Consider the following 115,343-nt stretch of genomic DNA (forward strand, 5'->3'; position numbering starts at 1 on the left):
TTTTTTCAGTCATAAACGACTCAAAGAACCTCAGAAGGCACAAACGTTTTTTTAATTGTCCTTCGGGTGCTTTGTGCATCCGCTGTGTGCTCTGTGACTCTCCTTTTTATTTGCTCGCTATCGCTCCGTTTCTAGAAATACCCACTTTTCTTACGGTCTTCCATGGCGGTTTCGCCGCGCTTGTCATCGGCCCGGGTGCCTCGCTCTGTGGTGCGTGTGGTGGCCACTTCAGCGATGATCTTGTCCAGGCTGTCTGCATCCGATTCTACGGCTCCGGTGATGGGCATGTCGCCACAGGTGCGGTAGCGGACCGTCATCGTTTTGACTTCCTCATCGGGTTTTAGCTGAATGAAATCGGATTTTGCGAGAATCACTCCATCCCGAACCACACATTCCCGTTGGTGGGAAAAGTAAAGGGAGGGCAATTCGATATTCTGGTCCTGGATATATTGCCAGACATCCATTTCTGTCCAGTTGGAAATGGGAAATACCCGAAAATGCTCGCCAATATGTTTCTTGCCGTTAAAAAGGTTCCAGAGTTCCGGCCGCTGGTTTTTGGGATCCCACTGTCCGAATTCATCTCTGTGTGAAAAGAACCGTTCTTTGGCCCTGGCTTTCTCCTCGTCCCTGCGGGCACCTCCCATGGCAGCATCGATTTTGAGTTCTTCCAGGGTGTCGAGGAGGGTTACGGTCTGCAGGGCGTTGCGGCTGGCATTTACGCCGGTTTCTTCCCGCACCTTGCCTTCGTCTATACTTTTCTGCACCGATCCTACAAAAAGCTGCACGCCCAGTTTTTCTACGAGGGCATCCCTGAAAGCGATGGTTTCCGGGAAGTTGTGTCCGGTATCGATGTGGATCAGCGGAAAGGGTATTCTGGAAGGATAAAAGGCTTTTTTCGACAGGTGTGCCAGCACAATGCTGTCTTTGCCACCGGAAAATAAAAGAGCAGGTTTCTCGAATTGGGAGACCACCTCACGGATCACAAAAATCGCCTCTGCTTCCAGTTCTTCCAGGTGGGATAAATAATATTGTGTCATAATTATAACTTGATTTTTTTATCTAATGCTTTCATCAATTGGCCTACCGCCATCTCGGCCGTTACTTCTGCTGTTTTGATCACCAGAAAGGGATTTTCGGGCGCTTCATAGGGCGAGTCGATGCCCGTAAAGTCCTTGATCAGACCCTTTCGGGCTTTCTGGTACAGGCCTTTTACGTCCCTTTCTTCGCATACCTTCAGCGGGCAGTCCACATGAATCTCCAGAAAATGTTCCTTACCTACCAGATCCCGGATCATCTCCCGGTCCGAAATAAAGGGGGAGATAAATGCCGAAATGACGATCAGACCGGCGTCCATCATCAACTGGCTGACTGCCGCTATGCGGCGAATATTTTCGATCCGGTCGGCTTTGCTGAAACCCAGGTCCTGATTCAGTCCGGTGCGGATATTGTCTCCGTCCAGCAGATAGGTGTGGAAGCCCTTCCGGTGCAGTGCCTGCTCGGTAGCATTGGCCAGGGTAGACTTGCCCGAACCCGACAGTCCGGTAAACCAGATCAGCCGGGCCTGCTGCCCCAGGGCCAGCTGCCGGTCCTCCCTGGTGATTTTAAATGCCGATGGATGTATGTTTTCCTGTATCATGCTTCTCTTCCGATAATGCCTACAAATAATACCATTGTATAAACAACAGCACCACAGTACTGTATAGTATGGTCAAAGGAAAACCTATGGCAAAGTAATCCCTGAACTTGTAATTCCCCGGCCCCATTACCATGAGATTGGTTTGGTAGCCAATGGGGGTCATGAAGTCTCCCGAAGCGCCGAATGCGATTGCCACAAAGAAAGGAGTCAGCGGCTCTCCGAGCTGACTGCCGAGCTCCATGGCGATGGGAAACATGATGGACACTGCCGCCGCATTGGTGATCAGGCTGGTCAGCACCAGGGTCATGACAAACAGCAGTACCAGTGCCAGCATCACATTTCCGCTGTTACTCAGGTATAGCAGGCCGTTGACGAGTTGGTTGGCGGCACCCGAATTGCTCAAGGCCACACCCAACGAAAGGGAACAAACCAGAATGAGCAAGAGGTCCAGATCCACTGACTTCCGTAAAGTCTGCAAATTTAACACTTTAAATATATAGAGGGTAAGGATTCCGGCAAAAGCTGCCATAAAAAGATCTACCCAGCCTATAATTCCGGTAAACAATATGGCCAGAGCGAGCAGGGAGGGCAGCCGTTTGAAAGTCCCCTTGTCCTGACCGATCTCCCCGCGGAGGGTAATGATGATCAGGTCTTTGAGGTAATCGTTGCGGTTGTCTTCCTTGCCGGTAAGCATCAGAAAAAGATCGCCAGCCTGCACTTTGGTTTCTCCGATATTGCCTTTAAGCTGTGTACCATTCCGGTGAATGGAAATGATAGAAGCCTGATACCGGTTGCGAAAATCGCTGTCTTTGATCTTTTCGCCGATCAAAGCGGAGGAGGCCGGGACCACGGCTTCGGTCAATTGGAAAAAGCCGTAGTTGGATACGTGGCCCTCTTCGGGCAGGCTCAGGCCATTTTCCTCCTGTATCAGCTTGAGAATGGCCTCGGAGTTGCCGGTAAAGAAAAGCCGGTCTCCTTCCTGCAGCAATTCATTGGGACCTACGGGTGATATCTCCTGCCTGTCCCGTTTGATCTCGGCCAGAAAAATTTCCTTCAGGTTTCTGAGGCCGGCGTCTTTGACGGTCTTGCCATGCATTTTGGATCCCTGCGGCAGGTAGGTTTCTACCAGGTACTCGTTGAGGTGATCAATGATCTCGCTCTTGTTTTCTTCTCTTGCCGGTAAAAGGCGGGAGGAGGCCAGCGCCAGGTAACTGATCCCGAATACGGTAACCAGCAAACCCAGGTAGAGAAAATCCTCAAATCCCAGAAGTGGTAAATCGTATTGGCTGATCAGTCCGTTGAGCACCAGATTGGTAGAGGTGCCTACCACCGTAATCATCCCCCCGAGAATGGTGGAATAGGAAAGAGGGATGAGAAATTTAGACGCGGGATAATTGTTTGTCTTGGTCCACTCCTTGACATAGGGGATCATAAAGGCCACTACCGGCGTATTGTTTAATACAGCAGAGAGACTACCTACCAGCAGCATCAGCCGCATCCGGAAAACGCCGGGCTTTAATCGCTGGCTAAAAAGCCTGAAGAAAAAGCCGGTACCTATATTTCTCTGGATGCCTGCAGTAAGGCCTATCAGCAGGAAAATGACGATGATTTGCTTGTTTGCCAGCCCCATCAGAAATTCCTCCGGCCGGATGATTTGCAGGGTAAGCAACAAAAAAACCGCCCCTAAGAATGCAAAGGACGGTCTGAGCAGGTCTTTGTACAATACAAAGACCAACCCAGCAACAACAAATAGGGTAATCAGGCTGGGAGAAAACATGTAAGAAATTGGAAAGTCAGGCACAGCTTCGCCAGGTGAGTCCCGGCGGAGGACCTGGGCTTTTGGATAAATTGAATAAAAAAAAACCAAATGAACCGCAAAGGTACCATTGGTTTAAGCGAATTATCAGGAATTTTATCCGGTTCAACGAATTGCCTGTCTATGTACTCAAAGCGACAGGCCAAATGAAAGGTTAAAAGTAGTGGGGCGGTGATTTATTTCAAAATATTCAGTTAAATTTAAACCAGAACCCTGTAGCTTTTCGACATAAACCCAAACTTAATTCGAGACTGAACAATTTATAAGGTTCGGGATTTGCAATCCTGAGGACGGGATCTTCAATAATTGAACTCAAGGTAAGCCGATGTCAGGAACGTTTCGGGGATTGCAAATCCCCTTTTATCTGACCACGGGATTACAAATCCCGAGGAGTGACTGTTCGGGATTTGCAATCCCGAACCCAGATAAGGCAGGATTTGTAATCCTGCGGACCTGATCGTCAATAATTGAACGCATGGTAAATCGATGCAGGGTACGTTTCGGGGATTACAAATCCCCTTTTATATGACCACGGGATTGCAAATCCCGAGGAGCTGTTCGGGATTTGCAATCCCGAACCCAGATAAGGCAGGATTTGCAATCCTGCGGACGTAAGCGTCAATAATTGAACATACGATATTTCGGTGCAGAATACGTTACGGGGATCGCAAATCGCTTATATCTCTACCCGGTTTTTTTTATCCTTTCCGCTTGAGATTGGATGGACAAGCGAGATGAAACCGTATCACCTCTATCCGAAAGGGTATCCTGTCTGAAATGACACATTGCCCCGGGTATAGCCTGACCACACGTTTGCTGCTGACTGGCTTTTCCGGTACAAAGTTTTCCACTATATTGGAAGAAAAACTTCCATGCTCAATAGTTTCCCTTGCTGGAACGACAAACCAGCCGATTCAGCCTGTTTTTTCATGTATATCCTGGCATTGGCCCTCTGCATGAACGCCTGCTCTCCGGCGAAAAACGATCCGGTGACCTTTATGGCTATTGGAGATGTGCCCTATCACCTGCCTGAGGATTTCGAGCGTTTTGAGCGCCTGATTGGTGCGTTAAATGAGGAAGGCCCTGACCTTACGCTGCATGTGGGCGACATCAAATCCGGCAGCACCCCCTGCACCGACGAATATTACGAAAAAATAAAGGGCTATTTCGATACCTTTTCCCATCCCCTGGTCTATACGCCGGGAGACAACGAATGGACCGATTGCTACCGGGAAGCCTGTGGCGGCTATGAGCCTGAAGAGCGGCTGGATAAACTCCGGCAGCTGTTTTTTTCCACGGAATCCAGCCAGGGCAAATTTCCCATCGAGCTGAACCGGCAAAACAGTCTGGAGGGATTTGAGAAGTTTCCGGAAAATGCCCACTGGAAAATGGCGGAGGTGACCTTTGGTACCCTGCACCTGATCGGATCTAACAATAATTTCAAGCTGGACTCCGGCGCCCTGAATGATGAATTTTATGAGCGGGAGCTGGCCAACAATTTCTGGCTGCAGCGGCTGTTTGAGCAGGCGGAAGCATCCGCAAGTAAGGGGCTGGTATTGGTCCTGCATGCCGCCCTGAATTACAATTCCAGGGACGAGAGAAACGGGCATGCCAGCTTTGTACAGTTACTGCAGGAAAAGGTGATGGCCTTTGGCAAGCCGGTACTGCTGCTGTATGGAGATCACCACCGGTTTATGGTAGACCAGCCTCTCCGGGACAATACCGGAAAGACGCTGACCAATTTCACTGCCGTTCAGGTTTTCGGGGACTGGGACATGCATGCGGTCAGGGTCTCAATCAGTCCCGATTACCTCAATCTGTTTCGTGTAGAACCCTTTTATATATCCGGAAATTGAGCTGTTCGGGATTTGCAATCCCGAACCCAGATAAAGCAGGATTTGTAATCCTGCGGACGCGATCGTCAATAATTGAACGCATGGTAAGCCGATGCAGGGAGCGTTTCGGGGATTACAAATCCCCTTTTATCTGTCCACGGGATTACAAATCCCGAGGAGTTGTTCGGGATTTGCAATCCCGAACCCAGATAAAGCAGGATTTGCATTCCTAGGGACGCGATCTTCAATATTTGAAAGCTCAGTAAGCCGATACAGGGAGCGTTACGGGGATTGCAAATCCCCTTTTATATGACCACGGGATTGCAAATCCCGAGGAGTTGTTCGGGATTTGCAATCCCGAACCCAGATAAGGCAGGATTTGCAATCCTGCGGACGCGATCTTCAATAATTGAATGTATGGTAAGCCGATGCAGGGAGCGTTACGGGGATTACAAATCCCCTTTTATCTGTCCACGGGATTACAAATCCCGAGGAGTTAATCAATACGCAGCAAGTGAAATTCTGCTTTTCCTTATCCCGTAAAACTCTCCACAACTGCTGTTCAGATACTCTTCTTCCTTTTCAACTATTCCGGCCTTTACGGGGTTTTGATGAATATAATTGATTTTGGATTTCAGGAGTTTCTCAGAAGAAATTTCTATCCCGTGATAACCTTCAGTCCAGAACCAAATGTGTTCGTCTTTATGCAATAACCACATAAGCCAACTCTTTCTGCTTTCTTCTTTACTTTCCTTTACCTGCTCTATGATTTTCTTAGCAGTGAATTTCTTGAAATCACGGATGATGTCGGCAAGGGGGACTTTATCACTACTTAGAATAAAATGGCAATGGTTGCTCATGATCACCCATGCGTATACTTTCAAGCCCTTTGTCTGCTGGCAGTAATTGATACTATCAATGAGGATATCCGCATAAATCTTCCTTGTAAAAATATCTACCCACTGGTGCACGGTAAAGGTCACATAATGCAGGGATTCCTGGTTCTTGATAGTATATGCAAATGCCATGATGTCAACATGCTTTTTCTGCTTATGAATATACTTTTTTATCTTATAAAAATCAAATGTTTAGTTCGGGATTTGCAAGCCCGAACCCAGATAAGACAGGATTTGTAATCCTGCGGACGCGATCGTCAATAATTGAACGCATGGTAAGCCGATGCAGGGCGCGTTACGGGGATTACAAATCCCCTTTTATCTGTCCACGGGATTGCAAATCCCGAGGAGTTGTTCGGGATTTGCAATCCCGAACCCAGATAAGGCAGGATTTGTAATCCTGCGGACGTGAGCGTCAATAATTGAACGTACGATATATCGATGCCGGGCACCTTACGGGGATTGCAAATCCCCTTTTATCTGTCCACGGGACTACAAATCCCGGGGAGTGTTTAGTATGTCAATTTTTTCATGTATCTTGAGCGCTGATTGATAAATTTTTTATTTAGTTCCATTTAGACCAGTATCGGTAATTGATAGCTATGAAAAGACAATTATTACTCAGCATCAGCCTTTTCCTGCTTTTAGGAAACCTTGTAATTGCGCAGTCGCTCAGCATTGTGCCCCAGCCTAAGTCCGTTCGTATGGGAGAAGGCCACTGGACGCTGGATCCCGGCACCCCTATACTGGCAGCCACCGCCGATGCCAGAAAGTCTGCTGCAATATTTAATGCGCTGCTGGAAAAGAAAGCCGGTTTTCAACTGAATATTCTACACCAAAGCAGCCATGAGGGTGCAGCCATACTCCTGGAAGAAGGGCTGGTAGATGGACAGGAGGAAGCTTATCGCCTGCGGGTTCACGAAGGTGGAATACATATTGAAGGAGCAGGTAAAGGCCTGTTTTACGGTCTTCAATCCCTTTTTCAGCTTCTGGAAGGGCGGGGAGCGACCATAGCGGTACCTCAACTGGAAATCAGCGATGCGCCGGAATTTGGTTACCGGGGCATTATGCTGGATGTATCCCGGCATTTTTTCAGCACAAGCCAGGTGAAAAAAATTCTTGACCTGATGGCTCAGCTAAAATTCAATACCATGCACTGGCACCTCACAGACGACCAGGGATGGCGCCTCGAGATCAAAAAATATCCCAAACTAACTGAGGTCGGCGCCTGGAGGGACTCCACCATCATCGGGCAATACTATGATTTCCAACCCTTCATCTATGATGGAGAGCCTCATGGCGGCTTCTATACCCAGGAGGAGGCCCGGGACATCGTACGCTATGCCGCAGACCGGAAGATTACCATTATTCCCGAAATAGAACTGCCGGGACACAGCTCTGCCGTGCTCGCTGCCTACCCCGAATTTGGAAGCTTTGAGATCAGAGATGGTGTTGCCAGAGGCACGATTGAGGCGGTCAACGATAAGGGCGAACCCCTCAACAATGAGATCAGCAAGCAGGTGCCCGGGTATTGGGGCGTGCACTACAACATCTACGGACCTACGCCAGCCGCCTTCGGGTTTTTGGAAGATGTACTTACCGAGGTGATGGACATCTTTCCCTCCGAATACATTCATATCGGTGGCGATGAAGTACCCAAGGACCAATGGAAAACTTCTGCAATCGCCCAGAAAGTGATTAAAAAAGAAAAGCTGGCGGATGAACACGAATTGCAGAGCTATTTTATCCGCAGAATAGAACAATTTCTCAATAAAAATGGCCGCAAGCTGATTGGCTGGGATGAAATCCTGGAGGGCGGGTTGGCCCCAAACGCCACAGTAATGAGCTGGCGGGGAGAAAAAGGAGGCATTGCAGCGGCAAAAATGGGCCATGATGTGGTCATGACGCCCAATAGCCACCTGTATTTTGACCACTACCAGGCGGAAGACAAAACTACCGAACCGCTGGCCATCGGCGGATTTCTACCCCTGGAAAAAGTGTACAGCTACTCCCCTATTCCGGAAGCGCTGAGCCAGGAAGAAGCCCGGCATGTGCTGGGTGTGCAGGCAAACCTGTGGACCGAATACATCCCTACCAACCAGAAGATGGAATACTTTTTATTTCCCAGGGCTCTTGCGCTGGCCGAAGTGGCCTGGAAATCCAAAGCCGAAAAAGACTATTCTTCCTTTATTGAAAACCGGCTTCCCGCAAGCCTGCTGTCTCTGGAAGAGCAGGATGTGTTCTTCAGGATTCCTGAGGCGCAGGTAAATATCCAAAGAGATGGGGCATCCGGCAGGCGATTGATCCATATCCGGCCCCTGGTAGCCGGTGCGAAGGTATATTACACCCTCGATGGTCATCGGGCAAGCCAGACATCCAGCCTTTACCGTGGTCCTGTTGAGGCTCCTATTCCTGGCAAAGATCAGGAAGCGCCGGTACTGCGCTATGTGACCGTCACTCCGGGCGGAAGGAGCAGCCAGGAATTTCAGGTCACGGTGGACTGATACAGGTTATGAAATCCTGCGGACCTGAGCGTCAATAATTGACCGTACGATATACCGATGCCCGGTACGTTACGGGGATTGCAAATCCCCTTTTATCTGTCCACGGGATTACAAATCCCGGGGAGCTGTTCGGGAATTGCAAACCCCAAACCAGATATGGCAGGATTTGCAATCCTGCGGACGCGATCTTCAATATTTGAAAGCCCGGTAAGCCGATACAGGGAGCGTTACGGAGATTGCAAATCCCCTTTTATCTGACCTCGGGATTACAAATCCCGGGGAGGCTGTTCGGGATTTGCAATCCCGAACCAGATATGGCAGGATTTGCAATCCTGCGGACGCGATCTTCAATATTTGAAAGCCCGGTAAGCCGATACAGGGAGCGTTACGGGGATTGCAAATCCCCTTTTATCTGACCTCGGGATTACAAATCCCGAGGAGTGGACAGGCCTGCCTCAGGGAGACTCAAAATCGTGTGAATAACCGACTTCTTTCAAAAATTTGTTCAGAATATTTAAAATATAGTTTTGCGTTTAGAATTTTTTTTCTATGTTTGTAGAAACAGGTGACAAATAGTAGAATGAAATTATCCAAAGCCGAAGAAAAACTGATGGTGCTGATCTGGTCAAACCACCCTTTGTTTATGAAAGACCTACTGGAAATACATCCCGAGCCCAAACCTGCCCCAAGTACGGTAGCCACTTTATTGAAGCGCATGCAGGAGAAAGGATATGTAGGATACAAGCTCTATGGAAATTCCAGGCAATATCATGCGCTGGTGGAGAAACAAGACTATTTCTCCGGACAAGTCAAAAAAATAATCGAAAATTTCTTTTCGGACAATCCCCTGCAATTTGCGTCTTTTTTCACCAGGAAAGCCGAGCTGACAACTGCAGAATTGGAAGAATTAAAAAAACTGGTAGAATCAGAAATTGAAAGGAGGAATAAATGATATTGCTGGTAAAATTTATCGCCTGCTCGGCGATTCTGTCGTTGCTGTTTCAGCTTTTCCTGAGCGAAGAAAAAACATTTGTCCTAAACCGATGGGTCTTGTTGCTGCTAATTCCATCAGCGATGGCAATCCCTTTTCTCAGTTTCAATATGGGCTACCAAAACCTTTTACCAGCCAATTACCTGGCGCCGGACTTTGCGCAGCCTGCTGTTAGCTCCGCTTCAAGATCCTCACCTGAAGGTTTATCAGTCATAGATTGGCTTTTAATTGGTTATCTGGCAGTTTGTTTACTTCTGATTGTAAAAAAGGTGATGGCCTTCTACCGGCTCAAGCGTATGACAAACGCATCTGACGCGATACTTATTGAGGATGCATTATTGATCCTATCGGAAAAAGCCTGCTCCCCTTTCAGTTTCGGTAAATACATTTTCATGCATCCGCATACGTATCTGGAGGGTGGCGAAAAAACGGAAATGATAATACAACATGAACTTGTGCACGTGAGGCAGAAACACCACCTGGACCTTATCTGGATGGAATTGCTGTCTACCATTTTCTGGATCAACCCTGTAGTCTACTGGGTGAAGCACTTCATCGTTCTGAACCACGAATACCAGGCAGACCAAAAGGTACAACAATCAACCCATCCGGTAAAGTATAAAAGGTTGCTGCTTGAGCTCTCCGGTACAAGCAATCCTCATTTTGGCACCAGCTCCATATCTTCTTCCACACTAAAACACCGTTATACGATGATGAACAAAACCCTAAATCGAAAAAAGATGCAGATCAAAACTATCGGCTTTGCCCTGTGCTCGCTTATGATGACTGCGGCATTCTCTATTGAGATCAATGCACAACAGGATACCGGCGCGTCCGCTGCTGCTACCAACAATCACAAATGGGATCAAAGTTTTCCTCTGGAAGAACAACCTAACTTTGAAGGGGGGATGGATGCATTTCACCGATATGTGGCCGAAACCCTACAATATCCCCTGGAGGCCAGGCAGCAGAAGGTAGAAGGAATGGTGGAAATCCAGTTTGTAGTAGAAAAGGACGGATCATTGTCCAATGTGTCCGCGATCAATGGCATCGGCGCCGGCTGCGACGAGGAAGCGGAAAGGGTAATCAGGCAAGCTCCCCGCTTCAATCCGGGCAAACAACGTGGCAATCCTGTAAGGGTTCGGATGGTATTACCGATTGTATTTGCCCTCAACTCACAGGACCAGGGCAGTGTTCCGTCAGGAGCTGTTCAGGTCCGGGAAGTGGAGCAAAGAAATGGTTCATTACGGGTGGATGCCAGCTATTCCGACGGCATGTGGACTGGCCTGGTTCAGGATCCGCAGGGTAATGAGCTACCGGGTGCATCACTGGTGGTGGCCGGTACTCACAGAGGATCCGTGACCGACATTCATGGCAAATTTTCTATAAAGGCCAGTCCCTCCGAAAATGTTATGGTCAGTTTCGTCGGGTATGACAGTGTGAAGTTGGAAGTGCAGTAATTTCGGCTGAAGCCCCCGATTGGAGTATTCGATTTTCAGGAATGGGCTAAAGCCCCATTCCAATTGAAAGTAATTAGCAAAGCATACTGCCATTTTTGACGGGCGGGTAGGGCCTGCTGCAAACTATTCCTCCAGAGCCGGCAGCAAATGTTCCCAAATTAAATTGAGTTCTGCCTGCATATTGGAAATATTGGCAGTGGTTACGATTACCGCATTTTTCTCGGGAAGTATCAGAATAAATTGCCCGTCGCGGCCGTCTGCCCGGTAGGAGTTGTGCCGGCTGCGCCACAACTGATAACCATAGCCCTGCAACCAGTCAGAGTCCTTTGCTTTCACCTTCAGGTTTTCCCTTTTCACGCCTGCCGGAAGAGAGCGGACTTGTTTTGATGTCGCCTCCTCAAACCAGGATTCTGCCAGGAGCTGTTTGCCCTTCCATTCGCCTTTTTGCAGGTAAAGAAGTCCCAATTTGGCCATGTCTTCTGTCTTCACCTTTAGTCCCCAGCCTCCGATGGCGATGCCCTGAGGACTTTCGTCCCAGGTAGCTCCGGTGATTCCCAGTGGTTTGAAGAGCCTGGACTGCAGGTAGTCCACAAGCCGCTCTCCGCTCGCTTTGGTAAGAATCGCCGATAGCATGTAGGTGGCCAGACTATTGTAAACAAACTGCTTGCCCGGCTTGTGGGGAATCGGAAAGGCTAAAAATGCCTCTGCCCAATCCGAATCGGCACGTTCCCGCAGAATACCTGTAGGATCCACATCGTGACCTACGCTCATGGTAAGCAAATGCCTGATTTCCAATGCCTGAAGGTTTGGGCTGATTTCTCTGGGTAATTTATCAGGAAAAAAGGAAATGACTTTATCGGAAATACTTAGTAGTCCCTCCTGAACGGCAAAACCGATGGCGGTAGCCGTAAAAGTCTTGCTAACTGAAAACATGACATGGGACTTATTGGCTGCGTTGTCTCCCAGCCAGTGTTCGAATACCACTTTACCATTTCTAAGGATCATCAGGCTGTGAAGGTCCTGCTCATGTGATTTAACCGCTTCAAGGTATTCCTCTATGGCAGCAGGATCGACATTTTCGTTTTCAGGGTCGCTTCTTGGCAAAGCATTGACGATGGTATTGAAATCGACCAGTTCAATACCATTCCGGGCGATCGCTTCTTTTACCTTTTCGCTGATCCAGGTGTCGGTAACACCCTGTCTGTCCCCGGCCACCTGCTCATAACCGATATGGCCTACTCCCTGCATTTCCAGATTATCATAGGCAGGATGATCGACAAATTGGTAGGCCTTTCCGTCCTCCAGATTTTCAAGCATCCGGATAAAGGAGGCTTCCTTTTGTGCGGAAGATTCCTTTGGACCTTCATAGCTGGCTCTGTCTATACCTGATGCTTGCATCAAATTCCCATCGATCAGCATAAGGCCGTACTCATCTGCTAATCCTGCGACCATCTTAGCTACCTCCGGATGAAAACCGGTCGAGCCCATATGTCCGGAGAGGTGATTGATTTGAGGAACATGCTTCAGGGCCACTTCTATCTGAGCACGGAATTCCTGCTCCACCTCTTCTAGCTTCCAGGCATTATCCATAACAGCCAGTCCGGGATAATTCGGGTTAGGTCGTATCATAGGAAGTAAATACCCGTCATCATCCGTCAGACTGGGACAATTACTCAGCGGTCTCCATTTGACACCATCCCATTCACTGGTAATGGCCAGGTGAAGTCCCACCTCTACTCCGGTATTCTCCCTTAATAGTTGGGCAGCTTCGGGAAACCAGGGAGCTACAGCCATCACTTCTATGGAGGTTTCAATGCCATTGACAAAAGTTTCAATGCTGGCAAGATTGGCCGAGCGGGACGAACCCATATCGTCCCCCCTGACAATCAGTCTGGGCCCTTGTCCTTCCTGGCCGTAGGAAACAAAGGTTAGGAATGTTAAAAACAGAATAGGTATCGACTTGTAGGAAAGGCGCATGAGTCAGGTTTTTTGGAAAGTGGAAAAATAACAATTTTTTGTTATCATTCTTATGAATTGTTAAGGAACTTAAGCGCATCTACCTACATTACGTATCCAATTTTAATAAAAAAGGTACTTTAATAAGAATAGTGAATGCTTTTTAATGACTTATCCTTCTTTGTGCAATCCTGGTAATAGAAAGGTCCGCCTTAAGATAATTTAGCCAAAAGGTTGATTGGGCTATATATTGGTAAATAGGGAGAAGATAACCGGAGAAACTCCTTGTCTAATGTTACTATTGCATCCATTTCATTTTCCAGGGCAATAAAATAATGAATGGCATCTTCAATGTCTTGTTGATCCGATTTCAAGGCATTCAAAACTGTTTTTCTGCTCCCTTGTAAAAGTTGAAATTTCAAGATAACCATCTCTAATATACCCTTAGTGACTACAAGCCCTTTTGCTCTGGTCAGATAATAGGAACAAATCTGAAGAATGGAAAGCGTTACAAACCCTTCAATTTTTTTATCATCAACCAAGTCAAACAACTTTTCTATCTTTTCTGGCTGGGAATTGCGCTCCAGAAAAAAATCCAAAAGAACATTTGCATCAAACAGGATTCTGTTCATCGTATTCTTTTGATTTTGCTTTGAAATATTCCCTTTTAAAATCAAAATCAGTTGGAAAATCAACCTTGGATTTTGGCAGAGTTTTCACAAATTCCACAAGAGACATTTCTTTGGGCAACTTGGATGGTTGTTTTAATAATTGCTCAAAATGCTCCTCAACCAGATTGGAGATACTGGTCCCCTTAAGATCTGCGAATTTTTTCATTTTCTGAATCAAGTCTTCCTTAACCGTAATATTTAGTCGCTTTTTCATGGGCATTTATTCCTACAATTATGCGCATAAATTTAGTGAATACGCATGATAAAGTCAACAACTCCTATTTTGCATGCCCAATCCTTATATCGCATTTCGGCGATTCTGACCAGAAAAAGAATTTCTCCACTTTTAGATGTAGGAAGGTTTTTGATAATAGCTGGAGTTTTGGTTTTACTATCAGGAACTTATCCAGCTAATTCGAAATGCAAAATCACCAAAAACATCGATCAAGCTTTTAATATGTGGCCCGGTAGGCAATGTTGCCAAATAGGGGTCATGAATATTGAGGGGATAAATCTCGGATCCATTCACCATAATATTGGCACCCTGGAGTGGTTCAAAATCGCCGGCCAATCGATTGTCTTCCTTTAGGTAAACGATATGGCTGGAAAAATCATAATAATCAATATCGGATAGATCAAGTACTACATTTCCCTGGTTTACCATGATCAAATCACCTGGGGTCACCTCGCCACTATCAATGGTACACGAAGACAAAAGGGCTGAAAATAAAATGACTGTCCGGTACCTGATTTTCATTGTTATGGAATCTTAGGTTAAAATAACGTTTTCTTCTCACATTATGACAAAAAATTCCAAAAAAACCGAATTAAACGTGTCATTGACCTCTGAGGTTTCTCAAACGTCGGAGGTCTTCGACGTCGATGCATGCAATTGTTCCCAGATGATACAACTGTAAAAATAACTATTGAAAGTTTATTCTTAAATATTTAAGAGCCCATCTGTAAAAACCTTCGGGGTCCCAAAGACCTAAAAGGTTGGTTTCGTTGACATTTGGAAGTTTCCCTAACTTCGTCTTATATGAACATGTGTATGTGAGTTCGTATGTAAGGAAAAGGTGAAAAATAAGTAAGCAAAAAAGTTTTCACAACATATTTGATTTAGTAAAATGTAAAAACCCTCGAGGTTTTGAAAACCTCAAGAGTTACTGTCTAATTTTGATGTTTCTCGAGCACAGGTCTATGATTTCATAGAGCCGATTTGTTCTTGTCTCTGGTCTTTTAGCTTGTTGCAGCCAGTACAAGTAACTTTTCCTGTAGGATGGAGCAAAATTCTGATAATTGGCAAATGCTTCAGGATGCTTTTTGAAAGCTGCCTTCAGATCCTCGGGAATAATCCCTTTTTCTACATCGTCGAAACTATTCCAGCTGCCATTTTCTTTTGCAATTGCTATAGCTTTCATTCCACTTTCATGCATCAATCCCTCTGCAATGAGATTTTTAATGTAGGCTTTGTTGATGGTACTCCAACCGCTTTTGGGTTTACGCTGCGTAAAATATTGCTTGCGTTTGCCATTCCCGAGGCTGTAGGTGGTAGAATCGATCCATCCAAAGCACAATGCTACCATTACCGCTTCCTCCCACCGCATAGAGGGCATTTCGTGGTCAACTGTATAAAAAATCAGATAAACGCCGGCTACTTGGTCGTGATTCTTCTCCAGCCATTCCCTCCATTCTTTGGAATTCTGCAAGTATATTTCCCTAATTTCAAGCTTTTTCATCAAATAACCCTAAATCTTGTAATTACAAAAAACGTAAATCCAGATTAAATCAAATATTTAGCTCAACCTCTTCTTATAATATAAATTGAAAATAGGAATAATTTTGATTAAATTTAAAACGCACTATGGAAAAAAAGCAATATACAATCGAAATCAACGCTCCGGTGGAAAAGGTATTTGATACCATGCTGGGACTAAGCGATAAAAGCACCTATGAACAATGGACCGCCCTTTTCAATCCTACCTCGACTTTTGAAGGCAGCTGGGAAAAAGATCAGAAAATCCACTTTATAGGGACAGACGATAAAGGAAACCGGGGTGGTATGGTGGCCCGAATAGCCGAAAATATTCCGAACCAGTTTATTTCCATCCAGCATTACGGAATTTTGGACGGGGACAAGGAAATCACATCGGGCCCACAGGTGGAACAGTGGGCAGGAGGGCACGAAAATTACAGGTTTGAAGAAACCGGAGAAATAACCAGGGTGATTGTAGAAGTAGACGTCACGGATGACCATCTGGACTACTTTGACAGTACCTATCCCAAGGCTTTGGAAAAATTGAAGCAGATCGTAGAAGTTGATTAAATGCGGCGAAAACAGGGTGATTAATTTTGCCTCGTGCATGTTTGATCTAGGCCTCAATGTCTTCATTTACCAAATCAGGCAACCCCGTTAAAATTTGCTCCTGATTAAGACCTGCGGCAAGCAGATCCAATATATCAATTACTCTTATTCTCATATTCCTGATACATGGCCGCTCCCCACACCAATTGGGCTTGATGGTAATGCCTTGTTTCCAATCTTCCATTATCAGGTTCTTTTGGCATTATTTAATGAAATCATACTGAAATTTGGGAAGCGTTTGCCATATAAATTAACATTTGCTTCCGCTCAATGGTATTCGTTTTGATGACTCCTTAGTTTGGTGTGATTTCAATTTCAAAAGGAAATACCCGAGTTTGGATTCCACCTTTTACTCCCCTTAACATCTTTTCACATTATATAATTTTTCTACAGGCAACGTCTGCTTAAATTTTCCGGTTCCAACTTTTGAAAACCACACAAATCTTTGGAAGAGCAGTCAATCATATCGGGATGTGTCCGAAAAGAACACAGCGCACAAAGAGACCTTTTTGACAGGTACTATCGGTACAGCTATCATGTAGCCATGCGGTACCTGGCAAACCACCACGATACCGAAGATGTGCTATCGGTATCCTTTACCCGGATATTGAAAAACATTGATCAGTTTGAATACCGCGGGAAAGGGAGTCTTCAAAAATGGGTCATCACCGTCGTGATCAATGAGTCCATCCGGTTTCTGAAAGGCAAAAAAGCGCTATTGTTTCAGGAAGACGAAGAAGTCCTGAGCTTAAGTGTACCCATACTGGAAAGCAGTGAATTATTGGATATAGAGGAAGTCCAACAGGTATTACAGCAAATGCCCAAAGGCTACCGGACCGTTTTCAACTTGTTTGCCATAGAGGGGTATTCCCATAAGGAAATCGGAGAGATGCTGAAAATCAACGAAAACACGTCAAAATCACAGCTCAGCAAAGCAAGAGATTATATGATTAGAAAATTGAAATACAGAAACAGCCATGCCACTCAATAGTATAGATGAAATCATAAAAAGGGGCTTACTGGAAGCCGAAAGAAGAAATGACCAGGTGGTCAATGCGTCAAAATCAAGGGTTTGGAAAGGCATTACAAAACCCAAAAAGTCGAGGGCCTTGTATTGGGGACTGGTGACAGCGCTGGCGGCGGCGGTTACCCTCTTCCTGGTTGCTGTTTTCCTTTTCCTCAAGCTGGAGTCACAACAAAAAGAATTGAATGCGTTGCAGGCACTGGTACAGCAGGAAACCCCACCCAATGCCGCTGACGATGATTACTTAATAAACCAGAACATTTCCCAATACCTACGGGACAGGCAAAATGCAGGCTTGCCTGAGCCCGTTCCAGCGGCAAATAATAAAAATCCTCCGCCCAGGGTGCAGTCACCTGAATTGTCAATTTCTCCGATCGAAAAAGTCGAACAGCGCATCGGTATTCCCCTTCCAACTGTTGAACGGCCGGTTTTGGAACTCCAGTTGGGTACAGCCATGCCCAAACCGGTACTCCGGGAATTGAATACTGAAATGCTCCTGCCTGAAACGAAAGACAATCAAAATCTCATGGAAACGAAACCATTCAAGCTAAAAATCAGAATGGGCAGCAGCTATCCTGCCCAAGGTCAACCTCAAACGCTGGCCCTCAACTTAAAATTGTAAAAATAAAACCAAAAACTGTTATGAAATTCCAATCACTATTCCTGCTTACTTTCATTGGCCTGTTTTCATTTACTCTTGCCTTTTCCCAAGATACGGAAAGTTACAGAGACACCATATTCTACCAGGCTTCTGGTACACTGGATATGAAGATTCTGATAAAAGATTACCACCTTCTGGCGGAAGAAAGTCGATTTCAAGCCATCATGGAAGATTTCCAATTAAGGCTGAAGGAAATCGACCAGATGGTTCCCAGCACAGCCTACACCATCGAATACCGATTTCAAAAACAATTGGATATCCGGGACAGTGACAAAATAAAAAGCTTCGACATCAGTGCAGATAATAGGCTCTCAGAAAATCTCCAAAACAAGGCTTACATTCGGGATAATTCTGGAAGCTATGAGGTGATCATTGGATTTAACGATATCACGGAATTGATAAACCTGGACTTTTCCAAGATATTGACGGCCATCGCAGATAGCCTTCCGGAAAAGCACCGCTTTCTAAGGTATTTGGAATTCCGACCGGACCCTCAAACCGGAAATATCGTCCTAAAGGAAGACAGGCACACCGGATATTTTGATATGCTGAGCTTGCAGGCTGGCGTAGGTGCCAATGTGTATAGGGGTAATTTTCTAACCGATTTTTCCGGAGAAGTAGGCTTGCAACTGAACCATAAAGGCATCCTTAAAAACCAATTTTATATTTCCAACAACCTCATTTTTGCTTTCGATGCGGCAAACACGGCCATAATCAACAACTTCACCAATGTCGGATACAGGAGGAACTTCTCCAACCATAAAGACAAACCCAATTGGTTGGGGGTTGAGCTAGGAACCCTGACCAAAAGAAGCGGTGACATTTTCCAGCCCAATACCCATCGACTGGGGGTGAATTGGCAGGTGGGTAAACATATCACCGTATCGCCACAGCTTTATTTCAATGGATTTTTCAGGCAGGTAAGTCCCGGATTCAGGATCGGGATTGGATTGTAGGCCTGGATGATTGGTCAATAGGTATGCCCAAATAGGACAGACCATTCCAGTTTAAAAAAAAGTGGGAACCATTAAAGAACAACGCAATGAAACATTTCAGAATTATATTTTACTTAATTCTAACACCTACAACAACTATTGCACAGGGTATTGAAGGGAATAAGGTCTCTTCAATTGAAGGAATAGTTGGTGAACTTCTCGATCAAATAACAATCGAAAAAGGAGAAAAAATGGATACCTCTGCCGTGAGAAATTTATTTCATCCCTCGGCGATACTAACAGTCGCAGACTCTTCCAATGCCGAAACTGTATCAATCAATGACTTCTTAATTCTTTTAAAGGATCCTTATTATGAAGAGGGATATCTTGAAAAAGAAATTAATAAAGTCGTTGATGAGTATAATGGAATAGCTCAGGTATTTCAAAGCTTTTATGGTAGAGACTCTGAAGGATTAGAAGAAAGAGGAATAAACAGTTATCAACTGGCCTATTTTCAAAACCGCTGGTGGATTGTAAGTCTCCTTTGGACCATTGAATCTGAATCTTTAAAAATACCTTCTAAATACATGGGGAAATAAACTATTTTCCTTTTCAGACTGACTAACCTTGAGAAAAAATAAATTCTACCCTTTGATGACAAAATTTTACCTTATTCTTCTTCTAACAGGCTGGCATTTTGGTTCTGCTGAGTGTAATGCCCAGGAAAACTACCTGAACTACCATTTGAAAGTTGTTGCATGTGAACAGCTAATTGTTAAAGGAAAGAATGCTTCCGCAATTGAAAAACCAACAGGACTGAATTTGTATTTGCCTAAAGGATGGCAGAAAGGGAAAATAAAAATTGAAGAAAAATAAATAGTTGCCGAACCTGGTATAAGGTTAATGTCACTGTAATTTAATGGCAGGTTAGTTATTATATGCCAAACTACCAGAAGATCTGTTGGCCTGTTCAACCTAAATAATTGAGGAATAGCCCAAAATTATATATTATTGAAACATATTTGTATACCTAGATGGTAATTTCTATTCAACCTTCAATTCACACATTTTAACATGGAACTTTCACAAGAACAAACAGAACCCTTATTGAGTACCTTGAAAAACCGCTTTGAGAAATATAGGCACCGCCACAAAGGCCTTGAATGGAAGCCTGTTGAAGAAAAACTGCTGAACGATCCCGAAAAACTTCGGTCTTTGCTACTAATGGAGGAAACGGGAGGGGAACCTGATGTGGTCAGCATTACCGAGAAAGCAGATCAATTTGTGTTTATTGATTGCTCCCCAGAAAGTCCTAAAGGTAGAAGAAGCCTTTGTTACGACTCCGAAGCTCTGGAGTCACGCAAAACGTACAAGCCCAAAAACAGTGCGCAGGGAATGGCCGCTGAAATGGGCATTGCGCTCCTTTCTGAAGAGCAATACCTGGCCCTGCAACAGTTTGGAAAATTTGATACCAAAACCTCAAGTTGGGTAAAAACGCCGGATGCTATCCGAGAATTAGGAGGTGCCATCTTTGGGGATTGGCGATTTGGCAGGGTATTCATCTACCACAATGGAGCTGAATCCTACTATGGAGCCAGGGGATTCCGCGGGGTTTTGAAGGTTTGATCCACCTTAAAATGAATACTGATTTTATTTTTTAAACCCTTCTTACAATAATTGATTTTCTCAATGTAGAGAATGGTCTGGCGTTCCTGCGACTTTGGTATGGTAAACTCCATGCAGCTTACGGTTCTCTAAATGTAAAAAAATGTAAACAAAACTTGACTTTTGTAAAGTTTTATTTACTTTTGTAAAGTACACTTTACATAAAATTATGAAGACAATGAAACTCGAACGAAACAAAAGAATAAAAAAATTAGCCGTATGGACCTGGACCTGGGTAGCTACGATGGCTATTGCCACATTTGGTCCTGAATTTATCTGGGACCATCATCCATTTCTGACACCTTTTGCGATCATTGTCAACTTCGCAAATGGCATCTTAATGATACTGGCCAACCGGGACCTGTTCAATCATTTTGATGAGCTGGAGAAAAAAATTCATCTCGAATCACTCGGCATCACACTGGGTCTGGCTGTCATTTTTGGGATGTCCTATTCCCTACTGGACACCACCAATTTGATCAGGCAGGATGCGGAAATCAGCATCCTGGTCATGTTTATCGGACTTACTTACCTGACTTCCACATTGATAAATAGCCGCCGTTATCGATGAAAAATAAAATCAGAGAACTGCGAACCGCAGGAAACATGACTCAGGAGGATCTGGCTGAAATTATCGGTGTGTCCCGGCAAACCATCAATGCGATCGAAAAGGGAAAGTTTGATCCCAGCCTCCCCACGGCTTTTAAGATGTCTAAGCTGTTTAAACTTCCCATTGAACAGATGTTTTTTTTCGATGAATAAAGCAATTTGGTCCAATGCAGCCAGCATGAACCTGACCGAAGCTGTAGCATTTGAATTGGTATACAATACCTTTTTTCTGGTTTTTTCTATCTTGCCGACTTTCCTGTTGGGAAGATTATCGCCGTCACCGTACATGAAAAAAAATCATACCAGTTGGCGTACACTGCTGTCCCGGACAGTTGGGAATTGTTTGTCCAAAGGTTTCGAAAAAGAAAAAACAGAATAAAGGTTCCTTCGATTTCCTCCATCATCATGGAATCGATCGTTTAGTCCAGCTACAGCAAGCTTGCCGAATCACTTCAAAAAGCTGACCTTCATATACAACCCCCTCTTGGCAAAATTGGCAAGATGGATTGGGATGCTTACGAACGTCTTTACGAAATCGGAAAAAATCACACGCTAGAATTATTGTCGCCCGAGGTAATCAGTAGATTGCTTCCGCTTGCATCGAGGGAAAAATAAGCGGCGCAGATGCCGCTAAGTACAATATCAATGCCAGACAGACTGGTCCGAAACACCAGCTCTGCCAGTCATGCAAAAAACCCTGGCAATCAGTACAGGAAAGTGATTTTTTTGTAAACTTAAACGTATTTTTAATATCAATCCGATTCCCATTTGATGTCAGCTGAAAAGAATCAGGCCCGAAAGCCATAAACATCCTGATACCTACTACAAATCAAAATTAATTGTGACCCCGCTCAGGTTTTAAAACTATAAAGTATGTTAAAAAACTTTATTCTTAATAAAATTATTAGGACATTAGTATTGTATTTATTTTAGAGTTATACCATACAATATCATGCACAAAAATCTAATTTTATTACTTTTCCTGGGATGCTTTATGGTGACGTTACAATCCTCAGCGCAGATAAGGCTCGAAATCTATGGTGGTCCTTCTATATCCTATTTGGATTTTGAAACCATCCCTTCCAATGCCCAGGCCCAAAACGAACCCTATAACAGATTGAGTTATCACCTTGGTCTGGGGGCATTGACCAGGCTATCAGACCATTGGCAGCTTGTCACTCAGGCGGAAATCTTTGTAAGGTCCATGGCTGTAAAAAATCCAGGTGAATTCGGGTCTGGGGGATTCACCTATTTGGGACCTGCTAACTATGAAATGCCCACCTTTGCTTTGGGAGCCAGGTACAATATCGAAAAAGAAAAATATGGCTTCTTCCTACAGCCTACAGTGGGCTTCACCCTGCTTCCGAATGAAATCAGAAATCCAGGCACGGCGTTTAGCGATATAAACCCAAACTTTAACCGGGAGGTAACCCAGGTCAATCCCTATGGATTGGGGCTCAGACTGGAAGCTGGCATAAAACGGTATACTAAAAACAAGAATTACTTTATGGTAGGGATCAGGCACCAGCAGGGTTTACGAGTGACGGATGAAATGACACAAACTACATCCAGGACCGGTCAACCGGAAGTAAGTGTATTTGGCAGCAGCAGGAGTTCATATACCGGAATGTTTATAGGTTTTGGGTTGAATACAGATAATTGGCGAAAATAAGCTTGATCCCAAAAAACCCGCTCGTAAGGCCATCGGCTCCCCGGGGCGATTGCTACACCATTTGTTTGAGAAACAGCCATGATCTTGAAAAAAAAATAATATTCGGAGCATTTTTAAATTACAGGTAAGCAAGGTTTAGCCATCATTTTTCGGAGAAATTCCGGATCAAATAGATCCTGCTTTAATTTTCTGCCGGTTTCAGGAAAAACCGAAAAAAATTACGCTTTATTTCAAAAAAAGCAGTTACAAATCCGCTTCCGGATGCGACCATTTCATATCAGTGAATCATTCAGGACATTGAGATAGATTTGCTTAACGCCAAACAATCGGTGATAAATGTCAACCTTTCAGTAAAAAATTAGCAGATTGGAGGGAAACATGTACAGAGGATATCATGTTTGTTATAAACGATCATAGAAATTTTGCGAGTCAATGATGACATACAAACATATGCGTATTGAAAATGTAACCTACAGGGGTGTATTGACTTTACTTTTTGGCTCACTGTGTATCATTTCCTGTGAGACCGCGGATACCGGTACAGGAATGGACGATCCCGGACTTCCGGGAAGCACAGGAAGTACCTTTGCATGTACTGAATTCTCCTACTCAGATACCCTATATTTTATCAATGAGCAGACCGAACAGCTTATCAATCCGCAGACCGAATTGGCGGGAACCTATTCCGCTTCGCCGGAGGGATTGGACATTGATCCGCTCAGCGGAGCCATCGATATCAATGCCAGTGAAACGGGACTGAAATACCAAATTTCATTCAGTCCTGATAACGGGGCTCCATCCTGCCCGGTATTTTTAACCATCGGAGGAATCAATTACCTGGATCAGGTATACGTGCTGGACCAGGGCGAAACACAGGCAATTCCGGTATATAACGGCGTCCCTTCCGCTGCCATTCCCTGTGAGGATGATGACGATGATGATGACGATGACGATGACGATGATGATGATGATGACGATGATGATGATTGCCGTTTTGATGCCGATGGACCTGATGGTCAGAATCTGGCAGATGCAGGTGTGGCAATCAATGCATCAACCGGTACCATAGACCTGGAAACCACCCTGAATAACGGAGCACTAGGCTCCTCCCCTGCCAACGGTACATTTTCTGATTTTAGCCTGTATTACCGGTTAAATGACCCCAGTATGGGCGCATTAAACCGTATCGGTCTTCGCGTTTATTATTTTGAAACAACAGCTGATGTACCCCAAAGCCTGCTCGATGAAATTGAAACCAAGAGAAATCAGATTTTGGGAACCCAGGCTACGGGACAGCATCTGAGAACAAGCAATGACAACCCAAGGGTAAGACCGCGCCCACCCTATTTGGTAATTGTCTCCAGATTGCGGTAATTTAAGGGAATCGATCGTTTCCCTGATACCACTCCATGTTTGCCATACTTCTTTCTATTCTGTTTTTACAAAGCCCATCGCTCCAGGATCCATTGGAATCGGAACCCGTTAAAATATACGAGAAAGGGCTGAAGCTGTATTTTGCGGAAAACCCTACCAAAAAAACAGATAGCCTGGCCATGGCCTATTTCAATCGTCTTTTGACTGCTGATAGTTTAGCGCAGGTATTGACGAGGGAGCAATTGCTGAACGTCCATGAAAAATTGGGAAACCTATACCTGATGGCTGAAGCAGACCAAAAAGCCATTGCCTCCTACAGGAAAGCCATTTCAATGAACAGGTTTCCCGCCCTGGAGGACTCCCTTTTTTTCAGTGCCAATCTGTTTTTGGGAGAAGCCTACTACAAACAAAGCAAACCAGATAGTGCCATACATTTTTTGAAAAGAGCGGAGCACATTCTCGACCTGAAAAAATCCAGAAATGAAGGCTCCAGATTGTTTAATTCTATGGGCGTGTACTATTATGAGACAGGAAATTTTTCCCAGTCGATCAACTATTTCACCAAGGCAAAAGACCTCGTGATTGGCGCCCGGAAAGCCACCAAACTGGACACCTACTATCAGTACGCTTTTTATTCCTTTACGTCCAATATTGCTACAGCTTTGGTCAGACTCAATCAGCTGGACAGTGCCGAAAGGATGTTTAAGGACCTGTTGGAGCTGGAAATCAATCCGGAAAAGATTCATCTGGCTCTGGTGGACCTCTACCTGGAAAAAGGCTCGCCCGATGAGGCCGGGAAATTTCTAAATAAAATCAGTACTCAGAACACCATTTCCTCCATTGGATACGCCAATCAACTGGCTGAAATTCATTTTCAGAAAAGAAATTTTGAGAAAGCTGAGGAGGGTCTTCGGAAACTAATTGCGAGCTATCAGGCAGATAAGACTGATTTTCTGGAAGGAAACCGAAATTTCAAACTTGGATTTTCACATCAGTTGCTGGGAAAAGTACTGTTGGAACAACAGCAATACCAAAATGCACTCCATCATTTTCAATACGCTATCCTTCATTTCGATCCCGGCTTTTCAGATTTGAACCCCCTTACCAATCCCAACGATCACGGGATGGGATTTGCTGCTTATTCATTGTTTGAAACGTTAATACTTAAGGCCAATGCCCTGCTTTCTCTTGCAGACAAGGACAATCAACACACCTTCTGGCAGGCAGCCATAGATACCTACAATGAGGCCTTTAATAAGGTTTTTTATCTGAACGCCTTCTATGACAATGATCAGGCACGAATCTTTTTGGGAGAGTCGATCCTGCCTGCATACCAGCGGGCAGTAGACCAGGTACTTTCTGCTTACCGACAAAACACGCATCAAAAGGAGCTTCTGGAGCAGGCGTTTCTTTGGGCGGAAGGCAGCAAATCTATCAGCCTGCTTGCAAGGCAACAGGAAGGCCAGCTTAAAGCTGAAATTGGAATTCCGGAGACCTTGCTGGAAAAGGAACGTCGATTAAACTTTGAGATGGCCAATTTGATCCAGAAGATTAACGATTCGGAGGACAGTATGATGAGCAAAACTTTGCAACAGAAGTTGCTCGACATTCGGCTGGCACGGTCACGGCTGCATCACGAGTTCAATGATATTCCGGAATACCTGCTTGCAAAAAGCCGCAGTAGAATAGAAAGCTTACAGGAACTACAGGAAAACCTGCTGTCCGAAGGGATACTCCTGGTTTCTCTTTTCGAAACAGATACCGAACTGCACTTATTCTACGTCAACAAAAACAGTCTGGAAATTGAAAGTCTACCGATCAACAAGACGCTGAAGGAGAAGGTAATGAATGTTAAGCTTGCACTGCTCAATGCGGAATGGGGTGAAAATTTTCAGCAGAGGGTTTTGTCCCAGGAAATTTTCCGCGAGGTTTTTGCAAGTAAATGGGATAAAATCAATGCCTATGAGGAATTGCTCATTATTCCCCATGGTATCTGGCGGGATTTTCCTTTTGATATATTGGTAGACCATGCTGGTAACTATTTGATCGAAAATTTAGCAATAGGCTATCAGTTCTCAGCCCATTTTATGGACGGTTCGGCTATGCAGTTGCCTGGTCTGGAAAATACCCTTGCCATGGCCCCATATACCCATGGTACTGGAAATGAGCAGTTTGTCGAATTACCCTACTCCTTAGAAGAAATCGAAAGCCTGCCTGGCAATAAACTGGTCGGGAAAGAAGCCACCAAATCCAGGTTTTTAGCTGCTATGGGAGACCACAGCATCCTGCACCTCGCCACGCATGCCCAGGCTTTTCTGGAAAACCCATACCGGAGTTTTGTTGCCTTCTACCCGGACAGCACAGACTTCAGGCTTTATCTCGAAGAATTGCAATACAAACGCTTTGAAAAAACGGCCCTGGTATACCTGAGTGCCTGTGAAACCAACTACGGGCAGGTAAGCGCAAGCGAAGGGGTATTGGGTATCAGCAGGGCATTTGCCTATGCAGGCTGCCCCAATATCATCACCTCACTTTGGAAAATGGAAGACATGGTCTCTGCCTTTATCAGCGCAAGATTTTACCATCACCTGGACAATGGATATACGGTAGCGAAGTCCCTGCAACTCGCCAAAACAGACTTGCTGGTGGCACCGGAAATGTCACAATTCCGTCATCCCAAATACTGGGCACCTCTTGTTTATATCGGAAATCCCGTTGGGTTAGAAAAAAATTTTTCCTGGAAGTACATCATCATTTTTGCATGTCTGCTGACAGGATACCTCGTCATACGGGTCTTCAACCAAAAAACCCTCCCTTTGGTCAAAGGAGGGTAGAATGGTTAAAAAGCAAAGCTGAAAAAGAATCATCTCAACTCAACTTCTATTTCGGAGGAAGCCTCTATGCGACTAACAATTTTTGAAAACATGGCCCTGTTTGAGTTGTTACTTATCCGAATAATACCTTCTTCTGATTCCGCCTCTTCAAATTCGGATTTGCTAATGTTGCTGAACCAAAGGTGACTGTTTAATTCAAGCAAAACAAGCGGATTATTTACCCGGTCAATCCTGAAATAGTCATCGTCATTCTCTGCTTCTATTTCTACCTCAAAATCAATTTCATCTCCATAATATTCAAAAACAAACTGATAGGGATTTCCCTCATTATTTGCATATGTCCCTTCCAGATAAATCGACGGTTCACTTCTGTAATCAATCAGGTCTAACTCCAGTTCAATCTCCTCATATTCCCCCTCCGGAATATTGAAGAAAAAGTCTCTGGATTCATCAAACTGGTCAAAAGTCACCTTGAGGATCTCATCAAATTCCACCTCGTGTTCCTTTTCGAATTCACCATTTTCATCCCTTCCTTCCATTTCCAATTCCAGTTCCCTGATTTGGATAAATCCTTCCGTTATCTCCAAATCAGTGTTTAGGCTTCGTGCATTTGGTTGGGATGATGAGGCGGAACCTAAAACGAATGCCAGACCCATTCTGCCTTCTCCCGTCCCGGGGATCATGCTGGCTTCATCCTGACAGCCCACCATGATCCCAAGTCCTGCCAACAATGCGGTTTTAATACAATACTTCTTAACGTTTAACATTTTGATAAATTGGTTTGTGTTCAATTTTACTTTATAGTCGTACTGCCAGTACAAAATGTAATCCGCTTACCGGCTTTTTTTCAATTTTAATAAAAATATTTTCGCCTGGTCCCATTTTCCAAAGGCATCGTGGTACAAATGGTGGGGATCGTCCCGCATCTTCGCCACCAATTCTAAGGCACGGCCATGGGCTCCGGTCTGCAGGTAGGCCAAAGCTGCATAAAAATCTGTTTCCTGCTCAAAAAGTGTTTTGTCCGTCGTTTCATTCATTAAGCGGATCCGATCAAAAAACTCAATGGCTCTGGCATAAGACCCTTTTTTATAAGCAGCGAGTCCTGCAAGAAAATAGGCTTTCTGACTCGCTACAGCCGGATTTTCTACCCATTCCAATAGCTTCTCCCAGTCCTCCGCCTGATAATAGCGTTCTGCAGCCGAATCACCCATCTGCTCTGAACGCTGCACCGGGAGCCTATATTCCAGAAAATGGGAATTGGCTATTTTTGTCGAATGTAATTGAAGCATACCCAAACCTGCAAAAGCCAATATCAGTAGCAAAGAGGCTGCCCACCTGAACCAACTCCTTCGGAAGACAGACTGTGCCTCAGGCACACTTGCACTCGCATCTTTTGCCATGAAATCCCTGTGCACAGCCCTGATTTCCTGCCTGAGACCAATTTCTCTTATCCCGCTAAGGGTCAATCTTAAGGTTTCCAATTGCTCCCTGAGCGTCCCATCAGACTTTAGCTGTGTTTCGAGCTGTATTTTCTCCTTTTCGCCCAGTCGCCCATGGAGGTAATCTTCCAATAGCTCCAATGTATTCTGATCAGCCATACTTCAATGCATCTTTGATATTTTGATACAATACAGGATTCCCATTTACTTTTTCAATAAGCTTTTTCAGGCACTTGTATTTTTGATTTCTTACCACCTGTTCATTGGCAAAATCTTCTTCAACCATGATCTCCTTCATGCTGTATTGCTTGTAATAGTACAGCAACAAGATCCGCTTGCACCTGCCTCCCAGACCTTCAAATAAGCCAGCTATCAGGTCAAAGTTTTCCTTCCTGGCTATTTTTACATTGATCCCATCCGTGGCACCTTCGCTTTCTGCTGCATAAATCTCCTCCCTCCTCGAAGCACTTTTCCTTTTTCTGATCTCCGAAATCCATAAATTTCTGGCTATGGCAAATAAATAAGATTTCAAACTAGCTTCTGCGCGAAACTTGTTTTCCTGAATAGCCTTTATTGCCACCAATAATGCCTCCTGAAATATGTCTTCTGCATCGAATTCATCACCACTGTTTGAAATGATGTACTGAGATATACTGCGATAATAGTTGTAATACAGAAAAGAGATCGGTTTATTCAGGTTTTTATTTAAACCAATATCTCGAAGGGCTTTACCATCATCATAGTCCTTTTCAAACTCCATCTAAGCGTAATTAGTAGTCGGTACGGAAAGGGGAAAAGTAATCCAAAAAACTTACTTTTGTGAAAATTTGTTTTAAAATACATAAAATTTAGCGATGGATACAAAAAAAGAGGGACAAAATGAATCCGGGGACCATTATCTCAAAAACTCTTAAAAACCGGTAGGAACGATATTTCAATCTCCGGAATGGTATCCAAACCTGTAGATCTTTCCATCAAAACCACAGAGATAAAGTTCCTGGTGTTCGTCCAATCCGAATGAAGAGACGGGAAAAGAAGCCTGGGCCAGCTCAATAATTTCAGGCTCGTTTACCGTAGAAAAATCCAGTGCCCATACCCTACCGGAAACAAAATCGGCATAAACATATTTTCGTTCCAATTCTGAAATGGAACCCGCCCTGTAAACATAGCCACCTGTAACGGACGCATTCCCTTCACTGTGTGCATAGGCCGATAAAGGCAAGATCAGACCCTCTTTATCGCAGTCCGATTCCGGGTTAAAACATTCAAAACCTTCCATGGTATTCCACCCGTAATTCCCGCCATTTTCAATCCAATTTATTTCCTCAAAACGGTTTTGTCCTACATCTGCCGCCCAAAGTGTCCCCGTCTCCCTGTCAAAACTAAACTTCCACACATTTCTGAGACCATAAGCAAAAATTTCTTCCCTGTACCCTTCAACATTGCCTGCAAAGGGGTTAGACTCCGGGATGGCGTAATTCATTCCGGCTTCAGCACCATTTACATCGATCCGCAGGATAGACCCCAACACGGTTTCGAGATTTTGTCCGTTACCCTGCGGATCGCCTCCCGATCCCCCGTCGCCAACGGCTATATAAAGGTAACCATCAGGTCCGAAAGCCAACTGCCCCCCGTTGTGATTGGTATAGGGCTGCTCAATTTCCATTAAAATCAGTTCACTTCCTGCATCTGCCTGGTCCGGATCGGAATCTGAGACACTAAACCTGGAAATGATGGTTCTTGAGGGATTTGGCGCTGTGTAATTGACATAAAAAAAACCATTGTCGACATAATCAGGATGGAAGGCGAGTCCAAGCAGACCTTCTTCATTGCCCTCATCTTTTACAATGTCTTGCAGGTCAAGAAATAGCTGAGCTTCGTCCGTCTGCCCTGCATTTTCAAACACCATAATCCTGCCTCGCTGCTCCACCACAAACAGCCTGTCCGAAGCATCCCCTGCATGCTGAAGGTCCACTGGCCTGGTGAAGGTGAGATTGGGAAATGCATCTATCAGTTGAATGTCATCACTCTCCGCAGGCTCGTCTGCCGGTTCCTCCCGGAAGCAACTGCTCAATACCAAAAGACAAACCAGAATTAAAAGACTACAGTTGGATTTATAAAACATCATTATACGGATAGTTTTTGGCTTTAGCCGGTTGTGGAGCATCAAAAAGCAACAAATAATATGCCATACCTAATTGGCGCAGTCCACCTGTGTACTACACATCTGAAGTATGTTGGAAAGAAGATTAAATAAAATGATATCCCTCATTGTACCTGGCCTGCATGAAGCAGACAATCTCAGACGGCTGCTTCCACACCTGATGACCTGTAGTAATAACTACGCGTTAGTACTGGTTATTTTTCTGCCTCCAGGGCAACAGGCACATCATCCCAAAGCACGGCCACTTTCCCTCTGGTGCGCATATCCTCAATAAACGCTATGGCCTTCGGTAAATCTCTGAAAGAAAACGACTTCTCAATATGAACTTTAATGCTTCCCTTTTGAATGAGGCTGCCAAGCACTTTCAAATCACTGGTATTGGCTTTGGCGGTAAATTGGGCCAGAGGATAACTGCGAAAGACATTTTCCAATAACAATCGGACCATATGACCCATGCTGGTAAACCCGACAACTACACCCCGGCGCCCCATGCGCCGAAAATCCTTGTGCCTCAGGTTGCCATGGTTGTCAATGACGAGATCATATTTTGCTTTATGGGCATGAATGTTTTCGCTGTCGTATGGAATTACCTGATCGGCTCCCATTCTCTGTACAAATTCGATATTTTTACTGGAGCAGACCGCTGTCACCCTCGCACCATAGGCTTTGGCTATTTGAATCGTGAGGTGGCCTACTCCTCCTGAGGCTCCGTTGATCAGGACGGTGTCACCTTTCTTGATGTTACCATGCACGAGAAGTGCCTGCAGGGCCGTTAATCCGGCAATAGGCGCACAGGCCATCTCTGAAAATGCCACACCTTCCGGCATTGGGGCGCAGACATCAGGTGGCACGGCGATGTATGCGGCAAATGCGCCTCCATTAATGCTTTCTCCGAATACCTTTTCACCCACTTTAAATGCCTTGACCTGGGTGCCGGTTTGGACGACAATACCTGCAAAGTCTGCACCGGGAATTCTATCTTTGGGTTTGAACAAACCAAACGCGAAACGGGCAAAAAATGGTTTACCCCTGAGTATGTGCCAGTCTGCCGGATTAACTGAATTGGCCATTACCTGCACCAATATCTGGTCATCCTTTATCAGGGGTTTATCCAGCTCTTCCAATTGAAGAACCTCCGGACCGCCATACTGAGTTCTGGTAAAAGCTTTCATCAGAAATTGTACTTTCGCTTTTGCGATGGGATAAAACTCCAAAAGGATTTGGTTGGTGAATATACCGAATTTGGCATCAATAACGGGTAGGTTTGGTACAAAATTTTAAGCCTTCCATGCCAAATATCTGTCTGGCTTCCTGCTTACCGATACCCCCCCAGCTAAACCAATCCGGATTTTCTCCCGCTACCGGTCCAAAAAAAAATGCCGACCTCAAGGAAAGAGGCCGGCATCATCAAATTGAACGGATAAACATCATTACACGCGGTCCAATATCCGTTTTCATTTCATTGCCATGGTTTCATCTTCCTGATAAAATACCCGCCATATCTTTCCGCTCACGGAATCGGAGATCAGAACTGTACCATCCGGAGCCTGTGCCAGGCCTGTGGGACGGTGCTTTGCATCACTGGGAGCCTCTATGGTCTCCACACCCGCAAAACCTTCCGCAAAGGCTTCATGCGTTCCCGTTGGCGATCCGTTTTCAAAAGGCACTGCAGCTACAAAATAACCTTTCTGCTCCAAAGGAGCTCTGTTCCAGGATCCGTGAAATGCCACCAGGGCTGTTCCCTTGTAGCTTTCCGGCAGTTGATCACCAGTGTAAAACAAAAGGTCGTTTGGAGCCCAGTGAGCAGGAAATGTCATTACCGGAGCTTCCGTGCCCTCGCAGCGCTCTGCCCGTTGCCGGTCTCCACCGTATTCAGGAGCGGTTAACCGCTTCTCCTGCGAAGGATCATAATAACAATACGGCCATCCGAAATCGGCCCCGTCACTCAACCGAAACATTTCCTCGGCGGGTTGTTCCGCACTTTCTTCTTCGGTATACATTTCCGGAAAGAGTGCGTGCAACATGTCACGTCCGTGTTGAACAACATAAACATGCCCGTCTGCTGCATTATAGTCCAGCGCGACCGCATTCCTTATGCCTGTAGAATACCTGTATCCATCTTCAAGTTGCGTTTGACCCACTTGCTCCGCATCGAAGCGCCAAACACCTCCATGTCTCTCCAATAGGGGACAGGGATCCATGGCAGGGGAACCTTTCGTGCGGTCCTGCTCCTGGCAGGCGTTTGATGGAGCTCCAACATTTACGTACATGTGACCTTGTTCATCGAATGTAAATGGCTTTACCGCGTGAGAAGTCTGAACTGGCAGACCTGATACGATGGTATCGGGCGCCGCCGCATTGTCTGGTATCAGATTATCTCCTGAAAACGTAAACCGAAACACTGTGCTGTCGTTTGAGGCGTATAGATTCCCTTTGTAAAAAGCCATGCCGGTACCGCCAAAATCGCCAAAATATTTGATCTCATCTGCGCGTCCATCTCCATTCGTATCCCGCAAAGCGACGATTCCTCCTTCCTCGGTAGCTTCGCGAAGGTTCATATAGATATCGCCGTTTTCATTGACGGCCAGGTGGCGTCCCCTACCCAGGTCTTCCGCTACTACGTAAGCCTGAAGTCCGGAACCCAGATTCAGACCACCCTGGTCCTCATCAGCGGTAAAATAAGGATTTTCTTCTTCCTGTTCCTGCGGACTTCCACAGGCCGCCATCCAAAGCACGGGGACAGCAAACAGGTACATCAATTTTTTGTAATCCATAATTTTGTTGGTTTTTTCAATTTGGTATAGCGTTAAATATATGAAAAATGGGCATTAGTAGCAAATAATATTACCTGGGTAACGTATGTGCCGGAAATAACGATACAATATTTGCCGCCTAACCCTCAAAAATTGCCGGCCAGAACAAAATTAACCTCAGCCCCATGGTGGTATCGTGGGATATATTTCTCTGCCGGGTGAATCTAATCTTATATTTTCCTGTGACGAAATGCATTGCTATGCAATAAAAATTTAGCTGTACCTGCGCCAAACCCCGGGGAAATCACATCACTCATGGTTAGTCCTTGCTGTTTCAGGCTGCTTTCAAATCTTCGTTTGTCTTTTTTTTGCGACCAGCGGGTTAATCTACCGGAAAGAAACAGTGGATTTCCAGATTTCCGTCTGTAAAATAGATATTAAGATTGTATATTTATTTGCATGAGGAATAAAAGCAATAACAAAACGATGCATGGTAATGCATTTGATACGCACAGAAGGATTTTTTTGAAAAATGGTATACTCTGCGGAATGGCGGGTATGTTGGCGGGACCAACTCTGCCTTCATTGGCAGCCATTAATACCAGTAAGGAGCATACCAAGCGAAGGCTTCGTCCGGTTTTGGATGAAAACTGGTGGCTGATCGGACCGGCCCCGAAACAGGGAAGCCACAATATTCCGGTAAAAATGGGAGAACATGGAGAAATCAGACCCTATGAATCGGTAGATCACCACATTTTTCGGGCCGGGGATGGCTACTGGCATTTGTGGGGCTGCGTACGGCATACGGGATGGGGAAGGATCCTGTACCACTGGAAAGCCAGAAACCTGAGCGACAGTCCCTGGGAAGACACCGGTGAATTTATCCGTGCAAACGAAGCTTTCGGTGAAAGCATCAACGGCTGGGGGAACGAGGAATGGATCCAATCGCCATTTTTTGTGAAAGCAAATGACCTCTACTATATGTTTTATGGTGGGCACAGTACCGGAAGAAACGGCGAAGGGTCTCCCTCCAGGGGAAAAACCCGAAACGACAGCTTCGATACCGAATGCCAGATATGCATCATGACATCTCCAGACGGATTGCATTGGAGCCGGCATGCTTATGCTGACGGGCTTAGCCGGGCATTTACCGGCCCGGGAGAGGCCAGGGATCCCTGCCTGATAAAAATCAAGGGACTTTGGCACCTGTATTACACGGGGCTGGAGGATGGTGATCCCAGGAAGGGCGGAATCTTCGTTCGCACCTCGACCGACCTGCTCCACTGGTCAGCCTACGAGCTTGTACATCGTGCCGGTCAGTATGGCAGCAACTGGTGGGAAATCGAATGTCCCCAGGTAGTGTATAGGGAAGGGTATTTTTACCTTTTCCGCACGCGCAACTATACTGAGGCCATTACTTACGTGTTTCGAAGCGACGACCCTCTTGATTTCGGCAGAAATGACGAGTCAGCAAAGCGAAAGTTTGTCTGTCAGGTGCCTTGTGCCGCTACGGAAATATACCAGGTGGAAGGGGAAGAATATGTCTCCTCAAATCACAACCCTGCCCTGGGCACACAGATGTGCCGGTTGAGGTGGCAATCAGAGTCCTGAAGAAAATCAGCATATATGCACCTCCGTTCGCGCGCTTAGAAATTTCGTAGAAGAGGCTATCAATGCTTACCTGCATGAAAAGCGGCTGCGCTGCCAGGCAAAAACCAAAAAGTGGGGCCTTCGGCCCCATTTTATTATTTACAGCCTGTAGCCCGGTCGGTAAGCCCGGTGGAGGTGTTTTGCTGCTTCAGGGTCATTCTCAAACTGTTCCGCATCAGGATTCCACTTCAGCGGCCTGCCCAGCTCATAGGCAATGTTGCCCAGGGTGCAGGTTACACAAGTGCTGTGGCCGATTTCTACCGGAGCTATAGGATCCTTACGCCTTTTTACCGATTCAATAAAATCAATGTGGTGGTCTCTTCCGCCTCCTCCCTGTATGGTTTCCCCTGGCCCAATCTCCTGATACAGGGACGGATCCGAGGCTTCATAATGGGAACGGGACACTTCGATCCAGCCATCTTTTCCGAAAAATTTACATCCTCTTGTTTCTTTTTCGTCAAAGGGTTGTTCGGTTACCGTCACTCCGTTGGCATATTTGAAAGTGAGGTGTTTGGTATCCTGATATCCGGCTGGGATAATTTCAACGGGTCCTTTTCTGTCCATGCCGATGGCCCACTGGGCGATATCAAACATATGTGCTCCCCAGTCTGTCGTCAGACCGCCGCCGGTCTCCTTGTACCAGCGCCAGGCTCCCCACATTTTTTCATTCTCCGGGGGATTCAGCGAAATTGGCGGGTTCAGCTCATTGTTGAAGTGAATGGGTGCATTCAATGGCCCCATCCATAAATCCCAATTCAGTCCTTCCGGAACTTCCTCCTTTGGTAGGTCGAATGGTTTGGGAGGCCCGCCTACACAGGCATATACCTTACTTACCTTGCCGATCCTGCCCTTCTGCACCATGCGTACTGCATGTTGGAAATTGGCATAGGAGCGTTGCATGCTACCTGTTGCCAACACAATATTGTTGTCCCGTACTGCTTTGACCAACTCCTGGCCTTCTTTTATGGTAAATGTCAGCGGCTTTTCCAGATAAATATCCTTTCCGGCTTTGCAGGCGTCAATCGCCATTAAAGCATGCCAATGGTCGGGAGAAGCGATGACAACGGCATCTACATCATCTCTGGAAAGCAGGTCATGGTAATTTTCATAAACCTCCACTTTTACCTGCCGGTTGTTTTCATTGTAATAGGCTGCTGTCTTGTTCAGAAAGCGTTGCCGTTTGGCGGCATATACATCACATCCGGCTACCACTTCCACTTCCGGTAGAGAAATAAAGCTGTTTAGTAAGCCATTGGCCTGTCTTCCCAATCCAATGAAACCAAGCCTGAAGGTAGCAGCACGGTTGGTAATATTCGGTACTTGTTTCCCAAGGCTGACATGGGGCAGCACGCCTATTCCGGCTGCCCCCAGCAGGCCTGTACCCATGAATTTTCTGCGGGATAGCAGGTTCATTTTTTTCTTGTTCATCATTTATCGGTTTATTGAATGATTGACAAATTATGAATTGTCACCATTTGCATGATAGAAATCCAATCCAAATATAAGCTTTTTGCGCTGTTGACAAGGAAACGGTGACTGAATTGTTTGGCTGTAGTTGGTTAGAAACTCCGGGATTCTTAGCCTGGTTCCGGTTTGATTGACCCAGCTCACCTGAATACAGGAATGCCAATTGTTCGGAATTGCCATTGCTACATTTTCCTTCTGCCATAACACATTTCACCAGTGAAACACCGGCATGCAGCCTTTGCCAAAGGCCGGCAAAGTAACAGCTTCAAGCGAATGAAGGGATTCACTGCCGTATCCGGGATGGTCTTCCGTAAAAGGAAAAATGGATTCAAGACTACTGGTATCGTGGCTTTCTTAAAAAAAACAATCTGATGCATCTATTTCCAAATATGAATAAAGCCACTGCGTCTTTGCACCAAATTTATGGGAAGGAACTGGATTACGGTATGCCATAATCACTTTGGTCAAAAAAGGGCTTTCAACAGCTACAGGCGGCGCAAAGTGACAGGATCAACCCAAAAAATCATGAAATACAAAAATAATACAACAAAATACTATTTTATATTTACAAAAAATTTATCTAAAAAACAAGTTATTTTTATTAAAATATATAATAAAGTTTTCCTAAATTTGATTTATAATTTGATTCTTCTGAAACGGAGAAAGGATTAATTTAAACCAAAACAAATTGAAGCAAGCTTTTTTTTAAAATTATCTGATCATGGAGACATACACCTTTTTATTTGTTGCACTGGGCCTCAGTTTAGGAATTCTTTATACCATCAAAGCGATCAGGGATGCCAAAGATGATCCCGAAACCTTTGAGGATTTCAAAAAAGAAGGCAAATACAAAAAGCCAGCCGACTGGAAAGTGGGTCAGATGCCGGAGGACATTAAAAAAAAAAGCAAGCTGAACAATCCTCTGATCGACTACAGGCCTGACTATCATTTAATCAGCCAAAACTGATCCCGGCAGGGCGAGCTCATTGCAAAAACATCAGGGTCAGACCTGATTTTTTCTATCCCTTAAAACGCTTCCCCAATAAAGAAATAGATACCCGTCCCTTCTTCGGTAAAAGCGAGGTCAAATCGGGTGTAGATATCTTTTTTCGGAAAGATCAAAAACCGAAGACCGGCCCCTGCAGACCAGACGGTATTCTTCCAGTCAAAATCTGTCCAGCTCGAAAATACCTGTCCGGCTCCGGCAAATACAGCGCCTCCGATCCGGTCGGTAAAGCCAAGCGGAAAAGGCAGAAAACGCATTTCTACCTGACCTGCGAGTTGATTTTGACCCCTGTACCTTCCTGTATAGTATCCGCGCATCAAGCTTTCACCTCCCATGAGGGAAAGTTGGTTAAAGGGTACCCTCCCGGAATTAAACTGCCCGAAGAATTGTGTGGCCAGAACATTGTTTTCACCCACCGGATGATAATATCGGGTATCAGAAAGTACGGTGGTAAAGTTAAAGTCACTTTGCCAAAAAGGATTGTACCGCATCACTGCCAATTCTGAGAACAAGCCTTCTCGCACGTTCAGTACATTGTGGCGGTCGTCGTAAACCATTCCTACACCCAGGCCAAGGTTAGAACTTCCCTGATAGCCTGCCGGGAGCTCAAATTGGGGGTCTGCCGGAGCGGAGTTAAAAGCCACCTCACTAAGTCGCTGCCAGTCCATCTCCAGGCCGAAAAAAAGGTTGCCCCTGATTTTTCTCAACACCCGCTCCTTTATCAAAATCTGATTGGCGTCAACCCTTGCGAGATAGTCTGCCTGCGTATCATTGCCAATCCCATAGTACAATAGGGGGAAACTCTGCAACCTGATACGGCCCAAATAAAACCAGAGGTCTCCCGGCGAATAATTGGCATGATCGAACCACAGGCCGTATTGATTTTCCAGAGTAAAAAAGGTAAACCCGTTGACCTCACTCAGGCGGTTGGTGGTATCTCTGTTGGCATAATACACGTACAGGGTACTGAAACCTATTTCCCAACTGGTTTCGGGAGCATAGGCCAGTGTAGGGTACATCAGGAATTGAGGCCTGGAAATATCACTGGTATCGTTGACAATTGAATTCAGATACTTTTTGATAAAGCCCTGAGGTTTCGCCTCTTTTCCGGCAAAAAACAAAAGTAACAGCAAGGGTAAAACCCGGAAAGGAAATTTCATATGGTAGCAGGTATTTTAAAAATGTTTCGGAAGATTCAGGCTTCAGCCAGTAATTTTTTAAACTTATCCATCATCAGCTCGTGATGGGGCAACTGAATGAGGAAAACTTCTTCCAACAATGCTTTATACTCCCGCAGGTCTGTCAAGGTTTGCTTTAGGCTCACTTCATTTTTACGATGAGTAGTGAAAAGATTGTTAAACAGGGCATAACGCCCCCAGGGCATGCAACGGGCGGCCATTACATCATTGACAAACATGGATTCCGGATGGTTCCCCAGGTACCAGTTGACCACCTCATAATCCGGACGCAACTGTGGTTCCAGGCTAAACCGGTAAAGAAGCCGCCACTCTTCCCGAATCATTATCTCCAGGTAATAAAATCCGTTCACTCTATTGAGCCGGAATCTCTCGTGCGGTGTCTCCTGTGCATCAGTAATATCCAGGGATAAGGGCGCTGTAAACGAAGACCCGCCAAACCCTACATCTGCTATGTACTTTCTACCGTCCACCTGTACCAGCAGCAGCATATGGTCTCTGGGCTTAATTTCTCCAGAGGGTACCTCCCAAAAAACCCTTGCAGAAAGCCCCTTTACCAAAAAGCCCATAGTGTTTAATACATGTCCAAACAACATGTTCTGCTCAAAGCAATAACCTCCTCTTCCCTCCAGGACCATTTTATTCAGCAATCCGGGCAGGTCTAACCTGACCGGCATTCCCAGGAAAGGGTTCAGATTTTCGAAAGGTATGGCCTGGGGGTGCAGGTAATGCAGCAATTTTAACGCATCCAGGCTTGGCTCCTTTTCACCAGAGTAGCCTACACGATTAAAGTAGGCCTGTAGCGATTTGTCATCCAAAAATTCGGTAAAAAGACTTAGCGCATCTTCTCTGGCAAACATCCTGATGTTTTTTGATTAAAAATAAATTTCCAAATCATTTGGTTGAACGGCTTGAAAATCTCAATTTCCAAGCCCGGGACATATTTCTTTACAAGATACACAAACCTGGTCTTTTTCACAGATAGTCGGTACTTTATATTGATCAATCCCTGACCAGGCCTTGCTGACTTTTTAGTTTTTTCCGGCCCTCGCTTAAACCTGTTACACCATTTAATACTTACAGTAAGCCAGTATGTCTTCGGGTAGGTTATTGCTGTCGGATGATGCGCAGGGCAGCGCTGATCAGGTTATCCTCTCCCCTGCTTACTGCTACTGGTGAGAGGTCCACCCGCACATCTGTCAATACCCCGTCCTCAAGTTGTCTCTCGTCAAGGTCTATGGTCTGAGTAGCTGAAAAACGGTAGGTCCAGCCGTTTGACAATTCTCCAAAGACAGGAGTGCCCCCTCCCCCTCCGGTTTGGTCGCCAAGCGTAATCGCATTGGGAAGGGACTTCATCATCTGGGCAAAAAAAGTAGTCGCACTGTAAGATCGGCGATTTGTCAGGACGACTACAGGTCCAAGAAATGTATCTTCCTCCCAGGGACTAATTTTCATATCCTGCCAGGGTCCAAAATCGTTTGTTGCCGGGCCCGATTTTTTTCGCTCCCTGGCGTAAATGGTTTCCTCTGCTGCGAAAGCAGATGCCAGCAAAGAAGCATTACTCAGGTTACCCCCTCCATTGTTTCTTACATCTATAATCACCCCCCGGCCCCTTTTTGCTCTCTCCAGGACCACCCTTAGGTTGGCAGGAGAAATCCGTTGTCCGAATGAACGGTAATTGACGTATAAGACATCATCCAGCACCTGATGCCACAAGGGTCCACTGATCCAGTAATCACGTCTTAAATAAACCTCTTCTATCAGATTTTCATCATAATTGACAGGAAAGTTCTGGTACCATTCCCAGTTTCGGCTCCGGTTAAATCCGGTACTGAGGTTGACATGCCCGTCCTCAAGCTCAAAAAGCATTTCTGCCAGCAGGTCGTACAATTCCAGCTGTCCCATATCTTCTTTTACCTCCTGCCGGTACCTGGTGCGGACCTGCTGCCAATCCAGGTTTTTGTGATCAAAAAAAGAATACCGCGCATATACATCCTCCCACAACTGGTCAAACACTGCTGCAGGTTCTGTGCCCGGGTCTTCAGGCAGCACCCACTGTTCACAAGCGCAAAACAAGAAGGTCAGCAATAGAAAGAGACGAATTTGCTTCACCATAATTTCACTGTTAAGACCAATAATAGGGATTGTCCGAGTCCCAATACATTCTGTCTACCCCGCAACGAGGACATATCTAACTGGTAGCGTATCCCAAGGCTATTGTCTGAGGGAAGGTCCCAATCCAGGCTGGAAGAGAATCCCAGGTGCCAGTCTCTTCCCAGAAGGAATGGCTCCATTCCCTGAAAAAAGTTATCGAGCGGACTGTTGTCCTTGGAAAACCCTTCCGGATCGGCTCCGATGTAGCCAGACTTGAGCTGAAATCCTAAAACCTGAACCTGGGTCATAGTGGTCCATTCAAACTCCTGCCGCTTCCACTGAAAGGGCATCATGTACCGTGCAGTTGGCCCGATGCTGCTCAGGTAGTCGTAGCGCAGACTATAATTAGAGAAACCGTTGTGCCTTCTGATATTGAAGACGTTTTGATTGGACCAACCCCATTGCAGACGCTTCTCCGCCGGATTATTTTTGTGGTAAAAGGTTTGGTTCATAAAGCCAACAGACATCACATTCATTGAATTTCCTATGCGGTTTTGCAGCAGACCGTAGGCAAAACCAAGCTGATAGCATTCAGTTTTGTGAGGTCTATCCAGTGAAAAAGTGGCCTGACTGATGCTGCGGTATCCTTCATATGTCAACGGTGAAAAGCCCAGGTCCCGGTTTGCAAATTTCTGCACGCCGGTAGACAACTTCAATTGACCGGTAGATTGCGCAATTGCCTGAAGAGAAATGAAAAAGCAAAAAAAGCCAATCCATATCAGCCTGTTTGGTTTGTTTAACATCCAGCAGTAAAGTTTCAAAATAAAATGCAATGCCAGTGGGTGCCAAATTAAGTGATTTTTTAACCAATCCTTGTCATTAAGTGCTTCAAAATATTTAATTTTAAGAAAATTTTTTATCTGCGATGGATGCTAAACAGCAAGGTACCATGAAAAAAACAACAGTTGCAATTTTGTTCTTTATTTTACTGACCAGCACAGTGGTGGCGCAGCAAGGTTATTTTGGAATTCAAAACAGCCAGCGAAAGGGAATGATTAACGCCCTTATGAATCCTGCGGAGTTGAACCAGTTTTCTAAGAAGGTAGAAGTATCTTTTTTTGCTGCAGATGCGGCCCTTAGCAATAATGTGCTAACCTTCAGAGATATTCTGGATGATCCCGATCAATTTGAAACGATCTTCCAAGGTATATCCGAACCGGCCAACGTAAGAACGGATTTTTCCATACTGGGTCCCTCGGTGGGTGTCCGGGTGGATAAGTGGTCTTTTGGATTTACCAGTCAGCTAAAAGGGAAAGCTGATATAATTGATTTTAATCCGGATTTAGGGGATGCTATTGTAGTAAATAGCAGCGCTGGTGGAGACAACCAAACCGGCTTAAACATCCCCTATAATCAACGTCTCAATGCGATAGGTTGGATGGAGCTTGGCCTCATGGCGGGAACCAGCATCATTAACAGCGATTTGCATGGACTATCGGTGGGAGGGCATTTTAAGCTATTGCTACCCGGGACCTACGCCAATATAGGCCTGGACCAGATTCAGGCTACCCTGGTCAATGAAGCGGACCAAATCAGCCTCACCGATGCCAGCGGATCGCTCAATTTATCCTATGACGAAAGATGGAACAACAGCAATGGCACTGCACTGGAGCAAAATCTCTGGAGGCACCTTTCCCCAAATGGGTTTGCCCTGGATCTCGGCGTCAGCTACCAGCTAAAATCTTTCGGAAGAACATTTCTAAACTCTGGTCTTTCTGTACGAAACCTGGGTCGCATGACGGCTCCCCAGGATCAATTTACGAGAAACTACACCATGAACATCCCCCAAAATGAATTTTTCAGAATTGATAATCTGGAGGGAGATTTTGACGAAATTGAGCAACAACTGGTAGAAAGCGGATATTTTACGGTTGAACGGGAGTTGTCCCAAACCAAAATCAGATTACCCCGGTTATTAGCGGCCTACGTAGAATTTAGCCCTTTTTCTACATTCCAGGTGTCGCTATATGCCCAAAAAAGATTGACCGATGAAAATAGAAACCAATACCTAAGTGGTCCTGACCTTCTGGTGCTGACACCCAGGTTGATCCTGGGAAAATTGGAACTCTATTCTCCCTGGATGCAGCACCAGATTGCCGGACTAAGCGGCGGGTTTGGGTTGCAATACGGAGGATTTTTTATTGGCAGCCACTCGCTGATCACCGGATTAATTGCTGACAGCAAGCGGGCGGATTTTCATGCCGGTCTGTCCTGGGGTTTCGGCCGAAATGATTGACAACGTTTGGAACAGTATTTTACCTGATCCCAGTCTCGCTTCCATTTCTTTCGCCAGGTAAAAGGGCGACCACATACCGGGCAGATTTTGTTTAATTTTTCCTTTGTCATGGATTTGTTCTTTGCTGTTTGCTCCAAATTTATCAAGGTACCCGCGTTATTCCTGCCGAGGGGGTAATCCTATCGCTAAGTATCACTGACCCCAGGCCAGCTAGCTGTGGGGTTTCACCGGCTGAAATCCGCATTCCCTGCATTCGCTGACTCCCGTAAAACAATAAAACACATTACCCACTAAATGTTTGTGCAAAACAGATTTTTATGATAAGCTACTAATAATGAACCAGGTACGGAATGGGATTTGGAAGAGATGGCCGCTCAGCAAGATTTTACTGGCGATTATTGGGGCTTTGCCGGGAGGATTTGCTATATTGAAAAGTCATAGAAAACCTTTAATCTATTTTTCAATCCATGTTAACCAAAGATCAAAAGCAACAAATAGAGCATCAAGGCATGCCCCTTGATAAAGTGGAACTCCAGATTAAAAATTTTGAAACCGGGTTTCCTTTCCTGGATATCCAGAAAGCTGCACAGATAGGAGATGGCATCAGGGTGTTGGAGGATCAGGCGCTCCGCAAAGCCGTTGATGAGTATGTTGAAAAGTCCGGTGATAAGATAATTGTAAAATTTGTTCCTGCCAGCGGTGCAGCCAGCAGAATGTTTAAAAATCTATTTGCATTTCTTGAGGAAGACAGTCCGGCGCTGGAAAAAGACGATTTTGTAAACAAATTTATAACAGAAATTGAGTCATTTGCATTTTATGAGGATTTGGACAAAAGTCTGAAGTCAAAAGGCAGTAGCATCAAAGCATCCCTTCAATCCGGCAGGTATGCTGACATTATCAAACATCTTCTGACCGATGAGGGCCTCGGCTATGGAAATCTCCCCAAGGGTCTGCTGAAATTTCACAATTATGCGTCCGGAAGCCGTACCCCGGTAGAGGAACATTTTGTGGAAGGAGCCCAGTATGGAGTCGGCAAAGAAAACATGGCCAGGTTACATTTTACTGTTTCTCCAGAGCACCAGGAAAAATTTGAAGAAAAGATCGAGGTAGTAAAACCTGTCATGGAGAATGAGTATGGGGTAAAATTTGAAATCAGTTTCTCTCAGCAGAAAAAATCAACGGATACAATTGCGGTGGATTTGGACAACAGGCCTTTCATCGAAGATGACGGTTCCATACTTTTCCGGCCTGCAGGACACGGAGCCCTTCTGGAAAACCTAAATGACATTGATGCAGACCTGGTTTTTATCAAAAACATAGACAATGTGGTGCCAGATCGCCTCAAATCCACTACCACCACCTACAAAAAAGCCATCGGAGGTATACTCCTCCATGCTCAGGAAGAGACCTTTAAAGCGCTTAAAGATCTTGATCTGGCCGTAGATGAGGTTTCTGTAGACCGCGCAGCAAAGGTATTTACAGATGTGCTGGGAGGTAAATTGCCTGCTACTTTCAGTGAAAAAACGCTGGCAGAAAAAGCTTCCTTTTTGCGGAGAAAACTCAACAGACCCATCCGCGTCTGTGGGATGGTCGAAAACACAGGCGAGCCGGGTGGCGGTCCTTTCTGGGTAAAGGAAGCAGATGGCACCCTTTCACTTCAGATAGCCGAGACCGCTCAGCTTGACCTTGACGAGCCCGGGCAGAAGAAAATATTCCAGTCATCCACCCACTTCAACCCTACCGACCTGGTCTGTGGCATAAGAGACTACAAGGGAAATGCATTTGATTTGATGGAATTCAGAGATCCGAAAACGGGATTCATAACGCAAAAATCCAAAAGCGGAAAAGACCTGAAAGCCCAGGAATTGCCAGGACTTTGGAACGGTTCCATGGCTGATTGGAATTCGATCTTTGTAGAGGTTCCGCTCATTACCTTCAATCCGGTAAAGACCATCAATGATTTGCTTAGAGATGTCCATCAGTAATCCTGCTGTATCCCAACCACTATACCTACACTAAGAAAAACAACATGTCTAGAACTAATAAATTCATACTCCTGCTGGTATCGGCGGTACTTGTCCAATTCCCCATTTGGGCCCAAATAGGTGTGGGTGCGGCGGCACCGAAGGGGGCAGAACAGCTCTTTAACGGAAAGAAGCGCTCCCTGCATAAAAACTGGACCTACTGGGAAGGTCCAAGGCTCGCAGCGACTTTACCGATAAAATGGGAAATCGTGGCCGACCCGGTAGATAAAGGCACGGCAGTAAGCTCCAATGACCCTGCCGGCGCAGGGGGCAAATATGGCGCTGCTGATATTGTCACCAAACAGAAATTTACAGATTTCAGACTTCATGTAGAATTTCTGATCAAAGAGGAAGGGGGAAATAGCGGTGTCTACCTGCAAAACAGATATGAAATTCAAATTCTGGATGGGGACAGCACCGATCATGGTATGGCTGCGGTGATCAATGAAAAAGCGGCCCCCTACCACGTTTACAAGGGCATTGGTAAATGGAACGCCTATGACATACAATTTCGTGCGGCCCGGTTTGACGAAAACGGAAACCTTACTGAGAAAGCCATGACGACCATCTATTTCAACGGACAAAAAATCCACGAAAATGTAGCGATACAGCAGGTCTGGGGAGGACCCAATTCTGGTCTGGACGGGGGGAGAGATGGCGGAAAAGGCATCACCAATCGCCCCGGCGGCATTAAACTGCAGGCAGAAGGACACGATGTGCTTTTCCGGAACATCTGGATCCAAAGATTGGAACTGGAAGCGCCGGATACGGACTTCTGACCGGCGAAGCCAGGCAGTTTGATGATGGTAATGATGTTCTCTTGCAGGTAATTTTCCCGGCCAATCTGCTATGTCCCGGAGAAGAGGACAGCTTACCCGAAAAAATTGCTGGTATTTGGCTAAAGGCCGATCCTGGCAGTATTTTTGAGCTTCAAGGAATAAAACTCATTATGAACTTTAAACGTATATTCGGACCCTTTTTGACCATCCTGGGTTTGGGAGCACTCATTTACGGGTCCTATCTTTTTTTGGCGCCGGAAGACGCTGACTGGAAAACGATCCTGGTACTCTTTGTTTTGGGCTTCGTTTTTTTCAGTTCGGGCCTTGGCTTGCTGAAGACGACCAAAGACAGGGGTTAACAAGGAATGTCGTAAGCCGATTATTTTTAACCTTTCGTATAAAGGAGCCCGAGGGTAGTTGCAAGTTTGGGCAATAAACCTTATGTTGAGTATCAATTATACTTTGCTCAGCATTATCCAATGAAAACCCAAAAAATACCTGTAATTGGCTTGCTTCTCGCTACCTATGCCTGCCAGCCACCAAAGCCAACAACCTCTACGGTGGAATTGCCCGGAGAGCGGATTTCAACTTACGTAGAAGAAAGCCCAGACCCCATTTATGCCGAACATGTCAGGAGCACGGAGTTTCAAAGTCCTGAGGATGAAATGGCAGATTTTATCCTGCCACCGGGATTTGAGATAAGTCTTTTCGCTTCTGAACCAGACATCAGTAAACCCATTAACATGGCTTTTGACGAACGGGGAAGATTGTGGGTAAGCCAGTCCTCCGAATATCCTATCAAAGCCGGGGAGGGTGAAGGAACTGACCGGATCAGCATATTGGAAGACAGTGACGGAGACGGGAAAGCAGATAACATCACGCATTTTGCCAATGACCTGAATATACCCATAGGGCTTTTACCTATAAAAGGTGGTGCTGTGGCCTTCAGTATTCCGAATGTATACAGATTTTACGATACAGACGGGGATGATAAAGCTGATCACAGAGAAGTGCTGCTGGGTCCGTTTGAAACCAAAGACACCCATGGCATGGTCAATAACCTTTTCAGGGGACTGGACGGATGGATACATGCTTCTCATGGGTTCAGTAATATATCCACTGTGGCGGGAAGTGATGGAGATTCGGTACGGATGGTCTCCGGCAACACCTTCCGGTTTAAACCAGACGGAAGCCGTGTAGAGAAAACCACAGATGGAAGGATCAATCCCTTCGGGTCAGACCTGGACGAATTGGGTTATCATTACTCTGCAGACTGTCATACCCTACCCATCTATCAGTTGATCCGGGATGGAAATTATACCCAATGGGGCAAAAAGGAACCAAACCTGGGTTTTGCCCCCACCATGATGGATTATGGACTCAATTCCACCGCCTTGTCAGGACTGGTTTATTACACAGACAATCAGTTTCCGGAAGCCTATCAACACAGCTTTTACTCTGGTGATGTGGTCACCTGCAGGATCAGCAGAAGTACCATAAGTTTTAACGGCTCCACTCCGAAAGCCACACGGCAGGCAGATTTTCTGGTCAGCAAAGACCCCTGGTTCCGTCCCGTGGATATCAAAATCGGCCCTGACGGTGCCATGTATGTAGCCGATTTTTACAACAGCATCATTGGCCATTATGAAGTCCCCCTGGATCATCCCGAAAGGGACCGAAACAGTGGGAGAATTTGGAAAATCACCTATAAAGGACAGGAAAAAGAAGTCATTGACTGGTCTCAGGCAAGCATGGCAAGACTAATCGAGGCCTTGAAAGACAGGGTACTACACACCAGAATGGTGGCTACGGATGAGCTGGTGGACAGGTATGGAAAAGAAGCCCTGCCTGCCATTCAGAAATTTGTCAACCATAGAAAAACACCTTCAAGACAATTGGTTCAGGGAATATGGGCGCTTCACCGTCTGGGGGAACTGGAGAGAGAGCACCTGGACAAAGCACTGCAACATCCGGATCTATTGGTAAGGATTCATGCTCACCGAATTCTCGGCGACCGCCGGGAGTTCGATCCCCAACATTTTGAATGGACCCAAAAGGGATTGGAAGATGATCAGGCACATATCAGAAGGGTGGCAGCCGAAAATCTGATCGTACACCATGACCCCTCGCTGATCCGTCCGCTGATGACCACTTTGCTGGAAAGCAGCGCGGAGGACAGCCACCTGCGATACGCATTGAAACATGCCCTCTTCCGACATGCCCAGCAGGCAGAAATCATCCCTTTCATGGCCGGTGAGACCTGGACAGACCAGGAGTCAGATACGCTGGCACTCATTTTCTCCGATGTGCAATCAGCTGTTGCGGGGGAGTATTTGTTGCGCTATCTGCACGACCAAAAACCTCCTGAAAAGCGGGTTCTGCCCTACCTCACAGCCATAGCAGGTAATCTTCCGGCATCAAGAATGGAAATGGTGGTTCAGCTTGCCCAGAGAATAGATAGTGAGGGTATATTCGACTACCAGAAAGCAAAAGCCCTGAACCAGGGACTAACCCTCCAGGGGATAAATTGGCCCGAACCCGTCAAAAACTGGAATCTAACCTTAAGCGATAATATACTCCACGATTTAACGGACAAATCCAACAACTGGTCTGAATCAGAAATTGATCAATTGAATTTTGCCACTGAAATTTCCAGACAACTACGAATAAAATCCCACATTCCTTACCTTCAATCGCTGGTCGATAAAAACTATCTGGACGAGAATGTCCGCATTGCTGCCGCCAGAGCCTTGATGGAAACCGATCCCAACAGCCAGGCCAGCTTTCTGCAAAACAAACTAATCAATATTGACAACAACTTGGGTTTTCGCCAAAAGATAGCAACGGCTCTGAATATCGATCAAAGCAAAAAAACCAGGGAATTGCTGGCTGAGGGAATGGACAATGCCCCTCAGGAATTACAGGAAACCATAGCTGCCTTACTTGCCAACAACAGGGAAGGGAAAAGTGAATTGATAGCCATCATAAGAGCAGGAAAAGCTCCTGCCAGAATTTTAAAACAAAGAAACGTAGAAGAAAACTTCCTGGTAAATGCCTCGGAGGCACAACTGGAAGCTTTCGAACTGCTGACAGAAAACTTATTACCCATCAGCGAAGAAAGGCAGCAATTGATTGCAGAGCGGGTAGAAAACTTTGAGCAAGGCAATGGACAAGTACTCTCCGGACGCACATTGTATGAGCAGCATTGCAGCATGTGTCACCGGATAGAAGAAGGTGGAGCCATGATCGGCCCCCAACTGGACGGTATTGGGAATTGGGGACTCTCCGCCCTGGCCACCAAGGTTTTGGATCCGAATCGAAACATCTCTGAAAACTTCCGTACCTATACCTTAAAGCTCAAAAATGGGCAAACCCGATCCGGGCTGTTCCGACGTGAGGAGGGGCAGGTAATCGTGATGGCAGACCAGAGCGGACAGGAATTTTCGGTTTCCAAAAACGATATTGCCGAACAAACCGCCTCCACCATTACCCTGATGCCCGATTACTTCAGTACCACATTGAATCAGGAACAGTTCAATGATTTAATGAATTACCTACTTAGCCTTAGATAAGATGTTTATTCCAGCCTCCCCCTCCAGCAGAATTTCAGCCTCACTGACCATCCTTCTAGGAACGATTTTGCTCCACCCCAGTATGGCCAGGCAAGATGCATCCGGAGTTCCTGCATCAGAAATTTCCTTTCGGAAGCATACCCTCAGCAGTACCTTCCTGGCGGAAGGAGCCGCCATAGGAGATGTCAATCAGGATGGTTTGATGGACGTAATGGCGGGAGCCTTCTGGTTTGAAGCACCTGACTGGACCGCACATGAATTGGAGGAGCCCCAGGAATTTCACTACGACAAGGGTTACAGTAATGCCTTTATCAGTTATGGCATGGATGTCAATCAGGACGGATGGGTTGATTTTGTCCGCATTGGCTTTCCCGGTAAAGAGGTACAATGGTTTGAAAATCCAAAAAACAAACCCGGTCACTGGGAGGTCCACCTGATTTACGAGTCGCTTGGCAATGAATCTGCAGGCTTTTTCGATGTGGACAAAGACGGCATCAAGGACATTGTAGGCAGCATTCCGGAGACGGGAGAAATGGTCTGGTTCAGGGCACCTTCCCGCCCGGATGATCTGGCATGGAAAAAATACCCGATCAGTGAAAAGAAAAGTCCGGGAACGGCCCAATTTTCCCACGGCCTGGGGATGGGGGATATCAATGGGGATGGGAGAAAGGACCTGCTCATCACCGGGGGTTGGTGGGAAGCACCGGAAGATCCAACCAAAGGCCTCTGGGAATTTCATGCTGCTAATCTGGGGGAACCGGCAGCACAAATGTTCGTGCATGATTTTAACGAAGACGGCCTTCCGGATGTGGTTTCCTCCTCCGCCCATAAATTGGGTATCTGGTGGCACGAACAGAAAAAATCGGGACAATGGGAAACCCACCTGATTGACGAATCCTTTACGCAAACCCATGGGCTGGAACTGGTGGATATCAATGGCGACGGGCATCCGGATCTGGTAACCGGCAAACGCTATTTTGCCCATATGGGCAACGATCCCGGCGAATACGACACACCCTATTTATCCTGGTACGAGTTTAGGCCGGGGCCGGAACCTCAGTGGACCCAACATGTGATTGATAAGGATTCCGGCGTAGGTGTACATGTGATTACGGAAGACTTTAATGGCAATGGGCTGATCGATATTGTAGTGGCCAATAAAAAAGGGGTGTTTGTATTTGAACAAATCAGGGAGTAAATGAAACCTGTCCAGTTAGTTTCTAAAAAATCATAAAGATTATCTAAAGACTTTTGCGCTTGTTTTGACCATTCAATTCTTAAAGCCATTTCTGGTACCTTTTCCTAACTTCCTCATGTGAAACGGTTTGCCCTTCTTTTACCTGCTGTAGGCCTCTTTTTATGGAGGAAATTTGTTCGTCAGAAAGCTTATCCGCAAAATCTTCCTTTTCCTCTGCCAGAAGCTGTTTGATAAATTGTAGTACTTTCTCCTGCTGGGGTTGCTCCAGTTGAAGTAAGTGGCTTAACAACTCTTTTTCGATAGTTTTGCCCATAATGAAGTTTCCTTAATTAGTCAAATATAACGTTTTTTGTCCTTTCCAGTTTTACTTTCTTTTTCTAACGGATCATATTTTTCTCTCTGATTCTTATTTTAGGGTCTGCTGACAAAGTATAAAAATGCGGAAATAATGGGTAATTTGTCCAGTACCTTCTGTAGGATTTTCCATTAATTCATTCAAGAGTTTTCCATTTTGATTAACGTGGCTTTATCTCCTGATTTTAAAAGCCGATACAACCTACGGGTTTTTGATTTCCTCCAGCTGTGCTTTAAGCTGTTCTACCACACGTGGATAATCAGCATACAGGTTGTCCTTTTCCATGGGGTCCTCCCCTATCCGGTACAACTGCCCCCCGCGCCCACCCTTTTCAGGTTCCAGTCTGCCGGGGTAGGTAAATCCTCCCGATCCCAGTCCATCAATAAATTTCCATTCAGGCGTTCGGATCGCATACATGCCGGAAGAGGAATGATGTACCATTTCGGTACGCGAAACGAAACCGGTATCTCCCTGCAATACCCGTAAAAAACTGTAGCTGTCCACGGCTGCCCCTTCGGGTATTTCTTGATCCAAAAGATCGGCAAAAGTGGCAAAAAGATCGGTGAGACTGACCAAGCCCGGGTAAGTTGCTTTTTCCTTTATGCCTTTCGGCCAGGATATCAACAGCGGAACCCGGTGGCCTCCATCCCAGACATCTCCTTTCTGCCCACGCACTCCCCTGTTCGAATCGTGGCCGTACAATAAAATCTCTTCTTCCGGCCAATAGGCCCCATTGTCACTGGAAAAAATCAACAGGGTGTTTTCCAGCAATCCCTGTCGCCGGAGCTGCTCCTTCACTTTGGCTACCACCTGATCGATATCCATGACAAAATCTCCGTACACACCTGCTCCCGATTTGCCTTTGTGCTCCTCCGAGGGAAGCCAGGGGGTATGCGGGCCGGTCAGCGGCATATACAGAAAAAACGGGGTCTCCGCCGACTGGCGTTCAATAAAGGCCAAACCTTGCGCAGTAATTTCATCCAGGCAATCTTCTACCCGAAACGAAGGGCTCATCTCTCCCTGCCGCCACCAAACGCCTTTGTCCCAATATACGGCCTGATCGTTGCTGTGCTTTTTATCCCAGGAAAATTCGGTGTCTTCCCTGCGCCGGGGATACACGTCCGTAGTCAGGATCACTTCCGGATCCAGTATCCGGTGATTTTCCAGAAAAACATAGGGGGGAATATCCAGGGATGCCGGGTGGATGAAGGAATAGTCGAAACCAAAGTCGTTTGGTCCCACCTGTACCGGCTGGCTGTAATCCACATTGGAATGACCACTTTCAGCGTCCAATACGGCAGGTTTGCCATCCCTGGTTAGCCAATCCAGCCCCAGGTGCCATTTGCCTGCGATACCGGTGCGATACCCGGCATTTTGAAGCATGGTGGCCATTGAAATACGGTTTGTACCCCAGACAGGAGGGGTAAATCCTCCGATTCCCCGTGCCGCTTCGGGTGTCCGGAAAGCGTATTCTCCCGTTAACAAGCCAAACCTTGAAGGTGTACACACAGAGGCACTGGCATGGGCATTGGTAAAGGAAATGCCCTCAGCGACCATCCGATCCAGGGCCGGGGTTTCAATTCTGGATAGCGGATTCAGCGCCCTGACGTCTCCATAACCCATATCATCGGCAAAGATGATGACAATATTTGGGGGATTTGTCTTACTGTCAATGTGCTGTGCCTGGGCTGGATCTGGAAAGCAAACCATCAGGAAAACAAACAGAAATGCGGGCAAGTAGTATTTCATGGCTATTCAATTTAAAGGAACCGAAGTGGCGAGCGCAATCACCCGACCCTGGTCTCCCACTGCATTGTAAAAATGATAAGTAACTCCCTCCCAATGGATTACCCAGGGCTTATGGGCGTACATCGAATCATATGGCTCCGAGGGCGACACCAGGTCCTCCCCTTCCCAATCCGTCCAGTGAAGCAGATCGTAAGAGCAGGCAAACCGCTCGAAAGCCCCGGGTTTCCAGAAAGCACCAAAATAAAACATGACGTACAAATCGTCAATTTTCACAATCTGTGCATCTCCGCAAATTCCTTCTCCACGGGTAATGACGGGCTCATCCCCTATCCTTGTCCAATTTACCATATCTCTTGACCCTGCCATCCCAATACTTTCATAGGTTGCGGTATCACCTTTGGCATTGTAGTACATGACAAAAGGGTACCCGGTCAGTTCATCTTCATCGCGGATGATGTGGGACTTGTAGATTTTGTCCGTTTCAAACCACCGCGCGGAAGAATCCCCGGGAAGCAGGACCGGAGTAGCGATCCGCTCCCATTCTTCTGCCAATACCAGACTTTGCGATTTTGCCATGCCAACACCGAGCGTACCGGCTTCATAACCTTCCGTAGCTCCACCCAGATAGGACATCCAGTAATTGCCTTCATGCCTCGCCACCTCGTTTCCGGCTCCCCAATGGATATCGACAAGCGCCAGGTATCCTGCTTTTTGATTCGCATCCCAGGTACCCGGGGTAAATGAAAGCAGCCTGCCCTGCTCTTCCCAATCCAGCAGATTGCTGCTTTTGGCCAGCCAGGTTTCGTACCCCTTCCCATCAAAGACGATGTAGGTCATGTACCAATCACCTTCGTACCGGAAAATAGTAGGGCTGTCCACCAGTTTTGAAGTATCGCTGTGCTGAAACACCACACCGTACTTAAATGGGGTTTTGATCCGTTCATACATCTCCTGCATGCGTTCTGCCGACACATCGGCAGGAAGCTGAGGGGAAGGCTTGCAGCAAACCCATCCCCAGCAGCATAACGTAAACAATAGTAATTTCTGAATACGATTCATCAACAAGCCTTCTAAAGCTTGTAATACTCCTCCCAGCCTTTTCTCGGCGGCACGCCTGCCAGCAATTGATTGGCCAATGCGTGATTGGTAATCTGCTTCGATTCCCTGTCAAATTTTAAATGGGCTTTGAGTCGCTGAGAAAGGACTCCCAAGGTAAACACCTGACTCAAGGGCCCGGCAATGTCAAAGGATGACCTGCATTTTTCCTCTCCTTTGCAGGCTTTGAGGAAATTCGCGAAATGATTGGAGGGGCTTTCCATCACCTCTGGCAGTCTCGATGCCATGTCTCTTGCTGCATCCTCAGGTATTATCGACAGGGTGCTGCCGTGCGATCCCCCTTTGAACGTAAGGTCTTTTCCATAGATGATTTTTCCAGGGTTGAGCTTCGCCGGCTGCAGTTGGCCATCACTTGGAGGTGGAATATTCGGATCCAGTTCGGAAACCCCATACCCCTCCGGCACCGGTGGAATATTTTTCTGTCCGTCATACCAGGTTATGGTCATGGCTGGCATGTCTTTCCGTTGCGGGAATTTAAAATCAAGGGTAGTTTCCATCGGGAAGAAAAAGGTATTGTGTCCGTCCAGACGGGTAGGAATGATTTCTTCGGGAAGCCCCAGATCCAGAAATTCATGGGCAGTATCCATAATATGCGCTCCCCAATCACCCAGAGCACCCATTCCAAAGTCGTACCAACACCTCCATTGCCCATTCACCAGATCCTCATTGTAAGGATGCTCATGTGCCGTGGTGTGCCAGGTGTCCCAATCCAGGGTATCTGGTATGGGTTGCTTTTCGGGAAAGGAAATGATATTGGTATCCCAGCCGTGCCACCTTCTGCGCCCATTCATGTGAGCCGTCATTTTGGTGACATCCTTGATTATTCCTGCATCTTTCCAGGCTTTAAATTGAAAATAATTGGCTTCCGAATGTCCCTGATTTCCCATTTGGGTGGCCACCTTGTATTTTTTAGCCCCATCCATCATCAATTGCACCTCTTGAAAAGTTCTGGCCATGGGCTTTTCTACATAAACATGCTTCCCGAGTGACATGGCCAGCATGGTAATGGGAAAGTGAGAAAAATCAGGTGTACCGACGCTTACTGCTTCGATATCCTTCCCCATCTTGTCAAACATTTCCCTGAAATCCTTAAATCTTGGTACATCAGGAAACATTTTCATGACCTCCTCTGTATGGGGAGCCCCCATGTCGGTATCGCATAGTGCCACGATGTTTGCCAGGCCGGTTTCATGAAGGGATTTGGTGATACTACCCCCCCTGTGGCCGATACCGCAGCAGGCCAGATTGACCTTGTCACTCGGGGCTATATGACCTAGAGGTTTCCCCATTACAAAGGAGGGAATCAGGGTGATGCCCGCAGCACCTAATGCGCTGTATTTCAGGAATTCTCTTCGCTTATTGTTCATTTTTCTATTTGATGGTTATTTCGAATTGTCTTATTGATCCCGGCAAAGACCGGTTAAAGTTGGTCAGATGTGTTTCTGGCCTAATGATATTACAATCATGAATTTAGAGGAATTACCGAGATTTACCGCAAAAAATAATGCATTACTTTACATTAAATGTTTGAATAGGGCATAAAATGAACTTAAATTTCGGGATGTTTAGTCGGTACACATTCTTTTCAATTCTTATTTCAGGGATTATCAGCTATTCCTGCGGATCGGGTACCGGCGACCAGGAGCCTGGCTATCAACTTCTGATATTAGACACGCTATCCATCGGTTTTCAGGGAGAAATTCATGCCGGAGATTTTAGAGACGGCAGGGGTGTCATTTATAATTACAGATCAGGGGAATATTTGACTTTTGACAGTGCTGGCAGTGTATTGGCACGAAACAGGATTCCGGCGCAGGGAGAAAATGGCTTGTTTTATGTCAATGCCCTGGAATTCACAGATGAGGGAGAAATACTGGCACAATCCATAAATGGTGAAATAGGCCTCCTGGATCAGCAACTGCAGCTTAAGGAGAAAATTATTATGCCTTTTCCCAATGGCAGCATAGAACTGAAGAGAAATGTAAGTACCCTGCAAAAATGGCGGGACCAGCTGCTCCTCTTTTATCCTGGCAGGGACAGCAAGAGCCCCTACCAAATGGGATACTACAGGGACAATCACCTGCTTGAAAAGCTAGACCTCTCGACGGGAAAAAGCAGTCCGTTCCTCAAACTCTCTCCGGAGAGCCAGTACCAGAAAAACCTGCATTTCGAACCTCCTACGGCTCTGATCAGTGTCTCGGGAGACCAATTGTATTTTGCTTTCAATAAAGAACCCCTGGTTCATCTGTATGATCTGTCCGGGCAAGGTGCCCTGCAGGCCTCTGTTGCCCTGGAAGCCAAAAAATTTGTACAGGTGGAAGGGCAGGAAATCCCCCTTGGTAACGATGGCTCGGTATTGGCTGAAGGAGAAATTACAGGGCTCTTTGCACTCGACAATGGATTTGCCGTGACTTACTTTGAAGGCCTCGAAAACCTACCCAACCAGCCCAATACCAGTCCGCCGGGGCAGCAATTAAAAATACACGACGAAAAAAATGGCTGGACGGGATCGGTGGAGTTACCTATCGAATTGCTGTTTGTCCTTAATTTTGAAGGGCCGGATCTTCCTTTTTATGGCATCATCAATCCTGTATTTACGAATAATAGCACCAATACGGTAAAAATACTTAAATTTCAGATTCAACCTATCCCTAAATCATGACGCGCATTATGAATAAAACAATACATTCGCCTACCGCTCTGCTGTTGTTGCTGTGCAGCTTGTTAATTGCTTGCTCGCCAGCCAGTGAGCAACAGGAAGAAGAAATCAACATAAAAGATGGATGGAGGAGCCTCTTCAATGGCAAAGACATGGAAAACTGGCGAATAAAAATTGCCAAACATGAGCTGGATGAGAATTATGCCAATACTTTCCGGGTAGAGGACGGATTGCTTAAGGTTAGATATGATGGCTATGATGCCTTTGACCGGCAATATGGGCATATTTTCTACGATGAATCCTTTTCGTACTATCTTTACAGAGTGGAGTACCGGTTTGTAGGAGAGCAGGCCCCCGAAGGAGAAGGGTGGGCGTTGAGAAACTCCGGGGTCATGTTGCACGGTCAGGATCCTGAAACTATGACCAAAGACCAGGATTTCCCCATTTCGATTGAAGGGCAGCTATTGGGTGGTGACGGAGAAAATCCAAGAACCACCAGCAATCTCTGTACGCCGGGGACCAACGTGGTGATGGATGGCGAGCTCTTCACCCCTCACTGCGTCAACTCCAGCTCCAAAACCTATCATGGGGAGCAATGGGTAACTGCTGATTTTCTGGTATTGGGTGATTCTGTGATTCACCATATACTGGAGGGTGATACGGTGCTTACCTACTACCAACCCCAAATGGGCGGAGGAAATGTCAGCAACCACAATCCAGAAATAAAAAAAGACGGGCAATTGATCTCAGCCGGTTTTATTTCCCTGCAAAGCGAAAGCCACCCGATAGATTTCAGAAGGGTAGATATCTTTGACCTTTCTCCCTATCAGAATGACCCGGCCAAACTGGAAGAGGTACTGAACCTGCTGAAAAATGAAGAATAAAAGTAAGGGGTTTACGAACAGCCCCTTATTTTCTAGGATTCTCCCAAAAGATTTTTCTGAAGGAAGTCATTTACAAATTTTCCGGAGGAATCCATGTCTCTTCTCAGTTGCAGAAAGTCATTCATCCTTTCATATTGGCCATGCAGGTATGCCCGGTCAAGGGTAAACAGCTTGCCCCAATGGGGCCGGACCTGAAAGGGTTTTAATTTTGCCTCTATCCTGGGCAACAACTCGCTTACATTTTTCCAGTCTGGTTTCCAGGTAAAATGAATGGCAATGCTATCCCTGCCATAAGCGGGGCTCAGCCACAATGCATCTTGCTTTATGGAACGGATTTCAGATATCAGCAGGTAGGGGTAGATCTGCTCTCCCATCGAATACATTTCATTGATGGCAGCCACCGCCTGGCTTCTGGGAACAAAATACTCGGACTGAAGCTCCTCTCCGCTGCTGGGGGTGAAGTCCATTTTAAAATGAGGAAGTCGCTCGTGCCAGGCGCCCGGAAGCCCCATTTGTTCGGTGCAATTGATCGCTGAGATTTCCTTAATAGGGTGCAGGTGATCAGGAGCCAGGGATGCGCCGAGAAGGTTCTCCGGCATGGACTCCTCCTGATCAACGACCTTCTTTTTGATCCACCATTGATTTACCCTGTCGTTCTGCCAATCTGTGAAGAGGCTCACGCTATAACCAGACGAGAATACCGAATCAAAATGGAGTCGGAGTGTGGAAAGGGGAAGATTTTCATACACATATTGCCGGATGTCAAAGGTAGGCCCGACGCGCAAATGCATCCGAGTCACGACCCCTAGTGCTCCCAGGTGTACCACTGATGCCTGTAATGCTTCCGGGTCAATGTCTTCGCTGAAAACCTGGCTTTCCCCATTGGCTTTGACCATCTCCATTTGCTTTACGGCCGTAGACAAATTACCGTTTTGATCACCTGATCCATGCGTACCAGTAGCACACGCCCCGGCAATGGAGATATGCGGAAGTGAGGCCAGGTTGTGCAAGGCCAGACCTTCCTCCTGAAGCCTTCTGGCCAAAACACCATATTGCAAGGCACCATTGACTATGACTGTGCTGCCATCCGTGGAAAGTTGGATGCCGGAATCCATATCTGCCAGAGAAAGGTGCCTGCTCTTGCTGTCGGCAATGGCATTGAAAGAATGTCGGGTGCCAAGAACCTTGATTTTACGCTGATTGCTAACATACGAACGCAGTGCGGATTCCCCATCGGGTTTATCCAGAATACCTGTGCTGTAGGTAAAATTACCCGCCCAGTTGGAACGCAATGAACCCCCTTCTTTCTGAGATCCGGATTCACATCCAACCATAGGCAACACAAGATTGGCTCCCAACAGTAGGGAAGAATTTTTTAAAAACTGCCTTTTTTTCACTTATCGACATATTTTTAAGGAAAGATGCCCAGATCCATATATGAAATGGCTATCCTTTCCAGGGCTACAATAAAGCCGGCGGTTCTAAGATCTTTGATCCCCTTCTCTTTTTTCACCCCATTCATATGGTGGTAGGCAGTAACCATGGTCTCTTCCAGCCCGGAATTGACCAGATCTCTTTCACTTGCACCTCTGACGATCAAATCTTTCTGTTCATCACTGAAAGAATCGCCGGTGGCCTTTTCAATATTTTCGAGCAGGGCTTCGTATTTCTTCATGTCATATCGCTTCTCCAGCTTGCCAAAGGAAACCCTGGACAGGTTCTTCAGCCATTCAAAATAGGAAACCGTCACCCCTCCGGCATTCAGGTACATGTCCGGAATAATCATGACTCCTTTTTCCAAAAGTATGTTATTGGCGTCCTGGGTGACCGGACCATTTGCTGCTTCTCCGATAATCCTGGCCTGGATTTCATTTGCATTTTCGGATGTAACCTGGTTTTCCAGAGCTGCAGGTATCAGAATATCGCAAGGATAGGTCAGTAATGTTTTGCTGTCTGCGATAAACTCCCCTTTCTTGTAGCCCTCGAAGCCTTTATTTTGGATTTGGTAGGCTTTGATATCTTCTATATCTATCCCCTGCTCATTCCATATTCCTCCATTGTACTCTGCTATTCCAATAATCTTGGCGCCAGCTTCCTGCAGAAATTTGGCCGAGTAATACCCTACATTCCCCAGACCCTGTACGATTATCTTCTTGCCCGACAGGCCCACAGTTAAGCCCAAAGCATCCATGTCTTCTTTAACACTTACAGCTTCTCGAATACCAATAAAAACGCCCATTCCTGTAGCTTCCGTGCGTCCGTCTATACCGTGCTGGGAAAGTGGCTTGCCGGTAACGCAGCCCTTGGCGTTGATCACTTCCGGATTAAAGGCTTCGAACGTATCTACGATCCAGGCCATTTCCCGGCTACCAGTACCATAGTCTGGAGCCGGAACGTCGATGGCCGGTCCGATAAATTTTTTCTTGATCAACTCCGAAGTATACCTGCGTGTAATTTTCTCCAATTGATCTACCGTATATTTGGTAGGATCGATGGTCACGCCTCCTTTTGCTCCGCCGTAGGGAATATTGACAAGGGCACATTTGTATGTCATCAGGGCAGCGAGGCCCTTTACCTCGTCTTCGTTTACAAAGCTGCTGTATCGGATACCTCCCTTTACCGGTAGCTTGTGTGTAGAATGCTGCACCCGATACCCTTCGATCACCTGATAGGTGCCGTCACCATTTCTCAAAGGAAAGTTAAACTTGTATATGCTATTGCATTGCTTGATCTGATCCAAAAGTCCCGGATGTATATCCATATGGCTGGCTGCATGATCCACCACCTTACAAACATCATCAAAAAAACTGTACGCTTTCTGTTCTCCCATACTATGATTTTAGATTTAGGTTTTCGTTAATTTCAATAAGATCTCATTGTCCAAGTACTGTGCCTAAGTTTCCAATATATGAATTTATTGGGTGATTAAATATCCTGTACCGAAAGTCTTCCGGGATGACGGTTGTTTTTACCCTCCACTCCGGTCAGCGCATCACCCATATCTTCTCTTGCCTTTGCTGCCAGTTGCTCCAATTTCTCCAGGACATCTGGCCTTTCATCGATCAGATTGACCTGCTCCATCTTGTCATCTCTTAGGTTGTAGAGCGCTTTTTCTTCCAGTTCCACCATCTCATATTTACCCGGCACACCATCTGAAGGCTTTACAAAATCGGCCGGTAAAGAACGGTACCGGTGTGGAAATACCAGTTTCCAGTCCCCGCTGATCACAGCCTGCAATTCATTTTGATTGTAGTACACATAATATGCCTCCTGGGGAGATACAGCCCCCTCCTCCAGACTGAGTACAGGCCAGACATTCTTGCCATCGATTTCCCTTTCCGGGAGGGAAGCTCCGGTGATATGGGCGATGGTAGGCAACAGGTCTATGGTCATGGCTGCCTCATCCTGGACTTCGCCCGCAGGTATTTTACCGGGCCACTTCATGATCGCAGGTACCCGGACTCCTCCTTCCCAGGAGGTACCCTTGCCCTCTCTCAATTCACCCGGACTACCCGCATGGGCGCCATAGGAAAGCCAGGGTCCATTGTCGGAAGTGAAAATTACGAGGGTATTGTCTTCAATTCCGGCTGATTTCAGCGCATCTATCACCTGACCGACTGACCAGTCAATCTCCATGATAACATCGCCATATAATCCGTTTTCGGATTTATCCTTAAACTTATCTGAAACGAAAAGCGGTACATGCGGCATACTGTGTGCCAGATACAAAAAGAAGGGTTCATCCTTTTTTCGATTTATGAAATCCACGGCCCGCTCCGTATACCAGGTGGTCAGTAGACTTTGATCTTCCAGTGTGTCGATCACAGATTCGTTTTCATAAAGGGGCAGTGGGGGGTAAAAATCGGGTCGCTCAGGATGATAAGGCCACATATCATTGGAATAGGGAAGGCCAAAAAACTCATCAAAGCCCTGCTTCGTAGGTAAAAATGGTGCCAAATGCCCCAGGTGCCATTTCCCTACTATTGCTGTAGCATAACCCTCCGGCTTTAATATTTCTGCTATGGTTTTTTCGTCTGGATTCAGACCATGCTGACTTTGATGCGATAAAGCGCCAAAGATACCCAGCCGATTGGAATAGCAGCCTGTTAAAAGAGATGCCCTTGAGGCGGAGCATACTGCATTGGCCACGTGAAAATTGGTGTAACGGGTTCCCTCTGCGGCCATTTTATCCAGGTTCGGAGTCTGGTAACCCTGAGCGCCAAATACGCCAACATCTGCGTATCCCTGATCATCGGTAAAGATGATGACGATATTCGGTTTGGACGGACCGTTTCCTTTCTTACCGGAATCTACCTCACAGCCAAGGAAAATGAAGGTGAACAAAAAGAAATAAAGTTTAAGCGTAGAGAGTCCTGTTGTCATCAATTTCAAAAGAGGTTATTTTTAGTTTACTCTTCTAAAATTCAACAATCGAAATGAAATAAACAAAAGAAATTCCGGCTTATTGGAGTCCAGCTCTCTTTCTGATTACCTGTAAATTTGGCCGTCAATCAGTTGGGCAGACTTGCGATCCGGAGCCAAAATTGCTCTATGGATGCTATGGCATCGAGAAAATCGGTCACTTCTACCGGTTTGGTAATGAAACAATTCGCATGATATTCATAGGAAAGGTCAATGTCTCTTCTGGAGGAAGAGGTGGTTAACATGATTACCGGAATTTTTCGAAAAGTCTGGTGAGTTTTCAACTCTCTCAATACTTCATGCCCGCTTTTTCTGGGCAGGTTAACATCAAGTAAAACCAAATCCGGCGTGGTTTTATCCTCAAATCCTTTGGTTTTAAATATGAAATCCAATGCTTCCTGCCCGTCTTTTGCCACACTAATCTGGTTGACAATATTGCTTTCCTCCAGGGCTTCAGTTGTTAAAAAAATATCTCCTTCGTTGTCCTCTACCAACAAGATATGAATCGGTTTCATGCGGGAATGTAGCTCAGGTTTAATACAGGTTAACAAACAGGGCCATTACAATTGTTCCGCCCTGAATTTAAGGCAGAATACCATGCCTTAGGTGAATACAAATAACGCTTATTTATTTCTCTTTACCAATTAATAAGTTAAAATACACCAATAATCAATAGGATAATTAAACAAGATTTAACCATTATTTATCTTGTTTCGAGATTAAAATTGCCATTTCCTGGAAAATAACAATACCATTTGAACCAGCTACCTATCATGAGTCTGTTTCCCAAAGATCTGCCTGCTCATAGGGACTTCCCGGCACTTCTGTAAAAAATGTACCATCAATATACCGGTGACTGGTACTCAGCCCAGATATCGCTCTGACATCTGAATCTTCCAGGCGAACGTCTGCGGCTTCCAGGTTTTGTTCAATCCGTTCTTTGTTTACCGACTTGGGAATGACCGCTACATCCCTATGTAAAGACCATGCGATCAGAATCTGCGCTTCTGTTTTTCCGTGCCTTTCCGCAATTTTACGAACGGCTTCTTCCTGCATCAGTACAGGGTCACTGTCTTTTTTACGTGCACTGGGCCGGTCTGCAGAACCAAGGGGAGAATAAGCAGTAACATTGATTTGGTGTTCCTTACAAAAAGCCAGCAGCTTTTCCTGTGGCAGGTACGGATGCAACTCAATTTGATTCATTTCCGGTTTTATCTGACAGGAATCCATAATTTCCCGGATTTTACTGCTATTGAAATTGGACACACCAATATGCCTCACTTTTCCCTCCTTTTTCAAGTTCTCCATTCCTTTCCAGGTTACCGAAAGGGGTACATCTTTGTAGGTTAGAAAATCTGCTCCCTTCTCGGGAAACATTACATGACTTTTTAGCGACACGGGCCAATGGATCAGGTACAGATCCAGGTAATCCAGTTGGAGGTCTGCGAGGGTTTGCTTGAATCCTACCTGAACCTGGTCTTCCTCATGGGCATTGTTCCACAATTTGGAAGTAACGAAAACCTCCTCCCTTTTGACAAGGCCGTCCTGAAAAGCTTTTTGCAGCGCATCCCCTACTTCCTTTTCATTTTTGTACACAGCAGCACAATCTATATGCCGGTATCCTGCCTCCAGCGCCCAAAGTACTGCCTGATAAACCTCTCCGGGAGCTGATTTCCAGGTCCCCAAACCAAGCATGGGCATTTTATCTCCATTTTCAAAAGTGATTGTTTTCATAGGTCTCTCTTTGTAGTTTTTACGAGCGCAACCTATCCCTGCGCTTTCCAGGGATAGCTGCCAGCGGCAGGCTCAATTTTTTCAATATTTTTTTGTTACTATTCGTTAAAATGCCCGCCGATCCGACAGGCAGGATAAATTTCGTGTTTGCATATTTCGACACCCCCAGGCTCTAAATATCAGATAAACTCTTCCCAAAGATCGCTGTAGGCATAGGGACTGCCATTTTCCACCCAGGCCGGTCCCGGCGTATAGCGAAAGGGACCCTTTAGTGCTTTGATCACCTGCATATCTGCCGCATCCAGCTTTACCTTCAATGCAGCAAAATTTTCTTCTATCCGGAGCGGGTTGACTGATTTCGGAACCACCGAGGTACCGCGTTCCAGGGCCCAGGCTAAAACTACCTGCGCCACGGTAGCCCCATGTTTTCGGGCGATTTTCTTCAAGTCCGTATCCTCCAGCAGAAGGGGATGATCCACCTCACTATTCGCAACCCGGTAAGCCGCTCCCAACGGTCCGTACCCCGTCAATAGAATACCATTCTGGTCGCAAAATGTCTTCAACCTCTCCTGAGGCAGATACGGATGCAATTCCACCTGGTTTACTTCGGGTTGGATTCTGGCATTCTTTTGGATTTCCTGAAGCTTTTTGGTGTGAAAATTGGAGACGCCGATATGGCGGGCGAGCTTCTGATCCCATAGCGCTTCCATGGCTTTCCAGGTTTCCGGAAGTGGGGCCTGCTCATAGCTGAGGAAATCCCCCGAACCTGACGGGAAATCAACGCCTTTTTTGATGGCAACCGGCCAGTGTACCAGGTACAAATCTACATAGTCCAGTTGCAGGTCACGTAGGGTCCGTTCCATAGCCGGACGCACATCCGCACTCAAGTGGGAATCGTTCCATAGCTTCGAGGTAATCCATAATTCTTCCCTTTTTACCCAACCTTCGGATAGAGCCTTATGCAATGCCTTTCCTATTTCGCTTTCATTTTTGTATATCTGTGCGCAATCTATGTGCCGGTATCCGGTTTTCAGGGCATGCAATACGGCATCAAAAACTTCATTGGGGCGGGATTTCCAGGTTCCAAGTCCCAGAGCAGGCATCAAATCGCCATTGGCAAGTTTCAAACTTTTCATCTGTTTATTATTGTCTTTGTATGGTCACATGCCTTACCCGATCCTGAATCGGGAGAATCTTTAACGATTAAAATAGTCATTTCCCGGTGTGTTTAATGATGATTTTAATCGCATCGATTTCTTTTACTTACATTTTCTATTAAGCGACCACAACCTGTTTTCTTATGTGTCAGGATGCCTGCCCTGGCCTGCAGGACCGCCTCCTAAATGCTAATGATCCCGGTATGCTCTGCATGCACGAACAGTTCCTATTCACGCCAGGCTCGGTTTCAGGTTTGGTTCAGGCTTTCCAAAAATCAGTACCTGACAGGGTTCGCTTATTTTTAAAAGTGCGACATTTTCACTGTAATCCCAAAAAATATTACATTTATTCGATTTCAATCGGATCATGTTGAAAAAATGAAATTAGTGCAAAACGCGGTTTTGTTTTAGGAAAGGATGTCCCGAATGACCTTGCCGGAGACATCTGTTAGCCGGAACTTTCTGCCCAGGTGTCTGTAAATCAGTTTTTCATGATCGAGGCCCAATTGGTGCAAAACGGTGGCCTGAAAATCATGAACATGTACAGGATTGGAGGTAATGTTGTAGCCCAAATCATCGGTACTTCCGTACACCATGCCCGGCCTGACTCCGCCCCCGGCCATCCAGATGCTGAAACAACGCGGGTGATGATCCCTTCCATAATTATCCTGCGTCAGCTTACCCTGTGAGTAATTGGTCCTGCCAAATTCGCCACCCCAGATTACCAGGGTTTCATCCAACATGCCCCGTTGTTTCAGGTCTTTTATCAGGGCGGCAGATGCCTGATCTACATCCCGGGCCTGAGCAGCCATCTCAAAGGGTAGATTACCGTGCTGATCCCAGCCCTGATGGTACAGTTGGACAAACCTTACGCCACTCTCTGATAGCTTTCGTGCCAATAGGCAATTGGCCGCAAACGTCCCGGGCTTACGGCTGTCTTCCCCATACAGTTCAAAAACACTGTCAGGCTCACGGGACAGATCAGTGGCTTCAGGCACAGCAGTCTGCATGCGGAAAGCCATTTCATACTGTGCCACCCGGGTCTGAATTTCGGGATCGCCCACTTTCTGGAAGGCATGTTCATTAAGTGCTGCCAGATCATCTAGCATTTTCCTTCGTTCTTCCCTCCGCATTCCTTCCGGGTTGCTCAGGAACAAAACAGGGTCTTCTCCATTACTCAACTGAACACCTTGATGAGTAGCGGGCAAAAACCCATTGCTCCAGAGCTTGGAATAAACGCCCTGTCCGTTACCATTTCCCTTAGACAATAAAACAGTAAATGCAGGCAGGTTGCTGTTTTCACTTCCCAGCCCATAACTCAGCCAGGAGCCCATACTGGGCCGGTTTCCCTGCTGCGCACCCGTCTGAAAAAAGGTAAGCGCCGGATCGTGGTTAATCGATTCGGTATGCATGGACCTGATGATACAAATGTCGTCTACAATCCCGGCGGTATGTGGAAAAAGTTCGCTAATCCAGGCTCTCGCCTGACCATATTGCTGAAAATCAAAAATGGAGCCCACCATAGGAAACGAATCCTGGCTGGCCGTCATACCGGTAAGCCTTTGGCCCTGCCGGATCGATTCGGGAAGTTCTTCCCCCCACATGTCGCGAAGCCTGGGCTTGAAATCAAAGGATTCCAACTGTGACGGTGCCCCATTTTGGAAGAGATAGATCACCCTCTTGGCCTTTGGCGCAAAATGGGGCAGTGCCAGATGTGCTTCAGCTGCACCTTCTCCGGTACGTCTTCCGAACAGGTCGGGGATTAGCAGGGAACCCAAAGCTGCACTTCCCAGGCCTATGCTCATTTTGGATAAAAAATGACGCCTGTTGATGTGCAATCCATGATCCAGCAATTCCTTCTCCATCATCATTCAGGATTTAGTGTTCGTTTCTTCTAAATTGTATATCAGGGAAATTACCTGCATCAAAGCCGCCTTTTCGTCTACCGGAATTGACTCATCTGCCGGAAATTCTCCGACCGCCAATACCCTGGCGGCGCGTTTCACATCAGCCTGGTAAATCTGTAGAAATCCGGCATAGTTGTCAGACAATATTGCCATCTCTTTTTCATCTGGCTGCCTGCCCACAATTTTGAAAAATGCCTCATGGATTTTTCCCGCTACAGTATTTCGTTGGCTGAGTAGTTTTTCTGCAAGTACACGGGAAGCTTCGAGCACGTAGGTATCGTTCATCATGGCAAGTGCCTGAAGCGGCGTATCGGTTTTCACCCGTTCCACTTCACAGGCATCCCTGTTGGAGGCATCAAAAAGCATCATTTGGGGTGGAGGTACGGTTCGTTTGATAAAGGTGTACAGACCTCTTCGATACAGATACTTTCCCGTGTCCTGCTGGTAAGCCGAAAGGTTTCCTCTTCCCGAGGTAGCGGCCTCCCACATGCCCTCCGGTTGGTAAGGTTTCACACTGGGGCCACCTATTTCGCGGTTGAGTAACCCACTGCTAGCCAGTACCAGGTCCCTTATTTCTTCTGCTTTCAGCCGTTGCCTGGAAAATCTGGATAGGTACCTGTTGTCAGGATCCGTTTTAAATTTATCCTGCATTACGGTAGAAGATTGCTGGTAGGTAGCTGAGAGCATTATTTTTTTTAGTAAGTATTGTATGTCCCATCCATTGTCCATAAAATCCACAGCCAGCCAATCCAGAAGGGGTTGATTGACCGGCAGATTGCCCTGCATGCCAAAATCTCCCGGTGTATCCACCAGACCTAGTCCAAATATCTCCTGCCAGATCCTGTTGACAAAAACCCTGGCGGTAGTAGGATTTTCCGGATCAAATAGCCATCTGGCCAATCCCAGCCGGTTTTGCGGCAAATGGTCAGGGTATTTCAACAGGGCTGCCGGAGTGCCGGGGCTTACCGCTTCGGTGGGGGCATCATAGGCACCTCTGTCCAATATGAACGTGGGCCGCAAACTATCCAGATCTGCCATCACAGAGACTTTCAATACATCTGCTTCGGCCAGCAGAGAATTGTAATTGGTCCCCTTGCTCATATTAGCCAGCAACGTTTGTACCCTGCGGTTGCTGTCCGGCATATTGATGAACTGAAGGATTTCCCGGGTATCTTCATCGGTAATTTCCATCAGTGGCAGTTTGGCAGGGCTCTTTTTGGAAAATCCCGGGCTGGCTTCTTCGATGCCTTTCTCCGCTACATTGTTGAAGAAAGCGTACAGTTGGAAATACTCTTTTTGAGCGATCGGATCATATTTGTGGTCATGGCATTGAGCGCATTCCAGCGTGATCCCCAGCATGGCTTTACCGAAAGTATTGGTCCTGTCGATGGCATACATCACCCGGTACTCCTCATCGATAGCACCGGATTCTTCTGTTATTTTATGATTTCTGTTGAAACCCGTAGCCAGAATTTGTTCCTTGGTAGGGTTGGGCAGCAGGTCGCCTGCAAGTTGCCAGGTGACGAACTGATCATAGGGCATGTTTTGGTTAAAGGCATGGATGACCCAGTCCCTCCAGGGCCATTGGGTACGGTAATAGTCGTCCTGGTACCCGTGAGAATCTGCATATCTTGCCACATCCATCCAGGCGATGGCCATTTTTTCTCCATAGGCGGGGACCGAGAAAAGGGAATCGATCAGGTCTTCTACAGAAAAATCTGACTTTCCGGCCCTCGTTACCAACCCGGGTGCGGGAGGCAAGCCAGTGAGGTCGAAATGAATCCTCCGTACAAGCTGCTGCATGCCGGCCCTGGGGTTTGGCTGCAATCCTTTTTCCTGCATAGCCGCTAGCACAAAGAAGTCGATCTCATTCTGCACCCAATCAGAAGACTCAATCTCGGGCAAATTGCCTTGCTTTGGTGGAAGGAAGGCCCAATGGGGCTCGTAGACTGCCCCCTGCCGGATCCACTTTTCGATGAGGTTTATCTGCCGCTCTGAAAGGGCAAGATTGGAAGAAGGAGGAGGCATTCGCTCGGTACTTTCCTCTGTCAGGATCCTGACAAAAGCCTCAGATTCGTGGGGTTTTCCGGGGACAATGGCATTTTTTTCCGGGCTCTCCCGGAGTGCAGCCAGCGCATCATCTTCCCGATCCAGCCGAAGACCGGCTTCGCGTTTATTGGCATCAGGACCATGGCAGGCAAAGCAATTTTCCGAAAGAATGGGACGAATATGCAGGTTGTAGCTGACCGTTTCGGGGCTGGCAGCCGATGTTGGTTGCTTTTGGTTTTCGCAGGAAAAAGCAATAAACAGGGAAAAAACCAAGGGAGATACCAGAAAGGCACCAAGAATAGAAGATCTAGCTTTCCCAATCATGGTCTTAAATTAGGCAATTACACGCTAATTCCAAAAATACTGAATGACAGATGGTTCAGCACTTCTTTTTACGGAAAATATAATATCAAAAACTGCTTCCTGTTGTGCCTGGCTCATCTTTATCAAGCCGAATTACTAAGAAAAGATCTGGCTGACCTTAATTTTCCGGAAAAACAAAGGCACCATAAGCGGCCAGGTATTTGCCAGCAGCATCTGGCCTGGCTTCCCGTATGGGCATGCTCAGTCTCCTTTTCAAACATGCCCACCGGATAAGTGACAGGATAGGTTGAGGCCACAATCCGCTTCCTTGAATCATGTAGAGCTGCTACCCCTGCAATCAGAGAAACAGCAAATAGCCAAGGTAAAAAAGGTACAACATCACGAAAATGCTACCCTCCCACCTTTCTACCATCCTACCTTTCCCAGAGAAAACAAACAGAAATAAAAGTAACGCTGCCAGGACATTGGCGGCGATATCAAAAAATGTCTCCGGACGGACATCAACCGGGTATATGGTGGCAGAAAGCCCAAGAATCCAGAAAATATTGAAAATATTAGAACCAACCACGTTGCCAATGGCTATATCGACTTTCTTCTTTTTAACAGCCGCCAGGGAGGTGGCCAACTCCGGCAGCGAGGTACCAATGGATACGATAGTCAGACCGATGACACGTTCCGATAACCCAAAGCTCTGGGCAATGCTTACCGCATTAGTGACAATCAAATGCCCTCCAAGTACCAGACCTGCCAGACCCAGAACAAGCCAAATCACTGCGGCAATGACCGACATATGCCCGACAGGCACTTCTTCTGCCGCTGCCTCCGGATTTCGGGAGACCAGGATATTGTACACCAAAAAAACAGCGAAAAACAGGATCAACACCAGGCCCTCACTCCGGCTGACAAGATCCGAATTCATCCCGTCTAACCATTGATCACTTGCAATAACCACCACGGATACGGCTGCCAGCAAACAAAGTGGTATTTCGATCCAGGTGGTGTTGGATTTGACGGTAAGCGGATAGACCATGGAGCAGACTCCCAGTATTACAAAGGTGTTGAAGATATTGCTTCCCAGTACATTGGCCATCACCATGGCTCCTGAACCATTTACTGCCGCAATGACATTGACCGCCAATTCCGGAGCAGAGGTGCCAAATGCTACGACTGTTAATCCGATCACTATATTGGGTATTGACAGGCGAACGGCAAGACTCGAAGCGGCCTCAACCAATTTATCCGCCCCGTAAACCAATAAGACGAAACCCAAAATGAGCAAAGCAATAGAAAGAACCATTAGTAATTAGTGAAATTTGCGCAATATTATATTATTTTTCGTTGGAAAAAAACAGCAGGAATGTATTTCGTCCTGCAGTCTGAAAACAGGGTTCCTGTACAGTTAGGTAGTTACTTTGAAGACCCTATTCCCTGTACAATATCTCTGCACTCAGGGTCCCTGGTCCTGGAGAAAAAACATACTTAAATTGACTGGAGCACATATATTTTGAGCAATAAAAGGTTATCTGTGAAAAGATGTGTAACTATGCTTTAACCAAACTGATTCCTCAGGGAGTGGACATTGCCTGAGAAAATCAGGGAATAGCATCAGGAGATTGCTTTTCATGGTGAATCGGGTTATCGTTGAAGAAAATAAACACATGAAGTTCCTAGCCTCTCAGTTAAGTTTTTTATTAAAAAATAAACCCCAGCGAAGAAATTTTAAATTATTGCTGCGGTTCCTTTTGATCCTGCTGGCGATGATCCTGGTTTTCTCCCTTGCCTTTCACCTCATCATGCTGAGCGAGGGCAGGTATTTCTCATGGATCACTGGCCTGTACTGGACATTCACTGTTATGACTACCCTGGGATTTGGCGACATCACCTTTGAAACCGACTGGGGGAGGGTTTTCACCATGATCGTTTTGCTATCAGGTATGTTATTTCTGTTGGTCCTCTTTCCTTTTACCTTCATAAATTTCTTTTACTCGCCCTGGATGAAGGCCCAGGAGCAATCCCGCGTTCCCAAACAGATCGACGAGGCCACCAGCGGTCACGTGATCTTAACCCACTTTGATCCGGTATCAGATGCGCTGATTAAAAAACTGAAAAGAATACAGATCCCCTATGTATTGATTGTACAGGATTTTACCGAGGGTTTAAAATTGAGGGAGTTAGATATCCAGGTGATGCTGGGCGACCTGGACGATCCGGATACCTATCGCAATGCCCGGATAGCATCGGCAAACCTGGTAGCTACCACCTCTGTGGATGTGGTCAATACCAGCGTCGCTTTTACGATCAGGGAAGTGAATGAAAACATAACCATAATCGCTACCTGCAATGCCGAGGCCTCAGCCGATATCCTGAGTTTGGCAGGATGCAACCATGTGTTGAGTTTGGGAGAAATGATGGGATTGTTTCTGTCCAGGCGGGCGAGTGGAGGCGATGCCTCAGCCCTCGTCATCGGGCAATTTGAAGAACTGAGCATAGCTGAAGCCACGGTCGGGGGTTCCTCATTAGTGGGGCAAACGCTCAGGGAAACCAAATTACGGGAAAAAGTAGGGGTAAGCGTACTGGGTTTCTGGATAAGGGGCAAATACCATGTAGCCCAACCGGAAACGGAAATCACAGAAAATTCTGTACTGGTACTTGCAGGGACGCCCACACAAATCGCCGCATATAATGCCCTGTTTTGCATACAAAAGCAGGAAAGCGAACCGCTGATCATCATCGGTGGGGGCAGAGTAGGGCGATCTACCGGCAGGGAGCTGGAAAAAAGAAACCTTGATTTCAGAATAATTGAAAAATTGCCTGACCGGGTAAAAAACAATGAAAAATACATCTACGGTGATGCCGCAAACCTGGAAATTTTGCTGAAAGCAGGGATATCCAAAGCGCCAAGCGTGATCATCACTACCCACGAAGACGATATCAATGCTTACCTCACAATTTATTGCCGAAAATTGAGGCCAGACATACAGATTATCACGCGCTCCACTTTAGAGAGAAACCTGGATACCATGCACCGGGCGGGAGCAGATTTCGTCATGTCCTACGCCTCCATGGGGGCCAATGCCATTTACAATTTACTCAAAAAGAGTGATATTCTCATGGTAGCGGAAGGCCTTGACCTCATCAGCATTAAGGCACCCGAACAGCTTACCGGCAAATCTATAGCCGCATCCTGCATACGCCAGGAAACCGGATGCACCATTATTTCCATCAAGAAAAAGGCCAAAATGATAGTAAACCCAGAGCCAGACTCGATCATAGAAAAGGGTGACGAGATTATTCTGATAGGAACTGCGGAAGCAGAAAATACATTTTTTAGAAAATTCAGCTAACCGGAAATGATTTGATAAAAAAGAAAAAATAAAGCGATTAATTTGAATTATTAACGCTTTTTTTTGTATTTTGAAGCCTGAATAAATCAAGATGTGTCAGAATCCAAACCCGTTTTGACTACGTCCCTCTATTTTTAGACCAAATTGAATGCGTATGACCAATATTCAAAATTCACTGGCTCTTGCCTTTCTACCGGGATATTTATTTTCCTGCCAGTATGAGCAGCAAATCAACAAGGAAGACAAAGAAGGGAATTTGCCGGTCACGACAAACCCCAGGGAATTAAGTGATCAAAAGCTTATCCGAAGATATCTGGAGGGCCTGCAGTTAGAAAGTTATGATTACATCAAAACCTGTATCCATCCTGATTTCAAATGCATCAATACAAACAATGACTCCATTAGGGATTCCATGGAAGAATTGTCCCATTGGAAAGCCCAGCATCAGAAACTCCGGCACTTGTCCTTCAGCGATCCTGTCTTGAAGAGTGTCAGGGTAAATCGCGGCATATTGAAAGGTGATTGGACCCTGGTCTGGACGACCTTTTCTGCCCTTGATGGCGAAACACTCAAGTCAATCAAGTACGAGTACCACATGGCGATCAAAACTGCAGATGATAAAATAGTAGAAATTCAGACCTGGCACCAGGCAGACGATGAGAGCTTGGACCAGCACTGATCGCCTGGGCCGGAGATTTTACTTTTTTTTTCCAAAATAGGCCATTTTTGAATAATTGCGTATATTTTTACAAAACGATCACCTTCAAAATGTTCACTTTTTATCATCCAAAATAATTTCACATGCACACATATGTATTGGGCGTAGATTTCGGAACTGACTCGGTAAGGGCTTTACTGGTCAACGCACATAATGGAGAAACCATCGGTAGTGAAGTATTTTCGTATCCCATCTGGAAGAGCGGTAAATACTGTGATGCTGCAAAAAATCAATTTCGGCAACATCCCGTTGACCACCTGCAAGGCCTGAGCAGCACGGTGCGTTCAGTGGTCGACAACAGTGGTGTTCCTAAAGCCCAAATAAAGGGTATCTGTGTAGATACAACGGGATCATCACCCCTGCCCGTTGATGCATCAGGCAGGCCCCTGGCTTTTTCGGACAAATTTGCGGATAATCCAAACGCACAAATGATACTGTGGAAAGATCATACAGCGGTAGCAGAAGCCGACGAGATCAACCATCTGGCAAGAACCTGGGGAGGTATAGATTTTACCAAATTTGAAGGGGGAATTTATTCATCGGAATGGTTTTGGGCCAAAATCCTCCACACCATCAGAAAAGATCCGGAAGTGGCTGAAGCAGCCTTTTCCTGGATGGAACATTGTGACTACATCACCTTCGAACTAACCGGATCTCAGGATTTGTCTGTTTTTAAAAGGAGTCGCTGTGCGGCCGGACACAAAGCCCTCTGGCATGAAAGCTGGGGCGGTCTGCCGGATACCGCCTTTCTGGAAAAACTGGATCCGCGGCTGGTTGCGTTAAAAGACAGACTCTACACAGACACTTTTACTTCGGATACCCCTGCAGGCACACTCTCCCCGGAATGGGCCGAAAAATTGGGCCTGGAACCCGGAATAACTGTGGCTGTAGGCACCTTTGACGCGCATGCCGGAGCTGTAGGCGGGGAGGTTTCTGATGGGACGCTCGTCAAAGTGATGGGCACATCTACCTGCGACATTATGGTAAGCTCCTATGCTTCGCTGGAAAACAAAACTGTCAAAGGAATCTGCGGACAGGTGGATGGCTCTGTACTTCCCGGTCAGATAGGCCTTGAGGCTGGCCAATCCGGATTTGGTGACGTTCTGGCCTGGTTTATTCAATTGATACAAAAACCGGTGTTGGAAACGCTCTCAGAGCACCATCCGGAAGGATTGGCAGAAATCCGCAAAATTCTGGAAGAGGAGTTGATCCTCACGCTTTCCAGAAGTGCTGAGAGAATTCCACCTGAAGACTCCCGGGTAATCGCAATAGACTGGATCAATGGTCGCCGCACGCCGGATGCCAACCAAAACCTTAAAGGTGCATTGGCCGGCCTGGATATGGGCACCGATGCAGCCAAAATATACAAAGCCTTGGTAGCCTCCATCTGTTACGGTTCCCGACGGATCATCGAAAGGTTTAGAGAGGAAGGCGTGCCGATTACACAGGTCATTGGACTTGGCGGGGTAGCAAAAAAATCAACCCTTGTCATGCAGACCATGGCGGATGTATTGAACATGCCGATCAAAGTAGCCAGGTCTGAACAGGCTCCTGCGCTGGGGGCTGCCATCTACGCTGCCACCGCTGCCGGCATACACGGAAGCGTAGCAGACGCAATTCAAAAAATGGGGAATGGGTTTGACCGGGTGTACCACCCTATTCCGGAAAATGTGAAAATTTACGAACAAAAATATCAGGAATATTTACTTCTTGGTCAGTTTATTGAATCGAACACAAGCTCGTCATTGTAGGAAGATTTGACATACATTGATGATATATGGCAATTGGCAATCGGTTTTGGTTGCCTTTTTTTTTGCTCCAGACACGATAAGTACGCCTGCCCCCTATCGCCCTTACGGTCAATAAGATAAGTTTACTCATTTCCGGGTAAATTACTTGGAAATCCTTTTGAAATTTACTAACATTAAACTCACTATTTGCCAGATAAGTGCAAACAAAAGTTTAATATAAGGGTTAATTGACAGTTACCAGTAAAAAATTTCGGCCCGGAATTAGTTTGGGCTGTCAGGAAAACTTTCATTAATATCACCAACGCTAACGAGTCAAATCTGTATGAAAAACTTTAACTACTTCATCTTAGTTTTGCTGATCGCCAATTCAGCCTGCTTATCCCAAAGAGATTTCGTTGCCGAGTACGATTACAATTACAAAGGCGCTTTCAAAAAATATAAAACCTTTGGATTTGTAGAGGAGGAAGGAAAAAATGACGGTGATTTTACCAATATCATCGAAAAATCCATCACTTCCCGTCTGGGTTCCCAGGGCTTCCGTCAAAAAGAAAATAATCCTGATCTACTGATCATTCATAAGCTGTACATGAGCGAAGTACGGTATAGAGGGTACAATCAACCTAATTTTGACTATTGGCTGAAAAAGCAGGGCATCGAACTGGTGGAGGAATCTGTTTTGGACAGCCTTGAAAGACAGAAACGCGGAGAGAACTACAATGCGGTCAAATACACCCAAAACGATGGCATGCTGGTGGTGCTGGTGATAGACCACAAAAAAGGCAATACCATCTGGCAGGGATATACTTCAGCCTATTTTGACTATGCTTCTCCAAACATTCATATTGATCTGACCCGAGCTACCTACAAGGTGATGGATCAATTTAAAATTCTGACCAGAAATTAATCCGGATAAAACCTGATTCATTGGCGTTCCTCCCAGACAATGGGGTACGCCATTTTTTTTGACCTTTGCCAAATTCTTCTGTTAAAATTGCATATACAGCGCAGGTGTCCGGTACAATATGTACCTTTGGAAAATGAGTATGCCAGAAAAGAGAGACCCGGAGACTTTGCTGCAACACCTGCCTTTCGATACCTTCAATACAATGCAGCAGGACTTCATTGAAAAAACACTGACAAGCAGCAAGCCCCTTATGCTGTTAGCCCCTACTGGTTCTGGCAAAACACTTGCCTATCTTGTTCCGCTTGCACTTTCCCTGCAGAAAAATTATCCACAGTCCACCGGCCTGATTATCGTACCTTCCAGGGAGTTGGCTTTACAGATTGAGCAGGTATTCAGGTCTCTGAAAACCAACCTGAATGCCTGTACCTGTTACGGAGGACATGCCTTTAAAACAGAAGCAAACCGGCTCAAGGAAAATCCTGCCCTGGTAATCGGTACGCCGGGCAGACTGTCGGAACATGCCCAACTGGGAAACCTGCCTCTCGCAGGGCTGGAAATGGTAGTTTTGGACGAATTCGATAAATCCCTGCAGTTTGGTTTTCATGATCAACTAAAAGTGATCTTCGATAGACTTGATGGGACACAAAGGTACTTTCTCACTTCGGCCACTGCACTGGAAAGCTTGCCAGAGTTTCTCCCTCTCTCGAGCTGGGAAACCCTGGATTATCTGAAAATTAGCTCGGAAAGCAAACTTGAGCTCAAACTGGTGAGGACCCCAAGTGTAGAAAAGGCAGCAAAACTCATGCATCTACTGGCCGGGTTTCAGCAGGAAAACAGCCTTGTGTTTTGTAACCACAGGGAAGCTGTAATCAGGATCAGCACCCTGTTGTCCGAAAATCACTTTCCGCACGAAACACTGCATGGCGGAATGGAACAAATTGACCGGGAAAAAAGTCTTTTTAAATTCAGAAGTGGAGTAAAAAAAGTACTGATTGCCACAGATCTGGCAGCAAGAGGTCTGGATATTCCCGAGATCAGGCATGTAGTTCATTACCAACTTCCCTCGAAAGAGGATGCTTTTATTCACCGGAATGGCCGAACCGCCCGTATGCATGCTTCCGGACAAAGTTACCTGGTTTTGGCGCATGACGAACCATTACCGGATTACCTCCCCAAGGATCTTTCTGAATTTGAACCGCCCGAAGACATCCGAATACCCACATCTTCACCCCTGGCTTGCCTGTACATCAGCGCCGGCAAAAAAGACAAAATAAGCAAGGGCGACGTGGTCGGCTTTCTGACCAACAAGGGAGGCCTGGACGGCGGCGATATCGGGTTGATAGGAATAACGGATACGGCCAGTTACGTGGCCATTCCGCGGGAACAGGTGCCGGCAGTACTGCAAAAAACTTCTAAAGAAAAAATGAAGAAAATCAGAGTGAAGGTGGAGCTTGCAAACTGACGATATAGAACTGAATTGAGCAGGATTTTTGAACCGACACCTGTGATTGACTCCGGCGTATATTCCCCTACCCCTTTGGCTTTACGTTCATTTCTTCTTCCCAACCGGTATTCTTCAGGGCCGGATCATTTTCTTTCTTCAAAAAGTCTGCCTCGGAAAGCGGCGCTGCATCCCAGGTCAAAATGGCTTCATCTGGAACCCTATCGACCGGCTTTTTCCAGGCCGTAGACGTTTCGTTATAGGCAATATTGGATTGTGAGTTAAAGCAGGAAATAATTGACCATCTTGGATCCTCGGATAAGTTGGCTGCCGACCGGTGAAGCAAGTTGGGGTGGAAAAACAAAGCATCTCCAGGGTCTATTTCGCAATAGACCAGTTCCATGGTTTTCAGTGCGTTTTCGACCATTACCATATCGGCACCCACTTGTTCGCCGGCAAATCCATGATTTACCCTGCCAATCTTATGGGATCCCCTGATCACCTGAAGACAGCCATTCTGTTTGTTGGCAGGCGTCAGGGCTACCATTACGCTAAGCAATTGATCCGGGTACATGAATTGATTTTTGTACCAGTAACCGTAATCCTGGTGCCATTCCCATGCCCCTCCTACTTTGGGTTCTTTTTGCATCAACTTGGAATGAAAATGGCATACCGGGGCATCACTATGCAACAATTGCCCAACACAGCGGACCATTTTTTCGCTTCTGGTAAGGTAACCGAAAACGTCATTTCCGGGGTTAAACCACAATGACAAGCGCGTTTTCTTTCCGGATTGGTCATTCAGATCCATAGCATTTTTTTGCATGGCCTCATCCTGTATGGCCACCTCATACATCCTCCTGGTTTCTGCCTCACTGCAAAAGCCCCTGACGAGCACAAAGCCGTCCTTCTGATAACGATTGATCTGATCTGAATTTAATTTCATGGTAAGGTCAAAGTAAGTATAAAAAACGGAAATAAAAAACAACAACCCCTTTCCGCTTCCTCCCTGACCTATTAAAATATTTGGCAAAAATCAATTATTGAATTTCACCAATTGGTGAATATGGCCGAAACAAGCTTAAATGATCTTATATTTTGCATTAATCCCCATTTATGTAAATAAATTTTGCTAATAGTCTCTTTTTTTGAAAAAAAGGTACCCTATTTTTTATTTTTTCAATTATTGCTACTGGTGCTCCTGCATTAAATTAGGGTATACCATTTAAAATGACGTAGCCATGAAAAATCGATCCTTACCTCTTCAGATTAAAGCAGAAAAAAATTCATTCCTTTCCTGCCTCGCCGTATTCGTTCCCCTTGTTGCGTTGTTAGTCCTGCTCAGCATTCAGGAAATTCCCGAATACTTCCGCTTTTTTCTCTTGTTGTTCGCCGGGTGGTTCAGTTGGACTTTTTCAGAGTATTGCATTCACCGTTTTTACATGCACAAACGCATCCCCAATCTGAATCAAAAGCTCTACCAGTCCCATGAAAACCACCACAGACACCCCTCTGACATCCGGATAAATGTAATGCAGCGCATCCTGGCCAGTTTACTGGGTGGCCTGCTGCTCTACCTTTCCTTCGTATGGAACAATTACTTTACGGTTTTTACCGGGTACTATCTGGGCTTTCTGGGCTATGCGTTGATGCATTACATACTGCATCAGACCTGGGCAGCCTACCTGTTCCCCCGTCTGCAGGAATCCCACATCCATCACCATGGAAAATATCCAGACAAATGTTTTAGTTTTAGTTGTATCTGGTGGGATAAAATTTTCGATACCCTTCCACCAAAAAATGCGCGGATATCGGACAAGTTCAGAAAATATTACTTTTCCAACCCATATCATAAAGAGTCCGGTGGATAAAATAATTAAATGAAATGTTTATATTTACTGAGATAACCTATTGTATTTTAGAAAAATATTGAATATTATTAGGAAACATCACATCCACTTTGTTCTTGGTCACCAACCCGCAGAAAAACTCTCCGACTAGTCGGCTTCGGGATAGTATAAACTCAATTAGGAAAAAACTATGGAAAACAATCACTTTCAGCACCAGTTTTTCCAGCATTTAAAGTCGCTGCTGCCGCCATACAAATCTCTGGTAAATGAGATATCAGACCTCCTCAACATTAGCGTAGACAGCACCTACAGGAGGATCCGTGGACAAAAAATGATCAACATGGAGGAAATCAAAATTATCAGCCAGCATTTTAAGATTTCTCTCGATCAGTTGATGAATTTAAACAGCCAGGCCATCCTTTTTCACGGAAATCTGAATGACCAGTCTGATAACAGGTTCAAAGCCTGGTTAGCAGACATCCTGCGCCAATTGGAGTTGGTGAATCAACACAAACACCGGCATATATATTTTCTGCTAAAAGACATCCCACCATTCTACCACTTTTATTTCAAAGAGCTTGCCTACTTTAAGTTCTTCTTCTGGATGAAATCCATCCTATACTATGACAATTTCAAATTTCAGAGTTTCGACCTGAAAATACATCAGTTTGAAGAGTATGATGAACTTATTCGCAAGATTCTCAGGCTATACAATAAAATTCCGACCACAGAAATATGGAATCTGGAAAGTGTCAACACGACACTCAGGCAAATCGATCTGTACCATGAGATGGGTTATATCAGCAATCCTTCCGATTGTCAGCTGCTTTATCAACAGCTACTGGAAATGGTAGATCATATTGAAAAACAGGCGGAAATCGGGAAAAAGTTTAATCCAGCCATAGGTATTGAACATGATAGCGCTCCCTATGAGTTGCTTGTAAATGAATTTGTTTTGGGCGACAACACATTTATGGCTGAGCTGGATGACATTAAAATCACATACCTCAATCATAGCGTGTTGTATTTTATAGGGTCGATGGACCCAAAGCTAAACGATGCCATGTTTGAAAGCCTGAATAACCTGATCAAAAAATCTACCATGATCAGTACCGTGGGAGAAAAGGAACGGATCCGGTTTTTTAAAAAAATAAAACAAAAAATCCATACCGGCATGCAAAGGTCTTCCAGAAACAATTCCACCAGGGCAAGCGCTGGTCCGGAAGAGAAGAATCTTCCCGTTTGACCCATTCGTAGCTTTTTATTAGCTTGCATAGTTAACCTGCCGGATGCATTGCTGCGTTACCTGGTAGCGTATTTTTCGCAAAACTCCTATCAGGACAGGAAAATAAGACCGATATAAAACAAAAAAACAGAAAGCAATGAAAAATTACCATTTCCTGGCCTTGATGCTGCTAAGCTTTGTTTGTATACATCGGGTCAATGCGCAGCAAAACAGGCAGGCAAATAACATCATGTATTATTTACAACAGGAAGCTGAGGAGATAAGCAAAAGCTTTTCACCCGAAAATATCACTGCAGATGAATGGCAGCTACAACGACCTGCCAAACACCGCCAATTCATTGAAATGATGGGTTTCCGGATGGATGAAGCGCGGGTTGCCCCAACGGTAACCCGAACCGGCACCCTCCGGCAGGATGGTTTTACCATCGAGAAACTATATTACGAATCGATGCCTGGCCTGTTCGTACCGGCCAATCTTTATGTTCCGGATGGTATCACGGCTCCCAGGCCGGCCGTTGTTTACCTCTGCGGGCATGCACATGGACAGAAAGCCCATTATCAGGCCCACGCTCGGCGACTTGCAGCATTGGGCTTTGTGGTGTTAATTTTTGATACCATCCAGTTTGGAGAGGTAAGGGGCCATCACTGGGGCCCCTACAATCAGGGTTGGTTTCACTGGTACTCCAGGGGTTATAACCCTGCCGCAGTAGAATTGTGGAATGCCATACGTGGACTGGATTACCTGGCTACCCGCAAAGAGGTGGATATGGACAATATCGGCGTAACAGGCATATCGGGAGGGGGCTCACAGACCTGGTACCTGGCTGCAGCCGACTCCAGAATCAAGGCCGCAGCCCCGGTTTGTGGAGCAGGCACGCTGGATTCGCAGATAGGCGAACGAAGAATAGACGGTCATTGCGACTGCATGATGCCCAACAATGGCTTTCAAAGCGGCTTTCAGGAGATTGGTGCGCTGATAGCACCCAGACCGCTTTTAATTGCACAATCTGACCAGGATGAACTCTATGGCATCACATCCACAAAAGACTTTTACCATAAGTTAAGGCAATTTTATCAAAATTTTGGCGCGGCAGGGAATATTGACCTCGTGATAACTCCAGGTGGACATTCCTATCACAAACGCTCCCGTACAGCCATATTTTCCTTCTTTTTGCAGCACCTGATGGGAAAAAGCGTTGCTCCCGGGCAACTGGCCGACATCGAGACCAATGTGGCGAATTTACCCGGGGAAGATCTTCTGCAGGTGTATGGTGAGACTGCGCCGGAAGGCGACATTACGCCCTTCATACAGGATCATTTTCTGGCAGTCCGGACAGTTCCGGAAATCAACACAGAACAGGATCTTAAAAACCATCAGAAAGCTGTAAAAGATTACCTGCTCAGCAGGACATTCGGCGCCTTTCCGGCGGTACCGGAGGCACTGGATGGGCAACAAATCTACCAGACCGCTGATCTGGCCCCAAATGGCAACAAAACTTTTTCTTTTACAAGTGAGCAGGGGTGGAGATTGAAATTGAATCTTTTTTACCGCAAAGCACAGGCGGAAAAGAATCCGCTGGTGGTCATACTCAGGAGCCCCGGTGAAGAACGCTGGGATAGTGAAGGTTTCGCCCAAAAGATAGCCAAAGGGAAAAATGTAGCCTACCTAGAAGTCCGCGGTACCGGAGAAGTAGGATGGGCGCCTGAATTAAATTGGCATGTACGGCGTGCTTCGGCCTGGACAGGACGGACGATTGCTTCCATGCAGGTTTATGATGCGCTTCGGGCACTGGCTTTTGCCAGGACATTACCCGGCGTAGATCCGGAAAAAGTAAGTATAGCAGGCAGAGAAGGTATGGGAGCGGTAGCACTGTATGCTGCCTTTCTGGACGGAAACTGCGAGCAGGTCATTTTAAAAGATCCTCCGACCAGCCATGACCAGCCCAGTCCCGCAAATGGAAGGGATTTCCCGCTTGAGTTATTAAATGTACTGCGAATCACAGATTTGTACCAACTCCCCGCACTGGTATCGCCTGCTCAGGTAGTTTTTGAGGGGGAAATACCCGAAGCATTTGACTGGTCCGCAGGGATACTTGAAAAAACAGGAAGAGCTCCATTCAAAAAGGCAGGCTCATGAAAATTGTTGTTTGATCTGAGAGGACTGCTTGCGTAAATTACATGCAGGAAAAGGTTAAACTGCCTTATACTGAAAACACCCATCTGCCCTACATGAGGAGAGAAAGGATTTTTGGTCCGGTCTAGTGCTCCCAAAGAATTTGGGGTAACTCCAGCGGCACGGCCAAACCCCTGACATGGGGGACCAGCCGGATGGTATAGTTTGCAATAGGTATGGAAGCGGGTGCCTTTCCCTTATAGCTGTAATATCCATTATCGGCAGCATTTTCCTCCCGCTGCATTAGCGGCAATTTTCCATGGCTTCCCGCTGAAAAAATCTCAACAACAAGCCATTCAGGATCAATTGCACCTAATGACAAGGACACCTGAAAACAATATTCATCTCCTTCGGTGCTGGTCAGAACTTCGCCAAAAGAAATATGAGCCCAATTGCTTTCGAGCTGCTCCCTGACTTCAAAAAGCTTCTTGCCCAATGCTCCCCTTGTCGCATTCCGTTCCAGGAAATTGTGTGCAGCAGGCAAATAATAATCTTCCGTATATTGCCTCACAGTCCTGTTTGCTGAGAATTCCGGAGCCAGTTTAGACATGCTGTTTCGTATCCTTTGAATCCAACTTTTCGGGAGGCCATCTGAATGGCGTGTATAAAACTCGGGGATTACCTTACCTTCCAGTAAGTCATACAGTGCTGCAGCCTCCATTTCATCAGAAAGCCCCTGCCCGGTAGGATTCTGCGCATTACCCAGTGCCCAGCCCAGCTCAGGAGCAAAGGCTTCGGCCCACCAGCCATCCAGGGTGGAAAGATTTAATCCCCCATTGACCAGTACTTTCATTCCGCTGGTACCGCAGGCCTCCCAGGGTGGCCGAGGTGTATTTATCCAAACATCCACACCGCTTACCAACTGCTCGGTGATACCCATATCATAGTCGCTAAGGAAAACCAGGCGATGGTGCAAACCGTTTTCATCTATAAATTGGATCCATTCCCTGATCAGCGCCTTGCCTGCCTCATCACCTGGCCCTGCTTTACCAGCCAGCACCAATTGGACCGGATAGGATGTTTGGCTGAGCAGGCGAACCAATCTACTTTTGTCCTTCAGCAGTAAATTGGTTCGCTTATAGGGCACAAACCTGCGTGCAAAACCGAGGGTCAGGGCCTTTGGATCAAAAATTTCATTCAGGTCCAGTTGCTGGTGATCTAACCTTCCACCCAATTTGGATTGACGCTCAAAAATGCGGCGGATATATTGGACCAAACTTTCCCTACACACATTTCGGAGTTCCCAAAGGGCTTCATCCGTCAGCAGACAGATGGCTGATTCCATCTCAAACAGATCACCCCTCCACCTTTCTTTTCCACAGGCCTTCGTCCAAACCTTATCGGAATACTCATTGTCCCAGGTAGGCATGTGAACACCATTGGTAACATGCCCCACCGGTACCTCTTCAATGGGCCAACGGGGAAACAAATCGCTGAATAATTGCCTGCTCACCGCACCGTGCAACCGGCTGACACCGTTCGCAGCCCCACTTCCACGCAAGGCCAACAAAGCCATATTGAAATATTCCTGATGATCGGCAGGATTTTTCCTTCCCAAAGCCAATAATTTTTCGACGCTGATCCCAAGGTCTTCTCTCGCGTAGGGACCGAGTATATTGTCGATAAGCCGGGGATGGAAGTGGTCGAATCCGGCCGGCACCGCCGTATGGGTAGTAAATACATTACCAGGTCTCGAAAGAAAGAAGGCTTCCTCAAACGAACATCCGCTTTCCTTCATGATGTCCTCAGCCCTTGCCAAAACGACAAAGGCCGAGTGACCTTCATTCAGATGGCAGACTTCTGGCTTCATGTCCATTGCAGCGAGTAATTTCCAGCCGCCAATCCCCAGGATCAGTTCCTGCTTTATACGCATGTCGGATCCTCCTCCATACAGTTCATTGGTGATCCCCCGGTGAACCGGCAAATTTGCAGGATCATTGCTATCCATCAGAAAAAGCCTCACACTACCCGCCTTTACCTCCCAGGTGCGAAGCCAGAGCTTAAAAGCTCCGAGACGTACTGCAATCCTCAACCATTCTCCATTTGCTTTTCTCAGGGGAACAACAGGAACCTGCCCCGGATCATTGTAGGTTTGGATCGCCTGCTGGTTACCTTCCTGGTCGATTACCTGTCGGAAATAACCCTGTTGGTAGAATAACCCAACTCCGGAAAGCGGCAGACCCAAATCACTGGCTGATTTTAACTGATCGCCTGCGACATTGCCCAGGCCTCCTACATAAATGGGAAGCGCTTCGTTCAGCATGAATTCCATACTGAAATAAGCCACATGTGTGAGCGGAGCATGGGGATATTTTACGGGAAACCAGGCTGGATTTGTGGCTGCTGTTTCCCTTTTTTGCAACAATTCATCCAGTTTTTTCCTGAATGGTGGATCTTCGAGGAGTTGCTCCAGTTTATTTTTTGAAACAGTTTGTAACACCAGCCATGGATTCTGGGTCTGATCCCAAAGCTCAGGATCAACTTGTCGCCACAATTTATCGGCCGCATGATTCCAGGACCAGCGCATGTCTAAGGCCAGTGTAGCGAGTTTTACAACTTCATTTCTATCCGTTGGCAGAAAACCGTACAGTTGCTGGGTATTTATTGGATTACCGTCCACAGTTTTTGGGGATAATGTGAATACAGGCAAATTTCTACCGAGATATTTTCAGGCAATCGCCATATTTACCTGCCGGATTTTAGAAAGTCTGCCTCCTTTTACCTCAAGAACGGTGCACCGTCCTATCTTCAACCCCTGCCCGGTTCCTGAAGCATTTCCCCAATATACGGCTGATTTATTTATTCCTGGTCCAGTCGGCCCTTGATTTCTTTTATTCTTTCCCGAATGGTAAGCTCTGCCACACTGACTCCATCGGAGACAGCCGTTAGAAAAGACGCTACCTCACCCTTGTGATCCGTAGACCTGCCTGTTTTTACATCTACATAGCGCATCGTCGTCCACAACAAGGTTTTTAACTCCTCTTTGTTGTCATCTGTCATGTAGTATTCTACCACCAAAGAATGGTGATCGTGCCAGATGACCCTGCTCATGATGCGTACCCACTCCCCCACTCTCGCCGGTTTGATATAGGAAATATTGTGGTTGTAGACCACCCAGGCCGCATTGTATTTTCTGATAAAATCAATCATCTCCACTCCATAAAGTTTGGGTACCTGGTCCTCTCTGGCATTGAAAAAATAATCAAAATATTTGGCATTATTCAGGTGCTGCAAGGGATCACAGTCCTGAAAACGGATTACTACCCTGCTTTCAGTTTCTTTGGGATAATGCTTTTCTTTATCTAACTCAAACATACCGTCGTGTTTTGTGGTGGATACCTGCAAATATATATGATTAAAATCATTATGGGGAATAGCTATAATTTTGCTAAATTAATGCCAAAACAAATTGACTATGAAGATTCTTGTCCCGACAGATTTATCAGAAAATGCTGAAAATGCGTTGGCTTTTGCCAAAGCCTATGCTTTACAACAGGATGCAAGCATCACCTTGTTGTACTCTTATTATGCGGTATATGATTTTGCAGCTCAGGCAGCAGAAATCATACAAACGATAGAAAATGATGCCAAAAAAGCATTAAAGAAAGCCATTAAATCCTATGGAGATGGTGTTCAAATGGATTATAAAATCATCCAGGGTACGGTTTCTACTGCGGTCTATGCGACGGTATCCAATGGAGATTACGATTTGGTGATCATGGGAACACAAGGGGCAAGTGGGATCAAAAAAAAATTAATCGGGTCTAACACCGCTACGGTGATCAAGGAAAGCGAAGTACCTGTAATTGCAGTTCCTTTCGGAGCTTCTTTTGATGCTGTTCGTGAAATTGATGTGGCTTTGGAATTAGAAAATGAAAACGAAGGGATGTTCAAAAAGCTGATATCGCTGACCGAAACCTGGAATTTGCCTTATCGCGTCATACATGTCATCACCAAACCGGACTTTAATAAAAAAATACTATTCAGAGGCATTGAATCCTATGTAAATGAAAACTTCCCAGACAGCGAATTCACCTTCGAAAAGCTCGAAGATGAAGATGTTGACAAAGCTCTGGACCATTTCCTGGAGGATAAACCAGCGTGCATGCTGGTGATGTTTTCTAAGGACAAAGGCTTCTTTGATCTCCTGTTCAAATCAAGCCACAGTGTAGAAATGGCCTATCATACGCACCTACCCCTTTTGGTGATCAAATAAATGAGAATGAAAGCAGTAGTGGTTACCAAACCCGGAAAACCGGAAGTCTTACAAATAGAAGAAAGAAATACACCCGTCCCGGCAGCCCATGAAGTCCTTATCAGGGTAAGGGCAGCCGGCGTAAACCGGCCTGACCTTGCCCAGCGCGTGGGTAAATATCCGGCTCCGGATGGGGTGCCTGCAGACATTCCCGGCCTGGAAGTTTCGGGAACAATAGAAGCACTGGGAGAAACGGTAAAAAACTGGGAAATCGGAGACCAGGTATGTGCGCTGATCGCCGGAGGGGGCTATGCTGAATATGCGGTCGCTCCGGCAAGCCAATGTTTGACCATTCCCGAAGGTGTCTCACTGGAAGAGGCAGCCTCCCTTCCGGAAACTTTTTTCACGGTCTGGAACAATATGTTTTACAAAGGGCACTTTCAGGCCGGCGACAAAGTACTGGTACATGGTGGCAGCAGCGGCATCGGCGTAGCTGCCATACAGATGATCACTGCGCTGGACGGTATCGTTTTCACCACCGCAGGCACGGAAGAAAAATGCAGGATCTGTGAGCATCTGGGAGCCCGGATAGCCGTAAATTACCGGAAGGATGATTTTGAAGAAAAAATAAGAGAACAAACAGGAAGTGACGGCATAGATATCATTCTCGACATGGTGGGGGGAGCATACACTTTAAAAAACATTCGATTGTTGGCTAATAAGGGACGGCTCATCATGATCAATGCCATGCAAAATAAAATTGGCGAGGTAGACCTGATCCGCGTGATGAAAAAGGAACTTGTGCTCACCGGATCAACATTGAGACCGAAATCTATCGCCTATAAGGGCCAACTGGCCACGCAATTGATGGGCCAGATATGGCCACTGTTTCCTGACCGGATCAAACCTTTGGTCCATACCGCTTTCCCCCTTGCTGAAGCCTACCGGGCCCACGAGCTCATGGAAAGCTCGACGCATATTGGAAAAATACTTCTGTTTGCATAAACGAACAGTGCTCCGGTCAATAGGACGCCTGAAGCGGAAACTCCCTGGAATAGTGCCCGCCCGGAGTAGAACAGGCATCAGCAATAGGATGAGTATCAACCCGCGGGGATGCTCCCGACCCAGGATTGAGACAAGCGATGTACCCAGCTAAAGACAAATGACAGACCAATGAAAATATCAATACTATTCCTCTGCTCCCTGGCAATAATAGGGTCTTGTAAAACCCAAACCGAAGATTTAAACCTCGGTGAAACTGCCATAGTTTTTGAAAATGCGAATGTCATCGATGTGCGGTCCGGGAAAAACGAAAACTTGCACGTGGTCGTTGACGGCCAATTGATCGATCGGCTTATCCCTGCTGGTAAGCATTTCGACTGGGGAGCAGCCAAAGTGGTTGACGCAGGAGGCAAATACCTTTTACCGGGTTTGGCTGAAATGCACGCGCATATCCCGGACCGGGACTGGGATGATCCCCTTATTGCAGAAACACTATTCCTGTACCTTGCTAACGGCGTCACTACCATCAGGGGAATGTTGGGCCAACCGGAGCACCTGCCTCTAAGGGAAAAAGCTTCCAGTCAGGAAATCCTTTCTCCAAGGATATTCACTTCCAGCCCCTCCCTCAACGGCACTACTGTCAGGACCCCTGCCGAGGCCCGGGAAAAGGTAACCGCCTATGCCAATGAGGGATATGATTTTCTGAAACTTCATCCGGGTATCCGTAAACACGTGTTTGACACCCTCGCAAAAACTGCAGGAGAACTGGGCATTCCGTATGCTGGCCATGTGTCTAATTTAGTGGGTATCAGGCATGCCCTGGCAAATGGCTACCGGACCGTGGATCATATTGATGGGTTTCTGGAAGGATTGGTACCGGAGGATGCCGGAGTAAACCCTACAGAGAATGGTTTTTTCGGATTCAATTTTACAGATCTGGCGGAAAGGAGCAATATTGAAGCGCTCGTCGCGCTGAGTAAGGAAAACAAAGTTTGGGTAGTACCTACCCAGGCACTTTTTGATCGTTGGTTTTCGCCCATTCCGTCCTCAGAATTGGCTGGCGAGCCAGAAATGAAGTACATGTCCAAAGCAACCCGGACCAACTGGATAGAGAGCAAAAAGAACCTTACTGAACGTGGGGATTTTGATGCAGAGAAATGGCAGAGATTTCAGGAAATCAGGTATCAGCTTATCCGATCCCTGCAGAAAGAGGGCCAGGGCTTGTTGCTGGGCTCTGATGCCCCACAGGTTTTCAATGTGCCCGGATTTTCGATTCACCATGAATTGCAGGGCATGCTGGATGCAGGACTTGACCCATTGGAAGCCATTCAAATCGGAACGATAAACCCTGCCACCTTTTTTGGTGGTAATTTTGGGGAAATAAAAAAAGGGATGGAAGCCGATATGATTTTGTTGCAGGAAAATCCGATAAATGACCTGGAGCATCTCAAAAACCCCCTCGGCGTGATGGTAAGGGGACAATGGATCGACCAAAATACCATTCAGAAAAAACTGGCGTCAATTGCGGATAAATACGAATAGCAATTGGACGCTGCTGCCAGCCCATTGGCCCGTTTGGCAGAGAAACATCCCCTGCATACATCAGATAGAAGCTGGATTTTTTAAAAAAATGTGGTTTATTTACATTTTAGGAATGGAGACCAGCAAGGCAAATAAAACGAAAACATGAGACCCTATATTTTAGCAGAAACAAATTGGAAGGCACTTAGAGAAGAAAAAATAGAGCTGGCCGTGCTACCATGGGCGGCGACAGAAGCACACAATTACCACCTGCCCTATGGAACAGACATATACGAAGCTGATGCAATCGCCGCTGGTGCCGGAAAAATCGCCTGGGAACAGGGTGCCAGGGTAATGGTCTTGCCGACCATTCCCTTTGGAGTAAACACGGGGCAGTCCGATATTTACCTCGACATGAACCTCAACCCAAGCACCCAACTCGCCATTATCAAAGACCTGACAACTGTTTTGCATCGGCAGGGAATCCCAAAATTATTGGTTTTAAACAGTCATGGAGGCAACGATTTCAAAACCATACTCCGGGAGATCGGGCTTCAGTTTCCGGAGATGTTTTTCAGTACCTGCAACTGGTTTCAGGCCATGGACAAAAGCCAATACTTTGAGCATATGGGAGACCATGCGGATGAAATGGAAACAAGCCTGATCATGTACCTCCATGCTCATCTGGTAAGTCCGCTATCCGAGGCCGGAGACGGGGCTGAAAAAAAATCCAGAATCAAGGGCATCAGGGAAGGCTGGGCCTGGGCGGAAAGAAAATGGTCTATGGTCTCTGAAGATACAGGCATAGGTAATCCCAAAGCTTCCAGTAAGGAGAAGGGAGCCCGCTTTTTCAAAGACGTCACCGAGAAAGTAGCTCAACTCATGATCGATTTGGAAAAACTTGACCTCAACGATCGCTACGAATAAAGCCCTGTATTTTATGAAATGTACTATGAATTTCATTTTGGCAGGTATTCTGGCCACCTCCACAGCTTTGATTTTTTTTTCTGTTCCAGAAGCCACCGCCCGGCAATCGGGTGTGCCCTACTCGCGCCAGGACAGTCTGAGGGGCAGCATTACGCCTGAGCGAGAATGGTGGGACCTTACTTTTTACCATCTGGATATAGAAGTCAACCCCAAAAGAAAGACGATATCGGGAAAAAACACGGTACACTACAAAGTCATCGGACAGGGGCAGACGCTACAAATTGACCTGCAGGAACCCATGGAAATAATCGCTTTCAGGCAGGGAGGAAAGGAGCTGAGTCATGAGAGAGAAGGAAATGCCTACTTTGTAAATCTCGATGCTCCGCAGCAAACAGGAACCATGCAGCGTCTGGAAATTGCCTTTGAGGGGGAGCCCAGGGTCAGTTATAACCCTCCCTGGAGCGGTGGCCTTACCTGGGAAAAAGACCAGAAGGGCAAACCCTTTATAGCCAATGCCAATCAGGGTGACGGCGCCAGTCTCTGGTGGCCGTGTAAAGACCACATGTACGATGAACCCGACAGCATGCTGATCAGCGTAAAAGTACCGGATCCGCTAATGAATGTCTCCAACGGACGGCTTCGGGAAATAGAAAAGCATGATGATGGCAAAACCACCTATCACTGGTTTGTAGGCAGCCCGATCGCCAACTATGGTGTGAATATAAGCATTGCAGATTATGCCCATTTTTCGGAGGAATATCTGGGTGAGAATGGGATCCTGACATTGGATTACTATGTTTTGAAAGAAAATCTGGCAAAAGCCAAAGTCCAGTTTCGAGATGTACCCAGACTGATGCGTGCTTTTGAATATTGGTTTGGACCCTACCCATTCTACAAGGATGGGTTTAAACTGATAGAAGTTCCCTATCTGGGCATGGAGCACCAATCGGCAGTGACCTATGGCAACGGGTACCAGCAAGGGTATAAGGGAAAGGATTTCAGTGAGACGGGCTGGGGAATGACCTTTGACTACATTATTATTCATGAAGCTGCCCACGAATGGTTTGCCAATAACATCACCTACAGGGATATCGCAGACATGTGGATCCACGAAAGTTTTACCACCTATGCGGAAAGTTTGTTTTTGGATTACCATTACGGCGTCAATGCCGGAAATGCCTACCTTCAAGGTGCCAGACAGGTGATCAAAAATGATATCCCCATTATCGGTGATTATGGTGTAAATCAGCGCGGATCTGGCGACATGTATTTTAAAGGAGCCAATATCCTGCATACGCTACGGCAATGGATCGCAGATGATGACAAATGGCGAAAAATACTGCGGAAAATGAATGAAACATTTTATCACAAAACAGTAACCAGCCAGGAAATTGAGTCCTTTCTGATACAGGAGACCGGATTGCCGCTCCGATCGTTTTTTGATCAGTACCTGCGCACTGCCGAGGTGCCCATTTTTGAGTATTACTGGAAAGGTAAACAGCTCTACTACCGCTGGCAGGCAGCGGCGGAAGGCTTTTCTATGCCCTTGAAAGTCATTCAACAAGACAAAACTCATTTGCTTGATCCTACAGCAGAATGGAAAAGCACCGACATCCTGATACCAAATGAACCAATTTTCGCTGATCCAAATGTGTATGTTTTCCCGAGGCCAATTCAGCCGCCTACGGAATAAATAAAAAAACCTTACCCGTTAAAATTGAAAAAAAATTAATACTGTACGTTAATAAAGACCGTAAATGGATAAAAATAAGAAAATCGCGATCATTGGATGTGGCAACCTGGGCCTGTCCATTGTCAACGGACTTTTGTCTACCTCAGGCTTTGATGGTAAAAATCTGACAGTTACCAAAAGGCATCCTGAAAGCTTGTTTTACCTGCAGTCACAAGGGGTAAAAGTCCTTGCAGACAACAAAGAGGCCGTAAAAGAAGCTGATTTCGTTATCCTGGGAGTAAAACCCTACAATATCAAGCCTGTATTGCAGGAGATCAGGCCTTTTCTGACCAAAGATAAGCAGGTAATCGCCTCTCTGGCAGCCGGAGTCACCATTGAGCGCATCAAAAATGAACTGGAGACCGGCACCACGGTATTCCGGGTGATGCCCAATATTGCGGCCGATATAAAAGAGTCTGTTACCTGCATATGTGGTGAAAATTTCACGACTGAATCTGAAGAGGTGGTCAAATCCATATTCAATTGTGTAGGCATCTCCATCACCATAGAAGAACACCTGATGGAAGCCGCCACCGTACTGGGCGCCTGCGGTACCGCCTTTGTACTCCGGTTTATGCGGGCCATGACTCAGGGGGGTATTCAAATCGGTTTTGATGCAAAAACAGCGAATAAAATTGTCAATCAAACTGTAAAAGGCGCTGCGGAACTGATCATCCAGAAAGGAATTCACCCGGAAGCAGCTATAGATAAAGTGACCACACCGAAGGGATCCACGATCAAGGGATTGAACGAGATGGAGCATCATGGCTTCAGCTCTGCCATGGTAAGGGGAGTAGTGGCCTCCTACGAAGACATCAGAAAATAAGTGGACGCAATCAGAGGTAAGACAAGGAATCGAAATTTGGCCGGCACCTTTAAGCCGATAGTCTCCTATAAACCGGACAAGACAGCAGGTCTATACCATCTCAAAGCAGTTACAAATGAAAAACATCATCCCCTGGCTAATGGGAATAACCATATTCCTGCTGGTCGGCTACATGCTCGGCCCTAAAGAAAAAATTCAGGACCTCAGTGGCTTTTATCCCGAAGTGCCCGATGAGCTGCACGAACTGGAAGCATACGTCAATGGAATGGAGGATACAGTAAAAGGTCTTAAGAATAATAATGAAGCCAGAATAGTCTGGGCTGACAGTACAAAAAAGGAAAAAACTGCCTTCAGTATACTCTACGTACATGGTTTTGGTGCCAGCCAGATGGAAGGTGATCCGGTACACCGTAAGATTGCAGCACATTTCGGAGCCAACCTGTATTTAAGCCGCCTGCCGGAACATGGAATCGAAAGGCCCAATGCGTTTGAATACCTGGATGCAGCTAAACTGGTGCAGGGCGCCAGGGAGGCCTATATGATCGCCCGGGAGCTGGGCGATCAGGTCATCGTCATCGGCACCTCCATGGGCGGAGCATTGTCGCTGATACTGGCTGAGGAAAGACCCGATATTCATGCTGTCCTTCTTTACTCACCTTGCATCGCCATTTATGGCGACAAACTGGACCCGTTGTTTCAACCCTGGATGAAGCAACTGATGGAACTAACCATGACCGAAAACGGGATAATGGTGATGCCGCGGGAGGAAGAGGAAGGGAAGTACTGGTCCGGAAGGCTTCACATCAATGCCTATACCAGTCTGGGTATCCTGGTGAAAAGCAAGATGAATCAGGAAACCTTCGAAAAAGTCAGGCAGCCGCTATTTCTGGGCTATTATTACAAAGATGAGGAAAACCAGGACAAGGTAGTGTCTGTACCTGCCATGCTGCAAATGTATGAGCTGATCAGCACGCCCAGCCATTTGAAGCAAAAAATCAGCTTTCCGGATGCTGCTGACCATGTCATTGCCTCAGACATTAAAACCGAAAATTGGGCGAAAGTTCTGGAAGCATCTATTGAATTTCTGGAGCAGGTAGTCAAGGTACCTGTACCTGAAATGCTGCCTGCCGATTGATTGATAAGCAAGCGGAGAAAAAAAAAGAAAGCCACCCCGGTGGAGTGGCTTTGGATCTTTAGAATCCGTTAATAGCCCCCGCAATCAAACTGATTGCCAGCAGGACCAGAAACAGATAAAAGATGATTTTTGCGATGGATGCCAATCCGGACGCCAGTCCGGAAAAGCCCAATACAGCAGCAATTAATGCCACAACTAAAAACGTGATTACCCAGGTCAGCATGGTTTTTTTGGTTTGGTGAATGAAATTTTCTCCATAAAAGGTACAACAATACGGCCAAATTTCAAATTAACGACAGTTTATTCTGTACCAAAGCTGAATTTTTGCGTACAAATCAATACAACCGCCATTTAATCTGCGATTACACCCATTTCAGCAAAACTGGCTGGATTGTCATCTGTTTTCTCTAAAGCTCTTAATTGGACGAACCGGGCTCTTGTTGTGGGAAAATCTACACGTTGTTCGATGGGGCTGTTGGCAATGTTACCAAATTCTCCCGAACGAACCTGCTTCCAGGTATTGCCATCCTCGCTAACCAAAAAGGAATAGGAGGTGATCAATCCGGACATATATCGGTTTTGCATGGGGAAATAGGTAAACCCTTGCAGCGAATAGGTATCTCCCAGATCAACGATCACCCGATCCTGCTCCGTAAAAAAGTTTGTACCGGGATCGTCATCGATCAGGTGGATTGCGTTTTCTCCGGGTGTCACTACCTGCCAGTTTTTCTTGGCCAATTGAAGGTTTACCGCTACCGGATCGCTAAATGCTTCCGTCAAAGGGTCTCTTGAAATGGCCCGTAGCGTGGCCGGCATCAGCACCTCAAATTTGCCGGAATACAACCGGCCATTCTTTGCAGGGTCTGATCCATCCAGGCTGTAGTATGTTTCCAAACCGGCTTCTGAAGGCTCGAGGCTGACCATCCCTGACTTGTCGCGGCTGACCTGTGGCGGCAACAACAATCTTGGTGCATTGAACAGGGCGAGGTGGCTGATGGTAGGGCTATCTTTGGCATCGTTAATGGTGAACCTGATGCTGCTGGCCCTGGTATCTGGTAACCGCAGTATCCGTTTATAACCTATGGTGGTCCCGGAAGCAATTTTTTCCCAGGAGCCATTTTCCCCCTGTACTTCCAGATCAAAGGATTTTACCCGCTGTCCCAGGGCTATATTTTCCTGAACCAATAATCTGTTGAAAGCAACCGGGTGTTCAAATTCGATACTGATGGAAGCATTATCCCGACCTTCCTCTGCAGCCCAGTAGCGATCCATGTCCGGATTCAGAATTTCACCGACTCCAAAGCCCGGACCACGGCTGGTGTTGGCAGACAGGTAGTCCTCCTCAATCGGTACAGGTGTGTCAAAATCTTCTTTTATCTTGTCCACCAACTTCATGAGTTGTTCTATATCGTTTTCATGGATTTTTCCCCGCTTATCGATCGGAAAATTCAATAGCAGGGAGCTGTTCCTTCCGATACTTTTATAATAAATATCCAGCAGTTGCGGCAAGGACTTGACCTTATGGTCCTCGTATTCGTGATAGTACCAGCCAGGCCTTATGGAAACGTCGGCTTCAGCAGGTACCCAGTGGGTACCATTTTCCTGACCGGCGGCATATCTTGAGGCATATTCCGGCATGCCTCCGTATATAGAATCCCGCATCAGATTGGACCAGGTAGTTTCGTAGGCAAATCCATGTTCATTTCCAACCCATCTTACATCCGGCCCGGCATCTCCAAAAATGACGGCATCAGGCTGCAGCTCCCGGATAATCTTATAGGTATTTGGCCAATCATAGTAATTTTTTTTATCGACCCTTCGTTCCTCGTTTGCTCCACCGTAGTAGCCCGTTCCCCCGTTCGCTCCGTCAAACCACACTTCAAATATCTCACCGTAATTGGTAAGCAGTTCTCTCAACTGCTGCCTGAAAACCTCTATATATTCCGGCTTTCCGTAGTCCGGATGGTTCCGGTCCCAGGGCGACAGGTAAACACCGAATTTCAGGCCTTCCTTTCGAAAGGCATCTGATACTTCCTTAATGATATCGCCTTTTCCATCTTTCCATTTGGCATTTTTCACAGAATGTTCCGTAGTAGCGGTCGGCCAGAGGCAAAAGCCATCATGGTGTTTGCCGGTAATAATTATGCCTTTCATACCTGCAGCTTTACAAACTTTTGCCCATTGAGCGGGATCAAAATCAGTGGGGTTAAACAAGGCAGGATCCTCATCACCCATGCCCCACTCCATATTGGTAAACGTGTTCATGTTAAAGTGCGCAAATGCATAAAACTCCATATCCTGCCAGGACAATTGCCTGGAGTGAGGAATGGGATGTACCACATCGGGAGGAGACTGTTTGGGAGCTTCACAGCGGGCAATCAACACGGAAATGAGTACCAGAAGGCATACTTTAAGCTTTCCTGTTTGTTTTTTGAAATTGGGATGGAAGTTTTCCATAATTGGCTTTGAAGTGTTTGGAAAAATATTTGGCATTGTTATAACCCACCATATACGCAACCTCCGAAATGGTGTACTGATTCATTTCCAGAAGCTGGGCTGCTCTTTGCAAACGGATAGATCGGATAAATTCAAGCGGGCTTTGACCGGTGAGTGAATTGATTTTTTTATACAGATGTACCCTGCTCATGCCCAATTTCCTGCTCAGTATTTCCACAGAAAATTCCGGATTTTCTATCTCCTTCTCTACCAGTGCCACTGCTTCCTGGATCAATTTATCGTCCAAAGATTCAATTTCGGCTTCACTCGTATGCACGGAAATGACTTTTCGGTAATGTTTTTGTAAGCGGGATCTTTCTTCGAGCAGATTTTTCAGTGAAGAAAGTAATATTTCGAGGTTAAAGGGTTTTTCGAGATACAGGTTGCATCCTGACTCCAGGCCCTGCAGGTGATCCTCTTCGGCAGTCTTTGCTGTGAGCAGTACTACCGGTACATGTGAAGTTTTGATATCGGACCTGATGGCCCGGCACATGGCAATACCGTCCATCACAGGCATTAAAATATCAGACAAAATGATATCCGGAATATTTCTATGCGCCTTTTCCAGAGCTTCTTTCCCATGCTCTGCCTGCTCCACCTTATAGTTTTCATTTAATATTTCTGCCAGATAATGCCTGAGTTCATGGTTGTCCTCTACCAGCAGCAAATGGGGCAGGGCTGTATGTTCCTGATCATTTGGAGCGCTTATCAATTCATCCCTGCCGGTGTCCAGAAAAAATTCCTCCCAAACCAGGTACCCTTCCCGTAAAGTGATGGGAAGTGAGAGCACAAATAATGTCCCGTGTCCCTGCTTACTCTCCAGGGTTACATCGCCACCATGCAGCCTCGCGAATTCCTGCACCAGGGACAGTCCAATCCCTGTACCCTGATTTCCCTCCATGCCCAGGGTAAAATACCTGTCAAATATTTTATCTTGTATCTCTTCCGGGATACCGATCCCCGAATCTCTGATTTTGATCAGCAAAAGTCCCTGGCTCAATCCATGCTGCTGAAATTCCAGGCTTACATTCACTTCTCCTCCCTGGATTGTAAATTTAAAAGCATTGGAAAGCAGGTTATAAAGGACCGTTTCCATTTTATCAGGATCAAAATTGGTGGGCAAATTCCTGACATTTGAGCTGAATGTCAATCCGATTTGCTTGTGAATGGACAAACTTCGGAAAGTGCGCACTTTTTCTTCTGTAAACGCCACCATATCTCCTTCCTTTCTTTCCAACTGTAGCCTTTCATTTTCAACATTCCGTATTTCCAGTAACTGGTTGACCATAAATAAGAGTTTTTGAGCATTCTTTTGTATGGTTCTAAACTGAAAGGTCTCAGCGACGGCCGATTTGTCTTTGACCATTTTTTCAATTGGTGCCAGAATTAAGGTCAATGGAGTCTTGAACTCGTGGCTTACATTGGCAAAAAATCTGCTTTTCATTTGATCCAATTCGGCCAGCCGCCGGTTTTCCTTGATTTCTTCCTGCCGCCTTAATCGTTGGCGTTCCTGATAAACAAACCACCTCCAGGCAAGAATAAAGCAGACAATCAGAATCAACCCGTAGGCCAGGTAAGCCAGGGGTGTTTGCCAGAAGGGGTAAAGGATTTCTATCTCCAGCGTTGCGGTCTCCTTTCCCGAAACACCATCCGGATTAGCCGCTTTAACCATTAAAGTGTATTTGCCGGGATCCAGATTGGTAAAAGAAACCTCAAATGGGGGCTTGGATATTTCCACCCACTCCCGGCTAAATCCATCCAGCCGGTATAAAAAGCTGCTCTTTTCAGGACTCAGGTAATTCAAGGACGAAAAGGAAACCGAAAAAATATTTTCATGATGCTTCAATTGTATAGACCTGCTTCTGTCAAGAACAGTGGGAATTATGATCCTACCGTTAACCTCCTGGTTTACTGCTATGGGATGGTTAAATAATGAAAAAGAGGTAAAAACTACCTCTGGTTCGGTATCATTAAAAGGAAAACATTCCGGATGCAAATAATTGATCCCATCGGATCCTCCAAAATAGACCAGGCCAGTTGAGGAAAGAAAGGCAGAATTTTTATTGAAATAATTGCCCTGTAAACCATCACCCCCGGTGAAAAAACGGAATTTCAAATCCAGGTCCTCCTGGCTCCGGTCTACTTCCGCATAGGTGAGTCCATCCTGAGAACCCAACCATAGGTTTCCCGAATCGTCTGAGACCAGGCTCACCAGAAAATGATTGTCAAGACCATTGGACTGATCGAATCCCCGGAACATCCCGGATGCCGATTCGTAGTAAAACAAACCATTTTCTGTGCTGACCCAAATCATGCCATAGGGATCTTCTACAATCTCCGAAATGGTATTGCTGCTCAAACCGGAGGAATCATGCTCATTCCCTGGAAAATAATGCTGATATCCTCTCTCCGGGTGAAAAACATCAATGCCCAGGCTGCCCCCTACCCAGATATTTCCAGCTGAATCCTCGTTGATTGCAGTAATATATTCATTGTTTAATAAGATCCCCTCTCCTTCCGATGTATATTGTGTAAATGTTCCCTTTTTGCGGTCCAGTAAAAACAAGCCCTCCCGCAAGGTACCTATCCACAGGCGCTTGCGACTGTCCTCAAAAATCTTCCAGACATTGTTGTCTTTCAAACTTTCCGGATTTTCCTGGGACGCCAGATACTGAGTAAACACCGTCCCATCAACGGAATAAAGCCCATTTTGATAGGTGCCAATCCACAATATCCCTGAGCTGTCTTTGTACAAATCTACCACAACGAGGTCCGCCGGAGGGAGATCTCCGGTATACCTGCTTTCTTTGAGAAAATCCCGGCAATTTCCGGTTTCCTGATCATAGATCCACAGGCCACCACCATTTGATCCAACGACGATTCTCCCCGCTGTCCATTCTTCAAATGCATTCACATCATTTTTTGCGGCAGGGTTAGCCGTAGCCATCGTCCTTTTGACCAATCCAAAACGGCTGAAATGCGGGTGATACATATCTATTCCCCGCTTGTGTGTCCCCACCCAAACGATACCATCTTTATCTTTAAACAAGGCATAAATTGCATTATGGGATAAAGTCTGCACCTGGTCAGGCTGATGGATCACATATCGTATCTCGTTCTTCCGTTTGTCAATGATATTGATACCGCCATGATCCGTCCCCAGCCATATTTCATCCTCCGAATAAACCAAAATGGATTTGACCAGACTGTTGTTTAATTTTAAGGGAGAGGAGCGATCATGGATATTTTTGACCGATAGATCCGCGCCGCTGATGGCAAATACGCCAAGAGCAAAGTCTGGACTGAATGCCCAGGCATCCCCGCTTTGGTCGATCACCAGTTTGAAGTTATAGGCCTGTTGCGCTTCGGCTTCCGCCAATATCCGGAAGCTATTGATTACCTTCAGTCGCTCACCTGAAAGAATGTCTACCCATCCATGACTGTAAATCACCCAAAAATTACCATCCGGATCCTCCTGAATATCAGAAACGGCGTTGTGGCTCAGACTTCCTTCCGCTGTAGGTTTGTGAAAAAGATAGGTTGATTTTCTGCGCTGACTATTGTAATACGTGATGCCCTCGTAGGGATGTAAAAACCAAAAATCTCCCCTTGAGTCCTCAAAAACTTTACTGATTTCTGCACTTCTCAATGCATACTTCTCTTTCAGACCTGACATGTCAGCCTCAAAGACCTCCCTATCCCTCAAATAAACATTAAAAATTCTGTCATAGTCCTTAATCCAAAGATTGCCTTCCGGCCCTTGAAAAATATCATAGATAGAGCTGCCGCTAATGGTGGTAGAATCGCCTTCGTCCCGGAAATAAACTTTCAGTGACGTTCCATCAAAACGGTTGAGTCCATTGTTTGTACCGAACCAAAGATAACCATCCGGATCCTGAAAAATAGCCTGTACGTTTCCACTGGAAAGGCTTGGACTGGTTTTGAGTTTCCTGAAGGTGATCTCGGGACGATCCGCCCCTTTCAGTTGAATGCCCAAAAGCAAAAAAGCCAGAAGTAATAATAAAGTATTTGGTGTATTCATATGCCCTGGCCAATAGATGAGTAATGACATGTCAAAGCTAAAAAATTAACGGATAATTACACCCGATCAAAAACATCCTGCCATGTTTTTTTATTCATCACACTAAAGCTATCTATCAAAGGCTTATTTGCTGATCAACTCCTCAAAATCGTCCCTGATGTAAATTACATTTCTGCCCAGCTCAATCCATCTTTTCTTCTCCAATTGCTTCAGTAATCTGGAAACAACCTCTCTGGATGTACCTAATTCGGTGGCAATCTCCTGGTGAGTGGTGTGCAATTCATTGGCTTTCGCCTGCTTCATTTTGGTCACGATATAGCGCATTAGTCTTTCGTCCATGCGTTTGAATGCCACCGCATCCAGGGTTGCCAGCATTTCCTGAAACCGGGATTGATAGGTAGTCGAAACGTAGTCCTTCCATTGCTTGAATTCGTCGGTCCACTGTTCATGCTTCAATACCGGAATGGCCAGGATCCGGGTTTTTTCCTCAGCCACAGCCTTGATCTCACTGGGCTTAGAAGCCGAACAGCAGGTCAGCGATAGTGCGCAGGTTTGTCCCGGCTCCAGATAATACAAAAATAATTCTCTGCCCTCCTCATCCATGCGGAGGACTTTGATGCTCCCATCAAGAATAACCGGAACCATTTTAATAAATTGGCCGGGCTCCATGATAGATTGTCCCTTGTCGATTTCAATAACCTTTCCTTCCCGGCTCATCGCTTCGAGCAATCTGGAATCGGTAATGAAAGGTACATGTTGTTTTAAATCATCTTTCTCAATCATGCCACATTTTTATTATTTTGAATTTGGCTGTCCAGCGCCCAGGTATTCTTTCCATGAAATTCATAAACCAGAATAAAAAATAGCAGGTGGATCATTTGAGAAGGCAATGCTCCCCAGTTTTCAATCATGGTAGTGCCTGCCATCAACATGAGCATAAGGACTGCCCCCATCATACCGGCCAGTCTGGTTTTCCAGCCTAGAATGAGCATTGACCCCAGAATAAACTCCAGGAAAGGTAAAGCGCAGGAGAATGGCATTACAACAAATTCCGGAATAAATGAGCCATCGAAATCATCCAGCATTCCGGTACTGAAATTTGCCAATTTCGGAATCCTGACCAGTCCATGTCCGAACATGCTTATTCCAATGCCCAGGCGGATAAAAACAAATGAGAGGGGTTTCATAGGTTTGTGATTCGATTTATAACGACCATTGGTGTGCACGTTTACAGGTAGGAAATTTAAAATACTTTATTTTCTTTCTGTATTTCCCCTTCCGAAGGGCACAAATTCATGCGATCAATTCGGCATCTAAAATTAACCTTTCCCGGCCTGTGTACCAAGTCTTTTTTCATCTGTTTATAATTGACTTTATGTTGCCACATTGCTTGTCCCGATCCTAAATCGGGAAAATCCCGGCCTACCGGCCTTTAGATTTGTAGGATCTGAAGGTTCGGCAGGCAGGCTCGATTTCATGCAATACAACGCTTCAATCATTGATCATTTTTTCTCAAAAAATACCTGTACTAAGGTTATGGCGGGAGCGTCTCGCTTTGTAAAAAATCACCGTATTACCTGACCCTTTTGCCTGCACCAGGCAGTACCAATTTCGTTAATGAAGCTCACGATTCCTTTCCACTGGGATCAGGTCCGGGATAATTTAGGTACCCTCATGGCTATTCAGGCCATGTCCAGCCAGATAAAATGGGCAGAATCCCTCCCTGCCATCAGCTATTGCTGTAGCATGCAGGGCACACATGAAAAAACCCGAACATGTTCCGCCCGGGTTTTTTTGTGTTCAAATTATTTAAAGAAACTTAATACCTGTAATAATCCGGTTTGAACGGGCCTTGCGGCTTGACCCCTATATAGGAGGCCTGGTCTTCCGTCAATTCATCCAGTTCAACGCCAAGCTTTTTGAGGTGAAGTGCTGCCACCTTTTCATCCAGATGTTTGGGCAACATGTACACACCGGCCTCATACCTGTCGGTATGATTCCAGAGCTCAATTTGCGCCAGGGTTTGGTTGGTAAAGGAATTGGACATCACAAAGGAAGGATGTCCGGTCGCACAGCCAAGGTTTACCAAACGACCTTCGGCCAGCACGATAATATCTTTGCCATCTATATGATACAGGTCTACCTGAGGTTTGATCTCGTCTTTGGTGGTTCCAAAGTTTCCATTCAGCCAGGCCATATCTATTTCATTGTCAAAATGACCGATGTTGCAGACAATGGCTTTGTCCTTCATCGACCGGAAATGGCTTTCTCCGATGATGTCTTTGTTTCCGGTAGCGGTAACGATGATATCAGCCTCTTTGACTGCATCTGCCATTTTCTTTACCTCGTAGCCATCCATTGCTGCCTGTAAAGCACAGATCGGGTCAATTTCGGAAATGATCACCCTGGCTCCGGCTCCGCGGAGTGAAGCAGCAGAACCCTTTCCTACGTCCCCGTAGCCCGCTACGGAAGCTACTTTTCCGGCCATCATGATGTCTGTGGCCCGTCTGATGGCATCGACGAGAGACTCTTTGCAACCATACTTGTTGTCAAATTTTGATTTGGTCACCGAATCATTGACATTAATGGCAGGGATGGGAAGGGTACCATTTTTCATCCGCTCGTAGAGTCTGTGCACACCGGTGGTTGTTTCTTCAGAGAGCCCCTTGATCCCGGAAACCAGCTCCGGGTATCTGTCCAGAACCATATTGGTCAGGTCGCCGCCATCGTCAAGAATCATATTCAATGGTTTTTGTTCCTCACCGAAGAACAGGGTTTGTTCGATGCACCAGTCAAACTCTTCGGCACTTAGTCCCTTCCAGGCATAAACACTGATACCGGCTTCAGCAATTGCTGCGGCGGCATGATCCTGAGTAGAAAAAATATTGCAGGAAGACCAGGTAACCTCTGCGCCCAGGGCCACTAGGGTTTCTATCAATACAGCGGTCTGAATGGTCATGTGCAGACAACCCGCTATCCGGGCGCCTTTCAGCGGTTGGGCCTCTCCGTATTCCTCTCTGAGAGACATCAGGCCGGGCATCTCACTTTCGGCTAACCGAATTTCTTTTCGGCCATAGGCAGCCAGGGAAATATCTTTTACTTTGTAAGCAGTGTATTTTTGTGATTTAGTTGTTGACATCGTGAATCGTTAAGATTAAAATTTAGACAAAATTAAGTATTCGTTGACACAAATGAAAGTTCAACCCATTAAATGAATCTGATCTGCTTCGGTTCATAACTTTGGGTTTCTCCATTTTGTTTGCTAATAAGCAAATGTCCTGAGGGGGCCACACCGAGAATTTTTCCCGTAAACTGATGTCCGTCGTTGTATTCTGCCCAGCTTCCAAGACGGTACAAATGGTCCAGGTATCGGCGCTTGATGGCTTCAAGAGCTCCATCTTTTAATTTCAGGTATTGCTCCTCCAGAGCACCAAGCAAAGCCGCCAATACCATTGCCAGCTCATAGGACTTTCCGGTTAGGCTCGCAAGGGATGTGGCATTCGGGACCGGGAAGCTGAATTGATTGACATTGATTCCGATTCCGATCACTGAGGTATCAAACAAACGACCCGAAAGGCTGTTTTCAATAAGCATGCCCCCCAGTTTTTTTCCCTCCGCAGATAGAAAATCGTTGGGCCATTTGATTTGGACTTCGCCATACAGCGTTGCCAGCCCTGATAACACGCCATTGGCCATGGCCATATTGAAATAAAAATGCTGATGTACGGGCAGAAAACCGGGTGTGAGTATGATTGAAAAAGTAAGGTTCAGTCCTGTGGCTGCATGCCAGGTGCTGTTTCGCTGCCCTTTACCCCGGGTTTGTTTGTCTGTGATAACAACGGTTCCTTCCCGGTAAGCACCGTTTTTGATCAGGTTTCGGGCAATTTCGTTCGTAGAATGACACTCTGTCAGGTTTATCAGATCTTTTCCCAGAAAAATGGTATTGGCAAGGATTTTATGCATTTATAATTAGTTATTTTATCCCATAATCAGGATATTTAAAAGCGAAAGTGAATTTAGATATAAATCAGGATTTAAAATTAAGAACACCAGAAAAATATATGACGGCAGAGGAGCTGAGCAATGTAATAGTAAAAGGTATGGAAGAGAAAAAAGCTTCCGATATAGTGGTAATGGATTTGAGAGAAATCAACAGCACGATGACTGATTTTTTTGTTATTTGTTCTGGCACATCTGATACCCAAATCGAAGGTATATCCAATGCTGTAGAACAGGAAGTGTTCAAAACCAACAACGAAAAGCCCTGGAAAAGTGAGGGAAAATCCAACAGGCAGTGGGTATTGATGGATTATGTTAATGTGGTCGTCCACATTTTCTTAAAGGATAAAAGAGAATTTTACCAACTAGAGGATCTTTGGGGAGATGCCAAAGTAACCAAAATAAACAGCCACTAACAGCCGTTTATTTGAACCTTCATTTTTTAATTTCGTTTTACAAAAAGTTTATAGCGTTAAAAAATTTAAGATGAGTGATAAGAATAAGTCAAAGAAATTTGTCCCAAAGCCTCCCCAAAAGCCTAATTTTCAACTTTGGTTGATCATAACCGCGGTTATCGTACTGATAGGGGTTACCTGGTTTAACCAAAATTCAGCTACGGTAGAAATCACCATGAAGCGATTTGAAGACATGGTGCTCAGCAGCGATGTGAAAAAGGTAACCGTAATTTACAATCAGAATTACGTGGAAGTCACCTTGAAGGAAGAAGCCTTGGAAAACCAAAGGTACCGGGACGAATTGGAAGCTCAAAATCGCTTTTACAATCCTACCGGTCCGCACTACCGGATAAACATAGCCTCGGTAGACAACTTTATTGAAAGTTACACCCGCCTTGAGGAACAAATACCCGAGGAGGAAAGGATCGGCTATTCGGCCAAGGAGGAAGAAAGTTGGGGCAACTGGATCTCAAGCTTTGGATTTTTGATCCTGATATTCTTCCTTTTTTGGATGATGATGAGAAGGATGTCGGGTCCCAGTGGTCCCGGCGGCCAGATTTTCAATGTGGGCAAATCCAAGGCCCAGTTATTTGATGCAGAAAACAAGGTCAAAATCACTTTTGACAATGTGGCAGGCCTGGATGAGGCGAAGGAAGAAGTAGAGGAGATCGTGGAATTTTTAAAAACACCCTCCAAATTTACCAAGCTGGGTGGGAAAATACCCAAAGGAGCTTTACTGATCGGCCCTCCTGGCACAGGTAAAACCTTGCTGGCGAAGGCAGTGGCAGGAGAAGCGGGCGTGCCTTTTTTCACACTCTCAGGGTCTGATTTTGTGGAAATGTTCGTTGGCGTAGGCGCTGCCAGGGTAAGAGACCTTTTCAAACAGGCCAAAGAAAAAGCTCCGTGTATTATATTTATCGACGAGATCGACGCTATAGGTAGGTCAAGAGGAAAAGGCCAAATGCCCGGATCCAATGATGAGCGGGAAAATACGCTTAACTCACTGCTGGTAGAAATGGACGGCTTTGGGACCGATTCGGGAGTGATCGTACTGGCAGCTACCAACCGCCCAGATGTTTTGGACAGTGCGCTCCTGCGGGCGGGAAGATTTGACCGCCAGATCAGCATAGACAAACCGGACATAGTAGGTAGAGAAGCCATCTTCAAAGTACATCTGGAACCAATCAAAACGGCAGACGATGTAGAACCCAAGAAACTGGCAGCACAGACTCCGGGATTTGCAGGGGCTGAGATTGCCAATGTTTGTAACGAGGCTGCACTTATTGCTGCCCGTAGAAACAAGGAGGCAGTAGACATGCAGGATTTTCAGGATGCCGTAGATCGGGTGATCGGTGGACTGGAAAAGAAAAACAAGATCATCTCTCCTGAAGAAAAGCAAATCGTTGCCTATCATGAAGCTGGACATGCCGTGGCCGGCTGGTTTTTAGAACATGCCGATCCATTGGTGAAGGTAAGTATTGTTCCCAGAGGCATAGCTGCGCTGGGCTATGCCCAATACCTCCCGAAAGAGCAGTTTCTCTACCAGACCGAGCAGCTCATTGATGAAATGTGCATGGCACTGGGTGGCCGGGCAGCAGAAGAAATTGTATTTGGGAAGATCTCAACCGGTGCCCTGAGTGATTTGGAGCGGATTACGAAAATGGCCTATTCTATCGTTTCCATCTACGGCATGAATGAAAAAATCGGAAATGTATCCTTTTATGACAGCAAAGGAAGTGAATATAAATTCGATAAGCCCTATTCTGAAAGTACAGCCCAAACAATTGATGAGGAAGTGCGCAAACTCATTGAGTTTGCCTATTCCAAGACGATTGCCCTGCTGAAGGAGCGTAAAAAAGAATTGGAGAAGATTGCCACTGAATTGCTCGAAAAAGAGATCCTTTTCCAATCAGACCTTGAAAATCTTATTGGCAAGAGGCCATTTGACAAGGAGACCACCTACGAAAAATTCACCCGTTTGGTGGATGAAAAAAAAGTAGATTCCGAAAATGCCGTGGCCAATAAGGAAGAGCAAAACAATTCCGATGAAACTAAAGAGAGCGTCATTGAAAATAAGGATTAACAGTGCCTCGTGGCCTTATCGATAAACAATTTAAAAGGAGGGCTTGCCCTCCTTTTTTCTTTTCCCCATTTTTACAGCACCAAATAAAATTGGCAAAGGTTCTGATTACCGTAGCCATCACAAGCGTATCCGCTGCACCATGAAGATAAGACTCAACAGGGAACAAAAGGTATATTTCGTTTCGGACTTTCACCTGGGCACTCCCGACGACGATGCCAGTAGAAAGAGAGAAGAAAAGATCGTCAGGTGGCTGGGAGAGATAGAGGAACAGGCCGCAGCCATATTTTTTGTAGGAGATATATTTGATTTTTGGTTTGAATACGACAAAGTGATTCCCAAGGGCTTTCTTCGGTTTCTTTCTAAAATCACCGCCATGAGGGATAAGGGCATCCCCCTATTTTTTTTTACCGGCAACCATGACTTATGGATGAAAGATTACTTCACCGAAGAACTGGATATACCGGTTTACCACAACCCCCTCAGCATGGAAATCAACAGCAAACGGTTCCTTGTAGGCCATGGAGACGGGCTGGGCCCGGGTGACAGGAAATACAAGCTGCTGAAGAAGTTATTTTCAAACAGAACCTGTCAATGGCTTTTCAAATGGATTCATCCCGATATTGGAATTTCCCTTGCCCATGCCTGGTCAAAAAACAGCAGGATCAGCAATGATTTAAAAAATGAAAACGAGTTTAAAGGCAAGGAAAACGAATGGTTGTACCAATACTGCCTCGATATCGAAAAGAAAATGCACTTCGATTACTATGTTTTTGGCCACCGTCACCTGCCCCTGAATTTACCCCTAAACGACAAATCAACCTACTTCAATCTCGGGGAATGGGTGAATCAGTGCTACTATGGCGAATTTGATGGCATTACTTTTCATCTGCGACAGTACAATGGATATGCCATCAACAACAATTAAAACCGCATTACTCGCTTTGTTGTGCCTGGTCCTCCACGAAGCTCCAGCACAGCGATATGCCCCTTTTGAAGCCGTATGGCAGATCAGGGAAACCGGTATTGATAAGATAGATGTAGACAGAAGGGGCAACATTTTTTTCACTACCACATCCGGAAATCTCAAACAATACAGCGCCTCCGGCGATTCCATCAATTATTATGCACTGCCCTTCAGTAGCGGCATTTCCCGGTTGGATGCCCACTGGACGGTATCAATATTTCTGTTTTACGAGAGCCAGCAGCGGTTTGAAATTCTTGATCGGTTTCTTAGTCCCTTGAGCAGTCAGGAAATGGCAGATTTAGGCCTTTCAGGCTTTGTGGGGCATGCTGCGCCGGGAAACAATCACGGGATCTGGCTCTATGATGAAACAGATCTGAGCTTAAAAAAAATCAATTACACCGACAAAAGGCTGATACAGGAGCAAATACTGAATCGCCTGATACCTGAAAGCAGCTTGCAAATCACTCATATGGTGGAACGAAAGAATACGCTTTTTATACAGGTAGCAGCAGAAGGAGTTTATATTTTCGACAATCAGGCCAATTTTATCAAACACCTTGCATTGGATACTGATTATCCTGTTTTTGTCGAAAATGATAATATTTTTTTCCTTCAGGAAAACAAGCTGCACCGGAAAAATTTCCTCACGGGAGGCAGTTTACATGTGGAGCTGCCGGATAAATACCAGTATTCCGGCCTGGCATTGACCGGTGAAACGGTGGTAATGGTCCATGAACAGGGGCTCCTAGCCTTTCCCAGGCCGGAAAACTTTTAAATACAGCCTTAAGCACCACTTACATAAAACCAGTCAAATATTATATCAATAAGGGTAAAAAATAAATTTATAAATTATAATTTTGTTAAATAATATTAATTAAAGGTGAATTATTAAAATTATCTGGTTCAGTTTTTGTACTTTCAAAATAGATGAATGAAGAAAAAATTACTTTGAAACCCACTTTTCTTTCCATACTTTTAAGCTTGTTTTTCCTTAGCGGAATGTTCACGGTATGGGCCCAAAACGTGATAAGGCCTATAGAGACAGAGATTTCTTTTCCCCGGGAGTTAAACTCTCCGGACGTCAACTTTGACCTGAAATCTCTGGGGAATAAAAAGTTTAAATTGGTATTAGAGAAACCCAACCAATCCCTGACGAACGTAAAGATTTATGATATCCTGGGCAACCTGATCCTACACGACAAACTTAAGCCGGCAGATGGTGTCCAGAAAAATTACGACTTCACCCATTTGAACAGCAAACTGTTTGTAGTGGAAGTGGGTAATGCGAGGTACAATAAAACCAAAAGTGTGTACGCCAACCCTCAGGGAACTATGGAGTCCAATGTGTCCACAACAGACGAATAAAAAAAAGGACTGTTTGGTTAAAAACAGCCCTTCTTTTTTGATATTTCCGAAGTGGAACGATTAACTCACTTCCACCAGTTTGATGTCAAATATCAGGTCTTCGCCAGCCAGTGGATGATTGGCATCCAAGGTGATTTTAGACTCATCTACATGCACGACCTTAACCGGCGTTGGCTGTCCCTGCTGGTTCTGTATAGAAAGATCCATGCCTACCTCCGGCTTGATTTCAGCCGGCACCTGTTCGATAGGAACATCCAGCATCATGTCGTCCCGCTTTTGCCCGTAGGCTTCATCCGCCGGAATGGTTACACTTTTGTCGCTTCCTACTTCCATACCCTGAACGGCTACGTCAAACCCTTTTATCATTTTTCCGTCGCCCAATTGAAACTCCAGGGGCTCTCTGTCCTGTGAAGAATCAAATACGGTTCCGTCTTTTAGTTTTCCTGTGTAGTGTACCTTTACGGTATTTCCTTTAGTTGCTACAGACATATTTTTACTATTTTGATTAAAAAGCAAAGGTAACAATTTTATCAGGCTATAAAAAATCAGAGACTCCTGAATTACAGCTTGTACAATAGCGGTCTATTTATGTTCATTTTCGGACGTTTTATAGCGTTGAATTGGCTTTTATTTGCTAAATTGGCGGATTATGGATATGGCATCAAATAAGCATTGAAACTTTAAAAACGATGGAAGAAAAAAACCTGGGCAGGATATTGATTGTAGACGATAACGAAGATCTTTTGTTTGCGGCAAAGATGCTGCTGAAGAAGCATGCAAAAGAAGTCACCATAGAAAAGGATCCCAGAAGAATACCTTTTTTGGTCAATAATCACAGTTATGATGTAATCCTTCTGGACATGAATTTCACCGATGATACCACTTCGGGTAAAGAAGGGTTTCATTGGCTCAGACAGATAAAAGAAATTGATCCCAAATCAGTAGTCATCCTGATTACGGCTTTCGGGGATGTAGAGATGGCCGTTCAGGCGTTGAAAGAGGGAGCTACTGATTTTATTTTAAAACCCTGGCAAAATGAAAAATTGCTGGCTACACTTTCTGCAGCCATCAAACTCCGCGAAAGCTACGAGAAGGTCGACAAATTGTCTACCAAGCAAAAGCAACTGCAGGCAGATATCAAGAAGCCGTTCGAAGACATTATCGGTCAGAGTGCGTCCATGAAAAATGTATTCTCCATCATTGAGAAAGTGGCCAAAACAGACGCCAATGTATTGATTCTGGGGGAGAATGGTACCGGAAAAGAATTGATTGCCAGGGCTATCCACGATCGATCGGAAAGGAAAGATGAGATATTCGTGGGCGTGGACATGGGTGCCATCACGGAAAGTTTATTTGAAAGCGAACTTTTTGGCCATAAAAGAGGAGCGTATACCGATGCTAAGGAAGACCGGGCCGGAAGATTTGAAGTGGCAGACAATGGTACCCTGTTTCTGGACGAAATAGGCAATCTCAGCATGCCGCTGCAGTCAAAACTACTGACCGTTTTGCAGAAAAGAGAAGTTACGCGGATTGGAACAAATAAAGCCATTCCTGTAGACATCAGGCTGATCTGTGCCACAAACATGCCGGTACATGAGATGATCATGGAAAATGGTTTCAGGCAGGATTTGCTATACCGAATCAACACAGTAGAGATCTTTCTGCCTCCGCTTAGAGAAAGGCAGGATGATATCCCCTTGCTGGCCTCACATTTTCTGAAAATTTATTCTGGAAAATACCGGAAAATGTTCAAGGGACTGAGACAAAATGCGATTCAGCTACTGCAAAGGTACAGCTGGCCGGGAAATATCAGAGAATTGCAGCATGCCATAGAACGGGCCATCATTATGGCAGAAGGAGACGAGTTGGATAGCAGAGATTTCTTCTTTCTCTCGGCCAAGCCATCCAATGAAAAAGTCAGCAGCAATACCTACAATCTGGACGAGGTTGAAAAAAACCTGATCCAGAAAGCCATTGACAAAAACGGGGGAAACATATCCAAAGCAGCGAAAGAACTGGGACTGACGCGGGCATCCCTGTACAGGAGATTGGAGAAATATGGACTATAAAATCGGTTTACTGGGAAGGGTTTTCGTCCTGGCCATTTCCCTTTTTCTTCTTGCATATATCATAACCAATGATTCCGGGGTATTTGCCATATCCTTGTTTATCATATTGACATTCGTTCAACTTATCTTGCTGATCCGCTATGCAGAGAGCAGCTTCAAAAAAGTAAGGCAGTTTTTGGACAATATCAAGCAAAGCAATTATGCAACTGTCTACCCGGTCAAATTTGATGGTACGGAAACGGACGACCTTCATATAGAATTCAATGCCATTCTGGCCAAATTAAAGGAAGACCAATTGGAAAAGGAGGCCAATTTCCATTATTTCCGAACGGTATTCCAGCACCTGAGCATAGGGCTGATCACTTTTGAGGCAGATGGCAGTGTACAGATTCTCAACACTGCTGCCAAACGCATGTTGAATATAGAAAAACTGGACCACATCGGCGAAATCGGAAAGGTCAATAAGGAACTGTATCATGCCATAGAAAACCTCAGGACAGGAGGAAGTGAACTGATCAAAATTGCGCATCCGGACGGCATCATGCAACTTTCGGTTTACGCCATTGAGCTGGTGCTCAGAGATGTCAAGTTCAAACTCGTTTCACTGCAAAACATCCAAAGTGAACTCGAGGAAAAGGAGATGGAGGCCTGGCAGAACCTGATCCGGGTATTGACTCACGAAATCATGAACTCCATAGCCCCGATTTCCTCTCTGGCCGCAACCATCAGCTCCGATATCAAACACAAGATTGAGCAATCAGAGCCGGTCGGGAAAGGCGACCTGGAAGACTACCAAACCGGAATTTTTACCATAGAAAAGCGGAGTGAGGGCCTCATCAATTTTGTCAGTGATTTCAGGAGCCTGGCCCATATTCCCCTACCCCGGTTTACTGCCATCAAGATCAGGGATTTGTTTGACCAGATGGACATACTGCTACAGAATCAGTTGGAATCTCAGCAAGTGACCCTACACAAACAGATCACTCCCGGGGATTTGTTATTGTTTGCCGATTGCTCCCAGATTGAGCAGGTATTGATCAATCTGACGCAAAATTCCATCCATGCAGTTGAAAATGAAGATACGAAAAACATTTACCTCAGAGCTTTTATCGACGATAACGGAAAAATTATCATTGAGGTAGAAGATTCGGGTAAGGGCATCGAAGAGGAGGCCCTGAACAAAATCTTTATCCCCTTTTTTACAACCAAAAAGAAAGGATCAGGGATAGGTCTCAGCCTTTCCAAGCAAATTATGCGGCGCCATAAGGGCAACATCCAGGTAAGGTCCAGTCTTGGTAAGGGTGCCGTCTTTAAACTCATATTCAACGCCTGAAGCTACCAAGGCCAGTTTTCACCCAGAGATAACAATTGATTCATAATCCTGACCTCAGGGATGGTTTTAATAGCATTTTGATAAAACAGGCTTTACAGCCAGTTTAATTTGCTTCTTTAGCTTGCTTCCAAAACAAGATCGTTTTGGAAACAAACTTTAAGACCATCGTACTATCGGACATCCACCTGGGGACCAAAGGCTCCAGGGCAAAGGAAGTAGTCCGCTTTTTGAAGCAGTTTCAATGTGAAAACCTTATCCTGAACGGAGATATCATTGACGGCTGGCAGTTAAAGAAATCGGGAAGCTGGAAAAGGAAACACACCCGGGTTTTTAACAGGGTACTGAAAATGATCGATTGTGACCGCACGAAGGTCACCTACCTGAGAGGAAATCACGATGATTTTCTGGATCAGATCCTTCCACTGCAAATCGGAAACCTTTCCATCCGGAAAGACATGATCTATGAAAGCCAGGGGAAAAAATATTTCATCACCCATGGTGATGTATTTGACAATATCACCACCAACCTTCGCTGGATCGCATATCTCGGAGATGTAGGATATACATTTCTGCTCTGGTTAAATGCCAGGGTAAACTACTACAGAAGAAAAAAGGGCCTTGCTTATTTTTCCCTTTCCCAATATGTGAAATCCAGGGTCAAATCTGCTGTCGCCTATATCGATGATTTCGAAAAGGAGCTGTGTAAGGTAGCCAGGTCGAAAGGTTGCGATGGGATCATTTGTGGTCATATCCATAAGGCAGAAATCCGGACCATTGATGGTATAGCGTATTTCAATTCCGGCGACTGGGTGGAATCCTTAAGTGCACTGGCTGAGGATTACAACGGACAGTGGCAGCTCATCCATTTCAATCAATTGGATTTTGGAAAGCAGCCGGTCGAAGATATGGGAAAGATCGTTCCTATCGCGGATAATAAAAACCAGGGAACAAGCAGATATTATCGCTGATGGGGAAGAAATTTTTGTTTATCGTTCAGGGCGAGGGCCGGGGCCACATGACCCAGGCAATTATTTTTGAGCAGTTGCTGAGGGAAAAAGGCCATGAGGTATCGGCAGTGATCATCGGCACAAGTAGACGGAGAAAGATCCCGGAATATGTCGACCGTGCTTTCGGTTGCAGGCTACACAAGATCCAAAGCCCCAATTTTCTTACAGACAAAGGCAATAAGCGCGTCCGGATAGGCGCAACATTGTTCGGTAACCTGGGCAGGTTACCGGTTTTCCTAAAAAGTCTGAAATGCATCAACCAACTTGTGCACGAACACCGTCCCGACTGTATCGTCAATTTTTATGACCTCCTTGGAGGAATCTACATGGGGATATACCGGCCAGATGCCAAAACAATGGTGATCGGCCACCAATACCTTGCTTCCCATCGGGATTTTACTTTTGCCAAACCGGGAGGATTATTGAAATCCCTTTTTCGGATCAATACAAAAATCACCAGCTTGGGTGCTGACAAGACCATTGCACTTTCACTGTGGGAACCTGAGCCGCAGTCTGCCCCCTCAGGGCTATTGGTATGGCCGCCACTGATCAAAGCAGGTGTGAAATCGACAGGCCCTGTTTCGGGCGACTATTACCTGGTGTATATCGTCAATTCCGGTTACGCCCGGGAAATTTTTGATCTGGCCAAACGGTTTCCCGAAATAAAAATTGAAGCGTTCTGGGATGAAAAGGAAATGCCTGAACGGTATCAGCCGCTGGCCAACCTGATATTTCATCAGGTGGACGACCATCTTTTTCTCGAAAAATTAAGTGGTTGCAAGGCCTACCTGAGTACCGCCGGATTTGAATCCATTGCTGAAGCACTGTATCTGGGCAAAAAAATATTGGTGGTGCCTGTAGAAGGACAGTATGAACAAAAATGCAATTCCCTGGATGCAGAACGATCAGGAGCGGGCATAGCTGCGGGAAGTTTTGACCTACCTCTTCTCGGGCATTATTTGAAAAATCACTCCGAAACAGACGATGTTTCCCGGAAATTTCGGGCATGGGAAAGTACCCTTGATGCTCATTTTCACAAACTCATGGTCTGGCTGGAAAGCGAGGATGAAAAAACTGTAAAAAAGGGCTACCGCATCCTAGCCATGAAAAATAACCCTCTCGCTTCATCATTCAGCAAATAAAGTGTTTTATTCGCCATTTTCCTCAGGCCAAACCGCACAGGGGAAAAGTAATCCAAACGGGAAAGGCATATTTTTTAATCCAGTCCAATAAAAATAATGAAATACATCTGAGATTAATTGACAATTAGAAAGGTAAATGCTTTAAATTCGCTCTTTATTAAGTTGGTCATACACACCCATGAATATAGAGTTAGAAAGATTAAAGGAAAATAAGGAGAGGATCCGTCATTGGAAAAAATGGGGGCCTTATCTTACAGAGAGACAATGGGGTACCGTGCGGGAAGATTATAGTCCTGATGGGTCTGCCTGGGAAAATGTAACCCACGATGATGCCAGGAGCAAAGCATACCGGTGGGGCGAGGAAGGAATTGGCGGGATCAGTGACCACAAGCAAAAACTTTGTCTGGCCTGGGCCTTCTGGAATGGCAAAGATCCTCTGCTGAAGGAAAGGCTATACGGCCTCACTGGCAATGAAGGCAACCACGGAGAGGATGTCAAAGAGCTGTATTATTACCTGGACTCCTCCCCTACTCATTCTTACATGAAGATGCTTTACAAATATCCGCAGGAGGAGTTTCCCTATCAGCGGATATTGGAAGAGAATCTGCGCAGAGGTAAAAAAGATCGGGAGTTTGAGCTATTGGACACCGGGATTTTTGACAATGATGCCTACTTTGATATCTTTCTTGAATACGCAAAGGCAGATATAGAGGATATTTTTTGCA

97 protein-coding genes (1 of these 97 cut by a window edge) are annotated in these 115,343 nt (G+C 45.9%); 51 read left to right on the top strand and 46 right to left on the bottom strand.

Annotated features, from left to right (window positions below; all coding sequences use genetic code 11):
• Nucleotides 1-131 precede the first annotated feature (131 nt).
• From cysD to BUB19_RS11510, 3 genes are read right to left on the bottom strand one after another with little or no spacing between them, the layout of a single operon-like run.
• On the bottom strand, nucleotides 132-1,037 hold the full coding sequence (gene cysD, locus BUB19_RS11500; protein WP_073094708.1) for a sulfate adenylyltransferase subunit CysD: 906 nt from the start codon (nucleotides 1,035-1,037) through the stop codon (nucleotides 132-134).
• A 2-nt stretch (nucleotides 1,038-1,039) separates the two neighbouring features.
• Nucleotides 1,040-1,636, bottom strand: a complete 597-nt coding sequence (gene cysC / locus BUB19_RS11505) for an adenylyl-sulfate kinase (protein ID WP_073094709.1) — start codon at nucleotides 1,634-1,636, stop codon at nucleotides 1,040-1,042.
• A gap of 19 nt (nucleotides 1,637-1,655) precedes the next feature.
• The gene (locus tag BUB19_RS11510; RefSeq protein WP_073094710.1) at nucleotides 1,656-3,413 is read right to left on the bottom strand and encodes an SLC13 family permease; all 1,758 of its coding nucleotides are present in this window, start codon (nucleotides 3,411-3,413) and stop codon (nucleotides 1,656-1,658) included.
• Nucleotides 3,414-4,324: 911 nt separating this feature from the next.
• Between BUB19_RS11510 and BUB19_RS11515 the strand changes: the two genes are divergently transcribed.
• Nucleotides 4,325-5,308: a metallophosphoesterase gene (locus tag BUB19_RS11515; protein ID WP_073094711.1), complete on the top strand. Its 984-nt coding sequence runs from the start codon at nucleotides 4,325-4,327 to the stop codon at nucleotides 5,306-5,308.
• Nucleotides 5,309-5,787: 479 nt separating this feature from the next.
• Here BUB19_RS11515 and BUB19_RS11520 read toward each other — a convergent pair whose 3' ends face one another.
• On the bottom strand, nucleotides 5,788-6,315 hold the full coding sequence (locus BUB19_RS11520) for an REP-associated tyrosine transposase (RefSeq protein ID WP_073094712.1): 528 nt from the start codon (nucleotides 6,313-6,315) through the stop codon (nucleotides 5,788-5,790).
• 470 nt (nucleotides 6,316-6,785) lie between these two features.
• On the opposite strand from BUB19_RS11520, the gene BUB19_RS11525 reads away from it, so the two are divergent.
• From BUB19_RS11525 to BUB19_RS11535, 3 genes are all read left to right on the top strand, one after another.
• Complete coding sequence (locus BUB19_RS11525; RefSeq protein ID WP_073094713.1) at nucleotides 6,786-8,687, top strand: beta-N-acetylhexosaminidase; 1,902 nt, start codon at nucleotides 6,786-6,788, stop codon at nucleotides 8,685-8,687.
• Between the two features lie 580 nt (nucleotides 8,688-9,267).
• A complete protein-coding gene (locus BUB19_RS11530; RefSeq protein ID WP_073094714.1) occupies nucleotides 9,268-9,639 on the top strand; it encodes a BlaI/MecI/CopY family transcriptional regulator in 372 nt (123 codons plus the stop codon).
• Nucleotides 9,636-11,138 (top strand): M56 family metallopeptidase, encoded by a 1,503-nt coding sequence (locus BUB19_RS11535; RefSeq protein WP_073094715.1) that lies wholly within the window; start codon nucleotides 9,636-9,638, stop codon nucleotides 11,136-11,138. Before BUB19_RS11530 ends, BUB19_RS11535 begins: the two co-directional genes overlap by 4 nt.
• Nucleotides 11,139-11,261: 123 nt before the next feature.
• Here the strand turns inward: BUB19_RS11535 and BUB19_RS11540 are convergent, their stop codons facing one another.
• From BUB19_RS11540 to BUB19_RS11560, 5 genes are all read right to left on the bottom strand, one after another.
• Nucleotides 11,262-13,115 carry a serine hydrolase domain-containing protein gene (locus BUB19_RS11540; RefSeq protein ID WP_073094716.1) on the bottom strand — a complete coding sequence of 618 codons (1,854 nt, stop codon included), beginning with the start codon at nucleotides 13,113-13,115 and terminating at the stop codon, nucleotides 11,262-11,264.
• Between the two features lie 191 nt (nucleotides 13,116-13,306).
• The gene (locus BUB19_RS11545) at nucleotides 13,307-13,726 is read right to left on the bottom strand and encodes a type II toxin-antitoxin system VapC family toxin (protein WP_073094717.1); all 420 of its coding nucleotides are present in this window, start codon (nucleotides 13,724-13,726) and stop codon (nucleotides 13,307-13,309) included.
• Nucleotides 13,707-13,979: a DUF6364 family protein gene (locus BUB19_RS11550; protein WP_073094891.1), complete on the bottom strand. Its 273-nt coding sequence runs from the start codon at nucleotides 13,977-13,979 to the stop codon at nucleotides 13,707-13,709. The genes BUB19_RS11545 and BUB19_RS11550 overlap by 20 nt, the downstream gene beginning before the upstream one ends.
• Nucleotides 13,980-14,159: 180 nt before the next feature.
• Complete coding sequence (locus BUB19_RS11555) at nucleotides 14,160-14,522, bottom strand: hypothetical protein (RefSeq protein ID WP_073094718.1); 363 nt, start codon at nucleotides 14,520-14,522, stop codon at nucleotides 14,160-14,162.
• A gap of 406 nt (nucleotides 14,523-14,928) precedes the next feature.
• Nucleotides 14,929-15,504, bottom strand: a complete 576-nt coding sequence (locus tag BUB19_RS11560) for a YdeI/OmpD-associated family protein (protein ID WP_073094719.1) — start codon at nucleotides 15,502-15,504, stop codon at nucleotides 14,929-14,931.
• A gap of 125 nt (nucleotides 15,505-15,629) precedes the next feature.
• On the opposite strand from BUB19_RS11560, the gene BUB19_RS11565 reads away from it, so the two are divergent.
• Complete coding sequence (locus tag BUB19_RS11565; RefSeq protein WP_073094720.1) at nucleotides 15,630-16,091, top strand: SRPBCC family protein; 462 nt, start codon at nucleotides 15,630-15,632, stop codon at nucleotides 16,089-16,091.
• 46 nt (nucleotides 16,092-16,137) lie between these two features.
• Here the strand turns inward: BUB19_RS11565 and BUB19_RS11570 are convergent, their stop codons facing one another.
• Complete coding sequence (locus tag BUB19_RS11570) at nucleotides 16,138-16,314, bottom strand: DUF433 domain-containing protein (RefSeq protein ID WP_073094721.1); 177 nt, start codon at nucleotides 16,312-16,314, stop codon at nucleotides 16,138-16,140.
• A gap of 261 nt (nucleotides 16,315-16,575) precedes the next feature.
• On the opposite strand from BUB19_RS11570, the gene BUB19_RS11575 reads away from it, so the two are divergent.
• From BUB19_RS11575 to BUB19_RS11635, 11 genes are all read left to right on the top strand, one after another.
• Nucleotides 16,576-17,121, top strand: a complete 546-nt coding sequence (locus BUB19_RS11575) for an RNA polymerase sigma factor (RefSeq protein ID WP_073094722.1) — start codon at nucleotides 16,576-16,578, stop codon at nucleotides 17,119-17,121.
• Nucleotides 17,108-17,776, top strand: coding sequence for a hypothetical protein (locus BUB19_RS11580; RefSeq protein WP_073094723.1), 669 nt, complete (start codon nucleotides 17,108-17,110; stop codon nucleotides 17,774-17,776). Before BUB19_RS11575 ends, BUB19_RS11580 begins: the two co-directional genes overlap by 14 nt.
• Before the next feature lie 20 nt (nucleotides 17,777-17,796).
• Nucleotides 17,797-18,771 (top strand): hypothetical protein, encoded by a 975-nt coding sequence (locus BUB19_RS11585; protein ID WP_073094724.1) that lies wholly within the window; start codon nucleotides 17,797-17,799, stop codon nucleotides 18,769-18,771.
• An 86-nt stretch (nucleotides 18,772-18,857) separates the two neighbouring features.
• Complete coding sequence (locus BUB19_RS11590; protein WP_073094725.1) at nucleotides 18,858-19,349, top strand: hypothetical protein; 492 nt, start codon at nucleotides 18,858-18,860, stop codon at nucleotides 19,347-19,349.
• A gap of 55 nt (nucleotides 19,350-19,404) precedes the next feature.
• A complete protein-coding gene (locus BUB19_RS11595; RefSeq protein WP_143156012.1) occupies nucleotides 19,405-19,626 on the top strand; it encodes a hypothetical protein in 222 nt (73 codons plus the stop codon).
• Between the two features lie 198 nt (nucleotides 19,627-19,824).
• Nucleotides 19,825-20,376, top strand: a complete 552-nt coding sequence (locus BUB19_RS11600) for a DUF4256 domain-containing protein (RefSeq protein WP_073094727.1) — start codon at nucleotides 19,825-19,827, stop codon at nucleotides 20,374-20,376.
• A gap of 208 nt (nucleotides 20,377-20,584) precedes the next feature.
• Entirely contained in the window at nucleotides 20,585-20,986 is a 402-nt protein-coding gene (locus BUB19_RS11605; RefSeq protein ID WP_073094728.1) for a hypothetical protein, read from the top strand.
• The gene (locus BUB19_RS11610) at nucleotides 20,983-21,177 is read left to right on the top strand and encodes a helix-turn-helix transcriptional regulator (RefSeq protein WP_073094729.1); all 195 of its coding nucleotides are present in this window, start codon (nucleotides 20,983-20,985) and stop codon (nucleotides 21,175-21,177) included. The genes BUB19_RS11605 and BUB19_RS11610 overlap by 4 nt, the downstream gene beginning before the upstream one ends.
• Nucleotides 21,178-21,976: 799 nt before the next feature.
• Nucleotides 21,977-22,696 (top strand): outer membrane beta-barrel protein, encoded by a 720-nt coding sequence (locus tag BUB19_RS11625; protein ID WP_084097215.1) that lies wholly within the window; start codon nucleotides 21,977-21,979, stop codon nucleotides 22,694-22,696.
• A 432-nt stretch (nucleotides 22,697-23,128) separates the two neighbouring features.
• Nucleotides 23,129-24,070: a hypothetical protein gene (locus BUB19_RS24175; RefSeq protein WP_245802836.1), complete on the top strand. Its 942-nt coding sequence runs from the start codon at nucleotides 23,129-23,131 to the stop codon at nucleotides 24,068-24,070.
• Nucleotides 24,071-24,105: 35 nt separating this feature from the next.
• The gene (locus tag BUB19_RS11635; RefSeq protein ID WP_073094733.1) at nucleotides 24,106-26,904 is read left to right on the top strand and encodes a CHAT domain-containing protein; all 2,799 of its coding nucleotides are present in this window, start codon (nucleotides 24,106-24,108) and stop codon (nucleotides 26,902-26,904) included.
• A gap of 29 nt (nucleotides 26,905-26,933) precedes the next feature.
• Here BUB19_RS11635 and BUB19_RS11640 read toward each other — a convergent pair whose 3' ends face one another.
• From BUB19_RS11640 to BUB19_RS11665, 6 genes are all read right to left on the bottom strand, one after another.
• Entirely contained in the window at nucleotides 26,934-27,671 is a 738-nt protein-coding gene (locus tag BUB19_RS11640) for a hypothetical protein (protein WP_245802837.1), read from the bottom strand.
• A gap of 66 nt (nucleotides 27,672-27,737) precedes the next feature.
• Nucleotides 27,738-28,502, bottom strand: a complete 765-nt coding sequence (locus tag BUB19_RS11645) for an anti-sigma factor (RefSeq protein ID WP_073094734.1) — start codon at nucleotides 28,500-28,502, stop codon at nucleotides 27,738-27,740.
• Entirely contained in the window at nucleotides 28,495-29,103 is a 609-nt protein-coding gene (locus BUB19_RS11650; RefSeq protein ID WP_073094735.1) for an RNA polymerase sigma factor, read from the bottom strand. Before BUB19_RS11650 ends, BUB19_RS11645 begins: the two co-directional genes overlap by 8 nt.
• Nucleotides 29,104-29,277: 174 nt before the next feature.
• The gene (locus BUB19_RS11655) at nucleotides 29,278-30,471 is read right to left on the bottom strand and encodes a PQQ-dependent sugar dehydrogenase (protein WP_245802838.1); all 1,194 of its coding nucleotides are present in this window, start codon (nucleotides 30,469-30,471) and stop codon (nucleotides 29,278-29,280) included.
• Between the two features lie 230 nt (nucleotides 30,472-30,701).
• A complete protein-coding gene (locus BUB19_RS11660) occupies nucleotides 30,702-31,679 on the bottom strand; it encodes an NAD(P)-dependent alcohol dehydrogenase (protein WP_073094895.1) in 978 nt (325 codons plus the stop codon).
• A 282-nt stretch (nucleotides 31,680-31,961) separates the two neighbouring features.
• Entirely contained in the window at nucleotides 31,962-33,281 is a 1,320-nt protein-coding gene (locus tag BUB19_RS11665) for a PQQ-dependent sugar dehydrogenase (protein ID WP_073094736.1), read from the bottom strand.
• A gap of 438 nt (nucleotides 33,282-33,719) precedes the next feature.
• On the opposite strand from BUB19_RS11665, the gene BUB19_RS11670 reads away from it, so the two are divergent.
• Nucleotides 33,720-34,871 (top strand): glycoside hydrolase family protein, encoded by a 1,152-nt coding sequence (locus tag BUB19_RS11670; RefSeq protein WP_073094737.1) that lies wholly within the window; start codon nucleotides 33,720-33,722, stop codon nucleotides 34,869-34,871.
• Between the two features lie 138 nt (nucleotides 34,872-35,009).
• On the opposite strand, the gene BUB19_RS11675 is transcribed toward BUB19_RS11670, so the two are convergent.
• Nucleotides 35,010-36,341 carry a Gfo/Idh/MocA family protein gene (locus BUB19_RS11675; RefSeq protein WP_317041586.1) on the bottom strand — a complete coding sequence of 444 codons (1,332 nt, stop codon included), beginning with the start codon at nucleotides 36,339-36,341 and terminating at the stop codon, nucleotides 35,010-35,012.
• A 757-nt stretch (nucleotides 36,342-37,098) separates the two neighbouring features.
• On the opposite strand from BUB19_RS11675, the gene BUB19_RS11685 reads away from it, so the two are divergent.
• The gene (locus BUB19_RS11685) at nucleotides 37,099-37,344 is read left to right on the top strand and encodes a hypothetical protein (protein WP_073094739.1); all 246 of its coding nucleotides are present in this window, start codon (nucleotides 37,099-37,101) and stop codon (nucleotides 37,342-37,344) included.
• Between the two features lie 59 nt (nucleotides 37,345-37,403).
• Here BUB19_RS11685 and BUB19_RS11690 read toward each other — a convergent pair whose 3' ends face one another.
• From BUB19_RS11690 to BUB19_RS11705, 4 genes are all read right to left on the bottom strand, one after another.
• Nucleotides 37,404-38,543, bottom strand: a complete 1,140-nt coding sequence (locus BUB19_RS11690) for a BamA/TamA family outer membrane protein (protein WP_073094740.1) — start codon at nucleotides 38,541-38,543, stop codon at nucleotides 37,404-37,406.
• 35 nt (nucleotides 38,544-38,578) lie between these two features.
• Nucleotides 38,579-39,439, bottom strand: a complete 861-nt coding sequence (locus BUB19_RS11695) for an arylamine N-acetyltransferase family protein (protein WP_073094741.1) — start codon at nucleotides 39,437-39,439, stop codon at nucleotides 38,579-38,581.
• A 247-nt stretch (nucleotides 39,440-39,686) separates the two neighbouring features.
• A complete protein-coding gene (locus tag BUB19_RS11700; protein ID WP_073094742.1) occupies nucleotides 39,687-40,694 on the bottom strand; it encodes a S41 family peptidase in 1,008 nt (335 codons plus the stop codon).
• Entirely contained in the window at nucleotides 40,688-41,476 is a 789-nt protein-coding gene (locus BUB19_RS11705) for a hypothetical protein (protein ID WP_073094743.1), read from the bottom strand. Before BUB19_RS11705 ends, BUB19_RS11700 begins: the two co-directional genes overlap by 7 nt.
• Nucleotides 41,477-41,622: 146 nt before the next feature.
• On the opposite strand from BUB19_RS11705, the gene BUB19_RS11710 reads away from it, so the two are divergent.
• The gene (locus BUB19_RS11710; protein WP_073094897.1) at nucleotides 41,623-42,969 is read left to right on the top strand and encodes a DUF5723 family protein; all 1,347 of its coding nucleotides are present in this window, start codon (nucleotides 41,623-41,625) and stop codon (nucleotides 42,967-42,969) included.
• Here BUB19_RS11710 and BUB19_RS24775 read toward each other — a convergent pair.
• Nucleotides 42,930-43,079 carry a DUF2256 domain-containing protein gene (locus tag BUB19_RS24775; RefSeq protein ID WP_073094744.1) on the bottom strand — a complete coding sequence of 50 codons (150 nt, stop codon included), beginning with the start codon at nucleotides 43,077-43,079 and terminating at the stop codon, nucleotides 42,930-42,932. The genes BUB19_RS11710 and BUB19_RS24775 overlap by 40 nt on opposite strands.
• 357 nt (nucleotides 43,080-43,436) lie before the next feature.
• Between BUB19_RS24775 and BUB19_RS11720 the strand changes: the two genes are divergently transcribed.
• From BUB19_RS11720 to BUB19_RS11740, 5 genes are all read left to right on the top strand, one after another.
• On the top strand, nucleotides 43,437-44,954 hold the full coding sequence (locus tag BUB19_RS11720) for a DUF4301 family protein (protein WP_073094745.1): 1,518 nt from the start codon (nucleotides 43,437-43,439) through the stop codon (nucleotides 44,952-44,954).
• A gap of 44 nt (nucleotides 44,955-44,998) precedes the next feature.
• Entirely contained in the window at nucleotides 44,999-45,772 is a 774-nt protein-coding gene (locus BUB19_RS11725; protein ID WP_073094746.1) for a 3-keto-disaccharide hydrolase, read from the top strand.
• A gap of 170 nt (nucleotides 45,773-45,942) precedes the next feature.
• Nucleotides 45,943-46,131, top strand: coding sequence for a hypothetical protein (locus BUB19_RS11730; protein WP_073094898.1), 189 nt, complete (start codon nucleotides 45,943-45,945; stop codon nucleotides 46,129-46,131).
• A gap of 120 nt (nucleotides 46,132-46,251) precedes the next feature.
• Complete coding sequence (locus tag BUB19_RS11735) at nucleotides 46,252-49,344, top strand: PVC-type heme-binding CxxCH protein (RefSeq protein WP_073094747.1); 3,093 nt, start codon at nucleotides 46,252-46,254, stop codon at nucleotides 49,342-49,344.
• Nucleotide 49,345: 1 nt separating this feature from the next.
• The gene (locus BUB19_RS11740; protein ID WP_073094748.1) at nucleotides 49,346-50,542 is read left to right on the top strand and encodes an FG-GAP repeat domain-containing protein; all 1,197 of its coding nucleotides are present in this window, start codon (nucleotides 49,346-49,348) and stop codon (nucleotides 50,540-50,542) included.
• 79 nt (nucleotides 50,543-50,621) lie between these two features.
• Here BUB19_RS11740 and BUB19_RS11745 read toward each other — a convergent pair whose 3' ends face one another.
• The 4 genes from BUB19_RS11745 to BUB19_RS11760 all read right to left on the bottom strand — a co-directional run bounded on the left by BUB19_RS11745 (nucleotide 50,622) and on the right by BUB19_RS11760 (nucleotide 55,129).
• Nucleotides 50,622-50,855: a hypothetical protein gene (locus BUB19_RS11745; RefSeq protein ID WP_073094749.1), complete on the bottom strand. Its 234-nt coding sequence runs from the start codon at nucleotides 50,853-50,855 to the stop codon at nucleotides 50,622-50,624.
• Nucleotides 50,856-51,098: 243 nt separating this feature from the next.
• On the bottom strand, nucleotides 51,099-52,646 hold the full coding sequence (locus tag BUB19_RS11750) for a sulfatase family protein (RefSeq protein ID WP_073094750.1): 1,548 nt from the start codon (nucleotides 52,644-52,646) through the stop codon (nucleotides 51,099-51,101).
• 6 nt (nucleotides 52,647-52,652) lie between these two features.
• Complete coding sequence (locus BUB19_RS11755; RefSeq protein WP_245802839.1) at nucleotides 52,653-53,705, bottom strand: glycoside hydrolase family protein; 1,053 nt, start codon at nucleotides 53,703-53,705, stop codon at nucleotides 52,653-52,655.
• Nucleotides 53,706-53,716: 11 nt separating this feature from the next.
• Nucleotides 53,717-55,129, bottom strand: coding sequence for a Gfo/Idh/MocA family protein (locus BUB19_RS11760; RefSeq protein WP_073094751.1), 1,413 nt, complete (start codon nucleotides 55,127-55,129; stop codon nucleotides 53,717-53,719).
• A 176-nt stretch (nucleotides 55,130-55,305) separates the two neighbouring features.
• Between BUB19_RS11760 and BUB19_RS11765 the strand changes: the two genes are divergently transcribed.
• Nucleotides 55,306-56,424, top strand: a complete 1,119-nt coding sequence (locus tag BUB19_RS11765) for a hypothetical protein (RefSeq protein WP_143156013.1) — start codon at nucleotides 55,306-55,308, stop codon at nucleotides 56,422-56,424.
• A gap of 8 nt (nucleotides 56,425-56,432) precedes the next feature.
• Nucleotides 56,433-57,305, top strand: coding sequence for a 3-keto-disaccharide hydrolase (locus tag BUB19_RS11770; RefSeq protein ID WP_073094900.1), 873 nt, complete (start codon nucleotides 56,433-56,435; stop codon nucleotides 57,303-57,305).
• Between the two features lie 32 nt (nucleotides 57,306-57,337).
• On the opposite strand, the gene BUB19_RS11775 is transcribed toward BUB19_RS11770, so the two are convergent.
• From BUB19_RS11775 to BUB19_RS11815, 9 genes are all read right to left on the bottom strand, one after another.
• A complete protein-coding gene (locus tag BUB19_RS11775; protein WP_084097255.1) occupies nucleotides 57,338-58,639 on the bottom strand; it encodes a D-arabinono-1,4-lactone oxidase in 1,302 nt (433 codons plus the stop codon).
• 77 nt (nucleotides 58,640-58,716) lie between these two features.
• Entirely contained in the window at nucleotides 58,717-60,135 is a 1,419-nt protein-coding gene (locus BUB19_RS11780) for a Glu/Leu/Phe/Val family dehydrogenase (protein ID WP_073094754.1), read from the bottom strand.
• A gap of 95 nt (nucleotides 60,136-60,230) precedes the next feature.
• The gene (locus tag BUB19_RS11785) at nucleotides 60,231-61,688 is read right to left on the bottom strand and encodes a sulfatase family protein (protein WP_073094755.1); all 1,458 of its coding nucleotides are present in this window, start codon (nucleotides 61,686-61,688) and stop codon (nucleotides 60,231-60,233) included.
• 128 nt (nucleotides 61,689-61,816) lie between these two features.
• Nucleotides 61,817-62,242 carry a response regulator gene (locus BUB19_RS11790; protein ID WP_073094756.1) on the bottom strand — a complete coding sequence of 142 codons (426 nt, stop codon included), beginning with the start codon at nucleotides 62,240-62,242 and terminating at the stop codon, nucleotides 61,817-61,819.
• Between the two features lie 256 nt (nucleotides 62,243-62,498).
• Nucleotides 62,499-63,461, bottom strand: coding sequence for an aldo/keto reductase (locus tag BUB19_RS11795; RefSeq protein WP_073094757.1), 963 nt, complete (start codon nucleotides 63,459-63,461; stop codon nucleotides 62,499-62,501).
• A gap of 179 nt (nucleotides 63,462-63,640) precedes the next feature.
• A complete protein-coding gene (locus tag BUB19_RS11800) occupies nucleotides 63,641-64,597 on the bottom strand; it encodes an aldo/keto reductase (RefSeq protein WP_073094758.1) in 957 nt (318 codons plus the stop codon).
• Between the two features lie 428 nt (nucleotides 64,598-65,025).
• Nucleotides 65,026-66,483 (bottom strand): DUF1501 domain-containing protein, encoded by a 1,458-nt coding sequence (locus tag BUB19_RS11805; RefSeq protein ID WP_073094901.1) that lies wholly within the window; start codon nucleotides 66,481-66,483, stop codon nucleotides 65,026-65,028.
• A 6-nt stretch (nucleotides 66,484-66,489) separates the two neighbouring features.
• The gene (locus BUB19_RS11810; RefSeq protein ID WP_073094759.1) at nucleotides 66,490-68,898 is read right to left on the bottom strand and encodes a PSD1 and planctomycete cytochrome C domain-containing protein; all 2,409 of its coding nucleotides are present in this window, start codon (nucleotides 68,896-68,898) and stop codon (nucleotides 66,490-66,492) included.
• 337 nt (nucleotides 68,899-69,235) lie between these two features.
• Complete coding sequence (locus BUB19_RS11815) at nucleotides 69,236-70,195, bottom strand: calcium/sodium antiporter (protein WP_073094760.1); 960 nt, start codon at nucleotides 70,193-70,195, stop codon at nucleotides 69,236-69,238.
• Nucleotides 70,196-70,556: 361 nt separating this feature from the next.
• On the opposite strand from BUB19_RS11815, the gene BUB19_RS11820 reads away from it, so the two are divergent.
• The 5 genes from BUB19_RS11820 to BUB19_RS11840 all read left to right on the top strand — a co-directional run bounded on the left by BUB19_RS11820 (nucleotide 70,557) and on the right by BUB19_RS11840 (nucleotide 77,077).
• On the top strand, nucleotides 70,557-72,242 hold the full coding sequence (locus tag BUB19_RS11820; RefSeq protein ID WP_073094902.1) for a potassium channel family protein: 1,686 nt from the start codon (nucleotides 70,557-70,559) through the stop codon (nucleotides 72,240-72,242).
• Nucleotides 72,243-72,396: 154 nt separating this feature from the next.
• Nucleotides 72,397-72,921 (top strand): hypothetical protein, encoded by a 525-nt coding sequence (locus BUB19_RS11825; protein WP_073094761.1) that lies wholly within the window; start codon nucleotides 72,397-72,399, stop codon nucleotides 72,919-72,921.
• Between the two features lie 122 nt (nucleotides 72,922-73,043).
• Entirely contained in the window at nucleotides 73,044-74,711 is a 1,668-nt protein-coding gene (locus tag BUB19_RS11830) for a ribulokinase (protein WP_073094762.1), read from the top strand.
• A 322-nt stretch (nucleotides 74,712-75,033) separates the two neighbouring features.
• Nucleotides 75,034-75,615, top strand: a complete 582-nt coding sequence (locus tag BUB19_RS11835; RefSeq protein WP_073094763.1) for a DUF4136 domain-containing protein — start codon at nucleotides 75,034-75,036, stop codon at nucleotides 75,613-75,615.
• 133 nt (nucleotides 75,616-75,748) lie between these two features.
• Entirely contained in the window at nucleotides 75,749-77,077 is a 1,329-nt protein-coding gene (locus BUB19_RS11840; protein WP_084097257.1) for a DEAD/DEAH box helicase, read from the top strand.
• A 67-nt stretch (nucleotides 77,078-77,144) separates the two neighbouring features.
• Here BUB19_RS11840 and BUB19_RS11845 read toward each other — a convergent pair whose 3' ends face one another.
• Nucleotides 77,145-78,002, bottom strand: a complete 858-nt coding sequence (locus tag BUB19_RS11845) for a phytanoyl-CoA dioxygenase family protein (protein ID WP_073094904.1) — start codon at nucleotides 78,000-78,002, stop codon at nucleotides 77,145-77,147.
• A gap of 295 nt (nucleotides 78,003-78,297) precedes the next feature.
• Between BUB19_RS11845 and BUB19_RS11850 the strand changes: the two genes are divergently transcribed.
• From BUB19_RS11850 to BUB19_RS11860, 3 genes are all read left to right on the top strand, one after another.
• The gene (locus BUB19_RS11850; protein WP_073094764.1) at nucleotides 78,298-78,927 is read left to right on the top strand and encodes a sterol desaturase family protein; all 630 of its coding nucleotides are present in this window, start codon (nucleotides 78,298-78,300) and stop codon (nucleotides 78,925-78,927) included.
• A 169-nt stretch (nucleotides 78,928-79,096) separates the two neighbouring features.
• Complete coding sequence (locus tag BUB19_RS11855; RefSeq protein WP_073094765.1) at nucleotides 79,097-80,152, top strand: helix-turn-helix domain-containing protein; 1,056 nt, start codon at nucleotides 79,097-79,099, stop codon at nucleotides 80,150-80,152.
• A 136-nt stretch (nucleotides 80,153-80,288) separates the two neighbouring features.
• Nucleotides 80,289-82,289: an alpha/beta hydrolase gene (locus tag BUB19_RS11860; RefSeq protein WP_143156014.1), complete on the top strand. Its 2,001-nt coding sequence runs from the start codon at nucleotides 80,289-80,291 to the stop codon at nucleotides 82,287-82,289.
• A 121-nt stretch (nucleotides 82,290-82,410) separates the two neighbouring features.
• On the opposite strand, the gene glgP is transcribed toward BUB19_RS11860, so the two are convergent.
• Together glgP and BUB19_RS11870 are read right to left on the bottom strand one after the other, a co-directional pair.
• On the bottom strand, nucleotides 82,411-84,945 hold the full coding sequence (gene glgP / locus BUB19_RS11865; protein ID WP_073094767.1) for an alpha-glucan family phosphorylase: 2,535 nt from the start codon (nucleotides 84,943-84,945) through the stop codon (nucleotides 82,411-82,413).
• A gap of 179 nt (nucleotides 84,946-85,124) precedes the next feature.
• Nucleotides 85,125-85,640 (bottom strand): acyl-CoA thioesterase, encoded by a 516-nt coding sequence (locus BUB19_RS11870; protein WP_073094768.1) that lies wholly within the window; start codon nucleotides 85,638-85,640, stop codon nucleotides 85,125-85,127.
• Between the two features lie 100 nt (nucleotides 85,641-85,740).
• On the opposite strand from BUB19_RS11870, the gene BUB19_RS11875 reads away from it, so the two are divergent.
• The 7 genes from BUB19_RS11875 (at nucleotide 85,741) to BUB19_RS11905 (ending at nucleotide 93,663) form a co-directional block, all read left to right on the top strand.
• Nucleotides 85,741-86,541, top strand: a complete 801-nt coding sequence (locus tag BUB19_RS11875) for a universal stress protein (RefSeq protein ID WP_073094769.1) — start codon at nucleotides 85,741-85,743, stop codon at nucleotides 86,539-86,541.
• 6 nt (nucleotides 86,542-86,547) lie between these two features.
• Nucleotides 86,548-87,525, top strand: coding sequence for an NAD(P)H-quinone oxidoreductase (locus tag BUB19_RS11880; RefSeq protein ID WP_073094905.1), 978 nt, complete (start codon nucleotides 86,548-86,550; stop codon nucleotides 87,523-87,525).
• Between the two features lie 168 nt (nucleotides 87,526-87,693).
• Entirely contained in the window at nucleotides 87,694-89,064 is a 1,371-nt protein-coding gene (locus BUB19_RS11885) for an amidohydrolase family protein (RefSeq protein ID WP_073094770.1), read from the top strand.
• A 144-nt stretch (nucleotides 89,065-89,208) separates the two neighbouring features.
• Nucleotides 89,209-89,970: a creatininase family protein gene (locus tag BUB19_RS11890; protein ID WP_073094771.1), complete on the top strand. Its 762-nt coding sequence runs from the start codon at nucleotides 89,209-89,211 to the stop codon at nucleotides 89,968-89,970.
• A 25-nt stretch (nucleotides 89,971-89,995) separates the two neighbouring features.
• Nucleotides 89,996-91,663: a M1 family metallopeptidase gene (locus tag BUB19_RS11895; protein ID WP_143156015.1), complete on the top strand. Its 1,668-nt coding sequence runs from the start codon at nucleotides 89,996-89,998 to the stop codon at nucleotides 91,661-91,663.
• Between the two features lie 64 nt (nucleotides 91,664-91,727).
• The gene (gene proC, locus BUB19_RS11900) at nucleotides 91,728-92,528 is read left to right on the top strand and encodes a pyrroline-5-carboxylate reductase (RefSeq protein WP_073094773.1); all 801 of its coding nucleotides are present in this window, start codon (nucleotides 91,728-91,730) and stop codon (nucleotides 92,526-92,528) included.
• Nucleotides 92,529-92,643: 115 nt separating this feature from the next.
• Nucleotides 92,644-93,663 (top strand): alpha/beta hydrolase, encoded by a 1,020-nt coding sequence (locus BUB19_RS11905; protein WP_073094774.1) that lies wholly within the window; start codon nucleotides 92,644-92,646, stop codon nucleotides 93,661-93,663.
• Nucleotides 93,664-93,721: 58 nt separating this feature from the next.
• Here BUB19_RS11905 and BUB19_RS11910 read toward each other — a convergent pair whose 3' ends face one another.
• The 7 genes from BUB19_RS11910 to BUB19_RS11950 all read right to left on the bottom strand — a co-directional run bounded on the left by BUB19_RS11910 (nucleotide 93,722) and on the right by BUB19_RS11950 (nucleotide 104,164).
• Complete coding sequence (locus tag BUB19_RS11910; protein ID WP_073094775.1) at nucleotides 93,722-93,886, bottom strand: DUF1328 domain-containing protein; 165 nt, start codon at nucleotides 93,884-93,886, stop codon at nucleotides 93,722-93,724.
• A 128-nt stretch (nucleotides 93,887-94,014) separates the two neighbouring features.
• Nucleotides 94,015-96,120 carry an alpha-L-fucosidase gene (locus tag BUB19_RS11915; protein WP_084097219.1) on the bottom strand — a complete coding sequence of 702 codons (2,106 nt, stop codon included), beginning with the start codon at nucleotides 96,118-96,120 and terminating at the stop codon, nucleotides 94,015-94,017.
• Nucleotides 96,074-100,201, bottom strand: coding sequence for a hybrid sensor histidine kinase/response regulator transcription factor (locus tag BUB19_RS11920; protein ID WP_073094776.1), 4,128 nt, complete (start codon nucleotides 100,199-100,201; stop codon nucleotides 96,074-96,076). The genes BUB19_RS11915 and BUB19_RS11920 overlap by 47 nt, the downstream gene beginning before the upstream one ends.
• A gap of 123 nt (nucleotides 100,202-100,324) precedes the next feature.
• A complete protein-coding gene (locus tag BUB19_RS11925) occupies nucleotides 100,325-100,981 on the bottom strand; it encodes a Crp/Fnr family transcriptional regulator (RefSeq protein ID WP_073094907.1) in 657 nt (218 codons plus the stop codon).
• Complete coding sequence (locus tag BUB19_RS11930) at nucleotides 100,981-101,388, bottom strand: DoxX family protein (protein WP_073094777.1); 408 nt, start codon at nucleotides 101,386-101,388, stop codon at nucleotides 100,981-100,983. The genes BUB19_RS11925 and BUB19_RS11930 overlap by 1 nt, the downstream gene beginning before the upstream one ends.
• A gap of 632 nt (nucleotides 101,389-102,020) precedes the next feature.
• Nucleotides 102,021-103,340, bottom strand: a complete 1,320-nt coding sequence (gene ahcY, locus BUB19_RS11945) for an adenosylhomocysteinase (RefSeq protein WP_073094780.1) — start codon at nucleotides 103,338-103,340, stop codon at nucleotides 102,021-102,023.
• Between the two features lie 68 nt (nucleotides 103,341-103,408).
• Nucleotides 103,409-104,164, bottom strand: coding sequence for a biotin--[acetyl-CoA-carboxylase] ligase (locus BUB19_RS11950; protein ID WP_073094781.1), 756 nt, complete (start codon nucleotides 104,162-104,164; stop codon nucleotides 103,409-103,411).
• A 98-nt stretch (nucleotides 104,165-104,262) separates the two neighbouring features.
• Between BUB19_RS11950 and rsfS the strand changes: the two genes are divergently transcribed.
• From rsfS to BUB19_RS11975, 5 genes are all read left to right on the top strand, one after another.
• Nucleotides 104,263-104,616 carry a ribosome silencing factor gene (rsfS, locus tag BUB19_RS11955; RefSeq protein WP_073094782.1) on the top strand — a complete coding sequence of 118 codons (354 nt, stop codon included), beginning with the start codon at nucleotides 104,263-104,265 and terminating at the stop codon, nucleotides 104,614-104,616.
• A 70-nt stretch (nucleotides 104,617-104,686) separates the two neighbouring features.
• Nucleotides 104,687-106,738: an ATP-dependent zinc metalloprotease FtsH gene (ftsH, locus tag BUB19_RS11960; RefSeq protein WP_073094783.1), complete on the top strand. Its 2,052-nt coding sequence runs from the start codon at nucleotides 104,687-104,689 to the stop codon at nucleotides 106,736-106,738.
• 139 nt (nucleotides 106,739-106,877) lie between these two features.
• Nucleotides 106,878-107,663, top strand: a complete 786-nt coding sequence (locus tag BUB19_RS11965) for a UDP-2,3-diacylglucosamine diphosphatase (RefSeq protein ID WP_073094908.1) — start codon at nucleotides 106,878-106,880, stop codon at nucleotides 107,661-107,663.
• Nucleotides 107,644-108,477 (top strand): hypothetical protein, encoded by an 834-nt coding sequence (locus tag BUB19_RS11970; RefSeq protein WP_143156016.1) that lies wholly within the window; start codon nucleotides 107,644-107,646, stop codon nucleotides 108,475-108,477. Before BUB19_RS11965 ends, BUB19_RS11970 begins: the two co-directional genes overlap by 20 nt.
• Nucleotides 108,478-108,629: 152 nt before the next feature.
• Entirely contained in the window at nucleotides 108,630-109,067 is a 438-nt protein-coding gene (locus BUB19_RS11975; protein WP_073094785.1) for a hypothetical protein, read from the top strand.
• A gap of 60 nt (nucleotides 109,068-109,127) precedes the next feature.
• Here BUB19_RS11975 and BUB19_RS11980 read toward each other — a convergent pair whose 3' ends face one another.
• A complete protein-coding gene (locus BUB19_RS11980; RefSeq protein ID WP_073094786.1) occupies nucleotides 109,128-109,556 on the bottom strand; it encodes an FKBP-type peptidyl-prolyl cis-trans isomerase in 429 nt (142 codons plus the stop codon).
• A 200-nt stretch (nucleotides 109,557-109,756) separates the two neighbouring features.
• Here BUB19_RS11980 and BUB19_RS11985 point away from each other — a divergent pair, with 200 nt between their 5' ends.
• The 5 genes from BUB19_RS11985 to BUB19_RS12005 form a co-directional block, all read left to right on the top strand.
• The gene (locus BUB19_RS11985) at nucleotides 109,757-111,136 is read left to right on the top strand and encodes a sigma-54-dependent transcriptional regulator (protein WP_073094787.1); all 1,380 of its coding nucleotides are present in this window, start codon (nucleotides 109,757-109,759) and stop codon (nucleotides 111,134-111,136) included.
• Nucleotides 111,126-112,469, top strand: coding sequence for a sensor histidine kinase (locus BUB19_RS11990; protein WP_073094788.1), 1,344 nt, complete (start codon nucleotides 111,126-111,128; stop codon nucleotides 112,467-112,469). Before BUB19_RS11985 ends, BUB19_RS11990 begins: the two co-directional genes overlap by 11 nt.
• A 143-nt stretch (nucleotides 112,470-112,612) precedes the next feature.
• A complete protein-coding gene (locus tag BUB19_RS11995) occupies nucleotides 112,613-113,437 on the top strand; it encodes a UDP-2,3-diacylglucosamine diphosphatase (RefSeq protein WP_073094789.1) in 825 nt (274 codons plus the stop codon).
• Nucleotides 113,437-114,618, top strand: coding sequence for a glycosyltransferase family protein (locus BUB19_RS12000; RefSeq protein ID WP_073094790.1), 1,182 nt, complete (start codon nucleotides 113,437-113,439; stop codon nucleotides 114,616-114,618). The genes BUB19_RS11995 and BUB19_RS12000 overlap by 1 nt, the downstream gene beginning before the upstream one ends.
• A gap of 178 nt (nucleotides 114,619-114,796) precedes the next feature.
• A protein-coding gene (locus BUB19_RS12005) for an MGH1-like glycoside hydrolase domain-containing protein (RefSeq protein ID WP_073094791.1) crosses the window boundary here: on the top strand, nucleotides 114,797-115,343 show its 5' end (the start). The gene runs 2,126 nt beyond the window's last position; 547 of the gene's 2,673 nt are visible here — the first part of the coding sequence; it begins with the start codon at nucleotides 114,797-114,799; its stop codon lies beyond the right edge, outside the window.

The sequence above is a fragment of the Cyclobacterium lianum genome, from assembly GCF_900143075.1.
Taxonomy (GTDB): Bacteria; Bacteroidota; Bacteroidia; order Cytophagales; family Cyclobacteriaceae; genus Cyclobacterium; species Cyclobacterium lianum.

Bases quoted from the DNA above. Each gene is read 5' to 3' on its own strand.
- cysD (WP_073094708.1), bottom strand. From the start codon at position 1,037: ATGACACAATATTATTTATCCCACCTGGAAGAACTGGAAGCAGAGGCG.
- cysC (WP_073094709.1), bottom strand. From the start codon at position 1,636: ATGATACAGGAAAACATACATCCATCGGCATTTAAAATCACCAGGGAG.
- BUB19_RS11510 (WP_073094710.1), bottom strand. From the start codon at position 3,413: ATGTTTTCTCCCAGCCTGATTACCCTATTTGTTGTTGCTGGGTTGGTC.
- BUB19_RS11515 (WP_073094711.1), top strand. From the start codon at position 4,325: ATGCTCAATAGTTTCCCTTGCTGGAACGACAAACCAGCCGATTCAGCC.
- BUB19_RS11520 (WP_073094712.1), bottom strand. From the start codon at position 6,315: ATGGCATTTGCATATACTATCAAGAACCAGGAATCCCTGCATTATGTG.
- BUB19_RS11525 (WP_073094713.1), top strand. From the start codon at position 6,786: ATGAAAAGACAATTATTACTCAGCATCAGCCTTTTCCTGCTTTTAGGA.
- BUB19_RS11530 (WP_073094714.1), top strand. From the start codon at position 9,268: ATGAAATTATCCAAAGCCGAAGAAAAACTGATGGTGCTGATCTGGTCA.
- BUB19_RS11535 (WP_073094715.1), top strand. From the start codon at position 9,636: ATGATATTGCTGGTAAAATTTATCGCCTGCTCGGCGATTCTGTCGTTG.
- BUB19_RS11540 (WP_073094716.1), bottom strand. From the start codon at position 13,115: ATGCGCCTTTCCTACAAGTCGATACCTATTCTGTTTTTAACATTCCTA.
- BUB19_RS11545 (WP_073094717.1), bottom strand. From the start codon at position 13,726: ATGAACAGAATCCTGTTTGATGCAAATGTTCTTTTGGATTTTTTTCTG.
- BUB19_RS11550 (WP_073094891.1), bottom strand. From the start codon at position 13,979: ATGAAAAAGCGACTAAATATTACGGTTAAGGAAGACTTGATTCAGAAA.
- BUB19_RS11555 (WP_073094718.1), bottom strand. From the start codon at position 14,522: ATGAAAATCAGGTACCGGACAGTCATTTTATTTTCAGCCCTTTTGTCT.
- BUB19_RS11560 (WP_073094719.1), bottom strand. From the start codon at position 15,504: ATGAAAAAGCTTGAAATTAGGGAAATATACTTGCAGAATTCCAAAGAA.
- BUB19_RS11565 (WP_073094720.1), top strand. From the start codon at position 15,630: ATGGAAAAAAAGCAATATACAATCGAAATCAACGCTCCGGTGGAAAAG.
- BUB19_RS11570 (WP_073094721.1), bottom strand. From the start codon at position 16,314: ATGGAAGATTGGAAACAAGGCATTACCATCAAGCCCAATTGGTGTGGG.
- BUB19_RS11580 (WP_073094723.1), top strand. From the start codon at position 17,108: ATGCCACTCAATAGTATAGATGAAATCATAAAAAGGGGCTTACTGGAA.
- BUB19_RS11585 (WP_073094724.1), top strand. From the start codon at position 17,797: ATGAAATTCCAATCACTATTCCTGCTTACTTTCATTGGCCTGTTTTCA.
- BUB19_RS11590 (WP_073094725.1), top strand. From the start codon at position 18,858: ATGAAACATTTCAGAATTATATTTTACTTAATTCTAACACCTACAACA.
- BUB19_RS11595 (WP_143156012.1), top strand. From the start codon at position 19,405: ATGACAAAATTTTACCTTATTCTTCTTCTAACAGGCTGGCATTTTGGT.
- BUB19_RS11600 (WP_073094727.1), top strand. From the start codon at position 19,825: ATGGAACTTTCACAAGAACAAACAGAACCCTTATTGAGTACCTTGAAA.
- BUB19_RS11605 (WP_073094728.1), top strand. From the start codon at position 20,585: ATGAAGACAATGAAACTCGAACGAAACAAAAGAATAAAAAAATTAGCC.
- BUB19_RS11610 (WP_073094729.1), top strand. From the start codon at position 20,983: ATGAAAAATAAAATCAGAGAACTGCGAACCGCAGGAAACATGACTCAG.
- BUB19_RS11625 (WP_084097215.1), top strand. From the start codon at position 21,977: ATGCACAAAAATCTAATTTTATTACTTTTCCTGGGATGCTTTATGGTG.
- BUB19_RS24175 (WP_245802836.1), top strand. From the start codon at position 23,129: ATGATGACATACAAACATATGCGTATTGAAAATGTAACCTACAGGGGT.
- BUB19_RS11635 (WP_073094733.1), top strand. From the start codon at position 24,106: ATGTTTGCCATACTTCTTTCTATTCTGTTTTTACAAAGCCCATCGCTC.
- BUB19_RS11640 (WP_245802837.1), bottom strand. From the start codon at position 27,671: ATGTTAAACGTTAAGAAGTATTGTATTAAAACCGCATTGTTGGCAGGA.
- BUB19_RS11645 (WP_073094734.1), bottom strand. From the start codon at position 28,502: ATGGCTGATCAGAATACATTGGAGCTATTGGAAGATTACCTCCATGGG.
- BUB19_RS11650 (WP_073094735.1), bottom strand. From the start codon at position 29,103: ATGGAGTTTGAAAAGGACTATGATGATGGTAAAGCCCTTCGAGATATT.
- BUB19_RS11655 (WP_245802838.1), bottom strand. From the start codon at position 30,471: ATGATGTTTTATAAATCCAACTGTAGTCTTTTAATTCTGGTTTGTCTT.
- BUB19_RS11660 (WP_073094895.1), bottom strand. From the start codon at position 31,679: ATGAAAGCTTTTACCAGAACTCAGTATGGCGGTCCGGAGGTTCTTCAA.
- BUB19_RS11665 (WP_073094736.1), bottom strand. From the start codon at position 33,281: ATGGATTACAAAAAATTGATGTACCTGTTTGCTGTCCCCGTGCTTTGG.
- BUB19_RS11670 (WP_073094737.1), top strand. From the start codon at position 33,720: ATGAGGAATAAAAGCAATAACAAAACGATGCATGGTAATGCATTTGAT.
- BUB19_RS11675 (WP_317041586.1), bottom strand. From the start codon at position 36,341: ATGATGAACAAGAAAAAAATGAACCTGCTATCCCGCAGAAAATTCATG.
- BUB19_RS11685 (WP_073094739.1), top strand. From the start codon at position 37,099: ATGGAGACATACACCTTTTTATTTGTTGCACTGGGCCTCAGTTTAGGA.
- BUB19_RS11690 (WP_073094740.1), bottom strand. From the start codon at position 38,543: ATGAAATTTCCTTTCCGGGTTTTACCCTTGCTGTTACTTTTGTTTTTT.
- BUB19_RS11695 (WP_073094741.1), bottom strand. From the start codon at position 39,439: ATGTTTGCCAGAGAAGATGCGCTAAGTCTTTTTACCGAATTTTTGGAT.
- BUB19_RS11700 (WP_073094742.1), bottom strand. From the start codon at position 40,694: ATGGTGAAGCAAATTCGTCTCTTTCTATTGCTGACCTTCTTGTTTTGC.
- BUB19_RS11705 (WP_073094743.1), bottom strand. From the start codon at position 41,476: ATGTTAAACAAACCAAACAGGCTGATATGGATTGGCTTTTTTTGCTTT.
- BUB19_RS11710 (WP_073094897.1), top strand. From the start codon at position 41,623: ATGAAAAAAACAACAGTTGCAATTTTGTTCTTTATTTTACTGACCAGC.
- BUB19_RS24775 (WP_073094744.1), bottom strand. From the start codon at position 43,079: ATGACAAAGGAAAAATTAAACAAAATCTGCCCGGTATGTGGTCGCCCT.
- BUB19_RS11720 (WP_073094745.1), top strand. From the start codon at position 43,437: ATGTTAACCAAAGATCAAAAGCAACAAATAGAGCATCAAGGCATGCCC.
- BUB19_RS11725 (WP_073094746.1), top strand. From the start codon at position 44,999: ATGTCTAGAACTAATAAATTCATACTCCTGCTGGTATCGGCGGTACTT.
- BUB19_RS11730 (WP_073094898.1), top strand. From the start codon at position 45,943: ATGAACTTTAAACGTATATTCGGACCCTTTTTGACCATCCTGGGTTTG.
- BUB19_RS11735 (WP_073094747.1), top strand. From the start codon at position 46,252: ATGAAAACCCAAAAAATACCTGTAATTGGCTTGCTTCTCGCTACCTAT.
- BUB19_RS11740 (WP_073094748.1), top strand. From the start codon at position 49,346: ATGTTTATTCCAGCCTCCCCCTCCAGCAGAATTTCAGCCTCACTGACC.
- BUB19_RS11745 (WP_073094749.1), bottom strand. From the start codon at position 50,855: ATGGGCAAAACTATCGAAAAAGAGTTGTTAAGCCACTTACTTCAACTG.
- BUB19_RS11750 (WP_073094750.1), bottom strand. From the start codon at position 52,646: ATGAAATACTACTTGCCCGCATTTCTGTTTGTTTTCCTGATGGTTTGC.
- BUB19_RS11755 (WP_245802839.1), bottom strand. From the start codon at position 53,705: ATGAATCGTATTCAGAAATTACTATTGTTTACGTTATGCTGCTGGGGA.
- BUB19_RS11760 (WP_073094751.1), bottom strand. From the start codon at position 55,129: ATGAACAATAAGCGAAGAGAATTCCTGAAATACAGCGCATTAGGTGCT.
- BUB19_RS11765 (WP_143156013.1), top strand. From the start codon at position 55,306: ATGAACTTAAATTTCGGGATGTTTAGTCGGTACACATTCTTTTCAATT.
- BUB19_RS11770 (WP_073094900.1), top strand. From the start codon at position 56,433: ATGAATAAAACAATACATTCGCCTACCGCTCTGCTGTTGTTGCTGTGC.
- BUB19_RS11775 (WP_084097255.1), bottom strand. From the start codon at position 58,639: ATGGTTGGATGTGAATCCGGATCTCAGAAAGAAGGGGGTTCATTGCGT.
- BUB19_RS11780 (WP_073094754.1), bottom strand. From the start codon at position 60,135: ATGGGAGAACAGAAAGCGTACAGTTTTTTTGATGATGTTTGTAAGGTG.
- BUB19_RS11785 (WP_073094755.1), bottom strand. From the start codon at position 61,688: ATGACAACAGGACTCTCTACGCTTAAACTTTATTTCTTTTTGTTCACC.
- BUB19_RS11790 (WP_073094756.1), bottom strand. From the start codon at position 62,242: ATGAAACCGATTCATATCTTGTTGGTAGAGGACAACGAAGGAGATATT.
- BUB19_RS11795 (WP_073094757.1), bottom strand. From the start codon at position 63,461: ATGAAAACAATCACTTTTGAAAATGGAGATAAAATGCCCATGCTTGGT.
- BUB19_RS11800 (WP_073094758.1), bottom strand. From the start codon at position 64,597: ATGAAAAGTTTGAAACTTGCCAATGGCGATTTGATGCCTGCTCTGGGA.
- BUB19_RS11805 (WP_073094901.1), bottom strand. From the start codon at position 66,483: ATGGAGAAGGAATTGCTGGATCATGGATTGCACATCAACAGGCGTCAT.
- BUB19_RS11810 (WP_073094759.1), bottom strand. From the start codon at position 68,898: ATGATTGGGAAAGCTAGATCTTCTATTCTTGGTGCCTTTCTGGTATCT.
- BUB19_RS11815 (WP_073094760.1), bottom strand. From the start codon at position 70,195: ATGGTTCTTTCTATTGCTTTGCTCATTTTGGGTTTCGTCTTATTGGTT.
- BUB19_RS11820 (WP_073094902.1), top strand. From the start codon at position 70,557: ATGAAGTTCCTAGCCTCTCAGTTAAGTTTTTTATTAAAAAATAAACCC.
- BUB19_RS11825 (WP_073094761.1), top strand. From the start codon at position 72,397: ATGACCAATATTCAAAATTCACTGGCTCTTGCCTTTCTACCGGGATAT.
- BUB19_RS11830 (WP_073094762.1), top strand. From the start codon at position 73,044: ATGCACACATATGTATTGGGCGTAGATTTCGGAACTGACTCGGTAAGG.
- BUB19_RS11835 (WP_073094763.1), top strand. From the start codon at position 75,034: ATGAAAAACTTTAACTACTTCATCTTAGTTTTGCTGATCGCCAATTCA.
- BUB19_RS11840 (WP_084097257.1), top strand. From the start codon at position 75,749: ATGAGTATGCCAGAAAAGAGAGACCCGGAGACTTTGCTGCAACACCTG.
- BUB19_RS11845 (WP_073094904.1), bottom strand. From the start codon at position 78,002: ATGAAATTAAATTCAGATCAGATCAATCGTTATCAGAAGGACGGCTTT.
- BUB19_RS11850 (WP_073094764.1), top strand. From the start codon at position 78,298: ATGAAAAATCGATCCTTACCTCTTCAGATTAAAGCAGAAAAAAATTCA.
- BUB19_RS11855 (WP_073094765.1), top strand. From the start codon at position 79,097: ATGGAAAACAATCACTTTCAGCACCAGTTTTTCCAGCATTTAAAGTCG.
- BUB19_RS11860 (WP_143156014.1), top strand. From the start codon at position 80,289: ATGAAAAATTACCATTTCCTGGCCTTGATGCTGCTAAGCTTTGTTTGT.
- BUB19_RS11870 (WP_073094768.1), bottom strand. From the start codon at position 85,640: ATGTTTGAGTTAGATAAAGAAAAGCATTATCCCAAAGAAACTGAAAGC.
- BUB19_RS11875 (WP_073094769.1), top strand. From the start codon at position 85,741: ATGAAGATTCTTGTCCCGACAGATTTATCAGAAAATGCTGAAAATGCG.
- BUB19_RS11880 (WP_073094905.1), top strand. From the start codon at position 86,548: ATGAAAGCAGTAGTGGTTACCAAACCCGGAAAACCGGAAGTCTTACAA.
- BUB19_RS11885 (WP_073094770.1), top strand. From the start codon at position 87,694: ATGAAAATATCAATACTATTCCTCTGCTCCCTGGCAATAATAGGGTCT.
- BUB19_RS11890 (WP_073094771.1), top strand. From the start codon at position 89,209: ATGAGACCCTATATTTTAGCAGAAACAAATTGGAAGGCACTTAGAGAA.
- BUB19_RS11895 (WP_143156015.1), top strand. From the start codon at position 89,996: ATGAATTTCATTTTGGCAGGTATTCTGGCCACCTCCACAGCTTTGATT.
- proC (WP_073094773.1), top strand. From the start codon at position 91,728: ATGGATAAAAATAAGAAAATCGCGATCATTGGATGTGGCAACCTGGGC.
- BUB19_RS11905 (WP_073094774.1), top strand. From the start codon at position 92,644: ATGAAAAACATCATCCCCTGGCTAATGGGAATAACCATATTCCTGCTG.
- BUB19_RS11910 (WP_073094775.1), bottom strand. From the start codon at position 93,886: ATGCTGACCTGGGTAATCACGTTTTTAGTTGTGGCATTAATTGCTGCT.
- BUB19_RS11915 (WP_084097219.1), bottom strand. From the start codon at position 96,120: ATGGAAAACTTCCATCCCAATTTCAAAAAACAAACAGGAAAGCTTAAA.
- BUB19_RS11920 (WP_073094776.1), bottom strand. From the start codon at position 100,201: ATGAATACACCAAATACTTTATTATTACTTCTGGCTTTTTTGCTTTTG.
- BUB19_RS11930 (WP_073094777.1), bottom strand. From the start codon at position 101,388: ATGAAACCCCTCTCATTTGTTTTTATCCGCCTGGGCATTGGAATAAGC.
- ahcY (WP_073094780.1), bottom strand. From the start codon at position 103,340: ATGTCAACAACTAAATCACAAAAATACACTGCTTACAAAGTAAAAGAT.
- BUB19_RS11950 (WP_073094781.1), bottom strand. From the start codon at position 104,164: ATGCATAAAATCCTTGCCAATACCATTTTTCTGGGAAAAGATCTGATA.
- rsfS (WP_073094782.1), top strand. From the start codon at position 104,263: ATGACGGCAGAGGAGCTGAGCAATGTAATAGTAAAAGGTATGGAAGAG.
- ftsH (WP_073094783.1), top strand. From the start codon at position 104,687: ATGAGTGATAAGAATAAGTCAAAGAAATTTGTCCCAAAGCCTCCCCAA.
- BUB19_RS11965 (WP_073094908.1), top strand. From the start codon at position 106,878: ATGAAGATAAGACTCAACAGGGAACAAAAGGTATATTTCGTTTCGGAC.
- BUB19_RS11970 (WP_143156016.1), top strand. From the start codon at position 107,644: ATGCCATCAACAACAATTAAAACCGCATTACTCGCTTTGTTGTGCCTG.
- BUB19_RS11975 (WP_073094785.1), top strand. From the start codon at position 108,630: ATGAATGAAGAAAAAATTACTTTGAAACCCACTTTTCTTTCCATACTT.
- BUB19_RS11980 (WP_073094786.1), bottom strand. From the start codon at position 109,556: ATGTCTGTAGCAACTAAAGGAAATACCGTAAAGGTACACTACACAGGA.
- BUB19_RS11985 (WP_073094787.1), top strand. From the start codon at position 109,757: ATGGAAGAAAAAAACCTGGGCAGGATATTGATTGTAGACGATAACGAA.
- BUB19_RS11990 (WP_073094788.1), top strand. From the start codon at position 111,126: ATGGACTATAAAATCGGTTTACTGGGAAGGGTTTTCGTCCTGGCCATT.
- BUB19_RS12000 (WP_073094790.1), top strand. From the start codon at position 113,437: ATGGGGAAGAAATTTTTGTTTATCGTTCAGGGCGAGGGCCGGGGCCAC.